Raw genomic sequence first — 115,343 nt, forward strand, 5'->3', positions numbered from 1 at the left:
CTTCGGCCGTGCCGTAATTATCCCCCTGATAAACGTTCATCTGTTCCAGGTAGGGCAAGATCTGATACTGCCATCCCGCTTCCTGCTGAGCACCCACCAGTGGGCTGCCATCGGTCTGGTCGTGATCGACATTAAACGTGGGCAAATAGTCCCATCCTCGGCCTGCGGTTGGAAAGAACTTATGAGAGTCGTGGTGGTTGTGAATGGCCAGCCCAAGCTGCCGCATCTGATTGGTACATTGCGCTCGACGTGCTGCTTCTCGGGCCGATTGGACGGCCGGAAGTAGCAGGGCGACCAATACACCGATAATAGCGATCACCACCAGGAGTTCGACGAGCGTGAATCCGCTCAGAGACCTTCTACATGACATAACTCTGTTCCTCTACGAGATATGGAAGAATTAGGAAGACTGCAATTTGGGGTAAGCTGCGCAGTGAGAAACCCGACGAACGCCGAGTCAGAAAAGAAAACCTCAACCTTTGGGGCATGCTACAGCCCCCGTTGAATACAAAGCAAACCACTTTATTTGATTTTTGTGCATTTTGCGCTTTACACGAAATCTAGGTAAACGAATCCCCCTCTGCAGTATTTACTCCAGAAAATACATCAATTTCCGCCTATCACTACTTTTGAGATTTATTGCGATCATGGGGCGGATATGGCCCATCACTAACCAGGTACCGCTAAACCCGTAGCCTCAAGTGGATGTCTGGCGGGCAAATTCAGTGCGGATCGATGAAGATTGCCAGTGGGAAGAGCCAGGGAGCCGCGTGGCTAATTTTCCTCGCCTTGGCTCGCTGATATAATCGTCCGCCTCAAAACAGTCCGTCCGGCTGTATCGCGAAGTGCGATTGGCGGCGGTGCAATCTTTCCGTTTTCTGCAGGAGTCGCACACGATGAGCATCAGCGCGTTTATGGAGAAGCATTACCGCCATTTCAACGCTCGCGAGATGCTGGATGCGGCCAAGACTTACAAGTCGATGGTCGACGAAGGTGGCAAGATGTTCATGTCGATTGCCGGTGCCATGAGCACGGCCGAACTGGGTATTTCTCTGGCCGAGATGATCCGTGCCGACAAGGTGCACGCCATCAGTTGCACGGCTGCCAACTTCGAAGAAGACTTCTTCAATCTCGTCGCCCACGACGACTACGCGATGTGCACCAACTATCGCGACCTGTCGCCAGAAGACGAGTTCCAGCTTCGAGAAGATGGTTTCAATCGCGTTACCGATACCTGCATTCCGGAAACGGTCATTCGCCACTTCGAGCACAACTTACTCGAATACTGGAAGGAAGCGGACGAAAAGGGGGAGCAGCACTTCCCAACTGATTACTTCTTCCGTTTGCTGAAGGATGGCAAGCTGCAAGAGCATTACCAGATTCCAGCCGAACATAGCTGGGTGCTGGCCGCCTATGAAAAAGGCATTCCGGTCTTCACTCCCGGTTGGGAAGACTCGACGCTAGGCAATATCTTCGCTGCCCGCGTTTACGATGGCACGTTGTCGTCGCACAACGTCATCCACCCTGGTACGCGGATGATGCAAGACCTGGTGAAGTGGTACCTCGAGCACGAAAAGAAGGGCATCGGCTTCTACCAGATCGGTGGTGGTATCGCTGGTGACTTCGCAATCTGTGCCGTTCCGCTGATCCTGCAGGATCTCGAAAAGCGAGACGTGAATCTGTGGAGCTACTTCTGCCAGATCTCGGACTCGACCACTTCGTTTGGTTCGTATAGCGGTGCGGTCCCGAACGAAAAGATCACCTGGTACAAGTTGGGCAAAGACAGCCCGAAGTACATGATCAACTCCGACGCCTCGATCGTCGCTCCGCTGATGTTCTCGTACATCCTCGGTCAGTAAGTCAAACGCGAGCTCGAAGACAAAGTGGAAGCTGCCTGGGCGAACGCTCAGGCAGCTTTTTTCGTGCGCGATGCGTCAGGGGCTCGACCAAGGACCAAGCCATCGTCCGCCTGCCAAAGACTGAATACCACGAAGCTGGACGCGGTCCTGATTCTTGAACGAAACGATCGGGCTCAAACCGATCTGCATCAAATGTTCGATCTGCGAATCGGTCAGCAGATATTCGCCACAAGGATGAGCGTCGCCATCCCCATTGGGATTGAAGTAGAGTGGCAAGTCGGTGAACTGACTGACGGCCGAAGTGTCGAGTTTCCAGCCGAATTCGTGGTAACCTTGCGCGATCGCCGCCAACGCCAACCAGACGGGGCTTCCCCAAACCAAGTCGGCCTGGCCTGTCGGGGGGACTTCTTCAAAGGCGAATGATTCGACCGGCTTCGTTTTCTTTCCATACGGAAGCCGCCACTGCACGCGTGGCCATAGCCCTGCGATGCTTTGCATAGGCCGCGTCAAACGATTGCGATTCCAGGTTTCCTGTTTCGCCTCTTCGGTCGAGAGCCAATCGGCTTCGCTTCCTTGCAGCTCCACGGCCAGCGCCGCGCCCGCTTCCTGGCAGATGTCTCCGAACCGAGACAACCGAATCAGGTCGTCCTGGTTCGAACTCCACGGAAACAGACAGCCAATCAGGCCCCAAGGGGTTGCCCCAGGCGTTTGCCACGGTCGAGTGATCTGCTGGGCTAGCGCCGTCACACTCCAATCGGCGGCGTCGAGTTGGGACTGGAAGCTTTCGGTCGAGATATCGAGCACAAAGATCTTCAGCTTGGCATGGGTCTCGACGTAGAACGTTAGCCATTTAAGACCGAGCCAAGTAGTTTCCAGTTGACGAAAACTGCGACTGCGAAGTACTCCCCGCATTGTTTCGGCAATGGCTTGGTCGACCAAGGCAACCAGGTCGTCCTCGCGAGGATCGACCCGTTCGATCTTGCTGTCGGCGAGCACCTTCTGAATGAAGGCCTGCCAGTTTCCGCTTTCCAGTGGCGAACGATCGACGTCGACCGATTGAGCCAGCACATCAGCAAACAGATCTTCCGATCCTGGAGCGGCCGGCGAAACAGGGACCTCACTGGAAGCCTCCGTCGCGTTGTCTCCCCAGGCCAAGACTTCCGCCGCTGCGGAGTCGAAGTGCTTGGGATTTTTCAAACGTCGACGAAGGGTCCGAAACTGCTCGAACAGTTCGAGCTTTTCGACCAAAGCATCGGGCTGAAAGTCGTCGAATTCCTCGAAATCGATTGACTGCGTAGCCCCAGCGGACGATGCCAGAATACCTTCGAGGCGAACCTGGAGTTCCGCCGGCAGTTCGTAGATGTTGTCTCGATCGACTTCGATCGGCGTCGAACGTTTCGGTTGACCACTGCCATGGAAATTGCCCACTAGCAGAATATACAGCGGGACTTGTTCGTCGACTTTCATCTTTGCCGGGGCGAGCGCACTGCCAACCTTGATTCCTGCCATGCCACTCCCCCGTCGATGCGATTCGAAGAATTGCTTTGCGAGATCACTTAGCCGGTCTGTTCAACGACGCGATTCAGTCCCAGCTTCTGAAGTGGCTCAGCCCATGACTTGCGTGTGAACAGTTGCCAACTATCAGGCATGTCCGCCACTTCGGTCAAAATCGCTTCGACAGGCTGACCGAGCAATTGATCGACCGTTTCCTGATCGCGTTGGCTCAGGAAAGTCGTCAGCAAATTGGGAGAGAAGACCGCGAAGAATTGCGGTCCCGGCGCGGCACTCGGCTGGTCACCACGGGAAGGTCCGAACAGGCCAGCGCGGAAATGATCGACGATCTGCTGCGGATCGCCAGAGGTGAACAAAAGGCTGATCGCATCGAGGCCCCACATCTCGTCGACGATCTCGCGAAACGGCTCGAGGTCTTCCGGGCAGTAAAGCATCGGCCCGCCAAGTGCCGCGAACTTCTCGTCGAGGTCCCCACGTAGCGGCACGCCTCCCAGTCCTTCGGGAATTGGCTTTTCAGCACGCAGAAAATGAATCGACAACACAGGACGAGCCACGCGCGACAGCTCGCGAATCATGGCGAATGGCGAGAAAGGAACCGCCGGCGTTCCTTCGAGAATACTTTGATAAATCGGATAGCCAGAGACCGTGGTCTCTTCGCGAAAACAAAGTCCGCGAACCGATTCCATCGCCGCAGGGGCCGACGCATCGGTCGCTTTACCCGGCATGTCGGCATCAGGCAGATCGGCCGAAGCATAATCAGGGTTTCGCCAGTTGCCGCCGTCTGCGGCTTGGGGCTCGTGAAAGCGTGGCGGCGGTTCGATGTTCGAGGGAATCGAGACATCAGGATTGAGGCCAGGGACTTCTCGGGCGACCGGATCGTCGTTCGAGAAGCCGACCAGGTTCGGATTGAAGTTGCCAGGTCTAGCCGGCGGTGCAAAGCCGGGACTTTCGGTGCCACTTTCCCGCAGCTTCCCCAGCACTGGGTCGTCGTCCGCTTCGTCATCGAAATCAAGCGACGGTCCCTGGTGCGGACCGAATTCGTCGTCGCCGAAATCGAGGTTGGGATTGGCACCAGACGACAGACCTAGTTGGGCCTCCCATGGCGGCGACTTTGGTTCTTCGATCGGCCCGAACTTACCTTCGCCGGGCGGCTGCTTGAATGGAGGATTCTGAGGCGGAAGGTTCATGAAGTTCGGGATGTCGTCCCGTTCTTCGATATTCGGAAGTCCTGTCGGTGGCGTCCCTGGCGGACCAATCGGGGTGCCGGGTGGAACGGGCCGAGGCGGCGGCGGAAAGTTGCCAGCCGGTGGCATGCCAGGCGAAACGGGCGATGGTGGCGTTGGGCTGAAAGGAGGAAAGTTGCCTGGCGATGGACTTCCGCCAGGAGGTCCCATAGGCGAACCAGGTCCCCCCTTGGCAAACTTAAAGATCGGAGCGTCGTCGCCACCTCGCTTGCGATTCTCGGGCGGCACGAATGGTCCCGTAGGGGGCGTCCCCGGTGGAAGCAAGCCGGGCGTTACCTGACCTGGCACGGGTTGCCCCGGCACAATCGGCGGCGGAGGCGATTGCGACCAAGGAGGGCTCTTTGCCGTCGGGTTACTCAAATCATTCGGATGGACGTCGCTTCGCACGGTGGGAAAGTTCGGTGGCGAAGCGGGATCGGTGCCCGAGTCTCCCAGTGAGGAACCAGCGATCGGCAGACCGGCCGCGTCGTCTTTCGGCAGACCAGACGATGCCGCAGGATTAACGCCCGGCGAGCCACTGCTGGAGAAACGAGGATCGCTCCCTTCGATGGCCTGACTGCCATACTCCGAAGACAACAGCGATTGATTCTGAACTGGTTCGATCAGCCCCAGATTAGTTGATTCGTAAGGGCTCTTGGCGCCGCCAGAGATACGGACGAGAAACTCGGTGCGGCCTGCATAGATCTTCTGGCCGTCATGCAGGACGAGGCTTTCTTTGACGAACTCGTGATCGACACGCGTTCCGTTGCGGCTATCGAGATCGCGTAGCCAGCAATACTTACCGTCGTTGCGTACCTCGAAGTGTTGGCCAGACATCATGACATCGTCCGCGAACGCCTCGTCGGCGTAATTTGTGCGTCCGATTTTGCATGTCTGATCTTGCGGCACTTTAACTTGGCGCCCAAGTTGAGCACCAACGACCACCTCGAGGACAACCAACATGATGTTGAATCTGCACCTAATTTTAGGGGGAACGATTGCAGGAATTCGATTAGATCAGTATCGATCTGACCCGTCAAACAAATACGACGTAAGACCAACCCTGGATGAAGTTTAAAACACGCCCTACCGTAAGTGTCGGTGATTGCGCCAGATAGTTGCGGCATAATCGACAGATTCGGCAACATCGTGCAGGTTTCCCCAACTGTCTCCATGACTGCAACCGACAAGATTCTCTGGTAAAACTGGTAGATTCCGTCGACTTTTCCGACTTTGGAGACGACACATTTCCCGTTTGTGGGAAGAATAAGACCTTATTGCTCCCTGGGCAGCGAACCCGGGATCCACTCGTCCTATCCTCTTTGCCTTCTTCGTGAAAGAGCTCATGAGCACCGCGGATAATATGCCTTCCTTGGCTGATGAAGAGTACAGCTACGACGTCGTTCCGTATCCAAGCCATCCCTTCCGCCAGTCTCACCCAGAACGAATGGCCACGGTGGGGCACCTGTTCGGTTTGAGCCCTGCTCCGGTCGGCAAGTGCCGCGTCCTGGAGATTGGTTGCGCTGCCGGCGGCAACTTGATTCCGATGGCCGAAGCCCTGCCCGAGAGCGAATTTGTCGGGGTCGATCTGTCGAAGAAACAGATCGAGCAAGGGGAAGAGAACATCAGCTACCTCGGGCTGTCGAACATCCAACTGCTGCACATGAATTGTGCCGACATCGACGAGTCGATGGGCGAATTCGACTACATCATTTGCCACGGTGTGTTCTCGTGGGTCAGCGAAGAGATCCAGAACCGCATCCTGGAAGTCTGCCAGAACAGCCTGACCGAAGATGGCATCGCCTACATCAGTTACAACACCTTCCCCGGCTGGCACATGCGCGGCATGATCCGCGACATGATGAGCTTCCATGTCCGGAACGTCAGCGAAGTGCCTCGTCGCATTCAACAGGCTCGGGCCTTGCTCGAATTTCTCGCCAAGAGCGTTTCGGCCGACCGGGGCGCCTATGGCATGCTGCTCAACAGCGAACTGCAACTGCTGCGTCGCCAGTCGGACAATTACCTCTTTCACGAACATCTCGAGAAAGACAACACGCCGCTCTATTTCCACGACTTCGTCGAGCGAGCCCAAGAGCACGAACTGCAGTATCTGGGCGAATCGCAGTTGGCGACCATGTGGACCGGCAACTTCCCGAAAGAGGTTGCCGAAACCCTGGAACGGATCGCTCCAGAGATCATCCAGCGCGAACAGTACTCCGACTTCGTCCGCAATCGCACCTTCCGTCAGACGCTGCTTTGCCGCAAGAACGCGAAGCTATCGCGAGCCTTGAAGCTCGAATCGCTGGACGGTGCCTATGTCGCAGGTAACCTCGACGAGCAGATCGACCGTAGCAAAACCACCAAGCCAGGCGATCCACGTACATTCGTCAATCCGCTAACACGTCAGACGGTCAGCACCCAAGACCCGCTGGTGATTCATACGGTCGAAACGCTTAAGGAATGCTACCCGGCCGCGATATCGTTCGACGACTTGTTTCAGTCGGCGATCGATAAGATGGTCGATGGCGTGATTGCCGATGCCACCAAGATCGAGGCTCTCAAGCGATCTTTGGCGACGAACCTCATTCATATGACGGTCAGTGGCATCATTGAACTGCAATACAATCCTTCGCGATTCACCGTCGAGGTACCGGAATATCCAAAGACCTCGGGGGTCGCCCGGATGCAGGCTGCCAATACGACTCGTTTGACCAATGGTCGCCACGAAACGGTTCAGGTCGACGACCTGGCACGCCATATGGTTCCCTTGATCGACGGAACCCGCGACCAGGCCCAACTGGGCGAAGAGCTAAAACGTCTGGTCGATGAAGGAAAACTGGTCATCCAGACCAAGGGAGACAAAACGGCCAATCTACCCCGTGACATCGTGGTGAAAAAGGCCATCGAGGAAGTCTTGCAGCGACTTGGCAAGGCCGCGATGCTCGTTCAATCGTAAGGGTACGAACGACTTCTCAGGAAATCTCCAGCAGAAAGCGGGTTGGTGTCGATAAGACGCTGACCCGCTTTTTTCGTTTCCGGACCGAATCAGCACTCATCTGGGCATTTCGACCGGTGGCTGTGGCTTGAATCCCGAAGTGTGTGTGATTTAATGACCGGATGGGTTCGGATGGGACCGTTTCTTTCGGATGAGGAGCGGACCGTTGTTTTGTTACCCAACATCGACGCCTGATCACGAGAGACACGATGGCCAAGCTTACTCCCGGCATGAAGCAGGATTGGAAGCATCGCCCCGGCAACGATGGGCGTCCGATGAAGCGGACGATTCGCTTGATCTTCGTGGCGACGTTGTTCCTCATTCTGTTGGGAACGCTGATCTGGTTTCTCCTTCCCCCTCGGCAACAACACACCTTCTTCTTTGCGGCGAAGTCGATCGAATACGATTTATGGGCTACCGTTCCGCTCGTCCATACATCGGTCGCCGATACGATCGCCGAAAAGGGTAACCACGATCCACGCTCGTTTCATCTGACAACTCTCTCGCTGGAAGAGAACTTTCCATCGATCGACTTGCTGGCCAGCGAAGCCTCGGATGGCAAGACGCCAGGGCGTCACGACGCGTGTGTCTTCTACATTCAGGCCCATACCCTGCGATACGATCAGGAGGGGGTCGCCCATGTCGTGGTCGCCACGCCAACCTTCCTTCGTAACTCGCTCGCCAACTGGCAGCAAAGTGGCGTCCTGGATTTGAATGTCGTACTCGACTGGATCGAGACGGCGAACTGTCCGATGAAGCTGGTCCTGCTCGATGCCGGCACGATTGTCACCGACGGGCGGATCGACCTTTACGAGAACAACTTCACCGCGGCACTCGAAACCGAGATGCAGGCCCGCGACGACGACAGCTTGTTCATCATCACTTCGCACGAGAACGGGCAGAAGTCGCTGTCGTTGTCGCTGCAGCGGAACTCGATCTTCTCGCAAGCGGTTCAGGAAGCGTTCATCGGCAAAGATCTGATCGACATATCGAGTGACGACGTGCTGACGCTTGACGAGTTGTACCATCACATCTGCGTTCGTGTGAAAGACCATCTTGGCGAAGGAGTGATTGTCCAGACGCCTCGGCTGTTCCAGGGTGGCCAAGGAATTCTGACCGATGGGTTTCCAGCGATCTTCATTTGTCGCTATTTCCGAAAGACCCCTTCGCCCGAAGACGAGGCCAAGGATGCCCTGGAAAAGAAAGAGCCGGTCCCCCCTGCCCCACCCAAAGCAGCGCCCGCGGATACCAAGCCTGACGCCGCATCCGATGGCAAACCAGACGACAAGAAGACCACGGATGAAGATCCACGCTGGGTCACCTTGCATGAAGTGTGGCAGCTTCGCGATCAACTGGCTCAGCCACCGGCCGAACGTGGCGGCATGGTCTGGAGTCCGATCGACTTCGCTCCGCAGTACTTTCGTCGACTCGATAGCTACCTGATCGGCTACCAGTTCCGTTTGCTGTTTGCCACCGGCAGCGTGCCGGAAGACAAGCTGACCAAGATGAAAGCTTCGCTGGAAACTCTGCTGGCCAACATGAAGAACGGCCAGGCCATTCAATCGATTCCCCCTTTAAGTGATACGCCAGCCGACAATCTGATCGAAGCGTGGAACCAGTTTGTCGGTTCCCCTTACGAGCAAGCATGGAGCGCCGAACTAACCACGGCAGGCACAACCTCACGCGATGCGCTCCTCGGGTGGAACTATTGCGTTTACCAGGTACCGGAGATCACACGTTGGTATGAATACACCGGAAGCAACTCGACCGTTTCCAATTACGAATCGCTGCTGAAGGATATCGAAGAGATCACGATCGGCATGTTGGAAGTCCCCTCCAGCGACGAGTCTGGCGAACCGCTTAATAACTTTCCGTATGTGGGCGTCGTGGATCGTGCCCTTGCCAATATTAATTCGCTGCGTCGACTGACCAATGTCGAGATGACGATCTCACCACTCGATCCGCAGACGAAGAATCAAAACTTCCAAATGGCGGAAGCGATTCGCCTGATCGGTTATCTGAAGACATCGCTGCCGTCGGCCGCCGATCGATTTCAGATGTCTCAATCGCTCCGTTCTTTCTCGCAGCAACCGGTTCCGCCTTACTCGTACATCGATAGTTCGACTCCATTCCTGATGCAACTTTCTCAGGGCGAACTCCCACGGGCCTCGGCAGCCAACATGGAACGCTTGCGATCAACTTACCTTCAAATCGCAGCCGCCGGCGAGCCTCCTGCGACCAATGGCAACGAGGCCTTCGTCACGCTCGGCAACACCGTCCCGGCTAATCTTCCGACCAATGCCGACTACCGTGATCAGGTTCGCTACCAGGTCCGTGTCCGGACGATCGATTGGCGCAACATGGCCCAGATCGTCGGCGAAGTTCCACCTCTCCCGTTTCGCTTTCCGGTTCAGGAAAAGATCCCTCGCCTGACAATTCAACCTGGCGCCGAGAACCAACCGGTCACCTTGTATGAAATCGGCAAGCCGGTCGAAATTGCTTTCGATCTGACCGCCACCAACTTCCCGCCGGGTCAGGTCACCTTCGAGGTTGCTTACGATCACGATGCGCTGGAAGTCTCGTTCGACAACGGTAGTTTCGATCCGGTGAAGGGAACACTGAACTACACAATCGATGCCAGCGGTCCGCTCATCATCAAGGGAACGGTCACGGCGTTACTCGATCGCGAAGCGAACGCGGTACGGCGCAAGATCCCTGATATTCGCACCGCCCAGCGCGAGGTTGTTTCGCTTTCGATTCCGACGCAATACATTCCCCCAGGTGCCGAAAGAAGTCGCGTCGGCAAGCTCGATGTCACGCTGCCTTGGGCCGAAGTTGTTGAGTTGATCGTGCAGCAAACCGGTGCCGATCAGTCTGGCATCTTCTATGGCAACCGCGTGCAGATCCCCGTCTTCGATAACCGCCCGTCCGAATATCGCCTGGGCGTGATGAACCGCTCGCGTGTACCACGCAGCCTGAATGTGTCGCTCTATCCGGTCGTGCGGCCAGCTGGCAGCATCATGCCAACGGGGCGAATATTCTCTTCGCAGTATCATCGCAAGTCAGCGACAGGCGGCGCCAACAGCCAGGAAGCGGAGCTCGCCCCGTGGCGGGTTGCCAGCTTCGAGCGTCCCTTGGTGAACCTTGGCAAAGACTTCTTACCGACCGGCATTGCCACCGGAATTCAGGCCCCGCCGGTTGATCAGATTCCTCCTCCTGCAACACGCCTGCGAGGCCGGATCATCAACGAAGCGATCGACGAGAACCAATGCCAATGGCTCCGTTTCACCGGACCACCTGGTCCCCCGGGTCCCGACGGCAAACCAGGTTCGCCCGGCAAGGTGCTACCCACCAGCCTGACCAATGGCTTGTTGGTGGTGATCGAAGACACAGAGCACAAAGACGCCGATGGCAACCCAGTGCGCTGGATGCGTTGGGTCGAATGGGTCCCCCGCAATCCGAGCGAATACCTCGACTTCCAACCGGCCGTTTATCCCGCCGATAAGCTCTCGCGGCTCGAGATGATGGTGCAGCCGATCACCGGTAGTCGTGCCATGCCGAGGGCGACCTGGGATGAACAACCTTTGGTTGGGTTCTGCACTTTGCCGCATAACCTCGCCAAGATACCGATTCGCGTCGAGTGGGACTGGAAGTTCGATAACGTCTTTGAAGATTCCGAACTGATACGCCGCCAGTCGTATGGCATGCTGAATTCACCAGACAGCACGGCGACGCTCGGAGCCGTTTTGAATCTCGATAGCTCCAAGCCTCCGTTGCGTCCGCTGCTGATCGATATCGCGTCTTCAGAAAAGCAGCCCACTTTGCGACGTGCGTTTCGCAAGGTGATGCATCTGAACACCGGCAAGATCGACGCCGACGCTTCGGCCGGATTTCAGGCATTACGCTTGGATGCGTATGTGCCTCATGTTGAAGACGAGCAAAAGCCTCCCCTGCCAGTCGAGGTGATGGCGTCGGATTGGCCCGCGAATCGGCTTCCGATTATCTTGCCCAGCAACAGCAAGACGGTCGACTGGTTGATGGCTATTTCGACCGACACCAACAGCTTCAACGGTGCCAGCGAGATTAACCCTGACATGATCCAACTCGGTTTGCTGGAAACAGGCAATGGCTTTCAATCGGCTCGCTTGAACTTCACCGAGACGCTGTATTCGAATCGCTCGTTCGCCGCCGAGTTAACCGCCGCCCAGGCCGAAGGTCCGCTGGTGATCACGTCGTCGTTGCAAGACATCGTCGCCAACGGACTGTCCGCGGCGACTTACGAAACGTTTATTGGGGACTTTGTTGTCGAGATCTATAACGGATCGAAGATGGTCGAAAGCCTCCGTGTACCGGTGGTGATCGATAAAGATCCGCCGACAATCAACATCGCCCCTTCTCCTTTGACGATCGCTGCCAACGATGGCCTGAAGGTCACCATCCCAACGGAAGATAAGGCTTCCGGCATCAAGTATCTGGAATATGGCGAGCCTGGCCCTGGCAAAACGATCGCCGACAAGCCTTCCATCCTGGAACCGCTAGTGGGCAACATCGTTCCAAACCAGAGCGATATCTTCCTGCGTGTGCCTCAGTTCATCCTCAACATCCGACCGGCGGATTTAAAGTGGGAAGAAGGGACGACCCACAAATTGCGAATACGAGCCGTGAATCGCGCCGATTTGAAGTCGGATCCGCTCGATCTGGTCATCCGTGTAGGTCCCAAGCTGGCCGATCCGACCGATGGCAACCCGCAGCCACTGATGGTCATTCGAACCCAAGTGGTTTTCGTGAATGGCAGAGCGACCAAAGATCCGCAGTACAAACCAAGTATCAAGGAACTGCCGCTCCAGCCCACACTGGCTCCAGATGGGCTTACCTGGGTGTTTGAGAGCACACAGCTCAAGCCGGGGACGAATTACACGCTACAGACCAGTGGCCGACAATCATCAGGCGGAATCAAGTCAACCGAAACGACCGCTCAGGCCTCGCCGGCGAACCAACGCTCACCCATCTACAAACTGCAATTCAACTAGCATGCTGGCTTGTTGACGACAGTGCTGCGATGTCACGCTAGCAACTTCCTAATTGCTGGAGACAACGCAGCTTCAAATTTTACGCAATCCGCAAAGCCAGCCAGGTAACTTGCGCCGACTTTTCGGATCACAGAAACCTAGCAGGCTAGGCCAATGGTTGCGCAAGCATCTTGAATACTGTTTTTGAGGGGCGTCGACTCCGATGGTACTGCATGTGGGGAGTCTCCTAGCGTGGACAATCGTTGCAGGATAGCCGACCCCGACATTTGGAATTCATCGGACTTGCCCCAAAACCAACAGGAACGCTCTCATGGTCAGGCCTTCACTGCCGTACGCCGCACTTGCGTGCGTAGCCATGTTCGTTAACGGATGTGCCATCCACTCCGCTCCGCCGACCGTGACGGTGTGGAACAAGCTCGGCATTCCTCAATCGTTCGATGCTGCGAACGCCAATTGGATCAACAAGCATGGCAACCATCCGAAGTGGGAAAAGAAGCCACCACTGAAGCGGATTGCTGACCCGCTCAATCTTCAGTCCCCCAACCCAGCCATCAAGGCCGCGGCCGAGATCAAAGCGGAAGAAGACCTTGCACCGCAGAAGATCAAGGCTTTGAAGTACCTGGCGACCATCGGTTGTGGGTGCTACGACAAGGAAGGCAAAGTCGAAGCCGCCATCCTGGCTGGCCTGAACGACTGCACCGAAGAAGTCCGCAAGACGGCCGTTCAAACCGTGGCAACTGCCGCGGGAAGCTGTGCGTGCAACGATGGGTGCAGCAGCACCTGCTGCACCGAGAAAATCCAGGAAAAGCTGCAAGACATGGCCTATGGCGAGACCGACGGGTGTTGGCACGAGCCGTCCGCTGAAGTCCGCTCGATGGCCGCTCAAGCCTTGGCCGCGTGCCCGCCGATCAGCGTGCTTCCGGCAACCCAGGACAGTCGCGAAACAGTTCCGACCCCGGCAATTCCCGGTCGTGAAACGGCTCCTGGAATGGGCGAACCACTGCCACCAATTCCACCACCTGCTCCGCTGCAGACTACAGCTCCGGCGAACCTGCAAGACGCCGCGATCGTGCCGATGCCGGAAGCTCCGGTCGAAAAAGCACCTCAGGCCAGCTTCTACGCCCCGGTCCATGTTGGCTTCGCTGAGAAGCAGGAAGCATTCAGCCAGTCGCAGGTCGCCACGGTCTCGGCTGAAATGGCCACCGAAAGCCCCGCCATGATGGTGATCCAGGACAACGAGCCGTTGAGCATTTCGGTTGCCTCGCAACCAGAAATCATCAGCACCAAGGTCGAGTTCGTCCAGCAGCAGCAGTCGGCTGCCGTCATGCACCTGCCCAAGGCAACCAGCATGAAGGTTGGTCAAACGTTGGCCATCCAGATCCATAGCCGCCGTGGTGAACATACCATCGACGGCAAAGTGCAAGTCGTGAATGTCGACGGCAGTTTGCTGTATGTCCGCCCGATCGACGGCCTGGCATTGAACGTGCTTCGACCTGGCAGTTCGATCTCGATTGCTCGCTAACCGATGAATCGAGACCCAAATGGTACCGCATCGTCCGCCACGTCATCTTGTTCCCGATGGCGTGGCGTTTGACGTTCTTGGAGAAAGCTTACGCCGTCGATGAATTTCCGCGAAACTTACTCTGAAGCGTCCCGTTAATCTGGTACTCTCGATGGAACGACCTGCGGCATGATCCCGAATCATCGCCAGTGATGTTCCGCGATCTCGTTTCTTCCTCGTCGACTCGAACCCGCAACCGTAGGAGCTAGGCAAGCATCATGGCTGATTGGCGTGAAGGAGCCGGCAAACCCAAGAAGCCGCAACGGAAACCAGCCAACGATCCTCAGCCCACGCCCGCGAAACCTCCGCGTGATCCTTCCGACTGGCGCGGCAAAAAACGTGGCGAGCCTGCTCCGACTGGCCAACGAGCTTCTGAAAAATCGTATCTCCGCGAGAACAAGTCGAACGGTCCGAAGAACATCGGTGTGCTCAACCTGCTGCTCTTCTCGCTGGCGATCCTGACCGGGTCGTTCATCGCGATCATCGGCTGCCAACCGACCAAAACGCCGATGCTCCATATGGCGACTCTGGAACATGACGATCCCTTGTGGGCACCGAATGCATTCGCCCTGGAAGACCTCAACAACTTCACGTTGTCGATGGAAGACCCTGGCAACAACATCGAACTGTACATCGGCCAGGGAATGGCGGCCGGTTCCGAACAGCAGAAGCCCTGGATCAATCTCGACGACGACGAGTTCACCTCAGCCATCAATCGCTATCTCGATCTGACGAAGGCCCCTGGCGGGCCGCGACCTGGCGGCTGGGTCTTCTATTTCAGTTGCCATGGCGTGACCAACTACGATGGCGTTCCGTACCTGGTGGCAAAGAACAGCCGGGCCCTTTCGCCCGAGAGAGGCAACGCCAACGCGAAACTAGTTCCGCTGACAACGGTCCTGCAGGCAATCTCCGATCATCCAACCATCAAGCGTTATCCCAAATCGTACAAGTTGCTGGTCTTCGACATGGGCCGCATGGAGTCGCAGTGGTCGGCCAACCGCTTGTACAACAACTTCCCATCTTCAGTCGGCAATCTGCTGAAGACGTTGCCACAAGACATTCAGCTTTCCAATACACACCTGCTGCTCTCGAGCAGCGACGGCCAGAAGTCGTGGGCGAATCCTCATGATGGTGGCACCAATTTTGGATTGCTGTTCGGCAAAGGGCTGCTTGGCGATGCCGACCAGATGCCGACCTCGGTTTCCGACGACAGCGTTTCACTCAGCGAACTGAATACCTACTTGCTGCAAAGTGTCGATAATTGGGCAATGCAGCATCGCAATTCGCGACAAACGCCGCAGTTATATTCGATTGGTCAATCTCCGCCGCCTGATCAGATCTTACTGAGCCGGGTCGGCGACGCGAAGTTCCAGATCAAGCCTAATAATGCCTCCAACTTCGATGGCAACAGTCCCGATCAGAAGCGTTTGGCCGACCTGTGGGACGCACTGCAACTGCTGGGTGAAAATGGTGCCCTGCAGATCGCTCCGGCCCGGTTCAGCCTGGTGCAGTATGAACTGCTGCGTGCCGAGAGCATGACCGAGTCAGGCATGTGGTACCAGGCCGAGCTGACGCAGATTTTGAAATCGGTTCATCAGGCGATGGATGATCTGGCGATGACTATCGCCCAGTACAATCCGGTTGCCGAGCAAGTGATCGTTGAGTCGACGTTGCCATTCTTCGAGGGAAGTGGCTTACAGCGAGAGCTGGGTAAAGGGAAGTCGTATGCCCTGGGAAGTCTTGCCTGCTGGCGATTGCTTCATCCGGAGCCGATCACCCATGTTCCGACGTTGGCCGAGTTGAAAACCAACGCTGACAAAATCGCGGAAGAGGCCAAAAAGCCAGACACCCCGGCCGACAAGCAAACCAAGCCGCTACACTGCGAAGACTACTACTCCGCCGCCGAGTTTCTGTTGGATGGCTTCACGAAGGCGAATCAGCGGGACATGACGCCTGAGAACATCGAGCTGATTCTCAACTACCTGCAAACGGCCCCCAATAGTCCGGTCCAGGAAGCAAACCAGGGAACCCATGTTGTCGAAGTTGAGCAACTTCTGATGCTGGCCAACTTCCAGCAGACGTTGGCAACCAACTTTGGCATCGATGCCGCTTCATACGACGCGACTCCTTACCGCAACGCGATGGTCGATGTTCTCCAGTGTCGCCGACGCCTCGAACGACTCGCATTTACGGCAGACCAACGAGTCTTCCCTTGGCTGGTGCCATCGCTCGACAACGCCGACTCAATCCGCCGCGAAGCCGAGGATTACCTTTATGCGTTGCAGCCGGACAAGACGTTAGAACTGCTGGGCCCATTAACTGGGGCCGCCAATGGCTTCCAGGACATCGCCAGCAAGAAGGAGCGTCTGACGCGAGCGTACCGGGCTGTCGATTCGGTTCGAATATCGGTTCCTTATCTCATTTCGTGGCTGACGCATCACCCTTACGGCGCGAGTGATCGCGAGTTGCGTTTGAATCAAGCCACGACCGCACTCGAGAGAAGTCACGACCTGGCCGCGGCGTTATCGCCTCGCAAGTTGGAAGGTGAAAGCCAACCGAACTACGGCAAGGCTCCCATTCCCGAGGAAGACTTGATCCGCGAGATCGAACAAAACTATGCCGAAGTCGTTCGTTTCTTGAATCGTGAATCGCAAGATATCCTCGACGCCCAAGGAGGCAAGAATCGCTCCGACTCCGAGACGCTACTCGAAATCCACGACCTGCTACGCGTTCGCTACGTCGCTCGCTTGACCCCTTCGATGGCGACGTACGATCGCAACTCGCTACGTGCTAAACAAATTGCCATCGCTGGCCAATCGCTCGGCAACGTCAATCTGAAACCGGTCGCGCAGTCTCCGTTGATCCTGGGTCTGTCTTCGTTTCCGAAAGGCCCCTGGCAGTTAGCCTTGAACCAGGTCGGCGGCGCTGGCGACTTTCAGATCGCACCGATCCAAGTCGAGAACGAACCAGCTGCAGCCGCACTGCTGAAAGCGACCGGCCCCACCGTTGAGTTTGCGTTGAATGTCGAAGAGCAAGCCCTCGCCAGTTCGTTGGCCCCCGCGCGGTCGATCGAGTCGTTTCCCAGCGCGACCAACGCGACGGCAGTGACCGCGTTCACCGGGGTTGTGGTCTCGGATCAGGCTCGCATCGCCGGCAATCGCACCACGCCCCCACAGATCGAGTATCGAATCCAACGCAAGGAGCACTTCGCCTGGTATGCCTTCCGTGCGATGGAAGATTTCTGGGGAAACGACTCACTGAATCCTTACTTCGATCGATCGGCGGAAGCCTACCTCGGTCCGTTCAGTCAGGAATCGGTGAACGCAACCAGCGAACTAGCCAGCACCGTCATCAGTCGCCTACGGCAACTGCGAAAAGATTACCCACGGTGGGTCGATCTCGGTAATCCACCAGAATCGATCAGCGATTCCAAGGACGACATCCATCACAAGCTGACCATTCATTTCCCGCAATCGATCCCGGCCGGTCTTTCGTCAATTGACTTGCTGGCGAATCAAGGCAAAGCGGTCGACACGTCCGACTCGGCTGGCGAATCGAGTGTCACCCACACCTTCCAGACCCAGCCCGCCGGCATCTTCCAGCCACAGCGTCCCTTCCTGCAAATCATTCCAACGAAGGCCGTGGCGCAGTCGACTGAAACGATCGAACGGATTCGTTTCCGTGGCAATGCTCGCCGGTTTCCGCTTGAGATCTCTGGCACCAAGCGGCCTGACAGCATTGTGCAGATTGTCGACGTGAATCCATTCCCGTTCCGGCAGCCGACTGTCTCAGTCGATGGCGAACTGAGCGGAACGGCCGACGTGATCTTCATCCTCGACTGTTCCGCTACGATGTCGAAGATCGTTCCAGGGACACCGCCTGCGTCGCGAATGAGCATCGCCAAGGGCGTGCTGCAAGATATTCTCGGAACGATGGCCAGTCCGAAGGGACAGTTCCGCGTGCTGACCTATGCGTTCGGTAGCCGCGTCGGCTGGGATGCTGACAATCAAGCGATTCAGCGTCCCGGTGTGAACGTTCCGGCCGGGATCGTACCGGCGAACGATGTGATGCCGCTGGTCAATGCGAACCTGGCTCCACTCTTGAATCATTCGCCACGTCAAAACGAACCAGGCGTCGATGTCGCTCGCATTCAGGATGCGATTGAGGAACTCGATGCCTTTGGCGAGACGCCACTTTACTATTCGATTTACCTGGCCCTGCAGAAGGTCGACCCCACGAAGCCAACGCAGATTATCGTAATCACCGATGGGGCGAACGATCAGGCCGATGATCCTACCAGCCGGCCGTTCCGCAAAAGCGCCATCAACCTGATCGACGAGTTCAACAAACCGAAGTATGCCAACACGCAGCTTCAGGTCGTCGGCTTTGCCTTGGGAGAACAGGCCCGTAACCTCCAAACGAATCCTTCGTCGCAGCCTCCTGCCAACACTTTGGCGGAGATTGCCTGGCTGGCAAAAGAGAAGGCTCGGGGTGGGTTCATTCCGGCCGACCAGCAGATCGAACTTCGCCGACGCATCGAAGAGCTGATCAACATCAAGGTCTACTTCTCGGTCCAGCGATCGGACGATCCAAGCCAACCGACTCCGCACGAGTTCGGTTCATTGTGGTACGCCAAAGACAGTTTCGAGAACCAGCGGCACGACTACACCGTGCGTGAACTACGAACCGACGACACCGCCAAAATCCAGCTTCGCGGTGGCGAGAAGGTACGGCTGACCTACGATGACGAAATCAACCAGATGGTCTTCCAGGATGATCAGGCCGAAGAAGCGGCCCGAGCGAAGATCTCAGTCGACGATGCCTTGGGCTTCAGCGGCGAGTATATCGCCAGCATCCTTAATTTTCAGGCCCCTGACCCCGATACGGGGACGCTCGAGATCCCGGTCCGCTTGGAGAACACGAACGATACGCAGTTTACCGTGCGACCGTTTCACATCTGGGCCGAGATCCAGCCGAGCGTTACGAACGCTTTCGCTCCGAACGAACTGTTCGAAACCCGCTACTTCAGCGATTTGCTGCTTCGCAACGAAACGCAGTTCCCTGAGTTCCTGCTGGAACTAAATCAATGGCAATCGGCCGCTAAATGGGCACGGATCAAGGTTTACACGCAAGTCGAGAAGCCGATCCAACCTGCCAAGACGGTCTCGCTGAAAGATCTGCTGGTGAACAACGTCACCAACACCGGGGCCGACTTTGCAGCGGGTAACTTCACGGTCGAGACATCCACCAGCTTGGATCAGTACAAATATCAGATCGTGGTGAGAGTTGAACCTGGTAGCCAAGGCATTCAACCACATCATGTGGGAATCGTTCCGGCACCTCCCCGAATCCAACGCACCTACGACATCGCCGGCGATGGCAGTCGTGAGATCCTGAGCATCACACATCGATTCATGTACGAAAGTAAGAACGACGTCGAAGCGAGCGACCATCCACGAGTTGAGATCTGGACACGTGATCAGCTTACAACGGGGGCTCCTTCGTTCTCGGTCGACGTACAGATTCCGAAGTGGTAGGAAGCCCTCCGACAGGGATCGTTAGCCTGCTTAAGATTGACGATCCTGGGTAGGCAACGCCTCTGCTTCCCTTTCAATCGCGACAATCGGACCAACTGATCGCAGTGGACTGGGGAGGCCGATCAACCATTGATCATCAAGGGACAGCGTTGTGATTTGCAACCTATGAATTCTCAACGCCTTAAGCTCGCCGAAGGGCAGCCGTTTGCATCCCGAAATGTTTTCCTCGTTTCTTCCGGGAAACGACGCAACGTTCTCGGGGAGGCGCCGTAAACCTAAATATCTTCAGGGGAAACGAGGCCGACCTGAGTCCTGCGACTAGCGGTTTCGTCAGCGACATAAACAATGCCGATTCGATCGTAACACTTACACTTCAAGATTGAGGGAGAAGAATGACAATGGCTGGTTTCCTGTTTATTGATGGTGTTCCCGGACAGAGTGGCGACGCCGAACACAAGAATTGGATCAACCTGCTTTCGGTCAGTGAAAGCATTTCCCGCATGGTTTCGCGTGGTGGATCGGGCTCGAGCCGCAACGTACAGAGCGCAATCTTCGACGACCTGGTCTGCGTCAAGGAACTGGACAAGTCGACGCCGAAGCTGATCGAATCGATGGCTGCCGGTACCGTTCATCCGGTTGTGAAGATCGACCTGGTGCAATCGCTCGGCGACAAGGGCAAGCGTCTCCCTTATCTGCAGTTCGAGATGAAGCAGGTCATCATCACCAGCTACAACTTCAACGCTGCTGTCGATGGCGACGGTACCGTCCCAACCGAATCGTTCTCGCTGAACTTTGAAGAAGCCAAGTGGACCTTCAATCAGTACGGCAAAGATGGCGCCAATCAGGGTAAGGTCGAAGCTACCTGGAAGGTCGAAGAGGGCGCTTCTTCTTAACGCTTCGCTGTCGAACAAACGCAGGGGAGCGGCGTACAGCTATCCCCTGCGTTTTTTTCGTTTCGGACGAACTGAGTCCCTTGGCGAAACTTGCCCGGCCGACACCCTAGCTTTCCGTCAGCCCACCTCTTTCGGACGCTCCGACTACCATGAACAAAGCTCAAGAGAATCGCGCGTTTGCCCTGGAAGATAGCCTGGGAGATGACTTCTACCTCTTGTCGTTCCAGGGTGAAGAGGGTCTGTCGAAGCTATCGAAGTACCGTTTGTCGCTCGTCTCGAGACGACAAGACCGGCAGCATAAGCCGGAAGAAGTCATCAATAAAGAAATCAAGCTGCGGCTGAATGTTGGTGACTCGAGCAAACGTTACATCAAAGGCTATATCAATCGCTTCTCGGCCGATTACCAGGCCGGCACCATGGTCGAGTTCCATGCCGAGATGGTGCCTTGGCTCTGGTTCGCCACGCAAACCAGCGACTGCCGGATCTTCGAGGACAAAACCATCCCCGAAATCATCGAGGCGGTCTTCAACAGCGATCCACTGAGCAGCATTGCCAAGTTCAAGTTGAAGCTGCAGAAGAACTACCCGAAGCTCGAATACTGCGTGCAATATCGCGAGACCGATTTCAACTTTGTTAGCCGCTTGATGGAAGAAGCAGGCATCTTCTACTTCTTCGATGGCTCCGGAGATGGTTCGAGCAGCGATACGCTGATCCTCGCCGACAACTCTCAGGCTTACTTCGACGCCACCGAGAAAGATGTCTATCACCGAACGACTTCCGCCGGCACGCATGGCACCCAGCCGGAAATCATCGAATGGAACCACCGCTGGGAGTTCGTGGCTGGCAAGTTCGTGAACACCGATCATACGTTCAAAGAGCCTTACGAAAACTTCGAGAAGAACTCGGAAACCAAGATTAGCAATCCGCTCAGTTCCGACTTCAAGAAGTACGAGTTGTACGACTATCCTGGGAACTTCGTCGACTCGAAGTCCTCCGGCCAGGCCAGCGAACATTCGACCTCGAACACCAAGGTACGCATCGGTTCGGAAGAGCATGGCTTCGATCGCATTCAAGCTTCAAGCGACTGCGTTTCGTTCGGACCAGGCGCCAAGTTCAAGCTGAACTCGAAACGGGTTCATGCCGATAGCGGGAAGACCTACGCGATCGTCGCAATGTCGCACTCCGGCACCAATCCGAACTACACCACCGGCGAAGCAGCGGGCGACAAGTACATCAACAATTTCACGTGTGTTCCGGAAGACACGGTCTTCAATCCACCGCAAACATCCAGCCGTCCAAGCGTGGCTGGCCTGCAAACGGCGACGGTCATAGGTCCGGCGGGCGAAGAAATCCACACCGATGAATATGCCCGGATCAAGTGCTTGTTCCACTGGGCTCGCCCGCAGAACAAGGATCGCAAGCAGCCCGATACAGAAACCTCGTGCTGGGTTCGCGTCGCCCAGGCATCGGCCGGTAAGAAATGGGGATTCCTCTCCATTCCGCGCGTCGGGCAAGAAGTGGTGGTCGACTTTCTGGATGGCAATCCCGATCGGCCGCTCGTGGTCGGTTCGGTCTATAACGAAATCCAGAAGCCTGCGTACAGCCTGCCGGACGACAAGGCGAAGACCTACTTCAAGACCAATAGCACTCCCGGCGGCAATGGTTTCAACGAACTGTTCTTCGACGATAAAGCAGACAAGGAACGCATCTTTCTGCATGCCCAAAAAGACCTGGACGTCCGTGTGAAGAACGACTCGCGAAATCTGACCTTGGGCAATCGCTCGCAAATCATCGGCCAAGAGAAAGATGGCGAAAAAACCGGTTGGCAGCGTGAGAAGGTCTTTCAAGACAAAGAGATCAACATCAAGCGTCACCAGATCGAACACATCGAGGGGAACCATCAACTGATGGTGGGCAACGGCGACGAGTCCTCAGGCGGCAACGTCGCCCTGGTCGTCGAGAAGAGCGTTGGCGTTCAGATCGGCGACCAAGGTCTGGAAGTCACCAACGATGGCAGTGCCAAGACCTGGGTGAAGGGCTCGCAGGACATCACCGTCGATGGCGACTGGCGTCAGCAATCGAGCACGCTGCACATCAAGGCCGAGTCGGATTGGAACTCGAAGGCAGGTGCGAACATCAACACCGAAGCTGGCCAGAACATCGAAGCCAAGGCCGGCATGAACTACAACCAGGCCTCAGGGATGGAGATGAACCTGAAGGCGGGCATGACGCTCAACATCGAAGCGGGTGCCAGCCTCTCGCTGAAAGTGGGCGGCAATTTCATCAACATCAACGCCGGTGGTGTCTTCATTCAGGGAACACTGGTGAACATCAACAGTGGTGGAGCGGCGACGTCCGCGGTCGAAGCGAGCCCGAGCTCTCCTTCGTCCCCAGAGAAGCCTGAGAACGAAGTCACCCAGGCAGCACCGCAAGATCCAGACGAAGCCCATAACGAAGAGACCGGCTTCAAGTCGGCTCCGGAATAAGATCGAAGCCAACCATCACCAAACTTGCCTGATCGCGTTAGCCCACCAGTTCTGGCGGGCATGGCAGTCCGAGGGTTCGCCAGGTGCGAATCTCGGAGTCGTTCTTGAAGATCACCCAGCGAGCACCTCGTTCAATTTCGAGCAGCACGGCGGAGATGCCGTCGAGTTGCCCGGTGCTGATGAACTGTCCATCGGAATAGAGATGGTTCAGCAACTGGGTCGGGCTCGCCAGCTCATTCGAGAGACGATAGGCGAGGCTCATGAACTCCAGCTTGTTCAGCCGGCTGCCCATGCAGATCATTGCATCTTGCCCCCAGGTCTGTTGCAGAATCGAGTGGAACGACTCGACATCTCTTTTCGGAATTAAGAGCTGCGTACTGGACAGTTGGACGGCCCCCAGTGCCATCGCTTCATTGTAAAACGAAGGCTGCTGCTGCGGTTGTAGGCGTCCGAAGTTGACCACGGCGTACAAAAATCGGCTTTGGCCGATGAAATCGGCGACGTCGGTCGGTGGTTTGACTTCGTTGCGTGGACAGAAGTAAGTCATGCCGGACGGAGCCATCCGGGTCTCGTAGCGAATCTGGAGCCCGCGAGAGAGCTCGGCCGCCGAAATAGGCCGGTGCGTCATCGAATCGCTGGCAGAGGCCGCGGCGGGCGGCTCTGGGCTCGAGGCAGCCATGTCCGTGTCCTCTTCGCTACCTTCTTCGGCAGCACGGCGCCCTGGGAAGTCGCTTCCCAGGCCAGCATGGCGGCGGAGGTCTTTGAACGAGTGGCTGCTCAGTCGTGGATAGCTCGGTACGCCAGTCGGCTCGGCCGTGGGCTTGCTGCTGCCCCCGACGAACGGGTTGTTTTCAGGTGAGATCGACTCGGTCCGGTCGTAATCGACGACGGCGGAAAACGAGCCCCGGGAAGCGGTTTCTGGCATCGGTACGGAAGTTTGCGGCGGAACGTCGCCGCTTTGGCTCCCGGTTTGATCGCTTACCACCACGATTTGAAATTGCGTCTTGCCAGCGACGATCACGTCGCCATCGTGCAGTTGCATCGCCGCGCCGACCTTCGCTCCATTGACGAAGGTCCCGTTACGACTTTGCAGGTCCTTGAGCATGATTCGATCTTCTTCCAGCGAGATCGAGAAATGCAGACCGGAAAGATGAGGATCTTCGGGCACGGTCAGCTCGGACCGGGTGGTGCGCCCTACGCGCACAACTTTACTGGCGTCGAGCCATACTCGACGGCTCCCGAAGTTAACGGAGTAGATTTGAAGCGCGTACCGCAAAAGAAAGGCTCCTGGAAGACGAGAAAGCCATGAAGTGGCGGTTCTTCAATCCACGGTAAAGTAATTATCAAGCCAACGGAATTTCCCATCCCAGGAATTTTCGGTTTTTCGATCCTGAAATGGAAAATTTGCGGCTTCCTCTCGGTAATCTTACCGGAAGCATCACAGCTTGCCGATATCATCCCCCTCGGGCACTACTTCGATTCTGCCTCGGAAGAGGCGACCGCATCCTTCCCCAGAGTGCCCGGCTGAGCCGCCAGTTCGGCGTCTGTTTTGGGCAGTTCTGTCGTGAACCACAAGATCGCACTGCGATCGATCGACGACGTCAGCAGCATCTTGCTATCAGGTGAGAACGCGATCGACGAGATCTCTTTGCGATGTCCCTTCAGCGGCACGAACTGTTGCACGTGCAATGGAGGCAATGGGGCATCCTTCTTCTCGGCATCATCAGCCGAAAGCTCGGGCCGGTCGATAAACCAAACCGTCAACGCACCGTCGAAGCTACCAGTAATCAGTCGTTCGCCAGTCGCCGAGAATGCGGCTCCGGTCACGTCGGTCGAATGTCCTTCAAGTTTCCGCGGCTCGCTGGTGCTCCACTGGTCGACCGGAACATCGGCCCACAGACGAACCCGCTTGTCGGTGCTGGTCGCCGCGAAACGCATTCCGTCCTGCGACACCGCCAGGCTACGGTAGCGGCCTGGGTGCACGGCGAACGATTCGCCAAGCTGATTCCAGGTTTTACTATCGACCAGTTCGATCGAACCGACCTGGTGTTCGCCACCATCTTCGTCGGTTTGCATGCGACTGCTGGCAATCACCAGCACTGGGTCAGGCTTGCCGCCAACCCAGGTCAACGCATCGATCGAGTAACCGGTATTGGCCAGATTCTGCACGAATTCTTTCTTCGCCAGATCGATGATCGCAATCCGACCGGCACTTCCTCCCACCGCCAACATGCTTTCGTTGAGCCCAGCAGCTTGCAGCGTTTGATAGCCAGAATCGAACTGGTCGAGCATCGTTCCGCTTTGAGCATCCCACAGACGAACCAGGCCATCGACATGCACCGAAACAATTTGCGTGTCGTGTGCCAGGAAGTCGCAGAAGAGAACCGGCCGCGTCGGAGCTAGTCGTTCGAGGCTCTTCTTTGCGGTCATGTCCCAAAGCTCGACATCGCGATTGCTGTACGAGACCAGGATTTGGTTGTCGTTGCTTGGAAACGCATCGACCAACACGACTTCGCGAGAAGCGGTGCCCACGATATCGTTTCCCTTACGCGAGTAAGGCAACGTTTCGCACTGTGGCTTACTCACTTCCCAGCGGGCAGCGTCGTGATCGCCAAGGCGATGTTGTTGAACGAAGTACACGACCTGGTTGTCGGCCGAAATCGAAGGAAACGCCGCCAGGCCGTCGCAGGTCGCTTTATGCAAAGCCTGCTGTGGATTGTTGAGTGCGAACAAGCTTAGATGCGTTTGCTTTCGCTGATCCGGCTGGTTGGCGTAATAGTCGTTGTACGTAACCACCAGATGCTTCAAGTCGGGCGAAACTGCGAACTGCAGGAATGGCAAGCCATTCTCTTTGCTCGGCAGATCACGAATCTTCGTGTCCTTGAGAAAGTCGTACAGCACCAGGTAACCTTCTTCGCGACCGGAGTCGTAACCCAACAGCAGTTCGCTGTCGGAGCTGAACGCGATCTGCTGCACGATGCCGGAGTCGACTTTCCAGACCGGTTCGCCGAGTTGCTTGTCGGCCTTATTCGGCATGGCATAGACTCGCACGCCGTTCGGGATCCGGACAGCAAAGTATTTTCCGCCTGGCGAGACGACCAGTTCCGAGACCTGGCCGATTTCGAGCGGACTGTCGACAGCGAACAGCTTCTCCCCTTGAGGATTCGCCGCGATCACCTTGGTTCCGGCGGCTCCTTGTGGGGAAGTCGATTGATCGAGGTAGATGAACTGATCGCTTAGCGGAATCGGGGCCATGCGGTACGAGCCACCTTCGGTCGGCGTGCTCCAGACGGCCTTTTTCGTGGCGAGATTCCAAACCGTGATACCGATGTCGGGATCGGCTGTGACGACATGCTTGCCATCGGCCAGCGAAGCCGAAATCGCCTTCTTGCCAATATTCTGACTGGTCCAGTCGCTCACATGCATATCGAGCTGTGGCTGATCGGTGCCTACGGTGGTGTCCCAGACCTGGGTACGCCCGGCCCGATCGCCGGTAACGAACTGGCGGCCATCTTGCGAGAAGCTGGCCCACAGCACGCTGTTCTGCAGATCGAGGTCCAGTCGATCCTGATACGTTTCATAGTTCCAGAATCGAGCGGTCTTGTCTTCCGAGACCGAAACCAGTTCTGGCTGCTCTGGATGGAAGGCGGAAGCAAACACGGCAGCCTGATGGCCACGCAGCGTCTTGAACTCCTTTAAGCGATTGCTTTGTGGATCGAACTGAAAGAGTTTCAGCGAACCATCCGCCAGCGAAGCCGAGAGCAATTTCCGTTCAGCGTCGTAGGTTAGTTGATTGACCTGGGCAGGAAGCGAAAAGGCGAGCGTGTCTTGCTGCTTCGGTCCGGTCCACAGGTTCAAACTGCCGTCGGCCAAGGCCAACGCCACACACGTTTCCGAAAGGTAAGCACAATGCAAGACAGGATCGTTGAACTGAAGTTCTTCGACATCTTGCGTGCTGCCATCGATCGTCATTCGCTTGACGCGATACTCTCCCTGAAATTCCTGGGCGTGGACATACTGCTTGCCGCTGGGGGAAACATCGAGATCGAAGACGTTCTCGGCGTGGATTAGCGATTTGCCCGTCAGTGTTTTCGAGTCAAGCAGATAGCAGCGTCCGCTCACCGCGACCATCACTTCCGACGACGCCCCGGGCACGAACTCAATCGCACTTACGGCTGGCATGGTCGAGTATTGGTTAAGCTTCGCCAGTTCGACCGTGGTCAGGTTGCCCTGCAGCGGCAGCACTTGCAAATACTTCGCCGGATGATCAGTCCCGATCCACAGCTGGCTTCCATCGGGCGAGAATCGCAGGCAGGTGATTCGGCAATCAGGCATCGCCACATGATTGGCCTTCGCATCCTTCTCTGTCGCGTGGCTGGTCGGGTAAAGATACAAGCCGTCCTCTTCCGTTCCGATCGCGGTCCACTTGCCGTCGATCGACGTCGCCACGGCCGTCGCCGAAACCTGGAAGTCGACATGGGGCACGTCAGGATGGCAGAGATACGCGAGGTGCTTCCATTCCCAGCCGCGATATTCTTCTTCAACACTCTCTAGCAGCGACAAGGCAGCCGCGATGTCGTTGGACTCGACCTTCGATTGAGCCAATCCGACCGAGGCGAACATGCCAGCGAAGAGTGCCCGGTTACGTTCCTGGGCGACATCCACCAACGCTTCTTCCAATCGGTCGCGTTGAACAGCGATGGCATCACGCTGGGTTTCGAGCTCGATATTCTGCTCACTGATTGTCGCCGTCTTCATTTGCAAATCCTGATTCAGCATCTTCAGCCTACTGTTCGCTGAATCGAGATTATTGTTGACGACCACCAGATTGTCTTTTTCTGCTTGGAGGTCCACCGCCAGACTATCGGCCTTCTCTTTCTCTCGAGTCGCCACCTCTTTCGCCTGGGTCGCTTTGTCGGCTTCGTCTTTCGCCTTTTGTTCGGCAGCGATGGCGACTTGAGCGGCATCGTAGGCCTGTTGTCGCAGGCCATTGATCACCAGCAAACCGATGCTCGCACCCACCAGGGCAAACAGCAAAGAGCCCACCGCAACGAAGCGGGCCATCTTGGCGTTCCGCGAGGTGCGTTCGGCATCGGCCTTGGCTTTGACCAGATCGTTGTAGATCGGTTCTTCGTCCGGATTCTCGGGACTGACCAGCTGCAGCCCGAGGTCGAAGTCCCCCTTTTTCAGCGCGCAGAGAGCATATTCCTGACGGGCTTCGTGGAAACCTCGATCGGCGACGTCGTTCTCGCTCCACAGCTTTAAGGCGTCCTCGAAGCCGAACATCGCCCGTGAGAACAGCTCGTAGTTCTCGGCCTCTTTGGCCGTTTCCAGTTCGTGCTGGGCGGTGTTCGCCAGTTCGATACTTTGCGCGGTCGATTGATACTTGCGAACTTCTTCCTGCAGCAAGGCGACCGAATTGAATCGTAGCTTCGGCGACGTCGCCATCGCCTTCAAGGCAATGTTCTTCAAGCGGCTGGTCGAATCGGAACGAACGATCACATTCTGAGCGGCCGCGACGAGGCACTCGGTGATTGTTGACGCGGCATGCGGCGGGAAGCCGGTAACGATTTCGTACAGCATCGCCCCCAGCAAGTAGATATCGCTGCACTTGCCGATGCGTTCGAGCGGCCCTTTCGCCATTTCCGGGGCCATGTACGCAGGCGTGCCCCCCATGGTGAACTCTTCTTTGCGGTTAAGATCGACCGCCAGGCCCCAGTCCATCACCAGCACTTCGCCATACTCACCGAGCATGACGTTTTCAGGCTTCAAGTCGCGGTGAATGACATTCTTCGAGTGGGCAAACGCCATCGCGTCGGCGACCTTCAGGAAGATATCGAGGTTCTCGGCTTCCGACTTGTTGCGGATCGCCTTGTGCCACTCGGTACCGGTTACGCACTTCATCGAATAGAAGAGCGTGCCATCTTCGGTCTGCCCCAGTTCGTGGATCGGAACGATGTTCGGGTGATCGAGAATCCCGGTGATCACCGCTTCGCTGAGGAACTTGGCCCGATCGTCTTCACGCTGGCCGATGTCCCGTTTCAGTGTTTTGACCGCCACACGGCGCCGCAGCGATTTCTGCTTGGCGGCATAGACCACGCCCATCCCGCCTTTGCCAAGCTGGTTGATGATGGCGTAGTCGGAACCTTCCTCCTGGTCGGAAAGAATGCGGCGTCGCAGATCAACGCCTAGTTCTTTGGCTTTGCTGACCGTGGCGGTACGCATCGTCTGCATCGGCGAACCATCGCCAGCCGCCCAGTAACGTTTCACGTCGCTTGGTGAAAGAGGTTCCGAACCGAAGGTAACATTCAGGTCGTCATCCGAGACAGGACGATTGGGGTCACCAATATCGACCGTCTGCTGGATGTCGTCTCCACTCACGCTAAAAGCGAGCGTGTGGCTCGCATCTCTTCCAGCGTTGGGGTCGCCTTCCAGATCAAGCGTCTGCATGCCTTCCCCACCAGCCGGCGGCACGTCCATGGTCGGCTGCGAGTGAATGTCACCAGCTTCCGGTTTGCCGAGGTCGAGCGTTTGAAACCCGTCCCCCTCGCCTTCGACCTTGTCGAGCGAAATCGTGCCAGAGGTATCTTCGCTACTAAACTCAATCGTGTGCCCGATGTCCTCGCCCGGTGGTTGGATGAACTCGTCTCCCACACGGGAAGCCCCTGGCAGATCGATGGTCTGGTTTGGGGAAGGCTGGCCATCTTCATCGAGTTCCAGCGTCTGCGCGTTCAGATCTTCAGGCGAAAGTTCCAGCCCATCGTCAGCGTTGTCGGCATCTTCAGAAGGTGAGAGATCCAATCCAGACGGAACGGTCTCGGAGGTGTGACCTGGCCACTTGGCATCGCAATAGGGGCAGAAGCCAGCGGAATGCTGGAAGTCGGGCAATTCCGCGTGACAGTTCGGGCACTTGAAAGTCGACATGAAGCTGTTTCCCCCAATTCGATTCGCTCGCCGAGTGCCCTTGCTTCCCGGAGCAACTTGCGACCCGTTTCTCGATCCGTTTTGCTTCGTATCTCAACGAATGTTCAGGATCTCGCAGAAAGTTCGATCTTAACGCGCCACCTTCCTCACCCCAAGGAATCGGGGGCGGCGACGGCATCGAATTATAGACCTTTAATCTAGCCATTGACGGGCGCGACGACGCAGTCGGGCCAGATTCCCTACCCCCAGATCCTCTGGTGGATCCGGGTTTTCGCTATTACCGGAATCCGACCGGTTTTTCTCATCTTCCTGACGCTGAGAGGCGACCGCCGCCATCAAGGCCGCTCCGCCAATCATGGCTCCGCCGAGACAGTCTCGCGCGACCATTCGTTTGGCCCGCAACTGTTGCGTGAGTCGATCGATCTCTTGCAGATCGACCGCCGCCACACGCTGCATCAAGATAGCGTCTTCGCTTGGCAACTGCTCGTCCGTGGCGGCCTCGGACGAGGCGACCGGGTCGGCATCGGGGAACCATTGTTCGTACTCGCGGGCCCAGACATCTTCCGCTGAAAGCGAGCTGGCTGTGGAAGCGACCGCCAGTTCGGCTTGGGTTGCCGCGGCTGGCGAATCGTTCTGGCTGAACAAGTCGAACGGAACCGGGCGATCTTCTTTCCAGAAGTAATGGATCTGCGGTTCTTCGACGCCTGGGTACAAGATCGAAATTCGATACAGCCCCGGCGGGAACTGATCGCCATTGAGGATCAACGCCTTCACGGCATCGAGCGTCATGTACTCGCTGCCGAGCTCGATCTCTTCTCCGATTTCCTCGAAGTTGCTCGGGTCGACTTCCACCACGGTGACACCGTCGATCTGGGTTGCCGCGCGGGCATCGTCGTTGATCTTCGGCAGCGACGAGTAAGGCACCGTTTCTGCTTCGATGATCGGCGATGGCTCGACCAGAGGGGCATTCGGTGGGACGAAGTCGACCGGCTGGTAGTTGCTGAACGGAATCGTATTGAAGAAGAACTGGAACTTGTCTTGCACGAAGTTCAGGTTCTGCTCGTTTGGCGTGCCAACGTTCTCGTACAGATTGATCTGCGGACTGTTGTAAGCCCGAACCGTAACCGTTACCGAAGCAGAACTGGTCGCGAACTCCCAGGCGTAGGCATGTTCGACTGCCGTATCGGAATCGATCGCCCCGTCGAATGATCGAACGTCCAACGCGGTTCCATCACCCCAGTCGACAACGATCCGGAAGTCGAGCTCGCCAGAGGCACCAAGCTGCGAGATGACAAAGAACGCTTCGGCATCGAGGCCAACGGCGGTCGACAATAAGTACGTGGTGGTCGTCCCAGGGATCCGAACGTAGATCGGGCCTTCGTTCGGCGAACCGTCGATGATCTCGAACAGTTGGTCGGCCGGATTGGGCAGCAGGATATCGTTGTACTGCTGAATCTGCGCCACGATCGCGAACAAATCTTGCAGCATCGGATCGATCGCGTTGGTCTGGCTCGAATGCAGTTCGAATCCAGCCGTGATCTGCAGGCTGCCTTCCGCCAACGCCGTAATGATGCCGGAGTTCGCCAGGTCGACAATCACCGGATCGGAACCAGCGGCTCCGAACGTCAACGCACCGCCATCAACCGTTCGCAGGAAGACGTGCCCGGCATCGCTACCGGCGGTTACCAGTCCATTTACTGAAACCGGATCAGCGAACGCCCCATCGACGCGGCGGATCACAAGATCACCACGGTTCACCAGCACTAGCGAGTAATCTTCGCCCACGCCATCGGCGAACTTGTCGGCCAAGCCGCCCGCCGCGTAGGTATCGCTGTTCTCGTCTGGAAGCAGCGGATCGATCGCGTCGGTCGTCAACGAACCATTGAAGCCATCGGAAACGTTGATCCCGGCGGCAGTGAAGTCGAGCGTCGAACCCGGCGTGACATTCAGCGGGGTTCCTTCGGCGGAAGCAGCCAGCCAATCGACGTCCAACGACGTGAGCAGTACTGCGCCCCCTTCCGAGATAAAGAGCCCTTCTTGGGCGATAATATTCGAGGCCCCAGGGTTGCCAATGCGGAAGTCGTTGACCTGAACAATGCTGCCATCGGTCCGCACATGGATCGATCCGCCCGCAGCCGTTCGGGTTCCGTCGATGATCGCCAGGCCATTGGTGTCGGCTTGTTCGTCAATCGTGATCTTCTGGGCTTCGGCATAAAGGATTCGCAGGTCGATGTCCCCTTGCAGCGACACCTCAGCCGCGGTCTTCAGCGAGGTCAGGTCGGCCACCGACAACGAAGAACCAATTTGGTTCTCGATCGTGTTGTTCGCTGTCAGCACCAACGATTTGGCGACACTGTCACCGACCAGCAAGATGCCATTGGCCTCATCTTCCGAGATCGTGACGTGCATGCCATCGGCCTGGAACTGAAGCGATCCGAAGCTGACATTTGTCGGAGAATCGAGCCCCCGGAAGAACGAATCGTTGGCACTAGGCAAAACACCGACGCGCAAGTCGCCGTTGTCGACATCGAAACTGGCCTGACCGACCACCGTCAGATCGTTCACGGTAGCGAACGTAATCGAGCCCGCATCGAAGGTCGAGTCGTTCCCGACAAAGATCTCGCCGTCCTGACCCAGGTCGCCCGCGATTTCCACGCGAAGGTCATTCGTGATGTCGATCTCAGAAAGAGTCAGGCTCTTCGCGTTGACCAGTTCCAACGTCAGGTCGCCGATTGTTCCGGCCTTCGCGACCAGGTCGAAGTCACCACCAGGCGTATCGGTCACATCGACGTTTTCGTTGCGGATCTCGAAGTTGAAGAGCAAATTGTCGCTGCCACCCAGGTCGAGATTCACATTGGCCGACATATCGTTGCCAACGTTCAGCAGTGCGATGGTGGCCTTCGTGGTCAAGGCAAGCGTCGTTTGCGTCGAAATATCGAGGGCCGTTCCCCCGGCTTGCGTGATGTCGCCATTAGCGGTCACCGAGAAATCGGCCGCACGAATATCGAGGAGTTCGATCGCGTCGATCCCATCGACAATGTCGACCACGCCGGCACGTTCGGCCAGTCCGCTGTTGACCGAAACTGAACCGAAGTTGTTCGTCGTCTTATCGAGCAGCACCGTCACACCGTCGGCCACTTCAATGGTCGTGGTACCGGTGACTTCCAGTTGACCGCCACTTTGGCTGATCGTGTCGATTGCACGCAGCGTCAAGGTTGGCGTCGTGATCGCTTCGAGCGTGACCGTGCCCTCTGCGTTCAGTTCAACAAAGCTGTCGGCCGACTGCGTCGCGTCGATCGAGCTGCCTGCCATTTGCGAAAGAGCACCGCCGCTGTCAGTCACAAAAGTGGTTAGTTTGTCGACGATGAAATCGGTCAGCACCAAGCCGGCGTCGCTGTCGACAATCGTCACTTCGCCCGCAGCTGTTCCGCCGAATCCTTCGACACCGATCGTTCCGAACTCGTTCGTCGCGGAAGAAAGATCGACGTCCGCCCCGGTCGCGACCAGCACGGTCGTCGTACCTGAAACTTTCAGTTCATCGGATGCCTGGGAAATATCGTTGCCGGCGGTGAGCGAAAGCGTGACCGTTTCCAAGCCACGCAGGGTGATCGTCTGGCCGGCGGTCAGATCAACCTGACTTCCGGCCGACGCGGTCGCATCGATCGACGTAAGAGCGGCTTGTGTCAGAGCCCCAGGCGTTTCGACGGTTAATTTGTCGACGGCAAAATCGAGCAGTTCCAGGTCGCCGCTACTGTCAGTGACTTTAACTTCGCCAGCAGCCGTCCCACCAGCACCGGTCACTCCGATCGAACCGAACTCGTTCGAGGCAACCGAAAGATCGACTTTCTGCCCGGTGGCGACTTCAACCGTCGTCGCACCGGTGATGATTAATTGATCGGAGGCCTGCGTGATGTCTCCGCCTGCCGCCAATGACAGAGCAGCCGACGTGATACCACGCAGCGAGATCGTTCCGCCTGCGGTCAGATCGACAAAGCTATCGACCGTCGCCGTGGCATCGATCGAGGTCGCCGCCATCTGCGAAAGATTGCCAACCGTCGAAACGGTCAACTTGTCGACTACCATTTGATTCAGTTGCAGGTCGCCGTCGTTGTCGACAATATCGACTTGACCGGCTGCCGTTCCGCCATTCCCTGTGACGCTGATTTCGGCCAGCTTGTTGTTGGCCGCGGAAAGATCGACCGGAGCACCGGCACCCACGACAACCGAGGTGATTCCAGCGACATCGATCGAAGTCATGGTGGCCTGGGTCACCCCGCCGGTCGCCGTCAACTTCAAGGTGTTGGTCGTAACATCGCCAAGTTCAATCGCCGCATCGGTCGTCAGCGAGATCGTATCGTCGACCTGCAAGTTGGTACCTGAAGCTTGATCGATATTGCCAGTTGCTTGCGCGATCAGAATCCCAGCTTCGACATCGCCCAGAACGATTGTGTTGTCATCCTTCAGCATCACCGTCCCGGCAACATCTGCCACGCCGTTGCCGAGGATCGAAACGGCACCGGTGAAGTCGTTGCCATCGTTGAACAGCGTGACCGGCAAGTTTCCACCGATAGTGATGACCGTCGTGCCGTTCACATCGAGCGCCGTCGCAGCGATCTGGCTGATGCCACCACCCCCACTGCCCGAGTTGATCACAAGATCAAGCGTTTGCAGGTTGCCAAGCGTGATCGTGCCGGAGGTGGTATTCAGTTGAACCAGCGTCGTGGTGGTGACGGGTGCCGTGGCCGAGGCATCGATATTGCCGCCATTGGTCGTTGCGATTAACGTTCCGGTCGTGATCTCGCCGAGCGTGATACCGCCGGTCGTTGCCTCGAGCGTGACGGAAGTATCGGCTTGAATCGCCGTGCCTGTTTGCTGCGAAATGCTGGTCCCGGCTAGGGCACTGAAAACGTCAGCTTCGATTGCGCCCAGTAGCAAAGCGTTCGCATCGCGAATCGAAACGGTGCCTGGCGTACCAGCACTTTCGACCGAGACCGCTCCGCCAAAGTCGTTTCCAGCTTCGTTCAGCAGCACATTGAAGGTGTCGGCGACGGCGACTTCCGTGGCCCCAGTAACCACGAGCGTCGTCCCAGGGACCTGAGTGATGTCGCCGGTCTGGGCTTCGACATCTAGATCGCTGGCGGAAACATTGCCCAGCGTGATCGCGTTGCCGTTAAACAGCGTAACGGTGGTGCCCGTCAGGTTCACTTGATCCTGGAAGTTATTGCTGAGCTGGTTGAGCGTGATCGAGCCGACCGTCGCCAGGGTTGCTGCCCCGGAGACCGTGATTCCATCAATTGTCTGATCAATCGCCGCGGCGCCGGTCACATCCAACTGCATCGCATTGATCGCACCCAGCGTCAGGTCGCCGCTCGCGACATGGATCTCGACGATACCAGCCGGGTCAACGCCCGCGTGGGCCGAGACCGCATCGCCGAACACGTTCGGGCCGTCGAGTACGATGTCTTGATTCGTTCCCGCTTGAAACACGCTGGCATTCGAGACATCGATCCCATCGGTCGTCTGCTCGATCTTGGCGGCAGAGGTAACGTTCAACTGACTGGCGTAAATCTTGCCGAGGGTCAGGTCGCCCACACCACCTAAGATTTGAACGGTGCTGGCTCGATCGCTGCCGGTGAGACCTTGAACCGAGATCGCACCAGTGAATTCGTTGTTGCTATCGAGCAGCGTAACGTTGCCTGAATCGGCGACGCGAATGCTGGTCGCGCCATCGATATCGAGTTTGCCCGACTGCGTCAGATCGCCGCCGATATTGACGTTCAAATCGCCAGCCAGTTTGATCTCGGGCAGATCTAACGAAGGAGCGTTTTCAAACAGCAGCGAAACGTTGGTCATTCCCCCTGAAGCAAGTCGGGCTTCAAATTCGCCTGGGATGGTCGAGCTCGGAATGGCAGCCGTAGCGCTATCGTCACGCAGGTAAAAGCTGTCCAGTAACGCCGATCCATCGACGGTCATGCCGCCGGTGAACTGGTTCGCTCCGTACTGCAGATCGATATCGCCAGCGCCGGTCAATGTCAGCTTGGTCGCCCCGCTAACCGAGATCGCTTCGCCGCTGTTGACCTGGGAAATCGAACCGTTGGCCGTGACTTCCAATTGCGAAGCGGTGACTTCGCCCAAAACGATCGATCCGGTATCCGAGACCAGCGTGACATTCTGCCCCTCGGCTTCAACCTTGCCGGTCCAGGCGTTGCCTGACTGGTCGAGCGTGATATCGGCGGCGGCGGTCAGCTTGGTATCGCCACTAACAGCGATGCCACCAATCAATTGTTGAATCGATCCACCAGCGGAAAGCTCCAGCGAGTCGACGGTGAGCCCTCCGACGTCGATGTCGTTGGCGTCTTGGTAGGCGACGTCGGAACCGGTGCCAATGATGGTGCTGAAGTCATGGGCGGCGTCGTTCAAATCGACGTCCAAGTCGCCCGTGATTTCGTCCAGAACCAGGTTATTACCTTCAAGCACGGTACTGCCGCCGAGCCCGATGGTGCTCTTGTCCATGTTGCCGGCGTTCGAAAGCAGCAGATCGCCACCGATCGTCACCGGGTCCATGCTATTGCCCAGATCGACCTGATCGATCCCGCTCACCGAAACATCCCCGGTCGAGAACGAGTTGCTCAGATCGCCCAGGCTGTCTGCGAAGATCAGCTGCGAAAGGCTGGCCGCATCCAGGCCTGCGTCAAACGAAACCGACTGGAAGGTAGTCAGGGCGAACGTCGTGGTGTCGCCCGCCATTGGCGCGGTGACCACGCCGTTGATGTCGAGGGAGGTAATCCCCGAGATGGTGAGGTTGCCGGAACCGTCGCGGCCGATCGTCACCATGTCGCCGTCATCGATCGTGACGTTCAGATTGCCAGCCATATCGAGCGTAGCCGCAGCCAGCACCACGCGAGGTTCCAATTCGCGGAAGCGGAGCTTCGTATCGAATTGGTCCTGGAAGGCTTGCTGAGGTCGTTTGTCCTGGGCAGCTTCTCCGAAGATTCGCTTCCAGAAACTCTTCTTTTTCATTCGTCGCAGCTCGACAGGCGGAAAGGAGAGGAGTGTAATCCGCGGGAGGGAAAAGAACAGAAGAATGCAGCGTGCCCGTGTGCCGCAAATCACCCAATTTGCGACAAATCCCCCAAACTAACGAATTCCTCGTAGAATTTCATTCAAGTCACGCCGTGGGACGGTGTCAACGAAGTTCCTGGGAATTTAGGGAAGACGCCTTAAGCCTTTTGTTTTCAGCATTTGTGGTGTTCGCTGCCCCCTAAAACACCACCCGCCCGATGGACCTTCAACACACCCATTAAACAACAGTCTGGGAAAAATAGGTAGTCCCTATGTTTTCTCCCCATAATTGTATGGGGGAGGGTCATGCCGGGTCGAAAGAACCAATAACCCCGTTTCTGCTTGGAAACGAGACGATGCCCGGAAAGGGGCTTCTTCGCGTGCCGCGTCTGGAAGAGGATTCCTCGCAATGCCGAGTGTTCTGCAGATTCAAAAACTTGGATTCCACACCCTCGGCCGGGCCTGTCTGGTCTTGCTGGCGACGGTGTGTCTGCTGAACTCGGTCCTGGCAGCCGAACCGGCCGGGCGAGCTCGCCTGCGGATTCAGCCTGTCTCTCCTTCCCGTTCCGCTGTGCAGTCGACGCCAAGCCAGATTCGGATGGCCTCGGGCGAAGAAACTTCCGGCCTGCAGCCGGTGATTCAGCCAACCGCACTGACCTTGCTTCAGCCACCATCGGAAGCCGCGTCGACGCCTCCGAGCCCTCCGGCTCAGATCACGATCCAGGCCATGCCGAAACCGGCCACCGCTGCCGGTGTCACGCCAGAGAACATCTCGCCTCCGCTGCCAGCTTCGCTTCAAGCGATTGCCAACGATCGTGGGCGACTCTCGAACAAGCCTGAAAGCTTCTTCAAAAGTCTGACGCCGGAAGATCGCGAGATCCTTTACGATGGCAAGCCAGCGCAAGACTTCGGAATCGGCCGAACCTACGACTACGACATCGATGGCAAGGAAGTCACGCCGCCAACCAACATCGCGGCCAAGATCTTCTCGGAAGAGCCAACCGAAGACTTCCCTTACGGCTATCACCACGACTGGTATCCGATGGTCGCGATGTGGGAAGCCCCAGGGCTGTATCATCGCCCGCTCTACTTTGAAGAAGTCAACCTGGAACGCTACGGCAACCAGCACATACATCTGCAGCCGGTCTACTCGACCGCGCACTTCTTTGCCAACACGCTGACGTTGCCTTACAAGATGGGTGCCTACCATCCGTGCGAACGCATTTATACCTTGGGGCATTACCGCCCTGGTGACTGCAATCCACACGATGTTCACACGACGCCATTCACCTGGAAAGGTGTGATCTATACCGGGGCCGTCTATTCCGGCATCGGCGCCGCCTTCCCTTAAGAGAAGAAGCGGAAGTTCAACTGAAAGAACCGGGCCACGATCTGCCAAACTGTTTGTGGCCGGCCCACGATCACCGCTTTGCCAATCGTTCCTGGCAATACCTTCTGCCCAGCGTGCTCGTCTAGCGTTACCGTCGCCGAAAACGCACCACGTTCCAACGCCAACGATCCATCATCACGACGACGGCCCCCAAGCGACTCTTGCGAGCTCAAATTGCGTGGCACATCGGTCGATTGATCGGTCGAGATATCGCTTATCGTTCCGCTGAGACTGTGGGTCGAAGTTCCATCGAACAAGATCGAAACAGGGTCCCCTTCGCGAATCAATTCGATCTGATCTTGGTGAATCAGCAGCCGAGCTTGAACCGCTTCAGCATCACCGATCAAGCAAAGCAACTCGCCTCGTTCGAGCAGGCAACCACGATTTGCAGGATCGAGCGGGCTGCCGGTCCAGTGCGAAAGAAAGCGATCGGAACTTCCTCGTTCGATCTTATACGGAGGTGCGATCACCATGCCGTCGACCGGGGCTTTCACGGAAAGATTGCCTTGCTCGCGCAGGATCACCTCGCGTCGCTGTTGCAGATCGGTAAGTGCCGCTTCGGCCGTTGGGATCTGGGCGGCAGCCTCGGGACTGTTGTTCGAGCGAAGCTTGAGACTCTCTAGATGTTGTCGCTGGAGTTCGATCTCCCCTTCCACGACCAGTTGATGATCGGCCAGATCTTCGTTCACCAGCACAGCCAACACGTCGCCTTTCTGAACGTGCGCCTGCGGGGCAATGGCTTCGACCACGCGACCATCGACCTGGGCGTAGACGCGATGATCGGAATCGATCTCGGCGATTGCTGGAACATGTATCCGCGACGGAATCGGAATCATTCCCAGGCCAGCCACGATCGACAGCAGCACCACCGCCGCACCGATGACACGTGCTCGATTCATTGCGTCTCCCCTACCCTTTGGACGTCCGATCCATTGCCCTAGCCGCATCGCTGGCTTCAGCAGAAGCCCGATGGCGAACAAGCCTACCACCACATACCACAGCGACAGCAGATCATTCTGCCGACAGGCCTGGTACAGAAACCACAGGATGAAACCAAAGACCAGCGTTCGATACACAATCGCCAAGATCGCGTACGTGCGCAGCAAGCCTGCTTGAGGCTCTGGCGGAGCAACCTCTGGATGCCGAAAGAACCAATTGCGAAACGGCGTCCACAATGCTTCGCTGGACCGGCTACCGAGGTTCGGCAGGTTCCACCAATCGGAAAGAATATAATAGCCATCGTACCGCAGCAGCGGATTCGCATTCACCACGACGGTGCTCACGCCACATACGAATACGATATTCAACAGCCAATCGCGGATCGGCCCAGGGTTGGCAAAGTACCATAGCGTGAAAGCGATCGTTGCGAGAATCACTTCCACATACATCCCTGCGGCCGAGACCATAATGCGTGGCCAGCGCCGCGGAAAGAGCCATGCGTCGGAGACATCGCAGTACATCGCCGGCGTGAAAACCATCAGCAGCACGCCAATCTGATGGCATTCACCCCCCATCGCTTTGCAGCAATAGGCATGCCCCAGTTCGTGCAGCACTTTCACCAGGGCGAAGGTAACCAGTAACAGCACCAGGTTTTCGCCCCGAAAGAAAGCCGACTCGCTAGGCAGTTTCGCGGTCACCGCATCGAGATTCAACAGCCCGAGCAGCAGTGCCAGACCTGCAAACAGCAGGACGATGGTCACGGTCGTCTTGTGAAAGAGCCAGCTCACGGCTCCGCTCGTTGCCTTCAGCCAAGGCTCGGGATCGATGCCAGGTAAGCGAATGGAAAGGACTTGCAGCGGCAGCGAAGCCAGCTCGAACCAGGCCTGCTTCTTCTTCCGCTGCAGCAAGGTATCTGCCTGGTTCTCCGCAGAAGCGATCAACAGGCCGCGTTGATGCAGACTATGGCAGAACCCCAATATCTCTTGCGTCGAGATCCGACGCGGGGCGAACTGTTCTTCGTAGAGCGATTGGATTTCCGCAGGACTCGAATGCCCATCCAAGTGTCGCATGACAAACACTTCGGCCAATCCGAAATGAAAGTAACGCAGCGTGACCGGATCTTTCACAATCCAGGTTTCGCCGTCTGCTTCCTGGCGTCGCGCAAAGACCAGGTCGGGCCGGATGCGGACTCCCTGGCGAAGCGAGAACTTGGATGCGACGGCGGTCGACACGCGCTATACACCTCGTGGTTTAAGACTTCGATTGAATCGTCATCGAGGCCCGCAGGCCTGGGCGGAGCTTCAGATCTTTGTTGTCGAGATCGACCCACACGCGTACCTGGCCATTGACCGGGTCGACTTCGGGATCGACAAAGGTAACCTTCCCGGTGACTTCGATCGGCTCTTGATTCGGAATCTCGACACGCACCGTCGCCGGCGTTCCGATCAGATCAATCATCGCCTCTTCGTTGCGAATAAAACCTTCGGCCCGCAATCGATCGATCCGCACGACTTTCACGACCGAATCGCTGGTCTGTACCCATTCTCCTTCGCGGCGAAACACGGCGACCACCATGCCCTCGATCGGTGAGACAATCGCATGCTTTTTCAACTGAGTCTGCACGATTCGCATTTCAGCATCACGCAGTTGCGCAGTCAGTTTGGCAATGGCGATTTTCTCTTCCGACTGTTCAATCTCCAGACGACTCTTCTCGACGACTAGCCGCAGGCGGTCCATCTCGGTTTGCGAAACGCTTTTTTCGGCGATCGCGAGTGCGTCTTCCGAACGTGAAAGTTCCGCCGAAGCGACTTCCAGGCTCTTCCGCGCGAAACGAATGTTGACGTCGTTCTCGGATTCACGTTTCGCGATATCAAAATCAACGCGTGCCTTCTCGACCTCCATCCGCTTCTCGTCGTCGTCGATCTTGGCGATCACCTGACCGCGATCGACGATCGAACCTTCCTGGGCGGTGACCGACTTCAAGACGCCCGACTGCTGCGCCGGGATCTCGACCGATTCGATGATCTTGAGCAGTGTAGCCGCCACTTCGATCTCTGCCGCTTCCACGTTGACCAGTGGGATCAACGTGCAAAGAAGACCTAAAGTGCGAAGCGAATGAGAGGCAATCCAAGGCATGACGCGTTCTCGTTTTGTCGTAAGCGGGAACAGTTACCAGAACAGGAAGCGGCGGATCGACTCCACCAGTTGATAGGACCAAACGTAGGCGATCGAGCGTTGACCGCAATCAATTCGACCAACCACACTCAGTCCGTGACGCAGGTGAGGGATCTGCGATTTATCGAAGTCGGCCAGCAGCGGCACGAACGGTTGCTCGGCGTTTTCATCCAGATCGACGATGGCCGCCGTATCGGTGAGAAGTCCCTGGTAGGTTTGCCCTGGCTCGTTCACCAACTGGAATCGAACTTCCAGCGGCTCGCTCGATTGCTGCTGCGCGGTGACCACGTGATAGGTCCGCTTGTCAGGTAGTTCCAATTCCAAGAGCCAAGGCCCCTGCACATCGGCGACTTTCATCAACAGCTCGCCTCGACTGACCGGTCGGGCCGCGAGGACTTCTTCCAGTTCCCAGTCGAGAACTTGCCCTTGGATCGGACTGAGCAACTTCAGTTCGTCTTCCCGCTTCTGCAGCAAATCACGCCGCTTGGTTAGGCTTTCGATCTGCGTGGTTAGCTTCAGTTGATCGGCCGAAAGGTTTTCGAGCGTATCGGTCGAGCGAGTTTCGGCACGAGGATCACGCCGCATCCCTTGCGAACGCTTGACGATGATGGCATCAAGCTCGGCCTGAGCGGTTTGCAGTTGGCCGACAATCTCGGCACGTTGCAATTGAAATTCATTCGATCGAAGCTGGATGAGCGGCTCGTCAGGAGTGACTTCCTGACCATGCGCGACAAAGATCTCTTCGACGTAACCGTCGGAAGGGGCGAAGATGTTTCGCTGCAGTTTCGGGACCAGTTGCCCCTGCACCTCGATCGAAAAATCGGTCGGAATCAAAAACAGAGCAACGATCAGACACACCACCGGCACCAAGACCTTCAGCGTCGTGGGCAGACGATACCAGCCAACCACCGCCAAGCCATTGCCCAGTGGACGGAGCACGGAAGCAAACGGAACCTGACGATAGGTCCGGGCATTGGCCAGCGCGGATGCCGCATGTCGCACCATCGGTTCGGCCCGGCGCAGGAGTTCCGCCCCGTCGAGATGTTCGATGCTTTCCAGCACTAACGCCCCGATCGGCGGCGATGGTTTTCGCTTCGCGGCGTCGTCCTCGGCTTCGACCGCGAAAGGCTCTTCCAAGGGAATCACCGCGATGATCTTCGAGGGGGACTCTTCCAGGTAATCGGCCAAAGCGGCTTCGACCTGGGGCGGAAGCGATTCGGTTTCACCGGTGTACAGCAAAGGCTGCTTGGCGCGAACGACCTCGGTCGCCAACCGCTGCAGCGTTCGCACCGTGTTCGAGCGACCATGCGCCCTATCGACGCCGGAGATCGCATCGAGCCGGCAGCGACTGCCACGCAGCGACAACACCGCAACGCGATCGGCATCGAGACAATTGCGTGCTTCGTTCGCGATTCGGTAGGCCGTTTTGTCGTACGCCAGGTCGGTATGCACGAGGCTGGCAAAATCGAGCTGTCGCTTCCAATCGGATTGATGCTGACGGAAGTCACGCAGCAGCGTCTGCTGTTGAAAGTGCTGAGCGACTTCGCCGAAAGCTTGTACGATGCGTTGATAGGTCTGCTGCACCGAACGAGCCACAGGGCCTTTTTGATACAGCACCAGCACGCCCCAGCTTTCCCCGACCACCTTTAGTGGCAGTGCGATCATTTCGTACGGGGAGGTTGCCTGCTGACTACCGGCGAGTGCCTTGGCTTCGGTTCCGGTGAATACCTGATAGAGGTAGGCTTCGTCATCGCTCATCGCGTGGGCAGCCTGACCGACCGGATAAACCGAGGCGAGATCGGACTGGTGAGCAAGGATCAAATGCCCGCCGGGGCCTTTCGTCCAGATGGCCGCACCGAGGGCGGTTGCCGCGAACGTCAATCGATCGAGCAGTTGCCCATAGAACTCGTCCGGCGCAAGAGGCATGTCGGAAAGTTCGGCAACTTCATCGAGCAGCGACTCGATTCTTTGCCGGGCTTCATCCGTCGTGCGCGGTGCGTTCTGATGATGCAACGAAGATTCCATGGTTCGCGGAATGAACCACCCCCAACAGATGACGTTTCAACGAGAGTACCCAGCCGGAATTATCCGGAAAACCAACCGAAGCGGCAAACAGTTTCCTATCGCCAGGCTTTCCGGCAGCGGCGGATGCTGTCGTTTCACTATAAACACGACACTCCCGACTCCCCTTTCCTTCGCCAGACAATCGGTTCGATTGCGACACAAAAAAACGGCAGCGTGCTGCTGCCGTTGGAATAATCGTCACAATTTGCGTAGTCCAGGAAGGCTGCTTAACTGGCATCGATCGCCACAGGATCCTCGCTAGGCGATGGTGTAGGCAAAGTTGCCTTCGGCATCGACATCAATCTCGACCGATCGAATCTCTTCCCCTTCCGCCATCCGGGCCAGGAACTCGCTCGACATCTCCGGCAGCAAGGTCTTGGTCAAAATCTTGTCGACGTTGCGAGCTCCAGTATCGACTTCGGTGCACCGGGCCGCGATCGCGTCGACCAGCTTGTCGGAATAATCGAAGGTTGCTCGATAGTGATCGATCACACGGCGGCCGACTTTCTTCAGCTTCAGGCGAATGATCTTCTTCATCACATCGTCGTCGAGCGGGAAGTAAGGAATGACCGACACCCGGCCCAGGAAGGCAGGCTTGAAGGTCTTCAGCAGTTCGCCATGCAAAGCTTCGCCCAGTGCTTCCGGCTCTGGCCGCGTATCCGGATCGCGGCAAAGGCTCATGATCAAATCGGTCCCGGCGTTCGATGTCATGATGATGACGGTGTTCTTGAAGTCGATGTCGCGGCCTTCGCCATCCTTCATGTGTCCCTTGTCGAACACCTGGTAAAAGATGTCTTGTACGCCGGGGTGAGCCTTCTCCATTTCGTCGAGCAGCACCACGCTGTATGGCTTGCGACGCACGGCTTCAGTCAGCACGCCCCCTTCGCCGTAACCGACGTAGCCAGGAGGCGAGCCCATCAGCAGCGATACCTTGTGCTCTTCCTTGAACTCGGACATGTTGATCGTCGTCATATTCTGCTCGCCACCATACAACAGGTTAGCCAGCGTCAACGCGGTTTCCGTCTTGCCGACACCGCTGGTGCCTGCCAGCAGGAAGATACCAATCGGACGACTCGGATCTTCCAGGTTCGCTCGCGATGTCTTGATGCTCTCTGCAATCTGCACCATCGCATGCGACTGCCCAACGACGCTTTCTTCCATCAAGTTTTGCAGCTTGAGAACCGTGGCAATCTCATTGGCGACCATGCGGCCAACCGGAATCCCAGTCCACGCCCCGACCGTTTCCGCCACGGCATTCGTGTCGCAGCAGATATGAACCAAGGGGGATTCGCCCTGAATTTTCAGCAGTTCGGATTGCTGCTTCTTCACTTCCGTACGAATCTCTTTCCGTTTGGCATCCGGTAACAACTCTGGCTTTGGTTCACCTTCGATAACCGGTTTATGACGTTTCGCATCGTCTTCGGCGAGTTCGTCTTGCAGCTCGCGAATCTGATTGACCAGTGCTTTCTCTTCTTCCCAGAGTTTGGTCAGCGTAGCCAAGTCGGCCTCGGCCTTGGTTTTGCTTTCTTCGAGTTCGGCGATCTTCTCTTCATGCCCTTCGGCACCGGCAGCCATTTCACGGCGGAGAATTTCGACTTCGGTATCGATACGATCGATTTGTCGCGTCAGATGCTCGACCTGCGGAGGCGTCGAATGCTGACTCAATCCGATCCGAGCACATGCCGTGTCCAGCAAGCTGACCGCTTTGTCGGGAAGCTGCCGACCGCTGATATAGCGACTGGAAAGCTTCACGGCCGATTCGACCGCTTCGTTCAAAATCCGAACGTTGTGATGATGTTCGAGCGTGGCGACCAGCCCGCGCATCATGCCGATGCATTTGTCTTCGCTCGGTTCTTCGACCTTCACCACTTGAAAACGCCGAGCCAATGCGGCGTCGCGTTCAAAGTACTTTTTGTATTCCGCCCAGGTCGTCGCCGCGATCGTGCGAAGCTCGCCTCGCGCGAGTGCCGGCTTCAAAAGGTTAGCGGCGTCCCCTTGCCCCGCTTGACCACCAGCCCCGATCATCGTGTGAGCTTCGTCGATGAACAGAATGATCGGCTTGGGGGAAGACTTCACTTCTTCGATGACCGACTTCAGACGGTTCTCGAATTCCCCTTTCACCCCGGCACCTGCTTGCAGCAGTGCCAGGTCGAGCGAGCGAATCGAAACGGTCTTCAGCGCGTCAGGCACATCGCCCGCCGCGACACGTAACGCGAAACCTTCGACGACAGCAGTCTTACCGACGCCAGCTTCACCGGTGAGGATCGGGTTGTTCTGGCGACGTCGGCACAAGATATCGACGATCTGGCGAATCTCGTCGTCGCGTCCCAGAACCGGATCGATCTCACCCTTCTTGGCACGCTCGGTCAGATCGATCGTGAACTGATCGAGTCCTGGCGTCTTAGTCGGCTTGGCTGGTCCACCACTGGAAGCACTACTGGAAGAGGTGGTCGCAATGGTGGCTTGCGATTCTTCTTCCTCGGAAGTCTCGGCCGTCAGCCGGGCCAGATGCTGCTTCAAGTCTTCCAGGCTGATCTTTTCCAGCTCCGGGCAACTCGACAAGACCGATTGGGCGGTGATCCGGTCAGAAAGCATGGCAATCGTGAGGTGCCCTGTCCGCACGGAAGGCTCCAGGTAATCGACCGAGGCAATCAGCCAGGCATCGCGAGCCAGATCGACGACCGTTTGACTGAGCGCTGGCGGGCGTGCGTTGCCCGTCTTCAGCTTGTCCATCGCCCGGGTCAGTTCGGCCAGCAGCTTGCTCGCGTCGATCTCGTAGTTCCGCAAGATCGCGTCGAGATCGGTGTTGGGCGTTTCCAGGATTTTGGTCAGCCAATGCTCGACTTCGACGTTGTAATTGGTTCGCGACAAGCACAAACCGGCCGCCCCTTCGAGCGTGCGCCGACAGGTTCCGTTGAGCTTTCCTACCAACGATTTCAAGTTCACGGATGCCATGGCTGGTCGATCCCTTTTCACTGAATCTCTGAATGACGGTCAGATTGGTTCATCAAGGCTGGCGCCGAGAACCTCTCGGCCAGGTTTCACCGCGACTTAGGCGGACTTTTTATCGGGGTAGCCTGCGTGCTGAAACACGGCGTCTTCGACGTCCTCTTGAAACTCGTCGTTACGAAGCCACATGTTGTAACCCAGGAAGCAAGGCGACTCTTCGCTTCCCAGGATGCACGGAGGCACTTCCGTTTTCTTCAGCACCAATTGCATATCGAAGTCGAGTGAATTACCGACATAGGTCCGCGTGAGCTGGGCGACTTCACCAAGCTGCTCTCCGCTGGGCATCAGCTTCTGATACTGCTGGTAGTCGACTGGGCCAATTCGCAACCGAAAACGCGTTTCGCAGTTCCACATGCGGTGGCCGATGACGGTCTCTTCGCCGAGCCGATTGTTGCCGCCCAACAGGCCGGCGGCGTCAGGCAATCGCGATTGATCGGCCGGGTCGATGTACAACCAATGCCCGGCGTACTGCTGCACGACCACCTCGAAGGCGAAGTAATCTTCCAGGATCTGCTGCAGGCCCAAAGCCGACCGGGGCGTGTGGGCGAAGTGCCCGGCATAGTACAGAAACGTTTCGTCGTTGATTTGCTGCCGCTGGCGAATGCCATCGGTCCCCATGCCGACCAGCGAGTATAAGACCTGCGTGAAGAGATCTAACTGCTTCGGATTTCGCGAGGCTCGTCGAGCTCGCTCGAAGGCGATCGGAAAGCGGTACTTCTCCCACGCTCGATAAAACAGCGACAAGATCCGATGATGGAATAAATCGAGAAAATCACGCAGGGCATAATCTTTTCGTCGTACTCGATCCAGAACGGTTTGCGTGTAATGCAGCGGCATCACCCCTTGGGCACCGAACAGCCCCATGAAGGTGGTCGTCATAACAAAGGGCGATTCACCCTCGGCATGGCTCTGCTCGGGGTCGGGTCGGCGACGAATGATCGACGTGACTTCGCTCGCCGGGAATGTCCGCGCGCACAAGACCTTCAACTGCACCAACTCTCGCTGGGGCGGCCCATCTTCGCCCACCGGTTGCCACTGGGCGAACGTTGCCGGATCTTCTTGGGCGACCTTTTCCAGCATTCGCATGGCTTGAAAAAAGTCGAACTGATACGGCTTCTCCATCAGTCGGCTGGCTACAGCAGCACGTTTTCGCCGGCCCTCGGTGCCCAACGATGAATCTCCTTGCCGGTCTCGTCATGGATGACCGTCTGGGTGAACGAATTGATCGTGCAGTAGAGCGCGAAGAAACGCTCGAGCACACTTGCCATCAAAAACATACCGCCGCCTGAAAATCGCGACGAGTCGAAGGTCAGATGAACACGCGTCCCACGGCAGAAGACCGTGCCATTTGGTGTCTTGACCCGGGCGGTGCATGGTTCGCCCTCGATACCTTTGATCCCTTCGACAAAGGCCTGGCTGACATTCGAGTTGACGTAGTCGTACAAGCTCAAAATCTCTCGCAAGGCATGCGAACCTTCTTCGTCGTCAATCAACGACAGATGGTTCAGCGAAAGGTGAGAAATCAATCGCCAGCGAATTCCCTGTTCGATATCGGGACGTCGAGTCGGTGTGGGTGGCAGCAGGCAGCGGATCTTGGTCACCGGGGCCAGCCCCGACATATAAAGCTTCGGCTGATCGCCCCCAAACGGCAGTCGCGCGGGCAGATCGCGATTAAAACAAGTCAACTCGGCGTGCAGACTCCACTGCGCCTGGCTGCTTGGCTGAAAGTCGAGATCGACGATCGACATGAACAACTCGGTTCCTTCGTCGCTAGTCTCGCGTCCGCCAGGATTGGAGCGCCGCGTGGCATGCCAATAGGTGCCAGCTTCCCGCGCCTGCGAAGCATGCTTGAACGAATAGAACGGATGGTATGGAACTTCGCGATTGTTTTGCGAGACCGCCGTGACTTCGTCGATCGAATAGATCTCGTTGGCAAATGGCCGCCGCGAGTCGGGGATGACGTGATATTCGGTTTGCTCGTGCGTCAGCCGAATCGGCTCCGCTTCCTGGCGATAGAGATTCGTGATCGGGGTACAACCAATCCGCAGCGTCTCAGCCGAAAGGCGGCGTTCGAGATCCGAGTTGGATTCTTTCAGGAAGATGTAGAACTCGACTTCCTCTCCGCTGACCTTCTTCAAGCAGTCGCCCAGCTGGAAATCGAAGAACAAGAACTTGTCGGGGAACGTGAAGAATTCCGTGAGCATCCGATATCCCAGAAACGATCGGGCCGGATAGTCGAACATCCCTTCGTCACGCTGAAAACCGACCGGCTCGATACAACGGGTCCCCAGCAGTTGAAAGTCGGGAGCCTTCGGGTTTCGAGCGGCAGCCACACCGACGACCGAAGTCATCAGCAGTTCGTAGAGATCGTATTTGTAAGGGGCCTGCTCTTTGATGAAGAACCGCAGCGTCTTCAGGTTCAACTGGCTGAGCTGCGTGTTCGTCGAAAACGTCTTGGCTCGAATGCGAATCATCGCCGTCGAGTCGATATTGTAGGCGGTCGCCGGAGCCTCGAACGGATGACTCATCATCTGAACTTCGGTGATCTCGATCGGCCAACAGGTCACGGGATAGCAGGTCCGAAAACGGCACGGATCGCCATCGATTTGTTCCGTTTCGAGACTGGTTCCTCGAGCGACCGTAACCCCATCGAACGCTTCGACCTGGGCTCGATCCAAGCCGAACTGCACAACCGACATCGAAGGAATCGGCCGCAGCAAGTGCGGAAAGAGGACTTCGAGCATTGACGCGGCGATCTCGGGAAAGTCGTCCTCCAACTTCAATCGCGTGCGTGCGTTCAGATAGGCGAACGATTCGATCAGTCGCCCAACGTGCGGATCTTTGAAGTCGTCGCCCCCCAGCCCGAGTCGGCTGGCGATCTTCGGATTGGCCTCGGCGAAGCTCTTTCCCTGATCGAGCAGGTAGGCACGTTCACGACGATAAAATTCGAGCAGTTCGTCGCTCATCGATCCTTCCGTTTCACATGAAATAACTGATCCGAAGGCTCCAACGTCGAATCAAATACAATCGGTTCCGGAGCAGGCGTGGCATACAGTTCAGCACGAATGACGAACTGCAGCAAACGATCCTCTTTCTTGAGCTTCGGCGAGAGTTCGACCTCCACCGAAACGAACCGTGTCTCGTAGGTGCGAATCGCAAACTCGATCGCCTCTCGTAGCGATTCCAGATCCATTTCCGAACTGAGATCGATCGAAGAGAAATCTGGAATGCCGTAATTCACCAGAGAGCCATCGAGCGTCCCCTTTTCTGGCGGCCAGCTCATGCAACGCCAACGCGTATTGAGCAGGTTCTCGAGATCCCGCATCACCGACTCGCGGATCTCACGCATGGTCTGGGTTTGCGAACGAGGTGTTTCCCGCGCGTTGAACGGTTCGTAATCGATCAAGCGATCGAATACGGACGGCATCAACGGCTGATCCTCTTCCCCCTTCGACATGCGTACTCCCTGGAATGCCGTGGCTATTTGCTGAACGTCAGCGTGCTGATTTCCATGATCGACTTCTCGTCTTCACCCAGCCAGAACATTCGCTGCCCAAGACCACGACCAGGCTCCCCTTCTTCCCCAAGCCAGGCGGTGCTTTGACCAAGCTTCTGTGTCAGGTCTTCACTTTGCGAGCTGCCAGGGTACAGCGCGTTAAGGAAGACGTCACCTTCCTGACCGTAAGCGCTCATGGTGGCGCGGCGCCAGATCAAGTCGGACGGCTGTTCCGGCGGATGGAATTCGATCGATTCGATCTCGTCGAACGGAATCCAGAAGTACTTGCCGTTGCTGGTAATCGTCTCGAAGAAGAACGCAGTGCGGTCGTCCTGGTCTCGCATGTCTTCGAACGCGACACCATCGCACGTTCCCTTGACGATCGGCCGCTCTTCGTCGATTTCGCCAGCCAACGTTGCCGCTTCGGCGAGGTTGCCTTCTCTCAGGGCCAACAGCAATCGCAGGTTCTTTTTGATCAGCGGGGTCGGCTCCTGACCTTGCATCAGGTCAGGCGTACGGCCCTCGTCCCAGCATTCGTTCCGAGTCATCTCGCCCCGGATCATCTGCCGATACATCGAGATTCGCAGGATCGCATCGGGGGTTTGAATCTGGGCCGTTTCCAGGTGCCCATCGGCTCGCTGCAAATCGCCTCGTAGACATAACAGTTGAGCCAACGCAATACGCAGGTCCCATTGCATCGGCTGCTTCTTGACGTCGGCAATCGCCTCGTCGATCGCGTCGTCGAGGTGTCCGTTCTTTAGCTTCTCACCGATGGTCATGGAGGGCTCTCGCAGTTATTCCGCAGTATGCAGAGGGTTTACGTTTATTGTCGGCGGCCTTCGATAGTGGTCTTCATGCGAATCGAAGCGACCAGGTCATCCAGTTGATAATGAGGCCATAACTTGAAGGTGCAGTGGTACGAGCCAGGCTTACCGGGGTCGTCTCGCAATGAGATCTCGGCCTGACGCAGTGGCCGAGCCGCCTTCGTTTCGGGCTTCGCCTTCTGATCTGGGGTCACATAGTCGTGAATCCAATCGTTAAGAAACCGTTCGATCGCCTCGCGACTCTCGAAGGTACCTACCTTGTCACGTGCGATCACCTTCAACGCATGGGCGAACTGTGAGGTGCAGAGGATGTACTGCAGCATGCTCGAGATCTTCGCATTCTGCGTCGCTTCGGCCTCTTCGTACTTCTTTGGCAACTGAACCGTTTGATTGGAATAGAACGCACTCAGTTCGGTATCGTGACAATGGGTCAGCGGAATGAAACCGAGGTTGGCCAGTTCCGCCTCTTGTCGATCGCTAACAATACAATCGGTCGAAGCTTTCGGAGCGATCCCTTCGCGATCGGTCCCGAAGTAGTGAACCGGCAAGCGGCTGACCAATCCGCCACCCACCACGTTTCGCTGAACGCCACGAATCTGCGCTAGCCATCCGCAATCGGAATAGGCGCGGATCAACACTTCCGCGAAAGCGTAGGCAGCGTTGCCCCACAAATAGTTTCGTCGATCGCGTCCGGCGACTTCTTCGCGGAAGCAAAAGCCGTCGGCCCGAGCATCGAAGGTCTCGTAAGGCAAACGCATCAGTACCTTCGGCATCACCAGCCCGACGAACCGGGCATCTTCCGATTTGCGGAAGGCATGCCATTGGGTGAACTCGGCCTGATCGAAGCCCGAACGGAGGTTCTCGACATGTTCGATCCCGCTGAAATCGTCCAGGCCAAACATCGAGGAACTCGCCCCGGCGATGAACGGACAGAATGAAGCCGCCGCGATCCCCGCCAGGCCTTGCAGCGTGTCGATATCGCGATGAGGATGATGCTTGGTCGCCTGCGGATGAATGTGATAATCGCCGATCATGACCCCAAATGGCTTGCCACCAGCGGTGCCAAATTCTTCTTCATAGATCTTCTTGAACAGCTCGCTCGAGTCGAACTCGATCGCTCGTTCCATGTCGCGTTCGACATCTTTCCAACTGGCGTTCAACACGCGAACATGGACCTGCTGACGATCGGCCTCTTCATCGACCATGTCGGTCAGATATTGCAGTCCCCTCCACGAGGCTTCCAGCTTTTGAAACTTAGGATGATGCAGAATCGCATTCAGTTGATCGTTGAGCCATTGATCGATCTGAGCAACGTCGGCATTGAGCCTTCTTACGAGCGACTTTTTCGAGAGCCCATCCACTTTGCCGAGCCAGGCAAATAGCCGCTCGTGGATGGTGGTCGCCGTCATGAACTCGTCCCAGCGATGCGAGGTTTGCCCCACTTCCGCGACATGTTCGCTGTCGACAATCCAGTCCAGAATCGAGATCGGCCCGGTGGTTTCCGTCGGCGCATCCTGCGGAACAGCTTGCGTTACCTCTTCGATCAGAGGCTGGGCGAGCTCTTCAGGTTGCGTTGGAAACTCAGCAGGCATGGCAACATCGCGCAGAGGAGTCGATATAAAAAGAGGCACAATAGAGTTCGTTCCCCAATGTGCCTCTTGGATTGCTCAGCAGGCGTGCATTAGCCAGCCTTTTGCGGAATGCTGGCCACCATGCGAAGCGAGGTGGTCAACTCTTCCATCTGCAGCCATGGACGCAAGTAGGCCACCGCGTTGTACGAACCTGGCTTGCCAGGCATTTCGGTGACTTCGACCCGTGCTTCGGCCAAAGGCAGACGCGCCTTGACTTCGGCACTTGGGCTCTTGTCGGCACAGACGTAGTTGTGGATCCAGTCGTTCAACCAGCGTTCACAGTCGTCGCGTTCCATGAACGAACCGATCTTGTCACGTGCGATCACCTTCAAGTAGTGAGCGAAACGGGACGAAGCCATGATGTACGGCAAACGAGCCGAAATCTCGGCGTTGGCCGTCGCGTCAGGTTCGTGGTACTGCTTTGGCCGCTGCGTGGTCTGACCACCAAAGAAGACCGAGTAGTCGGTATCTTTGAAATGGCAGAGCGACAGGAAGCCCAGCTTGCTCAGTTCCGCTTCGCGACGATCGGTGATCGCCACTTCGGTTGGGCACTTGATACCCGAGTCGCCATCGCTGCTTTTGAACACGTGCACCGGCAGGCCTTCGACCTTACCGCCGTTTTCGACACCGCGGATCGCCGTGCACCAGCCTGTCTTCGCAAACGCGTCGGTCAGCTTGGCACCCATGACGAACGCTGTGTTCATCCAGCAGTATTCTTCGTGGTCGACTTCGATTGGCTGACCACCAGGACCGGTTTCGACTTCTTCAAAATCGAACTCGTCGATTGGCTTGGTCGCCGCACCGTAAGGCAAGCGAGCAAGCGTGCGTGGCATGCACATGGTAACGAACCGCGAGTCTTCCGACTGACGGAACGCGTTCCACTTGATGTACTCTTGCGAGTCGAAGATCTTCGCCAGGTCGCGTGGACGCGAGAGCTCTTCCCAGTCGTCGAACCCGAAGAAGCTTGCGCTCGGAGCGGTCAAAAACGGGGCGAACGCCGAAGCGGCCACGCCTGACATCTTTTCCAACGCGGCAATATCGTCTGGGGTGTTATCCCATTCGTAGTTGCCGATCAGGGCGCCATAAGGCGTACCACCAGCCAGGCCGAATTCGCTTTCGTAGATCTTTTTGAAGGTGGTGCTTTGATCGAACTCGACAGCACGTTCCAGATCTTTCGAGAGATCCTTCTTGGTCGCGTTCAAGACACGCAGCTTTAGCATCTCGCCCGTTTCGCTGTTGCTGACCAGGTAGTTCAGGCCACGCCAGCTACCTTCCAGCTTTTGAAATTCTGGGTGATGCATGACCGTCGCCAACTGGGTCGAGACCGCTTCGTCGATCGCGGCGATCCCTTGGTTGATCGTACGGATAATGTCTTTGTCGAAGGTAACCGTCCCCTTCATCGCTTCTTCGACCAGCGTCTGAATCAGCTCTTTCGCGCGAGGCTGTTCGGTCTGCTTGGTCGCTGTGATCGCAGCATCCAGGAGGCTGGTTGCTTCTACGTTTTGGGCCGCTGTTTGAGCGGATTGTTGTTCACCGGCACTCATGACTATGCATCCCCTTTGTCAGCATCACCTGAATCTTGGACGCCCAATTCACCAGCCAATTTCTTGAGCTGTCCGGCGTCGTTCATGACCTGTTCCAGCAAGGTTTCCAGGTCGTCGCTGCGATCGATCTTGGTCAACAGGTCACGCAGATTGTCACGCGTTGCGAGCAGCTTTTTGAGGGGTTCGATCTGCTTGGCAACGTTAGCTGGGCTGAAGTCGTCCATCGACTCGAACTTCAAGTTGACGGCCATTTGCGAACCATCGTCCGCCAACGTGTTGTCGACACGCATATTCAGTTCGGGGCGGAATCGCTTCATCACGTCGTCGAAGTTATCGCGATCGATCTGAACGAACTTGCGATCCTTGAGCGGTTCCATCTTTTCGGCTGGGTTGCCAGAGAAATCTCCCATCACCCCAACCACAAATGGCAGCTCTTTCTTTTCCATGGCATCGCCTGTTTCCACATCATAGGTGATGTGGACGCGAGGCTTGCGGACGCGATTGAGCCTCTTTTGATAACTTTCAGCCATCGTTTCCCCCCAATGTCAGTTCTTATAGCAATGCGTTGTGAAATAGGATTCGCAGCTAATCTGGTCAGCACGCATCGTTACCGGCCAAGTTTTTGCCCCAACTTAACCTGACCTCAATTTCGGGGAATTGATGTCAGATTACAATCAAACTGTCAGAGATATTATTGGAAATCCATTAATATCCACCCTCGTCGTCTGGTATCGGAATGCCCGTACGACGATGCAATTCCCCCATCGCAGAATCGTCACGCAACAACTCTTTGAGCAGTTCCGGAAAAGGCATCTCGGCCCATCGCGCGGCTTGCTCGAGTTTGAAGTGAATGAACGATTGCGGCTCGGTCTTGCGGAAGTACTCGGCCGCCTTGCGAATCAGTTTGATGGCGTCGGTTCGCGACTGGATCGCTCCCGCAACCGCCTTGGGTTGGTCTTGTGTAGCTTCGCCTTCCTGCGCAGTTTCTTCCACGGCCGGCGTTGCTTCCTCGAGCAAAAGCTCGGAAATCAGTTGTTGTACGGTCGATCGCGTTGCCTCAAGCTTCTGACGAAACGAGGTCATCGACGGCGAGGTATCTTCGCCAAACGAGTTGCGGACGCAACGTTCGTCGAGGTAAGTCGCCAGGTCCCGGATCGTGTCGATGATGGTGTCGAGATCTTCGAGCACATCATTAAAGTGTTCGCGTGGCGTAGCGCGGAACGACTCGTCAAACGTGTGTCGTTCGATCGCCCCTTCCGTGATTCGCCGTTGACGCTCTTCCGTGGACATCCCTTCGATACGGTTGGCTTCGTTGAAGTCAAAGAGGGAGTAGTTCCCCCCTCCACCGCTGGTCAGTGGCAACGCATCCAACACGCCGAAGGTTCGTTCGCTGGTCAGGCCGGTCAGTTGCGAAACCGTCTCGGCGTAGCCTTCGTCTTCGTCAGGCTGCGGATGGATGCTATCCCAATAGCGACGGCAGATTTCCTGCATCACTTTGAAACCATCTCGCAAGCCCGCAATCCCCTCCAACCGCATCTCGGCTTCAATCAGCCACGAAGCGACCGATACGTCTTTCGAATAGTTTGTCAGGACATGAATCGAGCGATCTCGAACTTCTTCCCACTGCGGGTCCTTCAAGTCCGGAAACTCTTCATCCGGAAAGGCCATCGCCGTTTGCAGCTCGCGCTCGGCTTTGTTCGATTGATTGAAGATCTCGCGCAGGTCGAAGAACTCGTTGGCATATTCCGAACCACGAAGCTCCACACCGCTCGGATTTTCATCCGAGATCGGATTGATCAACGTTTCGACGTCGAGGACCTGTGGGAATGCCATGGCAGTTCATCTCGGACAGACTGGTAAACGAAATGGCCGCGAAAGTATAAGTGTCAAAATGGGAGTTTCAACAAAAATATAAGGCTGAAATTTGCTCAGCCGTATATTCGTCAAAAACTTCCTCTCTGATTCTCTCGGCACTCCCCACTAGCAGGAATGATTCCGATCGAGCAAATCGCTACTCTTTAACAGGCCAATGCTTACGACTAAGTCGTTTGACGCAGAACGCGACCCAGACGCTCGAGAATGGCTTGATGCAATCGGCTTGCCCAAGACTTGCTTTTGCCAAGGTGATCGGCCGCCTCCTTGAGGCTTAACCCTTCGTAGTAGGTCATCCGGATCAGGTCTTGCTCTTGCGGAGCCAGGGTTTGCAGCAGTTTCTTCAGCAGCCGATGGATCTCTTCGTTCTCGAGTTGCTCGTCAGGTTTTTCCACGCGAGCGTCCGCAACCGCTTGAATCGCGTCTTGCGTATCTTCGCCGTGACTGGCCAGGTAGATAATCGCGAGTTTTTCCGTCAGGTTGCCAAGCCATCGGGCATTTTCTTCGATTTTTGTCTGGGAAGGTTGTCCCCGAGTGCTCTCCGCTTCCAGCGTATCGGCCGCCATCTGCTGGTATTTGTTCTGCATGCGAGCCGCATGCGAATTCCAGCTCATCTTCGAGATGCCGTCGTATATTGCCCCTCGAACACGATAGTAGGCAAATGTCGAGAAGCTCGCTCCACGTCCTTCCTCGAACGACTGGGCGGCTTCGGCCAGCCCCAATTGTCCATAGGCGATCAGGTCGTCCATACCGATCTGCGGCGGCAGTTTGCGATGGATTGATTTCGCCAGTGAGATCACCAGGCCTTGGTTCTCTTGGATGCGTTGCTCAAGTTGGGTCGCGTCGGCAGACATGGATCTAACTCGATTGAGACCAAAGAGTACGCATCCGCTCGGCGGCCGTGGGGTCCTCGAGCAACGACTGGGCGATTGTCGAGGCCATCGTCAGAACTTTCTCGTTCTTCAGCGGCAGATCAGGGTAGCGCCGCTTGAGATAGACCAGCACGAAATAGGTCATCGTGTCGATCTCGCTCGGCTGAGCGTTTGGGTTCTTTTTGCGAAGTTCTTCGATCACCTCGAGAACATCATCCGCTTGCCCGGAATCTTGCGTGCGGCGCAGAACATCCTCCAACGACCATTGCTGATCCGATGCTCCCTCGCGCGACGGTTCCGAATCCCAGCGTTCCGGATTCATTCGCATGTCCCCTTTTTCAGAGTCCGATCCACCAACTTGCGTGGCGAATCTGGCGGGTGCTTGACCTCGGCTTGCCCTCGGCCAGGGTCTTCCACTTAGCGTGAGTATACCAATCGACCAAACCATTCCAATTAGCTGGCTTAGGTTTCGCCGTCACGCTATCGTCATCGACCGAGTTTAACGATTACGAAGAGTCTAAGGCAAAAACAATCGACGCTAGCGTCTGGGCCGGTGGTAGTGTTTCTTTCTGATCTTCAGAAAGTACGGGTTTTATTGAGTTTGCAGATAGTCGCTGCCGAAAAAGAACGTGGGGTTTCACCCAGAAGCGTGGTGCTAATGACCTATGCGGCAGATCCAACCCAAGCCGATCGCGCACCGATCGCCCCCAATAACTGTTTGCTTCCGTGGACAAACGGTTAGCCCCGCACGATCGACCCAGGAGGGAACAGCAGCGATGCTCCGTCGCTACACACGATGGATGGTGGTCCTCAGCACGTGCCTGACAACATGCTTTAGCGGTTGTCTGCACCAGTGCTGGAAGGGCTATGACTGTCCAGATCCTCCTGCCTACGACGAATCGCTGATCGCAGAGTACGCCAACCGTGGTCTGAAGATCGAGGATCCTGCCCCGAATGTCTGCGAAGATGACGACTGGCTGGAAATCCCTGAATCTCCCGATTCGATCACGCCTGAGAACATCGACTTCCGCAACGGCTACTGGGACCTCTCGCTGGAAGAAGCGATCCGGCTCGCTCTGCAAAACTCGCAGGTGATGAAAGATCTCGGCGGTGTGCTGCGAACGCCTGAGGCGGTTGTCTCGATGTACGATCCCGCGATCGTCTATACCGATGGCCGCTTCGGTGAAGAAGCCGCTTTAAGTGCGTTCGACGCCACCTTCGGCGCAGGCGCCTACTTTGAATCGAACGATCGCCGAATCAATAACTTCACCGTCGGCGAGAATGGTTTCTTCCAGCAAGACCTGCACAACTATCAGGTGAATCTGAGCAAGCGGAACGCGACCGGTGGTTTGGTCAGCTTGCGCAGCGTTACCCAGTACGACTACAACAACAACCCGCAAAAGATCTTCAGCGCCGGTTGGGATACCTACATCGACGCCGAAGTCCGCCAGCCTTTGCTACAAGGTGCAGGCGTGCAGTTCAATCGGATCGCCGGTCCCAACGGCGAACCGGGCTTTGCCAACGGTGTGCTGATCGCACGCACGCGAACCGACATCAGCCTGGCCGACTTCGAGATCGCGGTGCGAAACCTGGTGAGCGATGTCGAGAACGCCTATTGGGACTTGTTCTTCGCCTATCGCGATCTCGACGTCAAAATCAATGCACGTAACAACGTGCTCGAAGTCTGGAAGAAGGCTTACGCGAACGTTCAAGCCGATAAGAAGTCGGCCGATACCGAAGCCCAGGCCCGCGAACAATACTTCCGCTTCCAGGTCGAAGTGGTCAACGCGTTGCATGGCCGCCTTGTGGAACGCACCCGCGGTCACAATGGTTCGGAAGGTGGTACGTTCAACAACCCAGGTGGCGTCCGCGTGGCGGAACGTCGACTTCGTTTCATGATGGGTCTGACGCAAACCAATGGCCGTTTGATTCGCCCCGTTACCGAAGCTCCCGTCGCCAAGGTGAACTTCGACTGGTCGGCCATCGCAACCGAAGCGCTCGCACGTCGTCCGGAACTTCGTCGTCAGAAGTGGGTCATCAAGCAGCGTGAGCTGGAACTGTTGGCCAACCGCAACTTCCTGATGCCCAACCTCGACCTGGTTGCCCGGTATCGCCAGCGAGGCTTTGGCCCGACCCTTTCGGATCAAAGCAGCATTCCAGGCGAATCAGGTGCCTTGCAGAGCCTGACCGACGGTGACTTCGCCGAGTATCAACTCGGTGTTGAATTCGAGATGCCCATCGGTTTCCGCCGGGCCCACTCGGCTGTCCGCAGCAGCGAACTGGCCTTGGCCCGGGCCAAGGCGATTCTGGACGAAGAAGAAAAGCAGATCATGTACGGTCTGTCGAATTCATACGCCGAAATTACCCGTGCGTACGAGATCATGGAACTGCTGTTCAATCGACGTGAAGCAGCCAACGCTCAAGAGGCCACGGTTCGTGCCAGCTATGAAGCGGGCAAGGCGCCGATCGACTTGCTGCTGGAAGCCCAACGACGCGTGATCGATTCGAGTGCCTTGTTCAATCAGGCCCGTATTGACTACGCCCTGGCGATTAAGAACGTCCACTACGAAAAGGGCTCGCTGCTCGAGTTCTACCAGGTCTCGTTGGCGGAAGGCCCATGGCCGCAGAAGGCTTATAACGATGCCTTGATGCGTGACTTGAACAAGCGTCGAGCCCATTCCGACTTCATCATCAACAAAGCGGTGATCGGCCAGCCAACCAAGATGGACAACACGCTGGTTGCCAAACCGCAGAACAACGACATCACGCCGAAGCAGGCTCCGCTCGACTTGCCAACCCCGGCAGAAATCGACGCGGCCCCCGTGCTGCCAACCGGATCACTTCCACGACCGCACAATCCATTGCGGACCGCCTCGAAACCGAAACCACTCGCCGCTACCGTTCAGCCAACCAGTCATACTTTGGCACCGGTTGAACGGATGGCGGAAGCTCCGATTATCCGAGCCCCGGCCAACGGTCCGCCCCGGAACATTACGTTCGGCAACGACACGCCAAAAGATTCGATCTGGCTGCACTAAGCGCACGTCACCTTGAACGGTTGTGATGTGCGACACCAATTCGACGACGAGTCGATCTCCAAGGACATCCGAATCCCTTTTGTAGTGATTCGGATGTCTTTTTTTAAGCCGTGGCAGGCATTACTTTGGGTCGAGGTATTCCAGGCGACGCTCGAGTTCGCCTCGGTTTTGTTTGAGATGCTCGACCTGTTGGCGACGGATCGAGAACGAATACCCTGGGCTGCCATCTCGCAGCAAGACGACCGAGTTCAAAATCAGATTCGCTTCCGTCGCGGTCTTGGCGTTCTCTAAAGCCTTGCCCATCGCTTCGGCCGGATCTTGTCCGGCGTAGAGGGCAAGATACTCAATCGCCCGCACGCGCACGAGGTTCTCAGGATCCGATTCGGCCAGCTTCACCAACGTTCCCTTCAGCGGCAACGCTTCGGCCCCGTGCCCGCTGCACGCGATCACTCCCCAATAACGCTGCCATGGATCGGAAGAAGCCAACGCCTTCGCGATGTCGGACTGGGCATCCGCGAACGAACCTAATTGCAGGTTAGCAATCTGCTGCAGAGCCGCGATGTCGGCCTTGTGCTGCTGACCGAAAGCGACCGGATTGGCTGCGGCGTTTTCGGCCAGATAGCTCTCTGGATAGAAACCCAAGTCCGGCATACCGACCACGATTTCATCGAGCCGACCACGAAGCTCTTCCAGAACTTCCTGGTGCATAGGATCGCCGGCCAGGTCGTTGATCTCATAAGGATCTTCCGAAACGTCGAACAGCATCTCAGCCGGTCGGGCCTGGAAGAACTGGCTTTGCGGGCCATCGAGCTTCTGGGCATCGAACCATTCTTTCCAGTTCTGGTAAGCAACCATCTTGTAGCGATAGTTGTTCATCATTCCGTCGAAGTTGAATGGCTGGTAGTTGCGAATGTAGCGATACTTGCCCTTTCGCAGCGTTCGCACCATGTCGTACTTTTCATCAAAGCGATCGGCGTAGCCAAAGGACTCGTCACTTTCGACCAACTGCTGCTCGCCCAGCCCGAGAAACGCGTGACCATCGATCTGATCAGGCACCTTCGCACCTGCCAGGTTCAGCACCGTCGGGCCGAAGTCGACAAAGCTGACGAACGGCTCGATGCGGCTGCCGGTCGTCTGCGGCAGTTGCTCGCGGAACTTCTCGGGCACACGAATTACCAGCGGGACATGCAAACCAGTGTCGTAGGCATAGCCCTTGCTACGTGGCAACACGCCGCCATGATCGGCGAAGTAAAAGACGAACGTCGAATCGAGCAAGCCATCTTCCCGCAACTGATCGACCAACTTGCCGACTTGTTGATCCATTTGCTGGATTCGATCGTGGTAGCGGGCGTAGGTGTATTTGAACTCTTTGCTTTGCGGATGATAAGGCGCGACAAACACCGCTTCAGCATCGTTCTCGGTTGGCTTGTTGTCGATATCAGCCGCAGGAAAGTGCAACGAACTTTCATGCGTGGTCGTATACGTTTGCACGTGAAAGAAAGGCTGCCCAGGCTGGCGATTTCGCCACGAAGCCTTACGTGAAGACTCGTCCCACACGTCCTTCGACTTCTGGGCGTTGTAATCTTCTTTGCTGTTGTTGGTCGTGTAGTAGCCTGCTTCTCGCAGATACGCCGGGAACATCTTCAAGCCTTCCGGCATCGGCACGATGAAGCTCTTGCGATGATGAAAGGTCCCAATCCGCGGTGAATAGCACGAGGTAATCAATGTCGTACGCGCGACGCTGCACACTGGAGCGTTCGAGAAGGCGTTGTCGTAAGTGAGTCCTTCTTTGGCGAGGGCTTCGATGTTCGGCGTGGAAGCGCCAGTCGGATCGAACCATTTCAGAAAGTGGCTCGAGTTGTCTTCCGACATGATCCAAAGAAAGTTCGGCTTCTCGGCAGCGAACGACGACGTGCTGCACGCAACCAACAGCAAGAGCGACAACAAGAGACGTGGCATGATCGAATCTCTAGGGGGGAGGGAGCGAGGTGAATGTCTCTATACCATCCTCTGTTTTCCCGCGTGATTCAACCGTTTAAACCTCGGCCAGGAAAAAGACATAGCCGTATTGCTGCCCAAACCGTGAATACATCGCCATTTCTTCCTCGAAAGCCGCGGCTACCAGTTCCGCTTCCTTTCGATCAGCATAGCTGTCGACCCAGGTCGCAAGCCGCTCAGAGATCGGCCCGTAATAGTTCTGCCAATCGCTATCTGGAAACACGAAGCTACTTAGCAACCGAAATCCATGCTCTGGCAACAACTGTTCGACCTCCCCGCGCGAGCGAAGTGCTACGCCTTCCCGTTTCCAATAGGCGTCGACTTCCGCGTCGGGGGAGTCCGTCAGCCAGACCAGATCACTGACAGCCAGAACGCCGCCGGGCCTGAGAAGCGGATGCCACAATCGCAAAGCGTTTTCGAGCCCAATGCTGTAGACCGAACCTTCGCACCAGACCGCATCGAACGAAGTCCCTCTCGGCCAAGTGGTATCCATGCTTTGCTGACGGATGTGAACGCGATCGGCATAGCCTCGCGACGCCGCTTCGACTTGCAGCTGCTGTAGGAAAGCACCGCAGGTATCAATCGCCGTGATCTTCGCGAAAGTCTCCTCGGCCAGCAGCATCGTCGAGATACCGCGACCACAGCCAAATTCGACGAGCGATCGCCAGGTTCGTCCTTGGGTTGCCCTCGCGATCGCCTGGCAGGTCGTCGCTACGCTGCCCGGCGACATTCGCTCAAGGCCTTCAAACAGGTCGATGATCGCGTCCATTAATACCTCGCTAGCTCATTGGTCACGCCACAAGCATGTCATCGCATTCGACATAATTGTCGCCTGATCCGACACCATAACGGGGCGAATTCGCCTCGATGTAGGACTCTGCGCATTACTACTCGGTTCGCATTCTCAATCGTCTCCAGATTCCCGGCTAGTTCTCGCGAAATCACGCAATGGCCCTAGAAAAACAGAGACCTCCACCTAGACTGGGTATCGAATTTGCCGAACAGGGCAAAGTGCGTCCCGCTTTGTTGGAGGAAATTGTCTAGGACGCGGTTAACTAGATCCAGGGGCACAGCCAGTGCCGTGCCCCGTTATCCAAGGAACTCGAGAAGCATGACGATTTTTCCAACCCCACGGAAATCGCCACGCAAAGGTTTCACACTTGTTGAACTCTTAGTCGTGATCGCCATTATTGGCGTCCTGATCGCTTTGTTGCTGCCAGCGGTGCAACAAGCTCGGGAAGCTGCCCGGAGGATGCAGTGCAAAAACAACCTCAAACAAATGGGTCTCGCCCTGCACAACTACGTCGACACGTATCGTGTATTGCCAATGGGCTGCACGGTCGACTTGTCCTCATCCGCCAGTGCCAGTAATGGCTCGTGGGGCGTGCATGGTCGAATCCTGCAGTTCCTGGAACAAGGCAACGTGTACGACAACGTCGACATCACGATTGCCTGGGACTTCCAGACCGCAATCGATGGCCTGAAGATCCCTGGCTACGGCTGCCCAAGCGATCCCGGTGCCGGTCGCGAACGCGATCCAGGCAGTGGAAAAGTGAAGTTGTGGCCGACCAGCTATGGCTTCAATTACGGAACCTGGTTCGTCTTCAATCCTTCCAACAAGCAAGGTGGAAACGGGCTGTTCTATCCGAACTCGAGCCTCTCGTTCCGTGATGCGACTGACGGCTCTTCCAACACGCTGCTGGGTGCTGAAGTGAAGGCCTGGACTCCTTACTTCCGCAATGGCGGCCCGTCGACGACGACCATTCCGAACACGATCGCCGATGCCGAAGCGATCATTGCTTCGGGTGACGAGTTCAAAAACACCGGTCACACCGAGTGGCCTGACGGTCGCGTGCATCACACCGGCTTCACCGTCACCATGCCACCGAACGCGAAGACCTCGTGCTCTAACGGCGGCACCACGTACGAAGAGTGCGACTTTAATTCGTGGCAGGAAGGCAAGGACGGCAACTCTGGTAGCCCGACCTACTCGATCGTCACCTCGCGAAGCTGGCACCCAGGCGTCGTCGATGTGGTGATGTTCGACGGGAGCAGCCGCTCGATTAGCGAAACGATCGACCTGACCATCTGGCGTTCGCTCGGCACGCGTGCCGGTGGCGAAGTCGTCTCCGACTTCTAATTGCCAGACCCGGCTTTGCAATGAATCAAGAAAACGGCCTGAATTCCTTCAGGCCGCTTTTGTTTCTTGGACGATCCTCGCACGCTCACAACACGCAGAGGACTTTGCCGTCGAAGTAGTAGATCTCTTCGTGCTTAAAACCCCAGCGTCCTTCCGCTGGTCGAATATGGGGCTCGAACGTGAACAGATTCACTGAACGTAAACTTCGTGCATTGCCCTCCTCGATATAACTACGTGCGGCCAGATTGGTTTCGATCGTATGGCCGTAGTTGCTAAGAAAGTCGAGTTCCACGAATCGGAGTTCCTGAATCTCGTCCTTCATAAATCGCCACAGATCATCGAAGCTCATGTCGGGCTTCGCAAACTGCTGCAGGCGAGCATGCAAGATGGCGAGTGCTTCTTTGCCTTGCCGAAACTCAGTATCTTCAGGCTCGCGGACAGCGTGGCTATTTTCAAAATAGAAGCTTCGGGCACAGTCACCCCAGATGCCTTCTCGACAGGGACTCAAATCGATGGTCACAAGGTTGAAATTCCCGAGTGGCTCGTCGGCAGGCACGTAATTTCTACCCGAGATCGAGAGACACGATCGCGTTCCGATTAGTACCAACGCCGGACAATCGTAGTACCACGTTTCGGTAATTCCGCGATCGGCAAGCATCTGCTGGGCACGCCTGGCGATTGTCGCTTCCGTATCGGAAACGATCAGGGTGCCTCCGATTTCGGCTAAGACTTCTTTCGCAATTGCTTGAACCGCCTGATACTCTTCGACCTGCCGCATCGCCAGATTCCTTCACCGAATGAAAAGCCAAAATGAAGCGAACGCGTACCATCCAAGCGTAGGGCAATTTGGTGGCGGGATCCAATCCATCACCAGGTCCTCTACTTTTGGGCCATTCTCCAAAAACCAGAAGCGGGCTTTCCACGCACGCTGCGGACAACTAGTCTGGGCTGTTGACCAACCACCCTCTCGAAGCTGATGTGCTTGCCGGTTTCGCGCGACGATTGCTTGCGAAACGGCGAAGTAAGACCCCATTCGCCTTGAGCCCCGCTCCTAGACCTGCCACCTGAATTTGAAAATCGATTGCCATGCTGAAGACTGTCTCTCTCGTGCTCTTGGCCCTGCTCGTTTCTGCTTCCCTGCTGACATCGCCGCTGCATGCCGAGTCGGAAGATCCCACCACGCTCATGTTCCGGGCCACGGTGAAACTGAGTAACCCTGGTTCCACCGGGACCGGTTTCATTCTGACACCAGACGAAGGCAAAACCTTCATCCTGGTGACCGCCAAGCACGTGCTCGACAAAACCAACGGCGATGAAACATCGGTCGTCTTTCGCATTAAAACGGCGGAAGGAGAGTACAAGAAGCAGTTGGTTCCGCTCGCCATCCGCAAAGATGACAAGCCCCTGTGGGTAAACCATCCTGAACAAGACGTCGCCGCGATCTACGTGACGCCGCCAGCAGACGCTGACCTTCCGCATCTTCCGACGAGCATGTTGGCGACTGATGAGCATCTGCGAACCATGGGTGTTCACCCAGGCAGCAAGATGACCATGCTGGGCTATCCGCATCGCGAAGAATCGAGTGAGGCAGGCTTCCCGATTTTGCGAGAAGGTCCACTGGCCTCATTCCCGGTTCTGCCAACCAGCAAGACACAGACGTTCTACATCAGCACCAGCATCTTCAGCGGTGACAGCGGCGGCCCGGTCTTCACGACGCATGCCGGCGAAGAAGAAGGATCCGGAGAGCAGCCGCTGATCATGGGAGTGGTGCATGGCCAGCGATTTATAAATGATACGATGAAGGGGAACTACATGACGATCAAAACCCATCATCAGTTCGGGCTGGCAATCATTGTGCACGCCTCATTCGTTATCGAAACCATCGAACTACTGAAATAGAGAAGCGTCAGTCACTCTTCGGTATCGGCCGGAGGGTGATACTCGACATAGATGGTACGGCCTTCGATCTTCGTGACTGTACCAAAGTCGATCTTCTCCGCGGCCGCTTGAACGTCTTCGACGGGCGAGATTTTCAGCGTATAGACTCCGCCTGACTCGTACCCTAGCGTAAAGTAGCTTTGGGATCCGTCCAACCACGCTGAGGTATTTTCCTGAATGGCTTTACGCTGCTCGCTTGTTTCTGTACCAGAGATGACCAGCACAATCTGCTTTTCTTGAGAGCATCCACTGCAGCCGATCATCGGCAACAACAATAGAACCAGCATTCCCAGATAGATTCGCCGAGCAGCGTTTCGCATTGTTAGCCATCCTGATTCCAAGGCATGTATTCGCCAAATGCGGCGTTGAGTCCCATCCCAATCAGCAGCAACAAGCAGACCCCACCAATGAGCGCGGCCACGTTCGCCGCGAAGTCAGCACTGCTGTTCTCTTCCAGTGCCTCGTAGCTCCAATCGAGCTCGGCGTCTTGCTCCATCACGCGATACAGCACACTCCGCACGAAGGCCTGGCGGTCTTTGGTGTCGCCAGTCGCCGCGAAATAACAACCGCTGAACAGCAGCGAGTTGTGGGCCGCACGTGGATTCTTATCAGGCTCATAACCAAACGAGTTGGCGACAATGTTCGTCAGGCACTCACTGAATCGACCGCGAATCTTACACAGCAGCTCGAACAGCTTCGGATTGCCTGGCCGACGAAGCCCATCTTTCTCGCGAAACAGCAGGTACGTCCAATCCTCGAACGCCCCGGTCGCATGCTGCGAAACCGCTTCCAGTTGCTCGGCGATCGGAGGATTCCAGACATTGAAACCTTTGCCGAAGCGTTGTTCCTGGACACGCTTTTCGCCGACGCGTCGAATCAGTTCGAGGAAGCCTGGGGCACTTTCCATTTCAGTAACCAGGGCCGTCACACTGCATCGCAAACGTGTCATACCGCGGATCACATCCAGGTCGCTTTGAATCGCGACTTGAACCGGTTCGCTGGCATCTTCGACCAGTTCAAACGGCACTGTGACCAGCATTCCATTGATCGGACAGACCGGGCGACGGGCTTTATTGATCAAGGTACAAACGTACTTTAAACGTTCCATCTGATCGGTCAGGTCGGCCTTCGATTGCCGCATACCGGCCATGCCAGGTGCTGGCGCATCGGCACTGAACGCCATCGTCTGCCCTGCGTCGAGTCCTTGACCAAAGTTCATCGTTGCTCCGATTCCGGCCATTTGCGGAGGAGCTTCCATGAAGTGCTGCTGATCGTCGTCGTCCGCGCCAAGCGTATGGTCTGGTAGCGGTTCGTTGACCAGGCTTTGTTGGCCAGCTCCCGCGACAATCGTCTGCCCACCTGGGATTTCTCGCATGGAAGGAGTCGCTACCTGCGAACCTGGTCCGGACCGACTTTGGAAACCTTCAGCCAATGTGGAAAGACAGGATGCCTTCGTCAGAAAGATGAAGATGGCGTCGGAATTGGCATACCAGTGCAACGCCGCCGGTCCCTGGGCAGGGTCGGAAACGTTGAAACCAAATCCCGAGGCACGCATCAGGTTGCTGGCGCGACGCTCGTCCTGGTTGCCCAGCACTAGGAACAGGGGCGTACTGCCCAAAGGAATGCCATGTTTGTCGAGCTCATGAATGCCTTGCTTCCAGGCCTTATCGATATCAGGGAAATCGGAGGTTTCTTCTTCCATCCAGATCTTTACCACGTAGTACGATACGACCGGGATCACGATCATCAAAAAGAGCACGGCCAGGCCGGTCTTCCAGTCGAGCAAATAGTCGGTCCACTGCGCGGAGGTGCCTGAGAACTGGAACGAGATACCGAACGAGATCAGCACAAAGAAGAGAAACAGGAACACCAACAGCGCAATGCGTGTCGGAACGGTGATCTTCCCCAGGTTCCGCACGCCGGGTACGGCCGAGGCCAACGTGTTGAACGCGGTGAACGGAAGAGTGAGGTAGTAGATGACGTTGTAAATGAATGACATCATTTTCGAGAACCTTCGGTTCCGTGCTGCCGGATTTCAACCAGCACCGGCAACTATTTATTAACCCCAAACATCAAAAAGTAACCGATACAAATCGCGACCATCACCACCGCAAACAGGGTCATGTTGATCAGCTTGTTGTAACCGGTCAGCGGTGGAGCCCCTTCGCCGGGCTCAGGACGGTCGATGATCGGGCTGCGACCAATCGCCAATTGAAGTGCCGAAGCGGTCTGCTTGGCCCAGGTATCCAAGTCGGCCGGCAAACCATAGTGCTGGGTATACTGCAGCGAATGCGGATGGCCATACAAACCGCGGAAGCCAAGCACGACGCAGACGTAATAGACTTCCAGGGCGTCTTTATTCGGCAAGCTTTGGGCTTCACGTGCCGCGACAAAAAAGTGCTCGAACGCTTTGCCGCTGTGGAAGCATTCGTATTCCAGGTCGTTGTTCTGCCACCAGTTGGCACCGTTCCATGGTGCGGTGATCAGCATCTGATCGATCCAACCCACCAAAGCGTACTTGGCCAATTCCCACTCGGCGGTCTGTCCGAGCAGATTCTCGGCCGTATCAATCCGCTTCTTCACGCGGATTCGCTCCTGACTGGGATCGAGCGAGTTCCCGTCGCGCTCGATCCGATCCAACAGATCGAGCATACAGAGAAAGATGGGATCGACTGCTTTGGCAAATTTGGGGGTCATTCTGACTCGATTTCCAAAGTTCAACAGGGGCGAAGGGCAACGCCGGATTCAAACCGGACAAGTTAAACTCGACCGGCGGGTTAAGCCCGATTCTGCTCTCCGTGCCGCAATGCGAAGACTGCCACATGCAGCGCGATAAGTTGATTTCGAATGTTCAAGACAAGACGCTTCTTGCCTTGCAGTTCTTTGACATCGTGAATGTATTCTTCCTGAAAACGCCAGCCCATGGTCTGCGTTCGTTGGACGTCGTCCCATGGCGGTCCTTGCCGCTGCACCTGGAAGTAAACCCAGTTGCCACCTTGCGGCAGGACGCGCGGCGGCTGCGCGACGGGACGCAAGCGAACCCCTGGCATGTTATTGCGGAAGAGCGTTTCGACCTGTTCGCCGCTACCAAACACCCAGTGGAAGCCCTGGGTTACCAGTTGGTAGGTATCTTCCTTCGAGATGCTCACCCCCTCGAAACCGATGTACCACTCCCAGCTCGGGTCGAACCACTTCGGATCCAATTGGACATGCATCGACTGGCCGCTTCCCAGGAAGAAGCGATGTTCGTATGTCGCGTCGATGCGACCTTCGCTCAAGCGGCGAATTTCGTTGTAGGCCCACTGGAAGATCTCGGCCAGATTCTCGTGGTCATACTTCGGAATCGTTTCGACGCGTCGCTGCTTGTCGTCGAAGATCGCCAACTGGCCGACGATTCGGCAAAGGGTTGTATAGACCGTTAACGGATGGATCCCATCGCTGAACCCCAGCACTCGCAGCTCGGCGTAGGCTTCGTTCAAGGTTCGCAGGCGCATCATCTTTTCGAGATCGCCGATCTCGCGTGGATCCCAGGTAATGTTCTGGTTCAAGATGTCGTTGCGGAAGCGTTCGATGCGTTCGCCTATCAAATCGAACGTTCGCCGGACGATGCCGGTCCCCAGCGGCGTCCAGGCTTCAATTGCCAGGCAAGGTGGGCAATAGTTCGGATCGATGCGCGGCGTTCCGTCAGCTTCGTTGCGAATGATCTGGCAGATCGGCAGCAAGTCGTAGCCTGAAAGTTCATCGGTCGACAGCAGGATGCGAATGTTCAGTTCGCGGTACGAAACCTCTTGAGGGTTTCCGCCGCGGTTCTCTTCTTCGTCCTCGCGCGAGAATTCGTAGTAGCGTGTCTGGGAAGATTGAGAATCGCGAGCCGTGTTCTCGTGCCCGAGTTTGACGCGAGGGACTGCCAGATAGACTCGAATGACTTCGTTTTCGAGGAAGATCTCTTTCAGGTTCTGCAGCCCCTGAAGACCTTGCCGCAGATCGACGCGGTCCATCTGGTCGTTGCCGCCGATCGAGATGATCGTGCCATCCCGCATCCGGGCTTCGCAGTGCGAGACTTCAATCTGGAAATTAGCGATTGCCTGGTCACTGATTTCGATCGAGCGAATCCCATAGGCATACGGGATCAGGTCCCGGAAAGAGTTTTCGAGGAACTCGTACCAGTGGCGATCCTGGGCTTGGAAATGGTGGGGCCGAAGAAACATCCCTTCCGACCAATGGATGGGTGGGTTCTTCATGCAAAATTCCTATTCCACGTGCCAGTCAGGTTTCAGGGAAGAGACGCGATGAGATCCTCAGCGTTGCTGAGCCCTAAGAACGCGGAAAGAGCGTACGAACCAGTCCGTTTGTTCTGGCCTGCTCTCCTTTGCCTAAGATCCCTATCGTTCAACGTTCCCCCGAACTTGAACTGAAGGTTATTGCTGAGAGACCATCCGGCCACCGCGCGCGACAGCGACCTGAAAAATGGGAGCCCCTCCGTGTATGCCACGTGTAAGAATACCATCCCTAGGGGGAATCTCAAGTAGCAAGCAGGCAACCGGTTACGTCCAGACTCGGAGGAATGGCGGAGCAAGGTAAAGCGTGCCGATCAGCCATTCTTCGTAAGCAAGCATCGCCTGCTTAAATCCCCTGGTGGGCGGCCAGGAAGCTCCCCTCCAGGCCTGCTATCAGCCGTTTGACCTGGGCCGGCGATTGGGCATAAAGCAGCTGATTCACTTCCAGCTCGATTCCGACGTACTCCCCTGGCCCGAAGCTTTTCCGCAACGTCGTCGTGTGGCCGTCCGTGATTCCACGGTAAGGATAGTTCATCCGGACCCGGCACTCCGGTAGCGTCTCGCGTAACGTTTCCTTCCAGCGAGCCGCCAGCGCTCGCTCGGGCTCGCGTTGGGGATCGTACAGCAGACCGATCTCGGCATTGCGAACTTCCCCGTTCAGTTCCGGCGTAAAGCTGTGAAACGAAAGGTGCCACACCTGTTGCTTCTGTTGGACGTGCTGGGTCACCCAATCGAGCACCTGCCGACGGAACGGCCGATACCACTTTTCCAGGATCTCGTCTCGCTCCTTGTCGCTGGGCGGAGGCACGAGGCTGGACATCAATGCCGGGTTCCATTCCGACCGGTTCAAGTCGACCAGCAGGCGGGTCGTCTCGCTGAAAAACAGTTGGACGTCGGCAGCTTGGGCGAAGGCCCTCGCTGTCTTCAAAGCACCCGGGTCCCAGCCACGATGTGTCTTCAAGAGGTCGTGGTGATCCGCAAACCGCGCAGCGAACTTCCGCGGAACCTGGTTACCGCCATGTTCGCAGGTGAAGAGCAAGACGCGGGTTGAAGATTGTTTCATGACAATTCGTGTTGAGCGATCGGGCAGCGTTAGTCCAGCCCGCGGAACGAGCGGCCTTCCTGGAGGCAACTGCACAGTTCGCGGTAAACTGGTAACAGCCGACTCTCGAACTTGCCATGCAGTGTCCGCACGATGCGATGGGCCAAGGTTCCTTCTTCGAGGATGACCTGCAAGGCATCGGCCAGTGGCGTTTCTTCTACCGGAAACTGATCGGCCAACGATCGCCACAACTGGTTGGCGGTACAGGTCCCTTCCGTCCAGCCGAAGTGCTGCAGGTAGTCGGGATCGACAATCACCGTTTCGTCGGCGTCGTCGATCACGTTCAGGAAGATCTCTTTCAGTCGCTTCGTTTCTGCCAGTTGCTGATGGGAAGTCGAGCTCCATTTCTCTTCGGTCAATGCCTTGGCCACGTTAGCCACCAATTGGCAGATCGCCACGTCGGCCGCTGGATGCTCTTGCACGTCCATCACGCGGATTTCGATCGTGTTTCGCATGAAACGAGCGATCGCACCACGACTGTTGGCCCATTCGTGCCGCAGTACGCCCGGCAAGTCGAGCGGAGCCATCGCGTCGTAGATCGGCTGCAGGATCTGCTCTTCGTAATCCTTCCGCGTGAAAACTGCTTCAGGAATAACATGCCCGGCGACCTGAGGGATTCGGTCGGCATTGTGGCGATACGTTTCCAGGCGATGATCCAGGTGCGGCGTCATCTGGCGTTCGCAAACCGGACTGCTGGCGGTCAGGGCCGGCAAGATCGGTAACAGCAGACGGATAGCCGCATGCAATCGGCCGAACTCTTCGTCCGTCGCGAAAGGCAAGTTCAAGTGGCAGCTTTGCAGATTGGCCCAACCGTGACCAGTGCAGTTGAAAATGACGTTGAACGCTTCGTAGACTTCATTGTAGCCATGAGGCCACAGCTTCATTTCCAGTTCTGGACGCATCCAGGGATGCATGGCACTGGGCATCAACACGGCACCAATCTGGCCGAGCGAGGAGTTGATCTCGTTCACGTTCGCCTGGAATTTCTGGGCCAGGCCGGCAAAGCTGGGGGCTGGACCATTGGTTTTTAGTTCGACGACGTGGGCGGCCAATTCGTTCGACCAGGCGATATCGCCATGCTCGACTTCTTCACTCGGCTGCCCCTCTTCATCGCGCAAGACCTGGTCGGCAATCGGGGCGACATCGAGCGACGTATCGTGAACAATCATGTACTCGACTTCGACTCCAAATGCTTCAAACAGCGAAATGGAATTGCTTTCGGATTCAGTCGATTCAGCCAGCATGGCTTGGGTTTGCCTTGATGAAAATTGGAAAGGTTAGGACCTGGGCGAAGGCGGAAGCTACTCGACGCCTGCTTTCTTTTGTTCGATGCGTTTCACGAAGACCGATACCATTCGGCGGTAAAGCTCTTCCTTTAATACGGCGTCTTCACAGCCGGAGTTGATATTCGGGTTATCATTGACTTCGATCACCGAGAACTTGCCGTCTGACTCTTTGACGTCGACGCCATACAGCCCATCGCCAATCAAATTGGCCGCCTTCAAGGCAATCTGAACTGCCTTCCGCGGAGCGAGTTCCACCGGCAAGGTCTCCAGCTTGCCGTAACGGCCCCGAGTCGTGTTCTCGTGACGAATGATCTGCCAGTGGCCGCGTGCCATGTAGTATTTGCAGGCGTACAGCGGCTGACCGTCGAAGATGCCGATGCGCCAGTCGAAGTCGGTTGGCAGAAACTCCTGAGCGATGATCAGTTCCGAATCGGCGAAGAACTCTTTCAACTTCTGATCGAGTTCGGCCGGGTCTTTCACCTTGACCACCCCCAACGAAAATGCGCTGTCAGGTCGCTTCAATACGCACGGAAAACCTAACTGTTCGGCCAGTGTATCGGCGTTGTCGCGATGAACGACGACAGTCTTCGGTACCGGGATCTTGTGCCGCGTCAGCAGTTCGGCCAGGTACACCTTGTTGGTGCACAGCAAGATCGACGTCGGGTCGTCGATCACCACCAAACCTTCGGCTGCTGCCCGGCGAGCGAAGCGGTAGGTATAGTGATTAACCGCCGTCGTATCGCGAATAAATAGGGCATCGAACTCTGCTAGACGGCCATAGTCTTCTCGAGAGATGTACTCAGTCGAAATACCTTGCTGGGCAGCCGCCTTGGCGAACTTTTGCAATGCGACTTCGTCGGATGGCGGCTCTGGATCGTCAGCGTTTCGCAGGATTGCCATATCGAAGCGAGTCTTCTTCACCTTGGCAACACTTCGCCGCTTCGAGAAATGTTCGAGCGATGTTTCCACGATGAACGGCCAATGTGCTTCCGGCACGTCCGCCGCCGAGATCCCACCGACACTGGTCAGCTGCCAGCGGTTCTTTTCGAGCATGAACTTGGCCCGCATTAACGGAGCCTGAAACAGACTGAACAGCCGCCAGGCCAACGAGTCGTAGCGTTTGGCCATGTTCTTGCCAAAGTAGATACTCAGCGTGAACTTCTTCGACTTGATCGGGGCCAACGACTTCTGAATCAGTTCGTCGAGGTCCTCGGTAATCAGGCGAATGATGCTGCGGGTCTTCCAGTCTTGCATTGCCCCGACACTCGGCACCGGGCGATGGCCACGGGCTTCGGCCAGCAGCGAGACATAGTAGCCGACGCTTTGGTAGCGATAGGTCTCGCACAGGTTAAAGACCTTAGCGCCACGGATCTCACTGAACTGAGGCTGCGTGATATAGGCCTTCGGGTCGACCACCGTAACCGATGGGTTATCGGCAGGCCAGCGATCGGTTTGGTCGGTCACAATGAGAATTGCCATAATGCTTATTTCAATGCGTCGGGGAGGGACGCGAGTTTCGATGATTGGGGGTGGAAGCGGCGTGTCGATCCACAGAAACGCCGGCCCGCAGACATTTCGACCGCGGGCCGAAAGCGATGGAGAGGAATTCAAGGCGTCATGAAGCGGATCTGCCCCCTGCGTTGCCGCCGACCTTTTTCGGTTCGATGACCAGCAGGTTGGAATCGTAGGTCAGAATGCCTAGCAGAATCGAACACACCAGGCGGTCAAAGCTGACCGGATAGTGATGCATCTCGCCCAGTGGGTTGGGCAGATAGGGATCGGCCACATAGACCCGATCCTGATTTTCATTCATGCCGTACAAAACGACAAAGTGCCCCTGAGGAAGTCCCCGGACATCGTCAGGAATGTTCTTCAATCCATGCTCACGCGGACCACCGTACAAGTAGGTCGAGCTGAGACCGGTGAGGATCGGGATCGACTGATGCAGGAAGCGGCTGATCAACATCGCGTTCAAGTCACGCATCTTGATCTTGCCTCCCAGTTGCAGGAACTCGACATAGGCCTGGCTGGCCAGGTGGAGTTTCGACTGGGGTTTGACCTGCATCTGCGATTCGAGCCGCTCGACCAGGTCGTAGCTGCGGCTAAACCAGATCGGATCGAAGACCTCGAGATTGTAGGTGTAGATCGTGGTACTGAAGCCGCGACGGAGGGCATCAATGCCCAGCATTACACCCAAGGTGCCGCCCTGTTCCAGGGTCGGAACTTCCGAGATCAGATGGTGTAGATCGAGGTTGAGGCCAAAGTACTGATAAACGGCGTGCAGGCTCGTCGGCCCACAGGTCGTATCATCCGGCTGAGGCAGGATCTCGAAGTCGAAAGGATTGGCCATCCCAGGACAGCTAACCAGGAGCCGCGCCGGGGCAGACCTTGGGGTAAGTATTCAGGTCTGGTATGCCTCGAGCAAGCGTTTGGGAATTGTAGGTTCGGTCGGCGTTTCGCAGCAAGGTCCGTTCTCAGAAAATTACGTTTTGCGGACAGCCGTCGGGCGACCTATCAATCATTGGCTATGAGCCGCCCTGGAAAACAATCGCCACCGGTTAAACCAGTTTGGCAAAGAAGTAGATTCCAACCACCGGCAGGACAGTGAAGATGCCGAACACGATCCGCATCGTCAGGATCGACTTCACACCCACAATTTCTCGGACTTTGACAAACGCTCGACTGGTTAGCACGCTTTGCGGAGCAAAGGCATAGCCCCCGGCAGCACAGGCGATGTACCACATCCAGGACGACATCAGCCAGAAAATCCAACGCTCGTTCTTGGGCATCCCATCGTGACGCTCCGGCCAGGTCAATGAAGTCTGATAGCAGATCGTGGCCAAAATAATCGCCAGAAGCAGCGCGGCGACGATCACCCCAGGGACATAGAACTTGGCAAACATCGAGCTCGCCGAATTCGCCGGCTGGGTTTCCGCACCCACGCGAACGCCGATCTGCATGGCGATTCGCTGCAGGCCTTGCTTGATCATTGTCTTGCTGCTGCCACCGAACGCTCCCATGTGGAAGTTTCGCGAGATCTCGAATGGTTTGGCAGGTCGCTTCCCCTGGCGGATCTCGCCTTTGACGGTCACTTTTGCCTGGCCAGCCAGAAACGGCAACAAGTATCGCAAAGCCTGATTGCCGTCTTCAACCTCGGCGATCTCGGCCTCGATCTGCTGCGCTGCAGCCCCCTCGACCACCTGCAAACCTTGCTCGCGGCAATAATTGACCAACTCTTGATGCAGCATCAGCGAGACCTCTTTGGGGGTCAGCACGCTGCAATGAAAGCGGGACATACGGATTGGAAAGGGGCGAATCTGGATCGTGTTGCCTGAGACCGCTGGTTCGCTCGAACCAAAATCGACCGGAGATTTGAAGGGATTGTCGATGTCCACAAACGGATTCCTAAGCTGGCATGCCGGGAGATGACGAGCCCACCCACAAGGGTGCCCACCAAAAGAATTGGCAGTTTAACGAGCAACATGCTGGAAGTCATCTGGATTCCAGAGAATTCGTCGACGATGGCTCCTCGGTTTCCCACTTCGCGGATGCCCACTGCCACCCTGGGTTTTTGGCGGGAAAGCTCCTAAAATACCCCTTCCTGAAACCCTGCAAATCCATGACGTAGAGCAACATGCCTCGACCTGCTTCCCGACTAGTTTGGCTTCGCTATGCGATTGCGGTCGTGGTTTGCCTAGGCATGGGGGCTTTGCTGTCCTGGCCGGCGTTCGAGATGCTTTGGCTTTCCGGCTCGGACGAAGACTTCGTGAGCCGCCAGAACCGCTTGGATCAGATCCAGTGGATCCAGACGGTGCTGATCGCTGGCTTCCTATACACATGGTTCTTTTTCTTCGGAGCTACGGTCGGCAGCTTTTTGAACGTGGTCATCTGGCGGATGCCACGTGGCGAAACGGTCGTGACCCGGCCTTCGCGTTGCCCCTTCTGCAGCACGAAGCTGGCCTGGAACGACAACGTTCCGGTCCTCGGATGGTTGATGCTGGGTGGCCGCTGCCGAACTTGCCGCTTACCAATTTCCCCTCGCTATCCCCTGGTGGAAGCCGCGATGGGGCTGATCTTCCTGGTCCTGCTGCAAACTGAAGTGCTGCAAGGAGGAAGCAATCTCCCAGGGCATGCCGCGATCGCGTTGAGCTATGCCCGGGCCATGCTGGAATTGAAGTTCGAGATGCTTTCGATCTACGCGTTCCATTGCTACTTCTTCAGCTTGATGATGTGCTGGGCTTTGATCGCGTGGGATCGCAGCCGCATGCCGCTTACCTTAAACGTGGTCGCCTACGGCGTCGGTTTCTTCGCACCACTGATCTGGCCGGAACTATACCCGGTGGCCTGGAGCGATTCGACCTTCGATTCATTTCACGATGCCGCGCGTCTGTCGGTGTTTCTGACAGCCATCTGCGGAATCGTCGCCGGAACGATCGGCGGTGCCGTGCTGCGGCTGGCCCTTCCCAAACCCGAGCGCACCGACGCTTCGCACCGTCTGGGGATCCCGATCATGCTGGTCGCGGTTGGGCTCTATTTCGGCTGGCAGGCAGTCTTGGCGGTCGCAGCCATGTCGCTGGCGATTGCGATTCTGTTAACACCTCTGCAGAAGGCTCGCCAACGAGTCGACTTCGCCGGCAGCCTCGAGATCGCCCTTTTGGTGGCCAGCGTCGTATTCGTGCTGAGCTGGAAGTTCTGGATCGCGACAGTCGGCCTGGGTCAACTGATCCCAAACTGCGTCGTGCTGGCTGTGTCTGTTCTGCTTTGGTTTATCCTGCGAAAACTAACGTGGCAAGCGGAAGTCGATTTGGCGCGATTTCAGCGTCCCCTCGGGGAGAAATCGGCCACTTCGCCCGATTTGCAACTCCTTGCCTCATCCGGCACAATCTCAGAGAATACCCATTAGAAGATGCATTTTGGGCCCAGCCAGGGCCGCCTGATCCTGGAACCAAGTCCAGGGAGAAGTGAAATGAGCCTAACTATTATGCGGCGCATCAAGTTCTGCGCCGGACATCGACTTTACAAGCATGGCGGGAAGTGCGAGTTCTTCCATGGCCATAACTACATTGCCGACTTCCATGTCCAAGGGGACGAAGTCGACAGCGTTGGTCGCGTGATCGATTTCGCCGAGCTGAAACGGCTGTTCAAAGGCTGGATCGACGAGCACTGGGACCACGCGTTCATCTTGAACGAAGAAGACGACAACGGCATCAACGCCCTCAAGCAGGTCGTCCCGTGCAAGATGTACATCATGCCGGCCAACCCAACCGCCGAAAGCATGGCGACTTATCTCCTGGAGAAGGTCTGCCCGAAACTGCTGAAGGGAACCGGCGTGACCTGCAGCAAGGTTGCCATCTGGGAAACCGAAGATAGCTTTGCCGAGGCCAGCATCGACACCAGCGGTGCCATTCAAACCGTGGCGGAACTCTCGGAACCGATGGTCTCGTAGGCCATAGCAGGAAGATAGCAACGTGCCGAACTCTTTCGACAAGAATGCTCCCGCCAAGATCGGGATTGTGACGGTCTCGGACCGAGCCTCACGTGGTGAATACGAAGACCGCGGGGGCCCGGCGATTCATGAATACTTGAGCGAAGTGCTGACCTCGCCCTGGGAACCGGTTGCCAAGGTTATTCCCGACGATCGCGACACGCTTGCACGCACGCTGATCAGCCTGGCCGACGACATGCGCTGCTGCCTGATCATCACGACCGGCGGCACCGGCCCGGCCATTCGCGACATCACGCCAGACATTACCGAGCAGGTCTGCGAAAAGATGATGCCCGGCTTCGGCGAACTGATGCGAAAAGTCAGCCTCGAGAAAGTCCCCACGGCGATCCTCTCGCGTCAGACCGCCGGCATCCGGACCGGCTCGCTGATCATCAATCTGCCAGGCCAGCCAAAAGCAATCGGCGAATGCCTCGACGCCGTCTTCCCAGCGATCCCGTACTGCATCGATCTGCTGGAAGGCCCTTACCTGACGACCAATCCCGAACGCATCGAGGCGTTTCGGCCGAAGAAGAAGTAGCGTTTCCTCGCGAAATGAACGAACACAAAAAAAGGCATGTCCCGCAGGACATGCCTTTTTGATTTCTTGGAGCACGCAGTCGATGGCCTACATCGGCTGGGCGCCGAGCGTTCCGATCTGCGACTGGATGTAATCGGCCGCCTGGAGACGCTTGAGCTCTTGTTCGACGTACTGCTGACGACGCTTCAGCTCTTCGCGAGTGTCCTGCTCGATGTAAACCGAGTCAACCAGGAAGTTCTTCAGCGAATCCATGTGACGTTGCCACAGCTCGATATCACGCTGCTGCTTGGTCGTCAGGCGTTCCATGTACCAATCGCTCTTCAGCAGCGATTCGCGGGTAAACATCGCTCGGAATTCTGGATCCTGAGCCGTTTTCCCTTCATAGCTACCTTCCGCCATGATCGTCAACAAAGCCTTCAGCGGCGGGCATGCTTCTTCGATCGAACCGTCGTCGAGGTAACGCTGGGCTACCCGCTGCTGCACTTCGGCGATGTGCTTGATGCCATCGACGTAGGCTTCCATGCTTTGCGTTTCTGGCTTCAGGATCGACTCGTCGAAGACCGACAGTGGATAGTCGAACACGCGGCCGAAGAACATTCGCACGAAGGCCCGGGTAATGCGGTACCCCAGGCGGCTGCCAGGGATCTGCTCCCCTTCGTGTTCGAAGTCTTGCACCTTCTCCAACATGCGATTGCGAATCAGGAATTCGGGATCGCGTTCTTCCGGGGTCAGGCGACACCAGACTTCTGGAATCAACAGGCTGACGTCGTGATCGACACGAACATTCGGTCCAATGTGACCAGCGGCAGTCGAGAAGCCACCCAGTCCGGTCAAAATGTAACCGACCAAGGCCTGGTTCAAGTCGGCCGTTGGACGCAAGCAATTGAATGGCCCCTTCGTCAACGCACCTTCGCTACCAGCACCGGTGGTCGATGGGCTCTTGCCGGTCAGCGACGCGACGAAGTCCATGAACAGTTCCGGCAGTTCCTGATAATGGATCGGGCCAAAAACGGCCAGACCCCGAATCCCCGCTTCCTTGTCTGGCGGATTGTTCCGACGACCGCAAAGCACAGCTCCAACTGGCTGATAGAGGGCCTGTTCCGGCTTCAGCTTACGATACAAACGAGCCCCCATCTCACCGACGTACTTCGGCAATGGGTTTTCCAGGTCGGGACGAATCTGCAGGTAACGTGGGTTCTTGGTCGGTACCCCGTTCACCAGCCGCGGATTGGCCGAACTGACGACGTACTCGTCCTCCGAACCAAGGAATGCTCCGAGGAAGTCTTCCATGGGCTGCGTGAACGAGTCGAAGTCGACCGCGTGAGTCGCCATCTGATCGACGTAGTCCTTGGTCAACGGCTCGAAGTTCGAGATGAAGTTGCTCGGCTTGGCTAGGTCGCTTTCGGTCTTGCGATCGAACCCGCGATGAATGGCATCGTCAGGACGCTGGAACAAGCGGGCTTCGCAGTTAATCGTGAACTTAGACGACGTCGCTCCTGTGTCTACGAACGAGTCCAGCATCGCATTGGGAACGATCACCGAGGCACTAATGTCGTCTTCGGTCTGAACCTTGTCCGACGGCATGAAGTCCTGTCGCAGCTTATACGTTCGCCAACGATTGTCTTTGTTGAAACCAACTCGCAGGTAGGTACCGACCAGCTTTCGATCAAGCACTTTCAGTTCGTGCCCTGGCACACCGTTGACGATGTCGACACCGAAGTAGTCACGCCAGTTATCGCCCCATTCCGGCAACATCAGTCGCTTAATGATGAAAGCGATCGAAGTGATGTGATGCGGAATGCTGTTCAGCCATTCGTTGTAGGCTTCGGTATAGTCGATCGACGGCGTCAATAGCTTGATCACACTACCGAGCGTACGTTCCGGGGCAAGCACCGGACGCGATGGCGTGCTCGAATAGTCAGGTCGCTTGTTCGAATCCGCTTTCCAGCGATCGGAGTAATCTTTCTGGAAGATCTCGTCGACGGCGTCGAGATCTTTCTCGATATCGGAAACAAAGATCGGGCCATACAGCGTATAGTCGGTCAGCGACTTGCTGATTTCGCTCTTACCGCCGCCACTCACCGTGCATGGCTTGTGACAGAAGACACCTTCCGCGGCCGAACCAACCAGACGCCAGCTTGGGGCGGCCGGGTGCTTTTCCATGCGGATTTTGTAGCCCGATGGTGCGATGTAATACTGATTCGGCAGCAGCGGCAACGAGTGTTCTTCGCCATCGCGTGTCCATTTGATGCACTGCTCGAGCATCGTGGCCCGGGCATCTTCCGGAATGTAGAACACCTCCGGATGACGCTTGTCGATACCGTACCCTTCCGGCTGGAAGTCGATCCACTCGCCGTAGTCGTTCTTCACGTCGTCGATCGTACGGCCGTTGTACTTCTGGCTGTTGACTTTGAACTCGTCACCCAGATTCCAACTGGTGTAGGCAATACAGCCACCAGCGTGTTCTTCTTCGGTGTTGCCGTACAAGTTCGCGGCGTAGCTGATCTGCGTTTTGACTTCTTTCTTACAGTAACCGTAGTAGTTGTCGGCGATCAGCGTCACCACCACGCCACTGGCATCGCGGCAGGTCAATTTGAACGCCATGCCGTCGTTGTACAGTTCCCCTTCTTCCTTCCAGCACATCGAGTCCTGGCGCTGGCGAGCGGTAGCCACATCCCAATGCGGCAGGCCCAGTTCCTTCTTGGTATACGAACCCAAGTGTGGCGCCAAAATCACGCAACCGGTATGCCCCGTCCAATGCTCGACGTCGAGGGCAGCGTTGTTCTTCGAGATGTAAGGATCGCCGGCGTTGCCGAAAATCGATTCGACAAAGTCCAAGTTGCTGACCAACTGCCCCGGCACGAAGAAGCGAACTTCCATCGACTTCTCAGGAGTCACACCGGGAACTTCCGGGCAGACAACCGGGCGCAGCAGCAGCGAAACAATGCTATGAGCCGGCGTTTCATTGTCCGAGGTGAACGGCAGCAGCGTGTCCTTTTCGGGTGGATTCACCGCGATCTGGAACATCTTCATGAACACTTCGCGCGGCACAAGACGTTTGTCGCCGGCCACGGGCAAGCCACCATCGGTCACGTGGAAAGTGCCCTTGGTCGTCCGTCGATCGTGGCGTGGGTTATGCAGCACACCGTTGGCAATTCGGTACGATTCGACCAGTTCGCTTTTGAACTCGTTGCGATTGACCGGCAGCGACAACTCGCGAGCAACGCCGTGACGTTCCAGGGTGAACGCCTTGCGGGGCAACCGCAGTGGCTCGGTCGGCTTCAGGTCTTGGAAATATCGCTCTAGAAACGCTTCGATACGTTGGTCGATCGGGGCTGGCCGATCGTAGAGCATCCGGGTTTTTTCGTGGTAATTCGCCAGCAAGCCCTTCGCCAAACCAATGAACTCGACGTCACTCGCATCGAGTGCCGGAGCCAATTCGTTGGCGATAAGTTGCAAGTTGATGTAGCGGATGAGTTCCTGTCGTTCCGACTTCAGATCGACGGCTTCACCGGGCTGACGAACGCCAAGAGATTCTCGAAGGTCCATGAGTTAGGCACCACGTACTGGGATCTTGAATGGTCGCTAGTTGGTGTGAATCGTACAGCACAAAGTGGGACCGGTCACGGGTTCCCACTCCATTGGATTTAGCAATGGAAAACGATTCCGCCTTAGCCTTAAATTAAAGGAAGAGGTTTCGTTTGCTGCGAAAATTTTTTCTGACCACCTACACGGAAGTCAGGAGATCAGCGCGAGTTAGGCACCCCAAACGGACTAATCCGCATCGGGAAGAAAGGCTTTGCTGACGCACCCATGATGTGCCTGCGAAACGGTCGCGGCGAAGTCGGCGAGATACCCTCGCGTGCGCGGGATCTCAGGCGCGTTCCACTTTCGACGACGCTCTGCCAGAAGGGCATCGTCAACGTGCAATGTGAGATCGCCTGCGACCAGGTCGAACGAGATCTCGTCGCCATCTTCGACCAAAGCAATCGGCCCGCCCACGGCAGCTTCCGGCGAGCAGTGCACACCGATCGCTCCGTGCGAAACTCCCGAGACGCGCGTATCCGATAGAAACGCGACCTTACCATCCAGCTTGGGAACCGCCAGCGCGGCGGTCGCCACCAAGACTTCCGGCATGCCGGAGGCCATCGGGCCGAGGTAACGCAGCACGATCACCGTGCCAGGCTGAATTTCATCACGTTCGACCGCTTCGACAATCTTGCGAGGATCGTCAAAGCAAATCGCTTTGCCGCGGAAGGTGGGCTCTTTCATGCTGCTCACCTTGAACACGATTCCGCCTGGCGCCAGGTTACCAAAGCAGATCTGCATGTCGGCATACGGCTTGAACGGCTTTTCGACCGGGACGATCAAGTCTTGATCCCAGGTCACGTCTGGCACATCGGCCAGGTTCTCGGCCATTGTCTTGCCGGTGACCGTGATACAGTCACCGTCGAGCATTCCTTGCTGCAGCAGATACTTCAAGAAGATCGGCGTTCCGCCCAACTTGAACAGGTCGAACATCGTTCGCTTGCCGCGCGGTGCAAAGCTACACAGCACAGGCGTTTCCCGGCAGATTCGCTGAATGTCTTGCAAATGGAAATCGACGTGGGCTTCGCGAGCCAACGCCAGCAGATGCAACACGCCATTGGTCGAACCACCCATCGCCGCAACCGCACGGGTCGCGTTCAACATCGAAGCACGCGTGACAATATCACGGGGACGGATGTCTTCCGCGAGAAGCCGCTTGACCAACACGCCAACCCCTTCGCACTCGGCGATCTTCGACGGGTCGTCCGCTGGGTTGCTACTGGAATAAGGAGCCGACAGTCCCATCGCTTCCAGCGCGATACCCCAGGTATTGAACGAGGCCGCGATGCCACAGCCGCCAGGCCCAGGGCATGCAGTGCGCAGAATCTGGTCCGCTTCGTCATGCGTCATCGCACCGACACTCGCCGCGGCCTGTGAATCGTAGACATCCAGAATCGACGTATCTTGTCCACGATGACAACCTGGCTTGATGCTGCCGCCGTTGACGATCAGGCCTGGGTAATTCAATCGAGCCAACGCCATCGCGAAGCCAGGACCATTCTTGTCGCAGTTGTGCATGCCGATCAGAAAGTCGTATCCATGGGCACTGGTCACGCATTCGGCCGCGTTGGCAATCATGTTGCGCGACGGAAGACTTGCGTTGCCTCCCTCTTGCCCTTGGGTGATGTTGTCGCTGACCGCCGGCGTGCCGAACGGAAACCCGATGAGCCCTTCCTTCTCGCAGCCTTGCTTCAGCAGCGTAGCCAGGCGATAGGCATGAACGTTACACAGATTCCCTTCCAGCAGCGGGACCCCAATCCCAACTTGCGGCTTATGGAAGTCATCTTCCTGAAAGTTCAGTCCGTAATAGAAAGCAGTAACGCCACGTTGCCAGCCTTGGGTCAGATTGCGGCTATTCCAATTAAGAGGTCGGTCCATGAGAGGCATTCACCTGGGCGAGGCATGAAGGGAAAGGATGCTGCTGGGTAGTATGGCGCCACCAGCGGCCCGACTCAAGCGACCTAAGACCGGAGCAAGAAAACAAGAACGCCGGCCGCTTTGGGGGGGCGCGGCCGGCGTCATGCTCATCCAAGGAAATGCACGAGGGATGTTGTCTTAGCTGTTCTTCACCTCAATCTTGCGAGGCTTGGCCTGTTCCGATTTCGGAATCGAGACCGAGAGGACGCCATTCTTGAAGCTGGCGGTGACGTTGTCTTCGTCAACCGGAACTCCCAGTTTCAGTTCGCGTTGGAACTTGCCGTAAACATGTTCGACACGATGCCAACGACGATCGTCCGATTGCTCTTCGGTCTTGCGTTCGCCGGAGATCGTCAGCTTGCCGTCGTGCAGTTCGACATTGACGTCTTCGGCCCCCAGACCTGGCAGTTCCAGATCGATCTGATAGGCACCTTCCGATTCCGAGATGTTCATCGCCGGCAGCCATGCGCCGGACGCACTTTGGCGGACCGGACGGAAAAACGATTCAAACAGGTTGTCCATCTCGCTGTGCCAATTGGTCAGCGGGTGGCTCTTCGATTCTGATTGTGCAGGAGTACGGACCATTTTGATCAACCTTTCCATAATAAGTCCTACAGAAGTTGAAACAAAACCGCGTAAAGTTACTCGAATTTGCAAACCCGATTTTCAGTCGGTTTAAATACCTCATCCCAGAGGCGAATGGCTAAATTGCAAGAGGCGCGCCAATTCACGTTTTTCGAACCAGCAGTTGCCCGAACCCCTTCCTTTTCAATGGTTTTGGCCGAGAAGAAAACGGAAAGGCTGGCAGAAAGATGAGTGCTGGCACGCTGCCAAAATGGCAAGGGGTGTCATTTCGACAGGAGGCGAAGCGGTCCGAAGCCACCATCATGGCCACGTCATCTGCGAGCCATCACACCCCCCAATAGCGCCCCACAGGCCCAACGCGAGGCGATCGTCTCGGCTTGGTTACAAGTTGGAGCTTTTCCATCAGCGACTCTTGACGATGCGTAGTCACTCCCTTAAAACGGGATGCAATTGAGACTCAGTTTCACTTTGTCTAGCAGCAAACTGGCCTCTCTTCAGCCAGCGATCGCCTTTTGCGATGCCAGCCACCCGGATCTCGGAGGATACGCCTCTGAGTCATAACCCCTTTCCTGGTTGGCACTTACAAAAGGTTTTATACGATGTCCGCTCGTACATCGCGTTCTGCATTTACCCTGGTCGAACTGTTGGTGGTGATCGCCATTATCGGCATCTTGATCGCCCTGCTCCTCCCCGCGGTCCAACAAGCCCGCGAAGCAGCCCGCCGCATGAGCTGCTCGAACAATCTGAAACAGATTGGCGTGGCGATGCATAACTTCCACGATACGTTCGGGTTCTTCCCTTACGCATTTCGAGATCGACTGGAAGGCGACGACACTGCGGCGCAGCAACCAGGATGGATTCCGTTGATGCCTTTCATCGAACAGGATGCAATCGCCAGTCGCTGGGATCCAGCCGAAGCACGCAACAGCACGACGGATGCGGACGGTGACGGCTGGACCAATGCGTTGTTGCAGCAGGAAATCATTCCAACCTATTACTGCCCAACGATGACCATGCCCACCGGGCCGTTAGGCTCCGAGAATCGAGCACCCGCGAGTTACCTGTTCTCGACTGACAGTGACACCACCGATCCTTTCAGCGACTTCCTGTACGGCTCGTCAACGATGGCTGATGGCGCAATCATCCCTATCAAGACGTTTGTCGATACCGATAACCCACCTGGCCCCCTCCATCGCAAGCCAACTAGCTTCCGCGACATCACCGACGGAACGTCCAACACGTTCATGGTCGGTGAAACGGACTTCACTCCGATGGGCGTTCCTTCGACTTCCTACGGTGCGATCTGGTCCTATGGTTACTATTGCTGGGGCTCTGGTCAGTGGCCGCTCAACAAGCATGATCACACATCGACTGCGTACTGTGCTTTCCGCAGCCAGCACCCTGGTGGAGCGCAATTCCTGAAAGTCGATGGCTCGGCCCGATTCGTCGGAGAAACGATCGACAATACTACATATCGTTCCATCATCACTCGCGCAGGCGGCGAAGTCGCTACCCTCGACTAAACCCATATTCTTTCGACAGACTCCTTTGGTGACGTGTAGGTGTTTCTTTTCCACCGCCAAAGGATGTTGATACCGACTAACTTCAATACGAGATGAATTAGAATGCGAGCATTTTCTTACTGGATGCTATGTATGGTGCTTCTCTCGATTTTGGCATGCAGCCCAGTCGCGAAAGAGACCGCCAAACAAGAAGTACCTGAGTCATTGACCGTCGAATCCTGGGAACAGTTACCGACCTCGGTAAAATTTGACGGAGCAACTCTGGAACAATTGAGAGCCGACGTAAAGCGATTTCACTCGCAACGTACCTGGCTGAAGTTTTATAAAGAGGTCGTCCGGAAGGCTGAACAGGAAGAAACCCAACGCTAGACCGATAGCTCGATCTCGCCAAAGACCTTCATTGCACCAACATAAAAAAGGCCGCAGCAAACGCTGCGGCCTTTTTCTTTGATCGTGGTCCAACAACCGGTGACTAGGTCAAACCGGTCAGGCCGCCATCTTTGCAGTAGTCTGGGTTGCCGAAGGTCTTTTGTGGGTAGCCCATCGCTTCGCAGATGTTCATCAGCAAGCGATTATGCGGGACCTTCTTAAAGTCGATGGCCTGGCCCATTTTGAAGCCGAGGCCACCGCCGACCAGGACGAATGGGATGTTCTCGTGCGTGTGCGAGTTCCCCTTGCCCAGTTCGTTGGTCCAGACAATCGTCGTGTTATCGAGCATGCTGCCGTTGCCGCCTGGTTCTGGCGTTTCGGCCAGGCGTTGGGCAAGGTGAGCAACCTGCTCGCAGTACCACGTGTTGATCTTGATCAACTTCTCGTAGGCGTCTTCGTTGCTGTCAGGTTCGTGCGACAGCCCGTGATGCCCTTCTTCGATCCCCAGCCACTTCATCTTCGGCTGGCCGACGCTGTTGGTGATTTGCAGCGAAGCGATGCGGTTCATGTCGTGCACGAAACCGTTGACCATCAGCTCGATCTGCATCTTGGTGATCTGCGGGATGTTGTCGTTGTCTTCCCGAACGTTTGGCGGCAGCACCGGAATCGCGTGATCGAGCTCGGCTCGTTCGTCCTCGGCGCTGGCTTCCGACTTCCGCTGCTGGGCCAGTTCGGCCTGAAGCTCGAGCTCCACCTTGCGGACCATCTGCACGTGCGTGTCGAGCAGTTGGCGATCTTCAACGCTGATCAGCTTCTCGACCTTCTTGAAGTCGTCCGAGAGGTCATCGAGCACGCTCGCCAGCATGGCCCGGTTCTTGGCCTGGCCATACATCTTGTCGAACATCTGGTAAGGATCGTCGATCGGAGCGATTGGCTGGTTGGCTCCTGCGTACGACCAGCGAGTCCAGGTATCGGCCCGGTCAGGTACCATCACGCCGAATTCCAGCGAACCGAAACGGGTCTGCGTGTCGGCATTGGCTTGAAGCTGATTCTTCAGGAACTGATCGACTGAGATACCCATCGCCCAGCCGGCCGGAGTATCGCTTCCCCCTTGGACGTCGCCAGGGAAAAGCTCGATCCCGGTGAGCAAACAGCCCATGCCACGCATGTGCCCGTCGCCATCGCCGCGGATCAGGTTGCCGACCCCTTTAATGGTCATCGTCTGGCTCTTGAACGGTTCGAGCGGCTTCAAGATCCGCTGGAGGTCGTAATCTGAGCCGAGGGTCTTGGGCCAGAAGTGATCGGGGATCACACCGTTGGGACTGAAGATGAACACCAGTCGCTTTTTAGGCGCGGCTTGGGCGGTCCAGCCAAGGCTTGGCAGACCTGCCAGCAAGTTCGCAGCGGCCAGGCTAATGCCGGTCTTCTGCAGAAAATCGCGTCGTGAAAGTTGGTTCGCCATAAGTTCATCCTGCAATGTTGGCGTCGTGGGGTTCCATGGCCGCGACCACTGCGATCTCGACCAAGAGGGCGCGGACATTGAAGCCGCTATCTTTGAAGCGTTGCGTCAGTTCGTCGAGCTTCTGCGGTCCGTAGGCGGCCACTGGCTGCTTCACGAAATGCTGGAAGGCACGGCTGACAAACGCTCGGTGGGCATCGTCACTATCGACCAGAAACTGGACCAGGTCCTTTTCGTTCTGGAAGGTCAAATCTTCGCCATCGCGGCCGGTGTAGCCGCCCTGCGGATCGATCTGTTTGCTATGTTCTGTCTCGCGGAAACGACCAACCGCGTCGAAGCGCTCCAGCGTGAAACCGAGGCCGTTGATTCGCGAATGGCAAACCTGGCAGCTTTCCGGGCTGGTCTGCAGCGCGACCCGTTCCCGCGTGGTCAGATCGGGATGCAAGTCCGGACTAAGCGGCGAGAACGCAGCGTTCGGCGGACGCAGGGTTCGCCCCAGCACGTAGCGAATCAAAAATACGCCACGATGGATGGGGGAAGTCGCATCGGTGTATGCCAGACCACTCATCAAATAAGGATGCGTCAGCACACCCATCCGCAGCTCGCTGGGATCGCTGGTCTTGCGGAGTCGCTCGGCACCCGGGCCGCGAGGCAACTTGGCTTCGTCTTTTTTCTCGGAGGCCGCGGGCTTCCAGGCATCGCCATAGAACGCCGCCATCTTATCGCTGGCATAGCCCCAGTCGGCGGTCAACAACTGGCGATAGTCGCTCTTCTCGCTCCAGACGATATCGTCGAGGAAATAGTTCAACGACATGCGCATGTCGGCGACCAGTTCCTTATCGAACTCTGGGAACTGCTTTTCGTCTTTGGTGATCTCGTTGAAGTGCCCCATGTTGAGCCACTCGTGCAGCATCTCGCGTGTCTTGCCGCGGGTACGGAAGTCGTTCACCATCCGCCAGGCCGCTTCGCGAATCTGCTGTTCGTTCTGAAGCTGGTTTCGCTCAACCTTCTCGATCAACCATTTGTCGGATGGCAACGAATCGTAGAAGGTCAGCGCCAAGCGATTGGCCACCTTCTGCGACTGCGAATCGGTCGCATCGGTTTGTGGATAGAGGAACCGCGGTGACTTGAGTGCCATCAACACGACGCGGCGGATTGCTTCGCTATCGTCGGGGCACTGAGCGACTTGCTGTTCGATGTAAAGCTGCTTCAGGTCATCGCTGAGCTTGGTGCGAAACGCCGTTTCGACCAGTTCCGTCAGGAACGCCTTCAGCCGCTGGCGGTTCTCCTCAGGGACCTTCTTGTTGCGTCGCTGGAAGTCAGGCCATAGTTCGTCGACAGCTACCAAGCCGAATTCCAAAGCGGCCGACGTGGTCGAATCGTCCCATTGGCGATCGACCGCGATGCCTCGTTCAAATCCGTAGCTACGGTCGTCTGGCGGCAACTTGGTTTGCAGCGAGAACGAAGGTTCGACCGTCCAAGGAATCAAGTTCCGCTTGGGAATCAACTGTTCAGTGCCATGCGGAGGGATCCACGACATCGAGATACTGGCTGGCGGCTGCTCGGTCTTTCGCTTTCGCTGGACGTAGTCGATTTTGAAGGGGTAGGCTCGCCCGGCGGTCAGACGAACCACTTCGCGGAACTCGGTCTTGTCGCCCGACTGCACGTGGTTGTCGATGAACTCGCGACCGAGCTTGCCGAAGTGCATGGTGAACGAAACAGTGCTGCGAAGAATGATTTCGTAGTCGCCCGTCTCTTCCGCGATGATGCTGCCGTTCCAATGGATCAGGAAGTCTTGCTTGTCGATTCCTTCGCCAGGACCTTCACGGCCGAAATCAAAGTCGATCGTCGAATCGACCCGTTCGATCTTCTTGTTCTCTTCTTTCCAACGCGCTCCAGTGAAATAGATCCCCTTCACACCACGTTCGTCGGTGTAGGCCATGTTGCCATAGAAGTGCCCATACAGATCGGCCAGGCTCTGACGAAGCTGGTTGCCGGTCAGACGGGCCAGGCTGATTTGTGGCGGACGATTTCGGATCCGGGCCGCTTCGCTGTAGAAGCTGTAATGCATGTAGGCAGCAACCGCTTCAGCGTCAGGTCCCTGGCATGCCTCGGCGTCCCCTTCGGGCATCGTCTTGGTGATCTGCTCGGCGAGCTCGCCAATACTGGCGTCCCCTGCGAGGGTTGTTTCGTACGCACCGGCGACGCCTTGGCCTTGGTCGCCATGGCAATCGGCACACATCGAAGCGTAGATCAACTTTCCCTTGTCTCGCATGGCGTCTTCCTCAGCCCAGGCGAGCGGAGTGCACCCAAGAACTACCCATAGCGCGAGCAGCAGTGTCGAGCGATGTTTTGGGAAAGTGGTATTCATAGTTGGTCGAAAGTTGCTTCAGGCCGGCTGAAGATCACGTGGGGCGACAACAATCTCGCAGGATCACGTCGCGACGAGGCACGCGTCTCAGGCGATCGAAAGCTAGCAGGTGGGAGTGATGAAGGCGGGAAAGCTGGGAGATGGCTGGCCTAGTACCGTACATCGACGGGCTGGACCCAGCTTTTTTCCTGAAATCTTTCAGGTCCTTTTATTTTACACGAACCGGCGGGAGCAAGTCCAATAGGAAAACCCTTTGAGAGTCATAACTTGCGGGCATTGCGAGGCTGCTCTAACGGGTGGAATGGTCCTCTTTGGTGACAGAATCGACCACTAACCAAGCCAACACCCAGCAGAAGGCTGGCATTACTTGTTTCGCTTGGTTTTCCCCTTCTTTCCGGGGCTATACGCGGGATTCGGTTCGCTCGGCACAATCGCCCCCACATGCTGATACCACTCGAGCACATCGGCGATCAGTTCGTCTCGCTTTTCTGGGTTTGATGCCGACAGATCGTTTCGTTCGCCAATGTCGTTCCGCAGATCGTACAGTTCGACCGCCCTGTTCTCTGGCAGCTTGGCCTGGCCCCCATCCAAAACCCACTCTTCGTGATACAGATGTAGCTTCCAGTGATCCTTGTTAATCACTGTCACCGGTCGCGAACGAAATCCGGTGCGGACATCGAGTTCCCGGCCGCGAGTCACCGGCTGATTTAAGTAGCCAGGAAAGTGCCAGAAGATCGCCTCGCGTTTCAGTTCGCCGGTCCCAGTAAGCAGCGGCAACAAGCTTTCGCCATCGAGCACCTTGCCATCGGGGACTTCAATGCCTGCTGCATCGAGGATCGTCGGATAGAGATCAACTTGGATCACCGGCACGTCGCTTTGGCTACCAGGCTTAATCTTCCCTGGCCAACGCACCAGAAACGGTTCCCGGATGCCTCCTTCGTAGTAGCCACCCTTGTTGCCTCGCAGTGGTTCTTGCAGCGACTGCGGGGTCGCTCCGTTATCGCTGGTGAAGATGACAAGCGTCTTTTCGGTGAGCCCCAGGTCGTCGAGCTTTTTCAAAAGGCGGCCGACACTTTCGTCGAGATCATACGTGCACGCCGCGTACATGACCGACTTGTGCTGATCTCCTTTGGGCTTCGCTTCAAACTTGGCAACGGTCGACTTCTGGCCTTGCAATGGTCCGTGAATCGCATGATGCGGCAGGTAACAGAAGAAGGGGCGATCCTGGTTCCTTTCCATGAACTGACACGCCATGTCGGTCAGCGTGAACACACCCTTGGGATCCGAAGGTGGTCCCTTCTTGTTGGTCTCGGTCCCTTCGACCAGAGGGCCGTCGCCAAACGAATCGAATGTTTCGTCAAAACCTTGTTCGCTGGGATCGGCGCCATCCTTGCCGGAGAGGTGCCACTTACCGAAGTGCCCGGTCACGTAGCCAGCCTCTTTCAACGCTTCGGCGAGCGTGAAATTTTGCGGTCTCAAGCCTTTGCTGTTGGGAACAGGAACCAGCCGCATTTCGTTCTTTGCACCGCGGTCGGTACTTCCCACGGCATACAGATGATGACGCGGCGTGTATTGGCCAGAGATCAGACAGGCCCGGCTCGGAGCGCAGTTGCCGGCACACGCGTAGCCTGCCGAAAACGTCATGCCTTGCTTGGCGAACGCATCGAGGACCGGGGTCTCGTAGAAGTCGGTCCCTTGATAGCCGACATCCTTCCAGCCGAGATCGTCAGCATAGATCAGCACGATGTTGGGACGCTCGTTAGCCACGGCCGTAGCGGCAGTTCCCCAGAGGACGACGATCGCGAAAGCGGCAAGACGAATCATGACGAATCCAACAAAAAAGGCCGACGAATCGTTCAAGAGTTCATCGGCCCATTGTAGTCGGTCAGATTGGAAAACGCACGTTATTCCGGGCGTTGTCGCTGTTGCATTCGCTGTCGAAGCTGAGGCCGCTGCGCCGAGTCGATTGCTTCGCTGCTGACTTCGATTTCCTTGCCCAACAGAATCTTGTCGAGGAAGTCTCGCACGCGTTGATCGACTTCCGGACCACCGAAGCCGTGCCCTGCTCCGTTGACCGGAACGAACGTCGACTCGACGCCTGCCTTGGTCAACGCGGCGTGGAAATCAACCGACTGCTGAAACGGCACGGTTCCATCTTTGGTGCCATGCAGAATCAGGAAAGGAGCATCTCCCTGCGAGACATACGTCTGAGGCGAAGCTGCTTTGGCAACGTCGAGATTCTCGAGCACGGCGCCGCCCAGCAGTTTACTCTCAGGCGATTCAGGATCGTTATGTCGCTGAAAACCTTCGGGCTCGCCCATCGTTGCCATGTTGGCAGGTCCAAAGAAATCGACCACGCCGGCGACTTCCAGCGTTTGATCGGTATGCGGACCAAGCTTGCCGTCGAGTTCCTTCGCATCGGCCGACACGCCAAGCATCGCGACGAGATGACCACCGGCCGAGCTTCCCCAGACGACGATCTTCTCGGGGTCCCAGTTGTACTTCTCGGCATTGGCTTTCACCCAACGCAGACCTGCCTGACAGTCGTGGATCTGTGCTGGCCAGCTTGCGCGGCCGGTCAGACGATAGCCAATCGATACAGCGGCGAACTCGCCGTTACGAACCAATGGCAACGCTTTGCTGAGGTAAGGACCACGGCTACCACTTTGCCAGCCGCCGCCATGAATCAACACGAGCACTGGCAATGGCTTGTCGCTTGCTGGCTTCTCAGGCACAGCGATGTCGAGCTTCTGTGGTTCGCCACTCGACTCGAGGTACGAGATGTCTCGGGTGATTTTCACGCCGGCCATGGCGTCCTGGTTTTGACCTCGGTTCATTCCCGACTGCCTTTGCATTTGCGCTCGAATCCGCTCGAATGCCTGGAACTCTTGCTTGGTGACCGCACCGTCCGAATCGGCATCGATCCGATCGAACAGACGTTGGGCACGTTCAGGCAATTCGTCTTTGACAATCTTGCCGTCACTGTTGCGATCGAGACGATCAAAAGAGGGCCCCTGCTGGGCATAGGAAGTGGTTGCCAAGCCAAGCACGCCGACAACCGAGAGAAGAAACCGCGCGGAACATTTCATGACCAGACCCTTTGTTCAAGATGGTGCGAAATGGCGAAACGAGAGAAGGTTCCTGGGTAGAAACCCCATGTTTCAGGCCAGGTATCGCCCCAATCAGACAAAAAGGTCCTTCCGGGGGACTCATCTAGTGCGAGTGGCGTGCCATTTCTGCGTCGTGCTCGTCGCAATCCGCCGGTTCCTGGCAGCGTTCCTTTTCAGGAATTCGGCTGCACGAAGGGGACGGATTGCTGCATGCATCGCAGATTGGATTGCCGACCGAGTCCTTGAAGTTGTTCAGACCGCCGCAGCTTCCCTTGATCTTGCGATTGCTGAGGATGACACCCACAGCCATCCCGGTCAGGGCAATGGCAAACACGCCAACGGCAACCAGCATCGTGTAAAGCATCGCAGGTCTCTCTTAATCTAGAGCGTTCTGAGGCCAGCCATCAGTCGATCGGGTCTCGACCGATCCATCTTCTTTGCGAATCTGAAAGAAGGCGGCCAACTTGTGTTTCTGTGCAAAATTATACCCCGCATCCGGCCCCAAGACCAAAAGTGCGGTCGCATAACCATCGGCCATCGCACACTCGCCATGGAGGACACTGACCGAAGCCAGGTCGTGCTCGACCGGGTAGCCTGTCTGCGGATTGATCGTGTGCGAAAACCGCTTGCCCTCGTGCATAAAGAAATTGCGGTAGTCGCCTGAAGTGGCCAAGGCCTGATCGGTCAGCCCGATCACCAGGTTGTAGTCACGCTGCTGATCGGAAGGCGTCTCGATGCCGATTCGCCAAGGCTCGCCATTCGGCTTCATTCCAGTCGCGCGGACTTCACCGCCGATCTCGACCATGAAGTCGCTGAAGCCATCTTCCTTCAGTAACTGAAACACTGCGTCGACACCATATCCTTTGGCGATCGCCGACAAGTCGACGTACAAATCCTTTTCCGACTTCTTGAGTGCCGGGGGATCTTCGCGGAACTCGACCTTCTGATAGCCGACATAGCGATGCCGCTCTTCAACTTCGGCATCGGTCGGAAACTCTTTTCGCTTCTTGTCGGGACCGAATCGCCACAGATTCACGTAAGGACCGACCGTCACATCGAAGGCCCCGTCGGTTGCATCGCTGATGAGGCGAGCGTCTTTGACTACCAGCAGCAGTTGAGGCGAGACCGGGAACCACTCGTTGGCCGGAGCCTGATTGAATTTCGAGAGTTCGGACTCGGGGTCGTAGGTCGACATTTGGCGGTTGACTTCCACCAGGCAGGCATCGACTTTGGCCTGAGCCGCTTCCAGCTTCTGAGGACCATCGGGTCCGGTGACGGCACGCACGCTGTAGGTGGTACCCATCGTCTGCCCTTGGATCGTGCTGATCGAAGAATCGGGCAGTTGTTGCTGGCAGCCAAGGAAAACGGCCAGCCAAAGGAGGCTGGCCGTAGTGATCTTTTGCATGATATTTCGCGAGCTGAAATTGCTCGCCAACAAGGCTTAGCCGCCGAAGTCGTCGAAGCGGATGTTTTCCGGTTCGACACCCAGGTCGTCCAGCATCTTGAAGACAGCCTGGTTCATCATCGGAGGACCACACATGTAGTATTCGATGTCTTCCGGAGCTGGATGGTTCTTCAGGTAGTTCTCCAACAGCACCTGGTGGATGAAGCCCTGGTAACCGGTCCAGTTGTCCTGTGGCATCGGGTCGGACAAAGCGATGTTGAACTTAAAGTTCGGGAACTCCTTTTCGATCGCTTCGAATTCGTCGACGTAGAACAATTCGCGGACACTACGACCACCGTACCAGTAGCTGACCTTACGGTTGGTCTTACGTTCCTTGAACAGCTCGAAGATGTGACTTCGCAGCGGAGCCATACCGGCACCACCACCGATGTACACCATTTCGGCGTCGCTTTCGTTGATGAAGAATTCACCGTAAGGACCGCTGATGGTGACCTTATCGCCTGGCTTGCAGTTAAAGATGTAACTGGAAACCTTACCTGGAGGCGTACCTTCAGGGGCACGTGGTGGTGGCGAAGCAACACGGACGTTGAGCATGATGATGCCCTTTTCGCCCGGGTAGTTGGCCATCGAGTAAGCACGGATGACCGGCTCGTCAACCTTCGAGACATAACGCCACAGGTTGAACTTGTCCCAGTCTTCGTGGTATTCCTCTTCGATGTCGAAATCTTTGTAGTGGATTTCGTGAGGCGGGACTTCAATCTGGATGTAACCGCCCGGCTTGAAGTTGACCGCTTCCCCTTCAGGAATCTTTAGCTTGAATTCTTTGATGAAGGTGGCAACGTTGCGGTTCGAGATGACCTCGCATTCCCACTTCTTGGTTTCCAGGGCTTCGTGCGGGACTTCGACTTCCATGTCCTGCTTGACGGCAACCTGGCACGAAAGGCGATACCCTTCGCGAGCTTGACGCTTGTTGATGTGCGAGCGTTCGGTCGGCAGAATGTCGCCGCCACCGCTCTTCACCTTCACGATGCACTGGGCACAAGTACCACCGCCACCGCAGGCCGAGGAGACGAACACGCCCTGGTCGGCCAACGCGTTGAGCAGCTTACCGCCCGCGGGCACGTCGATCGCCTTGGTGTGCTCGTTAATGTCGATATGCACATCGCCCGACGGCACCAGGACTTTCTTGGCCAGCAGAATGACGACCACCAGGAGCAACACCACTCCGGTGAACATACCCACGCCGAGAATGACTGTTAACATTGTTATTTTCTTCCTGATGCCAGGAGACTTAAGTTGCTAATGACCGTGCTACGTTCCGATTACAACATGCCGCCGAATGCCATGAAGGCCATCGCCATCAGACCGGCAGTGATGAACGTAATCCCGAGGCCCTTCAGACCATCTGGCACGTCGCTGTATTTTAGTTTTTCGCGAATACCCGCCAGCGAGGCGATTGCCAACGCCCAACCGATACCAGCGAACAGACCATAAACCACGCTTTCGACGAACGTGTAGTTACGTTCGACCATGAACAACGAACCACCCAAGATGGCACAGTTCACGGTGATCAGCGGAAGAAAGATACCCAGAGCGTTGTACAGCGGCGGGAAGTAACGATCGAGCGTCATTTCCAGGATCTGCACGATGGCCGCGATCACGCCGATGTAGCTGATCAGACCGAGGAACTCGAGGTCGGTTTCGGCCAGGCTCGGACTGATCCAAACCATGGCACCCTTTTTCAGGAAGTTGGCGTACAGCAACTGGTTAGCCGGGATGGTAATCGCCATCACCGCCACCACTGCGACACCCAGGCCCAGGGCAGTCTTCACGTTCTTGGACACCGCCAGGAACGTGCACATTCCGAGGAAGAACGCGAGGGCCAGGTTTTCGCTGAAAACAGCTTTCAGAGCAATGTTCAACAATTCCATGGCTTAACCCTCCGATTCCACTTGTTCCGGACGGAACGTGCGAATGACCCAAATGATGAAGCCGATCAGGAAGAATGCACTCGGTGGGAGCAACATCAGTCCGTTCGGTTCATACCAACCGCCATTCTTAGTCAGCGAGAAGACGGTGAACCCGAACAAGGTTCCACTGCCGAACAACTCGCGAAAGAAACCGACAACCAGCAAGATCATCGAGTAACCCAGACCGTTGCCGATACCGTCGAGGAAGCTGATCCCTGGTTCGTGCTTCATCGCGAATGCTTCAGCACGGCCCATCACAATACAGTTGGTGATGATCAGACCGACGAACACCGACAACTGCTTGCTGATGTCGAAGGCATAAGCCTTCAGGAGCTGATCCACCACGATCACCAGCGAGGCGATGATCGTCATTTGAACGATAATACGAATGCTGCTCGGGATGAACTTACGAACCAGGCTCACACCCAGGTTCGAGAAACCCGTCACGGCCGTCACGGCCATGGCCATCGTCAACGCTGTTTCCAGCTTCGAGGTAACGGCCAACGCCGAACAGATACCCAACACCTGCAAGGCGATCGGGTTATTGTGCACGATTGGATCGAGCAGCACGTCCTTCGGAGATACTTTAGCCATCCGACTTCTCCTTGGATTCAAGATTGTTCAGGTAAGGGCCAAACCCTTCGTCGCTGAGCCAGAACCGCACCAGGTTGTTGACACCATTCGTCGTGATCGTCGCACCCGACAGGCCGTCGACCTGGGTCTTTTCGTCACTGACGTTGCCAGCCTTCTTCACTTCGATCAGGACGTTGCCTTCGTCGTCGCGGACCTTCTTGCCTGGCCATTGAGCTTTCCAGTTCGGGTTGTCGACTTCACCACCCAGACCTGGCGTTTCGCCATGCGAGTAGAAAGTCAAACCTTTCGCCGTCTTGGTGTCGGACTGCAAGGCGATGAAGCCCTTCAGCGTCGACCACAGGCCCTTGCCGTAGATCGGAAGCACAACGCCTTCGACTTGGCCTTCAGGACTTTTGACTACGTACACTTCCGAGTACTTCTCGGTCTTGGTGAAGCCCGGGAGAGCCCCTTTCGGGATCTCGCGATTCATGCTCGTTTTACTACGAGCACCTTCTTGGTCGTAGTCTTCCGGATTGATTCCGGCTTCTTTGAGTTCTTCTTCCGAAGCGATGTCACCGGTGTCCAGATTCACGATCTGGCGATCGATCATCGTCTTGAACTTCTCGGCGACTTGTTCGTCGGAATCTTCAGGCATCAACTTGCCGGCCGCGGCCAACACGTTGCGTTGCTTGTCGAGTCGGGCGTTCTTTTCCTGGGTCGGCTTAAGACCAACCGCAGCCACGCTCACGATGACCGAGCAAACCACACATAAAACGGCAGCGACCATGATGGTTCCGCCTACACTATCACGTCGCATAGCGGGCCTTTCTCCGATTGATGTTGGCTTGCAGGACGAAGTAATCGATCAGCGGGGCCATCACGTTACCGAACAAAATGGCCAGCATGATCCCTTCCGGGAAGGCCGGGTTGATGCTGCGGATCAAGATGGTCATCACGCCAATCAAGATACCGTAGAACCATTTACCAGTACGTGTCATCGAGGCCGAGACCGGGTCGGTTGCCATGAAGACAATACCGAACGCCAGACCACCAACAACCAGGTGCCACCACGGTGCCATACCAAACAGGACCGCACCTTCCGAAGCCGAAGCCCAGAAGATCGTCGAGATACCCACCGCACCGATCAAGCAGCCAGCCATGATTCGCCACGAGCCGATACCCGTTGCGATCAGGAAAGCAGCACCGAGCAAACATGCCAGCACCGAGGTTTCCCCCATCGAACCTTGAATCCAGCCCATGAAGGCGTCGTTCCAGGTGATGCCGTGGCCATCGACGTGCGTCAGTGCGTCACTCATCGTTTTCACGTCTGCGAAAGCACCGGTACCTGCCGTGGCGACCACACCGAGGGTCGTTGCCCCCGAGAAGCCATCCGGCGAAACCGCGGTCCAAACCTTGTCGCCGATCATGTTCCCCGCGTGAGCGAAGTACAGAAACGCACGAGCAGTTAAAGCCGGGTTGAGGAAGTTCTTACCGGTACCACCGAACACTTCCTTGCCCACCAGGATGCCGAAGCCGATACCAACAGCGACCTGCCACAAGGGGATGGTCGGCGGCAGAATCAGCGGGAAGAGCATCCCCGAGACCAGAAAGCCTTCATTAATTTCGTGTTTACGAACGATGCTGAAGATCAATTCGATCGTTCCGCCGACGGTCATCGTGACGATGTACACCGGCAAGAAGAAGATCGCACCCAGCACAACGTTGCTGATCCAACTCGCAGGATCATGCTCCAGGCCGGTCATCTTGAAAATCGTCTCGTGGAAATCTTCGATCGGCTTCGCGCCGTGTTCGTAGATTTCCAGGTTGGCCTGATACCCGGTGTTCCACAGGGCCATGTAAATACATGGCATCAGGGCCAAAACGACGAAGATCATCGTTCGCTTGAGATCCAACCCGTCGCGCACGTGGGTCAGACCCTTGGCACGATCCGGTGGCGTGTACAAAAACGTATCCGCCGCTTCGTACAGCGGATAGAGCCGTTCCAACTTTCCCCCTTCGAGGAACATTGGTTCGACCTTATCGAGCATTCCGCGTAAAAATTTCATGGCTATCCTTCGGCTTCAATGCGGTTCAGGTTCTTCCGCAGAATGGTACCGAAATCGTGTTTCCCAATGTCCACAAACGTACAGAGGGCGATGTCTTCTTCTTCCAATTCCAAGCAGCCAAGGGCCTGAGCGGAATCGGTATCTTCAACAATAAGCGACTTCAGAAGTGCCGTCGGTTCGATGTCCAGCGGCATGATCGATTCGTAAGTTTCGATCGGCACGATCGCACGGTGGCTACCGTTGGCGGTGGTGGTCATATCAAGCTCGCCTGGCGAAAGGAACGATGCGAACACCGACTTCACCGAGAACTTCTTGAAACCAGGAGCCAACCAGCCCATCAGCTCTCGCTGCAGGCCTTCTTCCAGAACCGACACCTGCGTGTGGAAACGACCGAGGTATGCTTCCGCCCCTTCGGCCTGATAACCACATAGCACCGAACCGGAAATCTTCCGCATGGTGCCTTCCTTCATGCCGGTCTTGGTCAGCTCTTCGATGCTCGCACCGATAGGAGCCTTCACCAGGCGTGGATTTTCAACGCCTGGACCAGCCAAAGAGATGACGCGGCGGGTATCAAGTTCGCCGGTGCGGAACAGATGACCAATGGCGATCACATCCTGGTAACCGATGTACCAGACCACACGACCAGGACCCGCTGGGTCGAGGAAGTGGATATGGGTGCCCGGCAGTCCTGCTGGATGCTTGCCCGAGAATTCGGCAGCTTCGACGAATTCGAGTTCCGAACCCGGCAGTGCCGCACCAGGAGCCTGGCTGACGAACACTTTGCCTTCGGTCAGTGTGCTAAGCACTTCCAGACCGGCACTGAACTCGATTTCGCTCCCCTTGATGATTGGCGCCGGGTCGGCAGCCAGGGGATTGGTATCGATCGCGGTGACAAAGATCGATCGCGGCGAAGTTCCCAGGTCTGGGATCTTGCCGTAAGGACGCGTACGAAACGCCGTCCAAAGACCGGACTGAACCAGGTTTTCTTCAACCTTGGAGCGTTCCAGTTGCGACAGATGCTTGTCGGTGTACGAAGCGAAGGCGATCTTGTCGTCTCCTTCGGCCTCGACCACGACTGAGATGAATTTACGTTTGGCGCCGCGGTTGACTTCAACCACTTTGCCGGCGACTGGCGACGTGTAGAGCACGCCGGGAGTCTTTTTATCTTCGAATAGGGGTTGGCCTAGTTTGACCGTGTCCCCTTCGGTGACCAACATGGTCGGCTTCATACCGATGTAATCGCGACTCAAAAGGGCAACCTTTCGAACGTCCGCGATCTCTTCCACCGACTGTTTCGGCTTGCCTGCAATCGGCAGATCCAAGCCTTTGCTAATCGTGATCCGGCGTGGCATCTTGGGCCTCACTCCCGCTTGGGAGGCTATGGTTCAACACACTTGCAAGGAGGGCATTGTGAAAACTATCACAATGTCAAAGTCGAATGTCCCCCGATGCTTATTCTCTTTGGGAAAAAATCTCGGAGAAACTGGGTGCGTGCTCTGCGTTTGTTTCCGAGTGAAAGATAGTAGCAACCGATGAGCGAGGCGTGCCAACGTCGATGCGGCGTGCCTGCCCGGGTAAATCTTTCCAGAACAATCAGTGCATGGTGGGGTAACCAGCTCGACTCCACAAATCATAATGGCTTCAGTTGACTCAGCAAGGGGAGATTCCGCCACTTAAAACAGCCTGCGGGAACTCCCCCATCTAGGATCGATGTCCTGCAGCTTGCTAATCAATCACAATCGGCAAATTGCGGCAAACTCATCTCCATTGCACAGCCCTAAGGGAAACGGGCCTGCTAACAACTATCGCCCAGATGAGATTTAACACGCCGCAGCCATTGCTTAAGGTCTCTCACCGGCTCTGATTTACCCAGCTTGCCCCCAGTGCGCGGCAGTAAATTTTTTGCGTCGCTCGCAAAAATAATCGGTCAGTCCACGAATTGAGGAGTGATTCGACCGTCGAGTAATGCCGAAGCCACCAAAACCCGCTTTGCCCCGGCGGTATACAACGGCTCGACATCCTTCAGCCTGCGAGCCCCGCCTCCGCCGATCCACATCACATCAGGATGGCGAGCCACGAGATTCGCAATCAACGGCTCGGTCCGACTCCCCTCCCCCACTCCAACCGAAGCCAGATCCAAGACAATCACCGACTTCACTCCTAGCTGAATGGCCTGATCGGCGATCTGCTCGGCACTCATCCCACGGAATTCATCTTTCTCGCACAGGGGCAATCCATCCATCAAGTCAAGACTGAAGACGAATCGATCCGGTCCGATCGCAGCGAGAAGCTGCTCGACCGCAGCCCAACTTTCCAGTGACTCGAGTGCGACAATCCAGCGATAGGGAGATAGATCTCGCAGGAGGCCTTGATGTTCGCGATAAGTCTCGACTGAGCCAACCCCAGAGTCGAGCCAGACATTCAAACCATGAACCGCGATCGCCTCAATCGAAGAGGCATCGAGATGCATCTCAGCGATCGCATTCAGGTCCGCCACGTAGCAGTCTTTGAAGCCAAATTTCTGCTTGTACATGTGGGCGACCGTTCCAGGCCGCGAGCCTTGGAAGTGCGGCGACATGACCGGCATATACTCTTTGCGGCGTCCGGCGAAGCCTCGGACTGCGCAACCAAACTGCAAATCAATCACCGGCAGAATGGCAGAGTACCAAAACGAGGACGGATCGTTAGAAAGTGAAGTCAAGCGACTTTTCCGAGTACAAAGGCATGTGGCGGTAATAGACCTCCAGGATCATCGCCGCCAGGCAAGTCACATACAACCGCCCACCCACCTTGGAATGCTTTTCCTCGAAGTACCAGCTTCCAGTTGTGAAGCCCTTCCTCGATTGCGTCTTGATCAGATACGCCTTGAGCTCGTCGTTCCAGCCTTCCCACTGCGGTCCGCCATAGTGGCAAAGCACATTGGTCGCGTAATAGTTGTAGTACATGTCGAGCTTCGACGGCCCTTCATCCGAAAGGAAGTCGATCCCCTTGTGCATCCGCGGATCGTCCTTCGACCACCCTAGATACATTCGGCTCAACAGGCCGATCGACGTGGTCGACGGCAACTTGCCGGGTGCCTGATATCCGTAGTATGCCCCGTCCGCCAACTGGACACTATCGAGCCAGAACTCCGCCATACCGATCGTCGAGCTATCGACTTTGATGCCGCCGAGCAGACCACTTTTCAGTGCCATTAACTGCCAGCCGAATACGCTGATATCGCCAGGCTGTTTGGGAATGTAGCGCCAGCCACCTTGGTTGTGCTGGGCATACTCGATAAAACGAATTGCCTGCGAGGCATCGGGCAGCAGCGAAGGATCTTCGGTCATCGCGTACGCTTCGCACAAGGCCAGCGTCGCCAGACCATGCCCGTACATCGAACCATCTTGCAGGTCACCACCATTCGGTCCGACGATCTGGTTCGCCTTCAGGTAATAAAGCCCCCGTTCGATGTGATCTCGATAGGGGTTCTCGTTCATGTGGGTATAGCCCTTTCCCAGGAACGGCAACAAGGCGAGCCCAGTGGCCCCTGTCTTGGTGAGCGATTCGCCCGGGTTCGGACTTAGCTTCCCGACTTCAACTTCATGATGATTGAAGCTCCACGATCCATCCGGAAGCTGATGTGCCGCAATCCAACGTAGCGCTCGCTCGACGGCATCTTCCGTTGCCGGCGATCCCCCACGAGCGGCCAACAATTGCTTCTGCAGATCGCCACTGCGGCCTTGAAATCCGCCACCGTTACGAGCCGGCACTGCCTGGTTCCAATGCAGGTTCTTTTGTAGTTCGCTGGTCAGTTGCAACGTTGCGGCCTGAGTACTGGTCGCCGACTGGCTAGGCATCGGTTCGATCAGCTTGGCCAGTTCTCCGATTGCAGCCGAGTCGGCTTGAACTTCTTGCTCGATCGTGTCTTGTGCCTGACTGATTTCGATCGGCGTCATCGTTTGCTGAATCGACAGATCGGTCGGCTCTTGTTCGTAAGGAAGCAGAGTGATCGTATTCGCATTGCCATCCGGTCCGGCCGGAACGACCCACAGGGCCAGCACGATCAACAAGGCGAAGTGCAGAGCGGCACTCGTGAAGAAACTGATCCCGCCTTTGATGTGGTCCATCGTCATCAAGACCAGCTTGCGAAAGCGGAACCGAATCGGCGCAGCAGTGGACGCCGTCTCGTGAGACGTCGTATCTCCACTGGCAGTCGTCGTATTGGCTTGCAAGCTACTACGATCCTTAAGGCAATCGATCAGAACCGAAAACTCTAGGTCGTAATCCCTTGCCGAATGCGCAGCAAAAAACCTCGCAGCTAACAGAGCGTAGCCGCGAGGTTCGATTGTGCGAGCTGCGATGATTTTAACGACTACAGCGGGAAGTCTTCTTCCGAAGCGTTCGCCTTATAGATCGGCAAGTGGCGGTAGTAAACCTCGAGGGTCAACACGCTCAACGAGGTGTTGTAGAGTCGACCACCACGTTCGGTGTGCGGCCCATCGAAGTGCCAACTGCCAGCTTCGGCTTGATCTTGGGGCACCTGATTCTTGACCAGGAAATCACGCATCTTTGTGTTCCAGCCATCCCACTCGGCACCACCATACTGACGCATCACCTGGGTGGCGTAGTAGTTGTAGTACATGTCCGAACGGTTACCGAGGCTAGGACCAGCCTTGGCGAGGTTGGCAACGCCTTGCTGCAGTGCTGGGTTCTCTTTCTTCCAGCCGGTGTACATACGGCACAGCAAACCAACCGCATTCATGGATGGCTTGTTGCCTGGATCGGCGTAGCCATAAGCAGCACCATTCTGGGTTTGCATCGAATCGAGAAACTTGATCGCGCCGGCGATCGTGTTCTTGTTGACGCTGAGGTAACCCATGTGACCACTCTTCAAGCCCATCACCTGCCAGCCGACGACCGAAGTGTCACCAGGCTGACGAGGCTGATAACGCCAGCCGCCGCCAACAGGGTCCTGCACGGCTTGGATGTAATTGATGGCATACTGCGAAGGGCCCAACAGGTTCTTATCTTGGGTCATGGCGTACGCTTCGCACAGCGCAATGGTCGCCAAGCCGTGCGAGTACATGTTGCCTTCCCCTTCACGGAAGCTGCCCGTGTCGCCGCGGACTTCCATCAGCTTGATCAGCGAGCCCAGGCCGGCTTCGACCTGTTTCTTGTACTTACCTTCTTTATGCGTGATGCCCGAGCCTAGGAATGGCAGCAGGGCCATGGCAGTGGCAGCGCGGGGCGAGTTCGACGCAGTTCCGAAGTCTTTGCTGCCTGGCTTCTTGGCACCACGACGATGATCGAAGTTCCAGGTCCCATCCGGCAATTGATGTTCGGCGATCCACTTCACGCCGAAGACAACCGCTTCTTCACTGGCACCGGTACCGCCATTTTCGCGAAGCATCTGGGTTCGTGTCGCCTGACCGCGACCAGCGGTCGCGTTCCCATCGACGCCCGAGACTTCACTCATGATGTCCGAGAATGGCATCGTGACGTCCGCGAAGTCGCTCAGCTCGACCATTTGGGTCGCAGCCATTTCTTCCTGGAAGTCCGAGACGACAATCTCGTCGCTCAGCACGGCATCTTCCGGTTGCTCTGGCGGGACGTCAAACTCAAGCGTTTGCTCATCGATCGGCTCGAACTCTTCCATCACCAGTTCTTCAATCTCTTCGGCATCGGCCGAATCGTTGATCGTCAGAACGCGTTTCTCGCGCTCGACTGGCGGCATGAAGATGGTGAGGAGGATCATGAAAAAGACAAGATGCACCACCAGACTGATCAGCCAGGAGGGCACTGCTGTAAAGAGCACGAAGCGATTCACCAGCCGTGGCTGATGCTCTTCTTCATGCGATTCATGATCCGCGCTATGCTGAGCCATTATTATTCTCCGTAGATTTCGTCGCTTCACGCTAGAAGCGGAGACCAATAACTCATAGCCAAGCTGGCTGTTCACCCGGTGAACAAAATCAAAGAGCTCAAGGAAAGAAAAGGGCCTCGAACGTTCGATCGGTACCAATTTGACTGAATGGGGCGTCGAGAAAAGGAAAATCGTCGCCGAAAGTATTCTATGGCGAGGATTCCCTCTCGTCACCCCCCGGCAAGGGCAAAATAGACCTTGTCGGTGTTGATTTTGGATGAGTTGACTAGGTTCCTTCTCCTCTGATTCGCACCGCCAGAAGCGTTTTATTGCGAATCGTCTCACCTTATTGAACGATTTTTCTTGACGAATGTACTCGACCTCCCCGGTGCTTTTTTGAGAATGCCATTCCGCTGAGGGGCCTGCTACTATCTTTCCACGGAAGACGCTCCCTGCCCCTTTCATTTCCAGGCCCAATTTGCTAGAAACTAGGGTTTCGATGCACCCTTCCTTTGCCCTTATGCAGGTAGTTGGTCCCAGCCATGGCCAAGAAGAATAAAAAAGCTGAAACCGTGTTCCTCGTCTGTGAAGAAACGGGCGACTACAACTACTCGCTTCGCCGCAAGCCAGGTGGTGAAAAGCTTCGTCTGAAGAAGTACTCGCCGAAGCTGCGAAAGCACACGGTTCACGTTGAAAAGAAGAAGTAAGGTCTCCGCGCAACCAGCTGGTTGCCGCGTACCTTCGAGATCACTTCTCTCGCACAAGCCGGGCTCTCTAGACCCGGCTTATTGCATGCGCTATCCGGAAAGTTAATTGACGCCGGCCTGGCAACCAGTCAAGCTGTTTCATGGTGCCCCCCCCTTCTGTCCCCTGCCCCCTCGAGCCTGCCATGAAATCGACGCATACCCTGCTACTGATTCTTCTTGCGACCACCAGCCTGATTGCGGCCGAACCCAAACCAGACGCACCTCCGGTCGAGACCGACAAACGCCTTCATTCCGACGGCAAAGGCTGGCGACTCGATCAGGCCCAGATCGTCGACAAAGACCGCCCCCGCGTGCTGCTTGTCGGCGACTCGATCCTCAATGGCTACATGAAACAGGCCATCGAAGGCCTGCAGGGCAAAGCTTATGTTGATGCCTGGGTAAACCCGTACCACCAGTCCGAACACCTCAACAATAAACTGGCCGAAGTCCTGGAAAGCGGACCGTACGATGTCGTCCACTTCAATATGGGCCTGCATGGCTGGCAGGATGGTCGCATCCGCGAAGGGACCTTCAAACCACTCACCAAGGCCTACGTCGAAGTCCTCCGCGAGAAACTCCCAAACGCCAAGCTGATCTGGGCGAACAGCACTCCAGTGACCGTCAAAGACAAACCGCTCGACCTGGACACAGAAATCAACCCGATCATCGTCGAACACAATCGCATGGCAGCAGAAGTCATGCAGGAGATGAACGTGCCGGTCAACGATTTCTATGGTTTGCTGGTCGACAAACGCGAGTGGGCTCGCGGAGACCGCTTTCACTGGACCAAGCCTGCCTACGACCTGCTCGGCGAAACGGTCGTCGAATCGGTCACCAAGGCATTGCCGGCGAATTCAAAGTAAGCCGCACCGAAGCTCGGCGATTCTCGGCATAGGGGTAGAAATCAGGCTGATCCTGCTGATAATTGAGACTCAGCCGATTCTTCCCTTTACGATGGAGCGACGCACCAACTCATGGACGCTACCTGGCGTATTTTGCCGCACGATATGGCCGTGGTTCGCGATCTCGAACGCACCGCCAACGTCCCACCAGTCGTCGCTCAACTTCTGATCTGCCGAGGCATTCGCGATGCCGAATCGGCCCGAGAGTTCCTCGACGCAAAGCTGTCGGGGCTCCGCGATCCGGAAGAACTACCCGGCGTCCGCGAAGCCTCGGCCCGGATTCATGCCGCCGTTCAAGCCAATAAAAAGATCACAATCTACGGCGACTACGACGCCGACGGCATCACTTCGACCGCGATCTTGTTCCGCTGCCTGAAGCTGATGGGCGCGGCCGTTTCGTACTACGTTCCTCATCGAATCGATGAAGGATACGGCCTGAACTCTGATGCCCTCGAAAAGCTGGCCAACCGTGAAACCGACATGGTGATTACGGTCGACTGCGGCATCGCCAGCGTCGATGAAGCCAAGCGCGCCAAAGAGCTCGGCCTGGAACTGATCGTGACCGATCACCACGAAATGGGCGAGACGCTACCAGATGCCTCGGTGCTGGTTCACCCTCGCTTGCCTGGCACGGCGTATCCGTTCGGCGGCCTCTGCGGTGCCGGTGTCGCCCTGAAGCTGGCCTGGTCACTCTGCCAACTGGCATGCGATTCGAAGCGCGTGACCGATCGATACAAGAACTACCTACTGTCCGCAGTCGGACTCGCCGCGATCGGCACCGTCGCCGACGTCGTCCCCCTGACCGACGAGAACCGCCTGTTGGTTCGCCACGGTTTGAACTGCCTTCGCGAGTTCCCAGTAACCGGCGTCAGTGCTCTGCTGAAAGTGACGGGACTTTCAGACAAGCCAGCGCTGGCGAGCGATGACATTGGCTTCACCATCGCCCCACGCCTAAATGCCGCCGGCCGACTCGGTCAGGCCCAATTGGCAATCGAGCTGCTGACGACCGATTCCAACGAACGCGCCACCGCACTGGCCGACTACCTCCATCAACTGAACGACAGTCGTTCGAGCCTGGAACGTAGCGTCCAGCTTTCAGCGACGAAGCAAATCAAAGAGAACTTCGATCCCGACAACGATCCGGCCCTGGTCCTTGCCGGCCATGGCTGGCACCCCGGGATCATCGGGATCGTCGCCGGCCGACTGGCCGAGAAGTACAACCGCCCGGTCGTGATGATCGCCCTCGACGAAGCAGGCGTCAAACCAGGCGTCGGCTCGTGCCGCTCAGCTAACGGCTTGAACCTGCACGAAGCCCTTCAAGCCTGCGACCATTTGCTGCTCGGCCATGGTGGTCACGCCGCAGCGGCCGGTCTGCAGATTGATGAAGCCCAGATCGAAAACTTCCGCCACGAGTTCTGCGAGTACGCTTCATCGAATGTCACCGACGACGACCGCGTCGCCGAACTGGTCATCGACGCCGAGGCCCCGTTCACGCAACTTACTCGTCAGATCGTCGAACAGATCGACCTCCTCGGCCCCTTCGGCCAAGGCAACCCCAGGCCGCTGATGTGTGCCAGTGGCGCCAAGCTGGCAATGCCGCCTAAACGGATCGGCGGAGGCGAGCGTCACCTGGCAATTCAACTGGAACATCACGGCGTCAAGATTCGCGGAGTCGCCTTCGGCCGAGGCGAATGGGCCGACGAACTCGAAGCGACCGATGGCCCGCTCGATATCGCCTATCACCCGGTCATCAACACCTTCCGCGGCCGCAGCAATGTTGAATTGCAACTGGTCGCCTGGAAGCCCACCGAAGCGAAGATCCCCGCCAACCAAACAGGTTGACCGGACGTTTGCCAGAGGAATAAAATCAACTCCTTCGCCGGAACTCGCTGATAATAAAAAGCCGTTCCGCACACTTTGCCTTCAACAGCAAAGACCCGCTCGGGGTGTGGCTCAGCCTGGTAGAGCGCTGCGTTCGGGACGCAGAGGTCGCACGTTCAAATCGTGTCACCCCGACTTCATAAAGCTTTGCAAATCAATGACTTGTGAGGCTTTCTCTTTGGCCATTTCTGGCAAGCGCAGCGTCTGGCAAGAATTTTGGCAAGCGCCAGTCCGATTGGCAAGCCGCTCACATGACAACCTTGCTCAAACTCAACCTCAAGGCTGAGCAGCAACCAATGGCTGAAGCACAAAGAACAACTTTAGATGCTACGCCCCACGCTTCGCTGGGGCACCACCCACTGGCACCGAAGGAAATTCCTCAAGGGAACCTGCTTCCCCTGGAAGAATTCCGGAAGACTATCACTTAAAGATTGGTTTCATTCGCGGGGGCAGGTCACATAGGATCGCAATTCGAATAACCTTTCAGTATCGCATCCGGTTCGGCTCGACTCAATTTTTTCGTGCTTCGAGAAAAACTCTTTGCCATCCTGGCAGTATCATGCCTTCTTTCCCACTCGCCCTCCCCAAAATCCCTCCAATGCCCTTTGCACCGAACTCTCATAACGGCGGGCTAAGGTTTTGGGGCATATCAGAGACTTGCTCGTAACCGCGAGGAGCACCTCATCATTTCTGCGAACAAGACCCCATCTATCAGGCCAAGCTAAATGTAAGAACGTTTTCCACAGAGCAAGAAGGCCCTAGAGGATTCTCTCAAATCATGCTGCTCGGGGCAGGTGCCCAGATAAAATCAATCGAGACTCCGCCAGCCATTATTGCTGGGGCCTTGATCCGGTAACGAACGCTGAATCTTCAGGCTTGGGCAGCAAGCGGACAGCGCGTCGATCGTGGATTGATTTATGTCGGTTCCAAGTAAAGACAATAGCCGCAGGCTTGGGTGCCCTGAAAGACGCAAGAGAGCCTCGTCACTCACTGAACTATCGTGCAAGTATAAAGACGCAAGTCCCGAAGATTCTAAGATCAGGGTCGCTTTTTCAATTGTAAGAGTCTGTCGAGACAAATTAAGAACGCGAAGTTTTGGCAGTGCAACGACCTCCGCCAGATGCATATCGCTAATGCTAGTGCCACCTAAATCAGCTACTTCCACCCCAGGGAATCGATCAAAGAAGGGAGAGGTGGCGGGGCCGATCTCACTATCTTGAATAACTAGATATTTGATGTCGGGAAAACCTGGTGCACGAGACCATTCCGGAGATGTGATCTTGCATCTATGAAGCTCTATCATTTCGAGTCTTGGCAGATCACGCACGTCGTCAATCCACGATCCATCAATTTCGCAATCGCTAGATTTAAGCAGCGCAACGCCTGCAAGAAATCCCTCACCCATTATGCCGAAACAGCACGGCGAAGCATCCCAGCGTTCCAACGCATATACCCGTCCGCTATCTGCATATTCATGCAGCGATACTTGCCATTCATACCTTAGCACTGATCCATTACGTCTCAAGTTCGTAACGGCTAGGTCAGTGCGATTACCTTGCCGAATACCCCAACTCACAAACCCCAATACAGAGCCAGTGGCGAGAATCAAGACCAGCAAGCTCTTTAGCCCAAATCTACATCGCCTTAACAGCATGCGACACCCACATGACATAGATATGGAATCCCAGGGATATCAATCGCTATGTCTTTGCATTTGTATTTCTGAGCGACCATCTGCTTTCTTCCAGTAAGGCTATTTTGGATATATGACTTACATGATTTCCCCGAGCCATCGGGCAGGGTGCAAGGCTTGTCTTTCTTGCTTACTGATTACTGCGCACCGAAACCAATGATAGCACTGCCGATCGAAAATGGTTACAGATCAGGGCCTCTTCGGGTTGTTGGGTAACATCCGACTCTTGAGCTAAGAATCCCAATTCAGACTCGCAGCCAGCGCACTACTTCAACTCGACCGTGACCTTCTCGATTGCGCCGGTAAACGAGTGCGGTGCCCTGTAGGCTTCGGACACTGTTGAGCCAAGATCGGCTCCGATATCGAGCGTTTCGGTAGCCGAGAACCGAGAGGGCACTACGCGTGGCAATTCATCGCTGGCCACCTCCTTGCCGTTGACGGTTAGCGTTACCGTCCCACCAATGACCAGATTAGCTTTAGTTACCGGTCTCTGCTGGTACCTCATCTCAACCTCGACCTTGCCTGCGGGAAGCTTCGAGTCGGCGATGATTTTCTTTCGTTCTTTGCCGAAGTAGTTGTACTCGTAGACAAGCTTTCCATTTTCGACGTACAGCGTGTAACCTCCAGAGCTACCACCTTCGGCCACGATCACCCCCTCAGCGCCGTCGTCACCGACGTCAAGTGACGCGGTGATGGTGTGAGATCGTTGATAGATCGGCGGCGCGCTACCTTCGGGAATTCGATCCGTGCCGGGCGCGTAGCTGAAAGAACTTCGCCCACGAGTCACCGATGGGCGCTCAGGATTAACGGCCCGTTCGGAAAAGCGGTCGTCGAGGGGGTAGACGTTGTACTTTTTCGCTTCCTGGTCGAAGATCACCTGCAACTCCTGGAGCTTTTGCGGGTACTTTTGCGCCAAGTCGATCGCCTGGGAGAAGTCGTCTTCGATGTTGTAGAGTTCCCACTTGGTGTGATCGAAACCTTTGGAGCCGGTCAGTTCCCAGGGAGCGCCCTGGAAGGCAGCCGCTACCCAGCCGTCGTGGAAGATGGCCCGGTGGCCGCCGGTCTCGAAGTACTGGGACGTACGCCGGCCTTCGGCCTTGGAATCGGAAATGGTATAAGCCATGCTGATTCCAGCGATCGGTGTCTGCTCGACGCCACCTACGGTCTTGGGTTCAGGGATACCGACCGCCTCGTAAATGGTCGGGGCAACGTCGATGGCATGATGGAACTGACTGCGCACGGTACCTGCGTCCTTCACCTTGGCGGGCCAGGAGATTACCAGGCCGTTGCGGGTGCCGCCGAAGTGCGAGGGAACACGTTTCATCCACTGGAACGGCGACGAACCGGCCCACGCCCAGCCGACAGGATAATGATTCTCGTGCTTCGGTCCGCCGATTTCATCGATCTCTTCGAGTTGCGATTCGACCGTATCAGGAACGCCGTTCTGCGTCATCATGTTGTTGGTGGTCCCGGTCAAGCTGCCTTCAGCGCTGGGGCCATTGTCACCAGCAACGTAGATGATCAACGTGTTGTCCCCATCTGGCAGTCGCCGCACTGCGTCGATTAGGCGACCTACGTGATAGTCTGTGTGGGCGAGAAAACCGGCGAATGCTTCCTGGTGATGGGCATAGAGTCGCTTTTCATCGTCCGACAAGCCGTCCCAACCGGGGATTTCCTGGGGGCGCGGGGTGAGTTTCGTATTCTCTGGTACAACGCCAATTTCTTTCTGGTGGGCGAGCGTTTCCTCGCGGACTTTGTCCCAGCCTTGATCGAACTGCCCTTTGAACTTGTCGATCCACTCTTGCGGAGCATGAAGCGGCGCATGGGTAGCGCCTGTCGCAAAGTAGATGAAGAACGGTTTGTCGGGATCGATCGACTGCTGACGATTGATCCACGCGATTGCATCGTCGGTCAGATCTTCCGTCAGGTGATAACCCTGTTCCGCAGTTTGTGGAGGTTCCACGGGTGTCGTGTTGCGGAAGAGTTGCGGATAGAACTGGCTCGTTTCGCCACCCTGAAAGCCGTAGAAGTACTCAAATCCCAATCCCGTAGGCCAGCGATCGAACGGACCAATAGGGCTGGTTTCCCAGTCAGGCGTGTTGTGCCATTTGCCCCACGCGGCGGTGCTGTAGCCGTTGTCCTTCAATACCTCAGCAATCGAAGCGCAGCTGCGCGGCCAAATGGAGTGATATCCTGGATAACCGGTGGACAATTCGGTGATCGTGCCAAAGCCGCACTGATGATGATTGCGGCCGGTTAGTAATGCGGCCCGCGTGGGTGAGCAGATGGCCGTAGTGTGGAAACGATTGTACTTAATGCCTGAAGCCGCGAGTCGATCCAGGGCAGGAGTCGGAATCGGCCCGCCAAACGTCGAGGGATGCCCAAATCCCAGGTCGTCGAGTAGGATCAGCACGACGCTCGGCGCACCTTTGGGCGGGGACACTGGCTGCGGGTAGTCCTGCTCGGACCCCTTAAAGGTTTTGGCGATCTTTCCATCGAATGGAGCATCGGGGAGCGGAAGCTGGGAACGGTCGACCTGCTGGGCAGGGCAAAGAGATGGGAGCAAGAGGAAAAGAACTGCAGCGACAAGAATCGGCAGTGGTGCTCTCATGATGTAACATCCCCATATCTCGAATAGATCCTGGAAAGAGAAGCTTCCAGGATTGTTGACGGGAACAGGCACGGTGTCTACAGTTTTTGCGCTTTCTAACAAAACTTTAGCTTGACTCCCGAACTTGCCTGTCAAGACAAACATCGGCTACGAACTAAAGCCCCAGACTTCATCAACGGGCTCGGCAACTACCTAAGGCCGAACCGACCTTAAGTAATCGTGGAGGTCCGGTAAGGCGCACAGGTCCCATCGGCCAACATGCAAACAGGCGGGGCCCCTATATTTCCCCTTTCTAGAACGCAACTTCAGTCGGAGTTATGCCTACCGCCTAACAGACACCTTCGCATCCGATGCTCCCAGTCGCTCCCCCGGCGATCAATAGTTCAATCGCCGTTTTGTCACCCCGACTTCTTTTTGCTTGGCAGAAAAGTGCCTTGCGCAATGGTAAGACGATGGTCCACTCCATAGAACACATCTATTAACCAGAGACCATTTCGCTGATCGAGGGCGTTCATGCTACTTCGGCACATCTGATTGGGCGGCCGAATGCTGGCGGCCAGTCTATTGCACTCACTGAGCCACGCGACTTGTCATCGAACCAGCTTCAATTACTGCGTAACCTACTGCTCGCGCCGGATTCGTATTGCTTTGCCCAAAAGCGTTGCATTCCATGCCCAACGGTTTCGTTTCGCTTAGAAAACGGTACCGCTCACTTGGATGTAAGTCTTGGCTTTTCATGCACCGGCTGGATCGTCCAAAGTCCCTACGAACGCCGGGGGTCGTTCTTCGATCCTGTTCGCGAAGACATGCTTGCCCTGGTCAAGCAGTTGTTTATCAAATTCGCATCACGGGACAAGCGTAGCGTCTGAAAGGCTGGCGTAATTAAGACACTCGCTGATGCGGCAAGCAAACGATAACCAAGCAACGTCAGCACCAACTTCACTCATGAATCGTGCTGACGTTTGGTCGCTGTTTCGCTTATCTTTACCTTCATCAGTTCACTCAGCAAAGCATGATCGCCATTGCTGATGCGGAGGATGGCTTGCTGATCTTCTTGAGTCAGGCAGGCACCATGTGTTAGCAGGATGCGAAGCGTGCCTGGTTGCCAGCTGTGGATGGCGTAACCGACGGGGTTGTGTTCATAGAATGTTTCGTGGATCGCTTGTGGGTTCCTCGCAATTGCTGCCTCGGTTCCTTCTTCATCGCCGCAGGCCACGTAGCAGGCCAGATGGGCCTTGGCACCGCGATCGATTAGAAACGGAATCAGTTCGTCGCTGCATTCTTGCGACGTCCGATGGAGTGCGGCGATGCCGACGGGATCGGATTGGTTGAGGTCGGCACCTTGATCTACGAGAAGCTTTACGACAGAGAGCTGATTGTTGCGGACGCAGTGCAATAGGGCCGTTCGGTTCTGAGCATCGGTCGTATTGAGCAAGCCTCTATCTTCGCTCAGCAGTTCTGCGATGCGTTGCGTTTGCCCGAGCGCCGCGGCTTGGAACCAGTCAACTTCCGCGCCGCTTTTTAGTAGCGATTGAATGATGTCCTCTGCCGGTTTTAACTTCCATGGTCCCCGATGGGCGGCATACACCAGTGGTGTGTTTCCCTAACCTCGGTGTGTCCCGCTTGGACTGCGTAGTGTAGCGCTGTCATACCATTTGGCGTGACAGCGAACACGAGGTCATGGTCCTTTTGCAGCAAACTTTCGGCCTCACTCACTCGACCAAGATACGCACTGGCAAAGATGTCGACTTCGGCTCCCTGATTCAGCAGCCAGTCGATGGCCGCCTGGTTGCGATAGAGGGCAGCCGTGTAGAGCAGTGGTAGCCCGGAATCATTCGCCTGGTAGAACAAATCTGGCTGAGCTTCGATCGTATCTCGCAAAGCAGTAAGATCGATGTCGATAATCGCCTGATGGAGATTTGCGGAAGCTGAAGGACGAGACGATTCGGACATAGCGATCACTTCCCCCTCCTCGAACAGGTCCCCCAACGCAAGGCAACGGATTGCCAAAGACTTCATCGGGATGCCA

Annotated in this window: 72 protein-coding genes and 1 tRNA gene (1 of these 73 cut by a window edge); 19 read left to right on the top strand and 54 right to left on the bottom strand. The window is 56.4% G+C overall.

The annotated features are described in order from the left end of the window. On the bottom strand, nt 1–370 hold the start of the coding sequence (locus tag ABD890_RS08400; protein WP_345087798.1) for a DUF1559 family PulG-like putative transporter. Its footprint begins 656 nt before the window's first position; only the first 370 of its 1,026 coding nucleotides appear in the window; the start codon lies at nt 368–370; its stop codon lies off the left edge, out of view. Nucleotides 371–896: 526 nt separating this feature from the next. Here ABD890_RS08400 and ABD890_RS08405 point away from each other — a divergent pair. Next, nucleotides 897–1,859, top strand: coding sequence for a deoxyhypusine synthase family protein (locus tag ABD890_RS08405; protein WP_345087800.1), 963 nt, complete (start codon nt 897–899; stop codon nt 1,857–1,859). Nucleotides 1,860–1,934: 75 nt separating this feature from the next. On the opposite strand, the gene ABD890_RS08410 is transcribed toward ABD890_RS08405, so the two are convergent. Further along, nucleotides 1,935–3,368, bottom strand: coding sequence for a type VI secretion system contractile sheath domain-containing protein (locus ABD890_RS08410; protein WP_345087802.1), 1,434 nt, complete (start codon nt 3,366–3,368; stop codon nt 1,935–1,937). Nucleotides 3,369–3,415: 47 nt separating this feature from the next. Then, entirely contained in the window at nt 3,416–5,557 is a 2,142-nt protein-coding gene (locus ABD890_RS08415; RefSeq protein WP_345087804.1) for an FHA domain-containing protein, read from the bottom strand. A gap of 382 nt (nt 5,558–5,939) precedes the next feature. Between ABD890_RS08415 and ABD890_RS08420 the strand changes: the two genes are divergently transcribed. The 6 genes from ABD890_RS08420 (at nt 5,940) to ABD890_RS08445 (ending at nt 23,096) form a co-directional block, all read left to right on the top strand. Further along, the gene (locus ABD890_RS08420; RefSeq protein WP_345087806.1) at nt 5,940–7,550 is read left to right on the top strand and encodes a methyltransferase regulatory domain-containing protein; all 1,611 of its coding nucleotides are present in this window, start codon (nt 5,940–5,942) and stop codon (nt 7,548–7,550) included. A 248-nt stretch (nt 7,551–7,798) separates the two neighbouring features. Then, nucleotides 7,799–12,619, top strand: coding sequence for a hypothetical protein (locus ABD890_RS08425; protein ID WP_345087808.1), 4,821 nt, complete (start codon nt 7,799–7,801; stop codon nt 12,617–12,619). 310 nt (nt 12,620–12,929) lie between these two features. Then, nucleotides 12,930–14,141 (top strand): hypothetical protein, encoded by a 1,212-nt coding sequence (locus ABD890_RS08430; protein ID WP_345087810.1) that lies wholly within the window; start codon nt 12,930–12,932, stop codon nt 14,139–14,141. 257 nt (nt 14,142–14,398) lie between these two features. After that, on the top strand, nt 14,399–19,717 hold the full coding sequence (locus tag ABD890_RS08435) for a VWA domain-containing protein (RefSeq protein ID WP_345087812.1): 5,319 nt from the start codon (nt 14,399–14,401) through the stop codon (nt 19,715–19,717). 392 nt (nt 19,718–20,109) lie between these two features. Continuing rightward, on the top strand, nt 20,110–20,610 hold the full coding sequence (locus tag ABD890_RS08440) for an Hcp family type VI secretion system effector (RefSeq protein WP_345087814.1): 501 nt from the start codon (nt 20,110–20,112) through the stop codon (nt 20,608–20,610). Nucleotides 20,611–20,759: 149 nt separating this feature from the next. Continuing rightward, nucleotides 20,760–23,096, top strand: a complete 2,337-nt coding sequence (locus ABD890_RS08445; protein WP_345087816.1) for a type VI secretion system Vgr family protein — start codon at nt 20,760–20,762, stop codon at nt 23,094–23,096. A gap of 37 nt (nt 23,097–23,133) precedes the next feature. Here the strand turns inward: ABD890_RS08445 and ABD890_RS08450 are convergent, their stop codons facing one another. The 3 genes from ABD890_RS08450 to ABD890_RS08460 all read right to left on the bottom strand — a co-directional run bounded on the left by ABD890_RS08450 (nt 23,134) and on the right by ABD890_RS08460 (nt 37,040). Beyond that, nucleotides 23,134–24,300: an FHA domain-containing protein gene (locus ABD890_RS08450; protein WP_345090868.1), complete on the bottom strand. Its 1,167-nt coding sequence runs from the start codon at nt 24,298–24,300 to the stop codon at nt 23,134–23,136. Nucleotides 24,301–24,566: 266 nt separating this feature from the next. Beyond that, nucleotides 24,567–30,020 (bottom strand): protein kinase domain-containing protein, encoded by a 5,454-nt coding sequence (locus tag ABD890_RS08455; protein WP_345087818.1) that lies wholly within the window; start codon nt 30,018–30,020, stop codon nt 24,567–24,569. Nucleotides 30,021–30,212: 192 nt separating this feature from the next. Then, nucleotides 30,213–37,040 (bottom strand): beta strand repeat-containing protein, encoded by a 6,828-nt coding sequence (locus tag ABD890_RS08460; RefSeq protein ID WP_345087820.1) that lies wholly within the window; start codon nt 37,038–37,040, stop codon nt 30,213–30,215. A 451-nt stretch (nt 37,041–37,491) separates the two neighbouring features. Here ABD890_RS08460 and ABD890_RS08465 point away from each other — a divergent pair, with 451 nt between their 5' ends. Continuing rightward, the gene (locus tag ABD890_RS08465) at nt 37,492–38,433 is read left to right on the top strand and encodes a hypothetical protein (RefSeq protein WP_345087822.1); all 942 of its coding nucleotides are present in this window, start codon (nt 37,492–37,494) and stop codon (nt 38,431–38,433) included. On the opposite strand, the gene ABD890_RS08470 is transcribed toward ABD890_RS08465, so the two are convergent. The 14 genes from ABD890_RS08470 to ABD890_RS08535 all read right to left on the bottom strand — a co-directional run bounded on the left by ABD890_RS08470 (nt 38,430) and on the right by ABD890_RS08535 (nt 57,226). Continuing rightward, nucleotides 38,430–40,643 carry a hypothetical protein gene (locus tag ABD890_RS08470; RefSeq protein WP_345087824.1) on the bottom strand — a complete coding sequence of 738 codons (2,214 nt, stop codon included), beginning with the start codon at nt 40,641–40,643 and terminating at the stop codon, nt 38,430–38,432. The two genes, ABD890_RS08465 and ABD890_RS08470, sit on opposite strands and share 4 nt — an antisense overlap. Before the next feature lie 19 nt (nt 40,644–40,662). Further along, nucleotides 40,663–41,547 (bottom strand): efflux RND transporter periplasmic adaptor subunit, encoded by an 885-nt coding sequence (locus ABD890_RS08475; protein ID WP_345087826.1) that lies wholly within the window; start codon nt 41,545–41,547, stop codon nt 40,663–40,665. 33 nt (nt 41,548–41,580) lie between these two features. Continuing rightward, a complete protein-coding gene (locus tag ABD890_RS08480) occupies nt 41,581–43,611 on the bottom strand; it encodes an efflux RND transporter periplasmic adaptor subunit (RefSeq protein WP_345087828.1) in 2,031 nt (676 codons plus the stop codon). Nucleotides 43,612–43,908: 297 nt separating this feature from the next. Next, nucleotides 43,909–46,605, bottom strand: coding sequence for a type VI secretion system ATPase TssH (gene tssH, locus ABD890_RS08485; protein ID WP_345087830.1), 2,697 nt, complete (start codon nt 46,603–46,605; stop codon nt 43,909–43,911). 96 nt (nt 46,606–46,701) lie between these two features. After that, nucleotides 46,702–47,829 (bottom strand): type VI secretion system baseplate subunit TssG, encoded by a 1,128-nt coding sequence (tssG, locus tag ABD890_RS08490; protein WP_345087832.1) that lies wholly within the window; start codon nt 47,827–47,829, stop codon nt 46,702–46,704. After that, complete coding sequence (tssF, locus tag ABD890_RS08495) at nt 47,793–49,625, bottom strand: type VI secretion system baseplate subunit TssF (protein WP_345087834.1); 1,833 nt, start codon at nt 49,623–49,625, stop codon at nt 47,793–47,795. Before tssF ends, tssG begins: the two co-directional genes overlap by 37 nt. Further along, nucleotides 49,622–50,116: a type VI secretion system baseplate subunit TssE gene (tssE, locus tag ABD890_RS08500; protein WP_345087836.1), complete on the bottom strand. Its 495-nt coding sequence runs from the start codon at nt 50,114–50,116 to the stop codon at nt 49,622–49,624. The genes tssF and tssE overlap by 4 nt, the downstream gene beginning before the upstream one ends. Before the next feature lie 23 nt (nt 50,117–50,139). Further along, on the bottom strand, nt 50,140–50,934 hold the full coding sequence (locus ABD890_RS08505; protein ID WP_345087838.1) for a type VI secretion system accessory protein TagJ: 795 nt from the start codon (nt 50,932–50,934) through the stop codon (nt 50,140–50,142). Nucleotides 50,935–50,978: 44 nt separating this feature from the next. Further along, nucleotides 50,979–52,571 (bottom strand): type VI secretion system contractile sheath large subunit, encoded by a 1,593-nt coding sequence (gene tssC, locus ABD890_RS08510; RefSeq protein WP_345087840.1) that lies wholly within the window; start codon nt 52,569–52,571, stop codon nt 50,979–50,981. An 89-nt stretch (nt 52,572–52,660) separates the two neighbouring features. Beyond that, a complete protein-coding gene (gene tssC / locus ABD890_RS08515) occupies nt 52,661–54,154 on the bottom strand; it encodes a type VI secretion system contractile sheath large subunit (protein ID WP_345087842.1) in 1,494 nt (497 codons plus the stop codon). Nucleotides 54,155–54,156: 2 nt separating this feature from the next. Continuing rightward, entirely contained in the window at nt 54,157–54,684 is a 528-nt protein-coding gene (gene tssB / locus ABD890_RS08520; protein WP_345087844.1) for a type VI secretion system contractile sheath small subunit, read from the bottom strand. A 175-nt stretch (nt 54,685–54,859) separates the two neighbouring features. After that, complete coding sequence (gene tssA / locus ABD890_RS08525; protein ID WP_345087846.1) at nt 54,860–55,987, bottom strand: type VI secretion system protein TssA; 1,128 nt, start codon at nt 55,985–55,987, stop codon at nt 54,860–54,862. 206 nt (nt 55,988–56,193) lie between these two features. After that, nucleotides 56,194–56,880: a sigma-70 family RNA polymerase sigma factor gene (locus tag ABD890_RS08530; protein ID WP_345087848.1), complete on the bottom strand. Its 687-nt coding sequence runs from the start codon at nt 56,878–56,880 to the stop codon at nt 56,194–56,196. A gap of 4 nt (nt 56,881–56,884) precedes the next feature. Next, complete coding sequence (locus ABD890_RS08535; protein WP_345087850.1) at nt 56,885–57,226, bottom strand: hypothetical protein; 342 nt, start codon at nt 57,224–57,226, stop codon at nt 56,885–56,887. A gap of 448 nt (nt 57,227–57,674) precedes the next feature. Here ABD890_RS08535 and ABD890_RS08540 point away from each other — a divergent pair, with 448 nt between their 5' ends. Further along, a complete protein-coding gene (locus ABD890_RS08540; protein ID WP_345087852.1) occupies nt 57,675–59,936 on the top strand; it encodes a TolC family protein in 2,262 nt (753 codons plus the stop codon). A gap of 120 nt (nt 59,937–60,056) precedes the next feature. On the opposite strand, the gene ABD890_RS08545 is transcribed toward ABD890_RS08540, so the two are convergent. Together ABD890_RS08545 and ABD890_RS08550 are read right to left on the bottom strand one after the other, a co-directional pair. After that, nucleotides 60,057–61,895 (bottom strand): sulfatase-like hydrolase/transferase, encoded by a 1,839-nt coding sequence (locus ABD890_RS08545; RefSeq protein WP_345087854.1) that lies wholly within the window; start codon nt 61,893–61,895, stop codon nt 60,057–60,059. Between the two features lie 76 nt (nt 61,896–61,971). Continuing rightward, nucleotides 61,972–62,703, bottom strand: a complete 732-nt coding sequence (locus ABD890_RS08550; protein ID WP_345087856.1) for an SAM-dependent methyltransferase — start codon at nt 62,701–62,703, stop codon at nt 61,972–61,974. Between the two features lie 342 nt (nt 62,704–63,045). On the opposite strand from ABD890_RS08550, the gene ABD890_RS08555 reads away from it, so the two are divergent. After that, nucleotides 63,046–64,074, top strand: a complete 1,029-nt coding sequence (locus tag ABD890_RS08555; protein WP_345087858.1) for a DUF1559 domain-containing protein — start codon at nt 63,046–63,048, stop codon at nt 64,072–64,074. A gap of 85 nt (nt 64,075–64,159) precedes the next feature. Here the strand turns inward: ABD890_RS08555 and ABD890_RS08560 are convergent, their stop codons facing one another. Further along, entirely contained in the window at nt 64,160–64,852 is a 693-nt protein-coding gene (locus ABD890_RS08560; protein ID WP_345087860.1) for a M24 family metallopeptidase, read from the bottom strand. Between the two features lie 308 nt (nt 64,853–65,160). Between ABD890_RS08560 and ABD890_RS08565 the strand changes: the two genes are divergently transcribed. Beyond that, nucleotides 65,161–65,973, top strand: coding sequence for a trypsin-like serine peptidase (locus ABD890_RS08565; RefSeq protein WP_345087862.1), 813 nt, complete (start codon nt 65,161–65,163; stop codon nt 65,971–65,973). An 11-nt stretch (nt 65,974–65,984) separates the two neighbouring features. Here ABD890_RS08565 and ABD890_RS08570 read toward each other — a convergent pair whose 3' ends face one another. The 9 genes from ABD890_RS08570 to ABD890_RS08610 all read right to left on the bottom strand — a co-directional run bounded on the left by ABD890_RS08570 (nt 65,985) and on the right by ABD890_RS08610 (nt 76,072). Continuing rightward, nucleotides 65,985–66,332 (bottom strand): hypothetical protein, encoded by a 348-nt coding sequence (locus ABD890_RS08570; RefSeq protein ID WP_345087865.1) that lies wholly within the window; start codon nt 66,330–66,332, stop codon nt 65,985–65,987. Nucleotides 66,333–66,334: 2 nt separating this feature from the next. Next, nucleotides 66,335–68,014 carry a type VI secretion protein IcmF/TssM N-terminal domain-containing protein gene (locus ABD890_RS08575; RefSeq protein ID WP_345087867.1) on the bottom strand — a complete coding sequence of 560 codons (1,680 nt, stop codon included), beginning with the start codon at nt 68,012–68,014 and terminating at the stop codon, nt 66,335–66,337. A 50-nt stretch (nt 68,015–68,064) separates the two neighbouring features. Next, nucleotides 68,065–68,709, bottom strand: coding sequence for a DotU family type IV/VI secretion system protein (locus ABD890_RS08580; RefSeq protein WP_345087869.1), 645 nt, complete (start codon nt 68,707–68,709; stop codon nt 68,065–68,067). 80 nt (nt 68,710–68,789) lie between these two features. Continuing rightward, the gene (tssK, locus tag ABD890_RS08585) at nt 68,790–70,253 is read right to left on the bottom strand and encodes a type VI secretion system baseplate subunit TssK (protein ID WP_345087871.1); all 1,464 of its coding nucleotides are present in this window, start codon (nt 70,251–70,253) and stop codon (nt 68,790–68,792) included. A 382-nt stretch (nt 70,254–70,635) separates the two neighbouring features. Beyond that, nucleotides 70,636–71,352 (bottom strand): N-formylglutamate amidohydrolase, encoded by a 717-nt coding sequence (locus ABD890_RS08590; RefSeq protein WP_345087873.1) that lies wholly within the window; start codon nt 71,350–71,352, stop codon nt 70,636–70,638. 29 nt (nt 71,353–71,381) lie between these two features. Next, nucleotides 71,382–72,635, bottom strand: coding sequence for a carboxylate-amine ligase (locus ABD890_RS08595; RefSeq protein ID WP_345087875.1), 1,254 nt, complete (start codon nt 72,633–72,635; stop codon nt 71,382–71,384). Between the two features lie 57 nt (nt 72,636–72,692). Then, nucleotides 72,693–74,156: a RimK family protein gene (locus tag ABD890_RS08600; protein ID WP_345087877.1), complete on the bottom strand. Its 1,464-nt coding sequence runs from the start codon at nt 74,154–74,156 to the stop codon at nt 72,693–72,695. A gap of 136 nt (nt 74,157–74,292) precedes the next feature. Further along, a complete protein-coding gene (locus ABD890_RS08605; RefSeq protein ID WP_345087879.1) occupies nt 74,293–75,027 on the bottom strand; it encodes a hypothetical protein in 735 nt (244 codons plus the stop codon). 208 nt (nt 75,028–75,235) lie between these two features. After that, on the bottom strand, nt 75,236–76,072 hold the full coding sequence (locus ABD890_RS08610) for a DUF4410 domain-containing protein (protein WP_345087881.1): 837 nt from the start codon (nt 76,070–76,072) through the stop codon (nt 75,236–75,238). A gap of 239 nt (nt 76,073–76,311) precedes the next feature. On the opposite strand from ABD890_RS08610, the gene ABD890_RS08615 reads away from it, so the two are divergent. The 3 genes from ABD890_RS08615 to mog all read left to right on the top strand — a co-directional run bounded on the left by ABD890_RS08615 (nt 76,312) and on the right by mog (nt 78,700). Further along, entirely contained in the window at nt 76,312–77,580 is a 1,269-nt protein-coding gene (locus ABD890_RS08615; protein WP_345087883.1) for an A24 family peptidase, read from the top strand. Between the two features lie 63 nt (nt 77,581–77,643). Next, nucleotides 77,644–78,123: a 6-pyruvoyl trahydropterin synthase family protein gene (locus tag ABD890_RS08620; RefSeq protein WP_345087885.1), complete on the top strand. Its 480-nt coding sequence runs from the start codon at nt 77,644–77,646 to the stop codon at nt 78,121–78,123. 22 nt (nt 78,124–78,145) lie between these two features. Beyond that, nucleotides 78,146–78,700 carry a molybdopterin adenylyltransferase gene (gene mog / locus ABD890_RS08625; RefSeq protein WP_345087888.1) on the top strand — a complete coding sequence of 185 codons (555 nt, stop codon included), beginning with the start codon at nt 78,146–78,148 and terminating at the stop codon, nt 78,698–78,700. An 87-nt stretch (nt 78,701–78,787) separates the two neighbouring features. Here mog and ABD890_RS08630 read toward each other — a convergent pair whose 3' ends face one another. From ABD890_RS08630 to ABD890_RS08640, 3 genes are all read right to left on the bottom strand, one after another. Next, the gene (locus tag ABD890_RS08630; RefSeq protein ID WP_345087890.1) at nt 78,788–82,249 is read right to left on the bottom strand and encodes a PPi-type phosphoenolpyruvate carboxykinase family protein; all 3,462 of its coding nucleotides are present in this window, start codon (nt 82,247–82,249) and stop codon (nt 78,788–78,790) included. 225 nt (nt 82,250–82,474) lie between these two features. Beyond that, a complete protein-coding gene (gene ilvD / locus ABD890_RS08635; protein WP_345087892.1) occupies nt 82,475–84,166 on the bottom strand; it encodes a dihydroxy-acid dehydratase in 1,692 nt (563 codons plus the stop codon). Between the two features lie 177 nt (nt 84,167–84,343). After that, on the bottom strand, nt 84,344–84,790 hold the full coding sequence (locus ABD890_RS08640; RefSeq protein ID WP_345087894.1) for an Hsp20/alpha crystallin family protein: 447 nt from the start codon (nt 84,788–84,790) through the stop codon (nt 84,344–84,346). A gap of 599 nt (nt 84,791–85,389) precedes the next feature. Here ABD890_RS08640 and ABD890_RS08645 point away from each other — a divergent pair. Beyond that, nucleotides 85,390–86,313 carry a DUF1559 domain-containing protein gene (locus ABD890_RS08645; protein ID WP_345087896.1) on the top strand — a complete coding sequence of 308 codons (924 nt, stop codon included), beginning with the start codon at nt 85,390–85,392 and terminating at the stop codon, nt 86,311–86,313. A gap of 472 nt (nt 86,314–86,785) precedes the next feature. Here the strand turns inward: ABD890_RS08645 and ABD890_RS08650 are convergent, their stop codons facing one another. The 15 genes from ABD890_RS08650 to ABD890_RS08720 all read right to left on the bottom strand — a co-directional run bounded on the left by ABD890_RS08650 (nt 86,786) and on the right by ABD890_RS08720 (nt 105,502). Continuing rightward, on the bottom strand, nt 86,786–88,144 hold the full coding sequence (locus tag ABD890_RS08650; protein WP_345087898.1) for a DUF1552 domain-containing protein: 1,359 nt from the start codon (nt 88,142–88,144) through the stop codon (nt 86,786–86,788). Nucleotides 88,145–88,148: 4 nt separating this feature from the next. Next, the gene (locus tag ABD890_RS08655) at nt 88,149–90,416 is read right to left on the bottom strand and encodes a DUF1588 domain-containing protein (RefSeq protein WP_345087901.1); all 2,268 of its coding nucleotides are present in this window, start codon (nt 90,414–90,416) and stop codon (nt 88,149–88,151) included. Nucleotides 90,417–90,875: 459 nt separating this feature from the next. Beyond that, nucleotides 90,876–92,336, bottom strand: coding sequence for a sulfatase (locus tag ABD890_RS08660; protein ID WP_345087903.1), 1,461 nt, complete (start codon nt 92,334–92,336; stop codon nt 90,876–90,878). Nucleotides 92,337–92,416: 80 nt separating this feature from the next. Then, a complete protein-coding gene (locus ABD890_RS08665) occupies nt 92,417–93,601 on the bottom strand; it encodes an alpha/beta hydrolase fold domain-containing protein (RefSeq protein WP_345087905.1) in 1,185 nt (394 codons plus the stop codon). A gap of 124 nt (nt 93,602–93,725) precedes the next feature. Beyond that, entirely contained in the window at nt 93,726–93,986 is a 261-nt protein-coding gene (locus ABD890_RS08670) for a hypothetical protein (protein ID WP_345087907.1), read from the bottom strand. 12 nt (nt 93,987–93,998) lie between these two features. Next, nucleotides 93,999–95,027: an FAD:protein FMN transferase gene (locus ABD890_RS08675; RefSeq protein ID WP_345087909.1), complete on the bottom strand. Its 1,029-nt coding sequence runs from the start codon at nt 95,025–95,027 to the stop codon at nt 93,999–94,001. A 36-nt stretch (nt 95,028–95,063) separates the two neighbouring features. Then, the gene (gene nqrF / locus ABD890_RS08680) at nt 95,064–96,290 is read right to left on the bottom strand and encodes an NADH:ubiquinone reductase (Na(+)-transporting) subunit F (protein ID WP_345087911.1); all 1,227 of its coding nucleotides are present in this window, start codon (nt 96,288–96,290) and stop codon (nt 95,064–95,066) included. A gap of 59 nt (nt 96,291–96,349) precedes the next feature. Continuing rightward, nucleotides 96,350–96,958, bottom strand: coding sequence for an NADH:ubiquinone reductase (Na(+)-transporting) subunit E (gene nqrE / locus ABD890_RS08685; RefSeq protein WP_345087913.1), 609 nt, complete (start codon nt 96,956–96,958; stop codon nt 96,350–96,352). A gap of 3 nt (nt 96,959–96,961) precedes the next feature. Beyond that, a complete protein-coding gene (locus ABD890_RS08690) occupies nt 96,962–97,591 on the bottom strand; it encodes an NADH:ubiquinone reductase (Na(+)-transporting) subunit D (protein ID WP_345087915.1) in 630 nt (209 codons plus the stop codon). Then, the gene (locus ABD890_RS08695) at nt 97,584–98,387 is read right to left on the bottom strand and encodes a Na(+)-translocating NADH-quinone reductase subunit C (RefSeq protein ID WP_345087917.1); all 804 of its coding nucleotides are present in this window, start codon (nt 98,385–98,387) and stop codon (nt 97,584–97,586) included. The genes ABD890_RS08690 and ABD890_RS08695 overlap by 8 nt, the downstream gene beginning before the upstream one ends. Further along, the gene (locus tag ABD890_RS08700) at nt 98,377–99,636 is read right to left on the bottom strand and encodes an NADH:ubiquinone reductase (Na(+)-transporting) subunit B (RefSeq protein ID WP_345087919.1); all 1,260 of its coding nucleotides are present in this window, start codon (nt 99,634–99,636) and stop codon (nt 98,377–98,379) included. The genes ABD890_RS08695 and ABD890_RS08700 overlap by 11 nt, the downstream gene beginning before the upstream one ends. 2 nt (nt 99,637–99,638) lie before the next feature. Next, nucleotides 99,639–100,988, bottom strand: coding sequence for a Na(+)-translocating NADH-quinone reductase subunit A (locus ABD890_RS08705; RefSeq protein ID WP_345087921.1), 1,350 nt, complete (start codon nt 100,986–100,988; stop codon nt 99,639–99,641). Nucleotides 100,989–101,563: 575 nt separating this feature from the next. After that, entirely contained in the window at nt 101,564–102,337 is a 774-nt protein-coding gene (locus ABD890_RS08710) for a HisA/HisF-related TIM barrel protein (protein ID WP_345087923.1), read from the bottom strand. Next, a complete protein-coding gene (locus ABD890_RS08715) occupies nt 102,321–103,850 on the bottom strand; it encodes a prenyltransferase/squalene oxidase repeat-containing protein (RefSeq protein WP_345087925.1) in 1,530 nt (509 codons plus the stop codon). Before ABD890_RS08715 ends, ABD890_RS08710 begins: the two co-directional genes overlap by 17 nt. 140 nt (nt 103,851–103,990) lie before the next feature. After that, nucleotides 103,991–105,502, bottom strand: coding sequence for a prenyltransferase/squalene oxidase repeat-containing protein (locus tag ABD890_RS08720; protein WP_345087927.1), 1,512 nt, complete (start codon nt 105,500–105,502; stop codon nt 103,991–103,993). A 521-nt stretch (nt 105,503–106,023) separates the two neighbouring features. Here ABD890_RS08720 and rpmG point away from each other — a divergent pair. From rpmG to ABD890_RS08740, 4 genes are all read left to right on the top strand, one after another. Further along, the gene (rpmG, locus tag ABD890_RS08725; protein ID WP_345087929.1) at nt 106,024–106,188 is read left to right on the top strand and encodes a 50S ribosomal protein L33; all 165 of its coding nucleotides are present in this window, start codon (nt 106,024–106,026) and stop codon (nt 106,186–106,188) included. Between the two features lie 182 nt (nt 106,189–106,370). Next, nucleotides 106,371–107,090, top strand: a complete 720-nt coding sequence (locus tag ABD890_RS08730) for an SGNH/GDSL hydrolase family protein (protein ID WP_345087930.1) — start codon at nt 106,371–106,373, stop codon at nt 107,088–107,090. A gap of 111 nt (nt 107,091–107,201) precedes the next feature. Then, nucleotides 107,202–108,971, top strand: a complete 1,770-nt coding sequence (gene recJ, locus ABD890_RS08735) for a single-stranded-DNA-specific exonuclease RecJ (RefSeq protein ID WP_345087932.1) — start codon at nt 107,202–107,204, stop codon at nt 108,969–108,971. A gap of 100 nt (nt 108,972–109,071) precedes the next feature. Further along, nucleotides 109,072–109,145, top strand: a tRNA-Pro gene (locus ABD890_RS08740). A 673-nt stretch (nt 109,146–109,818) separates the two neighbouring features. On the opposite strand, the gene ABD890_RS08745 is transcribed toward ABD890_RS08740, so the two are convergent. From ABD890_RS08745 to ABD890_RS08760, 4 genes are all read right to left on the bottom strand, one after another. Then, entirely contained in the window at nt 109,819–110,454 is a 636-nt protein-coding gene (locus ABD890_RS08745) for a leucine-rich repeat domain-containing protein (protein WP_345087934.1), read from the bottom strand. 514 nt (nt 110,455–110,968) lie between these two features. Further along, nucleotides 110,969–113,458, bottom strand: a complete 2,490-nt coding sequence (locus tag ABD890_RS08750) for an arylsulfatase (protein ID WP_345087936.1) — start codon at nt 113,456–113,458, stop codon at nt 110,969–110,971. 799 nt (nt 113,459–114,257) lie between these two features. Continuing rightward, the gene (locus tag ABD890_RS08755; protein WP_345087938.1) at nt 114,258–114,902 is read right to left on the bottom strand and encodes an ankyrin repeat domain-containing protein; all 645 of its coding nucleotides are present in this window, start codon (nt 114,900–114,902) and stop codon (nt 114,258–114,260) included. Further along, on the bottom strand, nt 114,869–115,267 hold the full coding sequence (locus tag ABD890_RS08760) for an ankyrin repeat domain-containing protein (protein ID WP_345087940.1): 399 nt from the start codon (nt 115,265–115,267) through the stop codon (nt 114,869–114,871). The genes ABD890_RS08755 and ABD890_RS08760 overlap by 34 nt, the downstream gene beginning before the upstream one ends. Nucleotides 115,268–115,343: the final 76 nt, after the last annotated feature.

Origin of the sequence: Bremerella cremea (genome assembly GCF_039541315.1) — a bacterium.
GTDB lineage: Bacteria > Planctomycetota > Planctomycetia > Pirellulales > Pirellulaceae > Bremerella > Bremerella cremea.

Excerpts from the sequence above, each read along its gene's own strand:
- ABD890_RS08535 (WP_345087850.1), bottom strand. The coding sequence starts at position 57,226 with ATGCGAATGAATCCGGAACGCTGGGATTCGGAACCGTCGCGCGAGGGA.
- tssB (WP_345087844.1), bottom strand. The coding sequence starts at position 54,684 with ATGGCTGAAAGTTATCAAAAGAGGCTCAATCGCGTCCGCAAGCCTCGC.
- ABD890_RS08690 (WP_345087915.1), bottom strand. The coding sequence starts at position 97,591 with ATGGCTAAAGTATCTCCGAAGGACGTGCTGCTCGATCCAATCGTGCAC.
- ABD890_RS08455 (WP_345087818.1), bottom strand. The coding sequence starts at position 30,020 with ATGTCGACTTTCAAGTGCCCGAACTGTCACGCGGAATTGCCCGACTTC.
- ABD890_RS08750 (WP_345087936.1), bottom strand. The coding sequence starts at position 113,458 with ATGTTTGTCTTGACAGGCAAGTTCGGGAGTCAAGCTAAAGTTTTGTTA.
- tssC (WP_345087842.1), bottom strand. The coding sequence starts at position 54,154 with ATGAGTGCCGGTGAACAACAATCCGCTCAAACAGCGGCCCAAAACGTA.
- recJ (WP_345087932.1), top strand. The coding sequence starts at position 107,202 with ATGGACGCTACCTGGCGTATTTTGCCGCACGATATGGCCGTGGTTCGC.
- ABD890_RS08655 (WP_345087901.1), bottom strand. The coding sequence starts at position 90,416 with ATGCGAGACAAGGGAAAGTTGATCTACGCTTCGATGTGTGCCGATTGC.
- ABD890_RS08480 (WP_345087828.1), bottom strand. The coding sequence starts at position 43,611 with ATGGAATCTTCGTTGCATCATCAGAACGCACCGCGCACGACGGATGAA.
- ilvD (WP_345087892.1), bottom strand. The coding sequence starts at position 84,166 with ATGGACCGACCTCTTAATTGGAATAGCCGCAATCTGACCCAAGGCTGG.
- ABD890_RS08615 (WP_345087883.1), top strand. The coding sequence starts at position 76,312 with ATGCCTCGACCTGCTTCCCGACTAGTTTGGCTTCGCTATGCGATTGCG.
- ABD890_RS08540 (WP_345087852.1), top strand. The coding sequence starts at position 57,675 with ATGCTCCGTCGCTACACACGATGGATGGTGGTCCTCAGCACGTGCCTG.
- ABD890_RS08695 (WP_345087917.1), bottom strand. The coding sequence starts at position 98,387 with ATGCGACGTGATAGTGTAGGCGGAACCATCATGGTCGCTGCCGTTTTA.
- ABD890_RS08580 (WP_345087869.1), bottom strand. The coding sequence starts at position 68,709 with ATGACCCCCAAATTTGCCAAAGCAGTCGATCCCATCTTTCTCTGTATG.
- ABD890_RS08565 (WP_345087862.1), top strand. The coding sequence starts at position 65,161 with ATGCTGAAGACTGTCTCTCTCGTGCTCTTGGCCCTGCTCGTTTCTGCT.
- ABD890_RS08760 (WP_345087940.1), bottom strand. The coding sequence starts at position 115,267 with ATGTCCGAATCGTCTCGTCCTTCAGCTTCCGCAAATCTCCATCAGGCG.
- ABD890_RS08650 (WP_345087898.1), bottom strand. The coding sequence starts at position 88,144 with ATGGCGAACCAACTTTCACGACGCGATTTTCTGCAGAAGACCGGCATT.
- ABD890_RS08410 (WP_345087802.1), bottom strand. The coding sequence starts at position 3,368 with ATGGCAGGAATCAAGGTTGGCAGTGCGCTCGCCCCGGCAAAGATGAAA.
- ABD890_RS08730 (WP_345087930.1), top strand. The coding sequence starts at position 106,371 with ATGAAATCGACGCATACCCTGCTACTGATTCTTCTTGCGACCACCAGC.
- ABD890_RS08460 (WP_345087820.1), bottom strand. The coding sequence starts at position 37,040 with ATGAAAAAGAAGAGTTTCTGGAAGCGAATCTTCGGAGAAGCTGCCCAG.
- nqrE (WP_345087913.1), bottom strand. The coding sequence starts at position 96,958 with ATGGAATTGTTGAACATTGCTCTGAAAGCTGTTTTCAGCGAAAACCTG.
- ABD890_RS08560 (WP_345087860.1), bottom strand. The coding sequence starts at position 64,852 with ATGCGGCAGGTCGAAGAGTATCAGGCGGTTCAAGCAATTGCGAAAGAA.
- ABD890_RS08465 (WP_345087822.1), top strand. The coding sequence starts at position 37,492 with ATGCCGAGTGTTCTGCAGATTCAAAAACTTGGATTCCACACCCTCGGC.
- ABD890_RS08660 (WP_345087903.1), bottom strand. The coding sequence starts at position 92,336 with ATGATTCGTCTTGCCGCTTTCGCGATCGTCGTCCTCTGGGGAACTGCC.
- ABD890_RS08545 (WP_345087854.1), bottom strand. The coding sequence starts at position 61,895 with ATGCCACGTCTCTTGTTGTCGCTCTTGCTGTTGGTTGCGTGCAGCACG.
- ABD890_RS08595 (WP_345087875.1), bottom strand. The coding sequence starts at position 72,635 with ATGCTGGCTGAATCGACTGAATCCGAAAGCAATTCCATTTCGCTGTTT.
- ABD890_RS08640 (WP_345087894.1), bottom strand. The coding sequence starts at position 84,790 with ATGGTCCGTACTCCTGCACAATCAGAATCGAAGAGCCACCCGCTGACC.
- tssE (WP_345087836.1), bottom strand. The coding sequence starts at position 50,116 with ATGTCGAAGGGGGAAGAGGATCAGCCGTTGATGCCGTCCGTATTCGAT.
- ABD890_RS08475 (WP_345087826.1), bottom strand. The coding sequence starts at position 41,547 with ATGCCTTGGATTGCCTCTCATTCGCTTCGCACTTTAGGTCTTCTTTGC.
- ABD890_RS08440 (WP_345087814.1), top strand. The coding sequence starts at position 20,110 with ATGACAATGGCTGGTTTCCTGTTTATTGATGGTGTTCCCGGACAGAGT.
- tssK (WP_345087871.1), bottom strand. The coding sequence starts at position 70,253 with ATGAAGAACCCACCCATCCATTGGTCGGAAGGGATGTTTCTTCGGCCC.
- rpmG (WP_345087929.1), top strand. The coding sequence starts at position 106,024 with ATGGCCAAGAAGAATAAAAAAGCTGAAACCGTGTTCCTCGTCTGTGAA.
- nqrF (WP_345087911.1), bottom strand. The coding sequence starts at position 96,290 with ATGTTAACAGTCATTCTCGGCGTGGGTATGTTCACCGGAGTGGTGTTG.
- ABD890_RS08575 (WP_345087867.1), bottom strand. The coding sequence starts at position 68,014 with ATGATGTCATTCATTTACAACGTCATCTACTACCTCACTCTTCCGTTC.
- ABD890_RS08420 (WP_345087806.1), top strand. The coding sequence starts at position 5,940 with ATGAGCACCGCGGATAATATGCCTTCCTTGGCTGATGAAGAGTACAGC.
- ABD890_RS08415 (WP_345087804.1), bottom strand. The coding sequence starts at position 5,557 with ATGTTGGTTGTCCTCGAGGTGGTCGTTGGTGCTCAACTTGGGCGCCAA.
- ABD890_RS08700 (WP_345087919.1), bottom strand. The coding sequence starts at position 99,636 with ATGAAATTTTTACGCGGAATGCTCGATAAGGTCGAACCAATGTTCCTC.
- ABD890_RS08505 (WP_345087838.1), bottom strand. The coding sequence starts at position 50,934 with ATGACCATCGGTGAGAAGCTAAAGAACGGACACCTCGACGACGCGATC.
- ABD890_RS08605 (WP_345087879.1), bottom strand. The coding sequence starts at position 75,027 with ATGGCCAATCCTTTCGACTTCGAGATCCTGCCTCAGCCGGATGATACG.
- ABD890_RS08630 (WP_345087890.1), bottom strand. The coding sequence starts at position 82,249 with ATGGACCTTCGAGAATCTCTTGGCGTTCGTCAGCCCGGTGAAGCCGTC.
- ABD890_RS08550 (WP_345087856.1), bottom strand. The coding sequence starts at position 62,703 with ATGGACGCGATCATCGACCTGTTTGAAGGCCTTGAGCGAATGTCGCCG.
- ABD890_RS08430 (WP_345087810.1), top strand. The coding sequence starts at position 12,930 with ATGGTCAGGCCTTCACTGCCGTACGCCGCACTTGCGTGCGTAGCCATG.
- ABD890_RS08600 (WP_345087877.1), bottom strand. The coding sequence starts at position 74,156 with ATGGCAATTCTCATTGTGACCGACCAAACCGATCGCTGGCCTGCCGAT.
- tssC (WP_345087840.1), bottom strand. The coding sequence starts at position 52,571 with ATGCCTGCTGAGTTTCCAACGCAACCTGAAGAGCTCGCCCAGCCTCTG.
- ABD890_RS08705 (WP_345087921.1), bottom strand. The coding sequence starts at position 100,988 with ATGCCACGCCGGATCACGATTAGCAAAGGCTTGGATCTGCCGATTGCA.
- ABD890_RS08675 (WP_345087909.1), bottom strand. The coding sequence starts at position 95,027 with ATGCAAAAGATCACTACGGCCAGCCTCCTTTGGCTGGCCGTTTTCCTT.
- ABD890_RS08670 (WP_345087907.1), bottom strand. The coding sequence starts at position 93,986 with ATGCTTTACACGATGCTGGTTGCCGTTGGCGTGTTTGCCATTGCCCTG.
- ABD890_RS08590 (WP_345087873.1), bottom strand. The coding sequence starts at position 71,352 with ATGAAACAATCTTCAACCCGCGTCTTGCTCTTCACCTGCGAACATGGC.
- ABD890_RS08620 (WP_345087885.1), top strand. The coding sequence starts at position 77,644 with ATGAGCCTAACTATTATGCGGCGCATCAAGTTCTGCGCCGGACATCGA.
- ABD890_RS08435 (WP_345087812.1), top strand. The coding sequence starts at position 14,399 with ATGGCTGATTGGCGTGAAGGAGCCGGCAAACCCAAGAAGCCGCAACGG.
- ABD890_RS08405 (WP_345087800.1), top strand. The coding sequence starts at position 897 with ATGAGCATCAGCGCGTTTATGGAGAAGCATTACCGCCATTTCAACGCT.
- ABD890_RS08665 (WP_345087905.1), bottom strand. The coding sequence starts at position 93,601 with ATGAAATGTTCCGCGCGGTTTCTTCTCTCGGTTGTCGGCGTGCTTGGC.
- tssF (WP_345087834.1), bottom strand. The coding sequence starts at position 49,625 with ATGAGCGACGAACTGCTCGAATTTTATCGTCGTGAACGTGCCTACCTG.
- ABD890_RS08645 (WP_345087896.1), top strand. The coding sequence starts at position 85,390 with ATGTCCGCTCGTACATCGCGTTCTGCATTTACCCTGGTCGAACTGTTG.
- ABD890_RS08445 (WP_345087816.1), top strand. The coding sequence starts at position 20,760 with ATGAACAAAGCTCAAGAGAATCGCGCGTTTGCCCTGGAAGATAGCCTG.
- ABD890_RS08570 (WP_345087865.1), bottom strand. The coding sequence starts at position 66,332 with ATGCGAAACGCTGCTCGGCGAATCTATCTGGGAATGCTGGTTCTATTG.
- ABD890_RS08555 (WP_345087858.1), top strand. The coding sequence starts at position 63,046 with ATGACGATTTTTCCAACCCCACGGAAATCGCCACGCAAAGGTTTCACA.
- ABD890_RS08530 (WP_345087848.1), bottom strand. The coding sequence starts at position 56,880 with ATGTCTGCCGACGCGACCCAACTTGAGCAACGCATCCAAGAGAACCAA.
- ABD890_RS08720 (WP_345087927.1), bottom strand. The coding sequence starts at position 105,502 with ATGGCTCAGCATAGCGCGGATCATGAATCGCATGAAGAAGAGCATCAG.
- tssH (WP_345087830.1), bottom strand. The coding sequence starts at position 46,605 with ATGGCATCCGTGAACTTGAAATCGTTGGTAGGAAAGCTCAACGGAACC.
- tssA (WP_345087846.1), bottom strand. The coding sequence starts at position 55,987 with ATGGCATTCCCACAGGTCCTCGACGTCGAAACGTTGATCAATCCGATC.
- ABD890_RS08425 (WP_345087808.1), top strand. The coding sequence starts at position 7,799 with ATGGCCAAGCTTACTCCCGGCATGAAGCAGGATTGGAAGCATCGCCCC.